Origin of the sequence: Dyella sp. SG609, assembly GCF_012275375.1 — a bacterium.
GTDB classification, from domain to species: domain Bacteria; phylum Pseudomonadota; class Gammaproteobacteria; order Xanthomonadales; family Rhodanobacteraceae; genus Dyella_D; species Dyella_D marensis.
The window spans coordinates 1-111,228 of sequence record NZ_JAAZQJ010000009.1 but is presented as its reverse complement, the minus strand read 5'-3'; the positions used below and the strand labels follow the sequence as shown (position 1 = coordinate 111,228).

The 111,228-nt window shown below is 67.1% G+C and carries 101 protein-coding genes and 1 riboswitch (1 of these 102 only partly in view); of the genes, 45 read left to right on the top strand and 56 right to left on the bottom strand.

Annotated elements, in window-relative coordinates:
- The 3 genes from FHW85_RS16325 to FHW85_RS16315 all read right to left on the bottom strand — a co-directional run.
- On the bottom strand, window positions 1–307 hold the 5' portion of the coding sequence (locus FHW85_RS16325; RefSeq protein ID WP_168648948.1) for a GGDEF domain-containing protein. 1,436 nt of this gene lie to the left of the window's left edge; the window shows 307 of its 1,743 coding nt (coding positions 1–307); the start codon lies at window positions 305–307; the stop codon falls past the left edge of the window.
- A gap of 53 nt (window positions 308–360) precedes the next feature.
- Window positions 361–648: a hypothetical protein gene (locus FHW85_RS16320; RefSeq protein WP_168648947.1), complete on the bottom strand. Its 288-nt coding sequence runs from the start codon at window positions 646–648 to the stop codon at window positions 361–363.
- Window positions 649–968: 320 nt separating this feature from the next.
- Window positions 969–1,214 carry a hypothetical protein gene (locus FHW85_RS16315; protein ID WP_167254923.1) on the bottom strand — a complete coding sequence of 82 codons (246 nt, stop codon included), beginning with the start codon at window positions 1,212–1,214 and terminating at the stop codon, window positions 969–971.
- 455 nt (window positions 1,215–1,669) lie between these two features.
- Here FHW85_RS16315 and tviB point away from each other — a divergent pair, with 455 nt between their 5' ends.
- Both tviB and FHW85_RS16305 read left to right on the top strand, forming a co-directional pair.
- Complete coding sequence (tviB, locus tag FHW85_RS16310; RefSeq protein WP_168648946.1) at window positions 1,670–2,947, top strand: Vi polysaccharide biosynthesis UDP-N-acetylglucosamine C-6 dehydrogenase TviB; 1,278 nt, start codon at window positions 1,670–1,672, stop codon at window positions 2,945–2,947.
- A complete protein-coding gene (locus FHW85_RS16305) occupies window positions 2,947–3,957 on the top strand; it encodes an NAD-dependent epimerase (RefSeq protein ID WP_168648945.1) in 1,011 nt (336 codons plus the stop codon). Before tviB ends, FHW85_RS16305 begins: the two co-directional genes overlap by 1 nt.
- Before the next feature lie 112 nt (window positions 3,958–4,069).
- On the opposite strand, the gene FHW85_RS16300 is transcribed toward FHW85_RS16305, so the two are convergent.
- From FHW85_RS16300 to FHW85_RS16290, 3 genes are all read right to left on the bottom strand, one after another.
- Window positions 4,070–4,645: a hypothetical protein gene (locus FHW85_RS16300; RefSeq protein WP_167254930.1), complete on the bottom strand. Its 576-nt coding sequence runs from the start codon at window positions 4,643–4,645 to the stop codon at window positions 4,070–4,072.
- 160 nt (window positions 4,646–4,805) lie between these two features.
- Complete coding sequence (gene queF, locus FHW85_RS16295; protein ID WP_168648944.1) at window positions 4,806–5,627, bottom strand: NADPH-dependent 7-cyano-7-deazaguanine reductase QueF; 822 nt, start codon at window positions 5,625–5,627, stop codon at window positions 4,806–4,808.
- Window positions 5,628–5,668: 41 nt separating this feature from the next.
- A complete protein-coding gene (locus tag FHW85_RS16290; protein ID WP_167254934.1) occupies window positions 5,669–6,661 on the bottom strand; it encodes an aldo/keto reductase in 993 nt (330 codons plus the stop codon).
- Window positions 6,662–6,783: 122 nt separating this feature from the next.
- Here FHW85_RS16290 and FHW85_RS16285 point away from each other — a divergent pair, with 122 nt between their 5' ends.
- Window positions 6,784–7,683: a LysR family transcriptional regulator gene (locus FHW85_RS16285; protein WP_167254936.1), complete on the top strand. Its 900-nt coding sequence runs from the start codon at window positions 6,784–6,786 to the stop codon at window positions 7,681–7,683.
- An 87-nt stretch (window positions 7,684–7,770) separates the two neighbouring features.
- Here the strand turns inward: FHW85_RS16285 and FHW85_RS16280 are convergent, their stop codons facing one another.
- A complete protein-coding gene (locus FHW85_RS16280; protein ID WP_167254938.1) occupies window positions 7,771–8,160 on the bottom strand; it encodes an acyl-CoA thioesterase in 390 nt (129 codons plus the stop codon).
- Between the two features lie 178 nt (window positions 8,161–8,338).
- Between FHW85_RS16280 and FHW85_RS16275 the strand changes: the two genes are divergently transcribed.
- Window positions 8,339–10,672, top strand: a complete 2,334-nt coding sequence (locus FHW85_RS16275; RefSeq protein WP_168648943.1) for a S9 family peptidase — start codon at window positions 8,339–8,341, stop codon at window positions 10,670–10,672.
- Between the two features lie 243 nt (window positions 10,673–10,915).
- Here the strand turns inward: FHW85_RS16275 and FHW85_RS16270 are convergent, their stop codons facing one another.
- The 3 genes from FHW85_RS16270 to FHW85_RS16260 are packed head-to-tail and all read right to left on the bottom strand — an operon-like array spanning window position 10,916 to window position 14,312.
- Window positions 10,916–11,821 (bottom strand): hypothetical protein, encoded by a 906-nt coding sequence (locus FHW85_RS16270; RefSeq protein WP_168648890.1) that lies wholly within the window; start codon window positions 11,819–11,821, stop codon window positions 10,916–10,918.
- Window positions 11,822–11,851: 30 nt separating this feature from the next.
- On the bottom strand, window positions 11,852–13,924 hold the full coding sequence (locus FHW85_RS16265) for a M56 family metallopeptidase (RefSeq protein WP_168648942.1): 2,073 nt from the start codon (window positions 13,922–13,924) through the stop codon (window positions 11,852–11,854).
- A gap of 1 nt (window position 13,925) precedes the next feature.
- Window positions 13,926–14,312, bottom strand: coding sequence for a BlaI/MecI/CopY family transcriptional regulator (locus tag FHW85_RS16260; protein ID WP_167254946.1), 387 nt, complete (start codon window positions 14,310–14,312; stop codon window positions 13,926–13,928).
- Between the two features lie 445 nt (window positions 14,313–14,757).
- On the opposite strand from FHW85_RS16260, the gene FHW85_RS16255 reads away from it, so the two are divergent.
- The 3 genes from FHW85_RS16255 (at window position 14,758) to FHW85_RS16245 (ending at window position 16,697) form a co-directional block, all read left to right on the top strand.
- Complete coding sequence (locus tag FHW85_RS16255) at window positions 14,758–14,955, top strand: hypothetical protein (protein ID WP_168648941.1); 198 nt, start codon at window positions 14,758–14,760, stop codon at window positions 14,953–14,955.
- Between the two features lie 6 nt (window positions 14,956–14,961).
- The gene (locus FHW85_RS16250) at window positions 14,962–15,843 is read left to right on the top strand and encodes a prohibitin family protein (protein WP_210427828.1); all 882 of its coding nucleotides are present in this window, start codon (window positions 14,962–14,964) and stop codon (window positions 15,841–15,843) included.
- 176 nt (window positions 15,844–16,019) lie between these two features.
- Window positions 16,020–16,697, top strand: coding sequence for a DUF2076 family protein (locus FHW85_RS16245; protein ID WP_167254950.1), 678 nt, complete (start codon window positions 16,020–16,022; stop codon window positions 16,695–16,697).
- A gap of 116 nt (window positions 16,698–16,813) precedes the next feature.
- Here FHW85_RS16245 and FHW85_RS16240 read toward each other — a convergent pair whose 3' ends face one another.
- From FHW85_RS16240 to FHW85_RS16220, 5 genes are all read right to left on the bottom strand, one after another.
- The gene (locus FHW85_RS16240; protein WP_168648940.1) at window positions 16,814–17,344 is read right to left on the bottom strand and encodes a transposase; all 531 of its coding nucleotides are present in this window, start codon (window positions 17,342–17,344) and stop codon (window positions 16,814–16,816) included.
- 131 nt (window positions 17,345–17,475) lie between these two features.
- Window positions 17,476–18,480 (bottom strand): ribonucleotide-diphosphate reductase subunit beta, encoded by a 1,005-nt coding sequence (locus FHW85_RS16235; protein WP_167254952.1) that lies wholly within the window; start codon window positions 18,478–18,480, stop codon window positions 17,476–17,478.
- Between the two features lie 32 nt (window positions 18,481–18,512).
- A complete protein-coding gene (locus FHW85_RS16230) occupies window positions 18,513–18,740 on the bottom strand; it encodes a hypothetical protein (RefSeq protein ID WP_167254954.1) in 228 nt (75 codons plus the stop codon).
- Window positions 18,741–18,753: 13 nt separating this feature from the next.
- Entirely contained in the window at window positions 18,754–21,267 is a 2,514-nt protein-coding gene (locus tag FHW85_RS16225; protein ID WP_208399731.1) for a ribonucleoside-diphosphate reductase subunit alpha, read from the bottom strand.
- A gap of 151 nt (window positions 21,268–21,418) precedes the next feature.
- A riboswitch (cobalamin riboswitch) is annotated at window positions 21,419–21,643 on the bottom strand.
- A 125-nt stretch (window positions 21,644–21,768) separates the two neighbouring features.
- Window positions 21,769–22,149 carry a peptidase C13 gene (locus FHW85_RS16220; RefSeq protein ID WP_168648939.1) on the bottom strand — a complete coding sequence of 127 codons (381 nt, stop codon included), beginning with the start codon at window positions 22,147–22,149 and terminating at the stop codon, window positions 21,769–21,771.
- Between the two features lie 66 nt (window positions 22,150–22,215).
- Here FHW85_RS16220 and FHW85_RS16215 point away from each other — a divergent pair, with 66 nt between their 5' ends.
- On the top strand, window positions 22,216–23,076 hold the full coding sequence (locus tag FHW85_RS16215) for an alpha/beta hydrolase (RefSeq protein ID WP_168648938.1): 861 nt from the start codon (window positions 22,216–22,218) through the stop codon (window positions 23,074–23,076).
- Between the two features lie 20 nt (window positions 23,077–23,096).
- Here FHW85_RS16215 and FHW85_RS16210 read toward each other — a convergent pair whose 3' ends face one another.
- Entirely contained in the window at window positions 23,097–24,425 is a 1,329-nt protein-coding gene (locus tag FHW85_RS16210) for an amidohydrolase (RefSeq protein ID WP_246866795.1), read from the bottom strand.
- A 262-nt stretch (window positions 24,426–24,687) separates the two neighbouring features.
- Between FHW85_RS16210 and FHW85_RS16205 the strand changes: the two genes are divergently transcribed.
- Window positions 24,688–25,560, top strand: a complete 873-nt coding sequence (locus FHW85_RS16205) for a serine protease (protein WP_168648937.1) — start codon at window positions 24,688–24,690, stop codon at window positions 25,558–25,560.
- Between the two features lie 90 nt (window positions 25,561–25,650).
- Entirely contained in the window at window positions 25,651–26,865 is a 1,215-nt protein-coding gene (locus FHW85_RS16200) for a serine protease (RefSeq protein WP_168648936.1), read from the top strand.
- A gap of 163 nt (window positions 26,866–27,028) precedes the next feature.
- Here the strand turns inward: FHW85_RS16200 and zapE are convergent, their stop codons facing one another.
- Together zapE and FHW85_RS16190 are read right to left on the bottom strand one after the other, a co-directional pair.
- Window positions 27,029–28,144, bottom strand: a complete 1,116-nt coding sequence (gene zapE / locus FHW85_RS16195) for a cell division protein ZapE (protein ID WP_168648935.1) — start codon at window positions 28,142–28,144, stop codon at window positions 27,029–27,031.
- Window positions 28,145–28,167: 23 nt separating this feature from the next.
- Window positions 28,168–28,860 carry an alpha/beta fold hydrolase gene (locus FHW85_RS16190; protein WP_167254966.1) on the bottom strand — a complete coding sequence of 231 codons (693 nt, stop codon included), beginning with the start codon at window positions 28,858–28,860 and terminating at the stop codon, window positions 28,168–28,170.
- A gap of 57 nt (window positions 28,861–28,917) precedes the next feature.
- On the opposite strand from FHW85_RS16190, the gene FHW85_RS16185 reads away from it, so the two are divergent.
- From FHW85_RS16185 to FHW85_RS16175, 3 genes are read left to right on the top strand one after another with little or no spacing between them, the layout of a single operon-like run.
- Window positions 28,918–29,523 (top strand): ACP phosphodiesterase, encoded by a 606-nt coding sequence (locus FHW85_RS16185; RefSeq protein WP_168648934.1) that lies wholly within the window; start codon window positions 28,918–28,920, stop codon window positions 29,521–29,523.
- A gap of 49 nt (window positions 29,524–29,572) precedes the next feature.
- Complete coding sequence (locus FHW85_RS16180) at window positions 29,573–29,848, top strand: YlcI/YnfO family protein (RefSeq protein ID WP_167254970.1); 276 nt, start codon at window positions 29,573–29,575, stop codon at window positions 29,846–29,848.
- On the top strand, window positions 29,845–30,141 hold the full coding sequence (locus FHW85_RS16175) for a type II toxin-antitoxin system RelE/ParE family toxin (RefSeq protein ID WP_167254972.1): 297 nt from the start codon (window positions 29,845–29,847) through the stop codon (window positions 30,139–30,141). The genes FHW85_RS16180 and FHW85_RS16175 overlap by 4 nt, the downstream gene beginning before the upstream one ends.
- A gap of 125 nt (window positions 30,142–30,266) precedes the next feature.
- Here the strand turns inward: FHW85_RS16175 and FHW85_RS16170 are convergent, their stop codons facing one another.
- The gene (locus tag FHW85_RS16170) at window positions 30,267–30,788 is read right to left on the bottom strand and encodes a c-type cytochrome (RefSeq protein ID WP_167254974.1); all 522 of its coding nucleotides are present in this window, start codon (window positions 30,786–30,788) and stop codon (window positions 30,267–30,269) included.
- 368 nt (window positions 30,789–31,156) lie between these two features.
- On the opposite strand from FHW85_RS16170, the gene FHW85_RS16165 reads away from it, so the two are divergent.
- From FHW85_RS16165 to FHW85_RS16145, 5 genes are all read left to right on the top strand, one after another.
- On the top strand, window positions 31,157–32,419 hold the full coding sequence (locus FHW85_RS16165; protein WP_168648933.1) for an efflux RND transporter periplasmic adaptor subunit: 1,263 nt from the start codon (window positions 31,157–31,159) through the stop codon (window positions 32,417–32,419).
- A 105-nt stretch (window positions 32,420–32,524) separates the two neighbouring features.
- Window positions 32,525–35,770 (top strand): efflux RND transporter permease subunit, encoded by a 3,246-nt coding sequence (locus FHW85_RS16160; RefSeq protein ID WP_167254978.1) that lies wholly within the window; start codon window positions 32,525–32,527, stop codon window positions 35,768–35,770.
- Window positions 35,771–35,987: 217 nt separating this feature from the next.
- Window positions 35,988–39,119, top strand: a complete 3,132-nt coding sequence (locus FHW85_RS16155; protein ID WP_168648932.1) for an efflux RND transporter permease subunit — start codon at window positions 35,988–35,990, stop codon at window positions 39,117–39,119.
- A gap of 136 nt (window positions 39,120–39,255) precedes the next feature.
- Entirely contained in the window at window positions 39,256–39,549 is a 294-nt protein-coding gene (locus FHW85_RS16150; protein ID WP_167254982.1) for a LysM peptidoglycan-binding domain-containing protein, read from the top strand.
- A gap of 14 nt (window positions 39,550–39,563) precedes the next feature.
- Window positions 39,564–40,067, top strand: a complete 504-nt coding sequence (locus tag FHW85_RS16145) for a hypothetical protein (protein WP_168648889.1) — start codon at window positions 39,564–39,566, stop codon at window positions 40,065–40,067.
- A gap of 69 nt (window positions 40,068–40,136) precedes the next feature.
- On the opposite strand, the gene FHW85_RS16140 is transcribed toward FHW85_RS16145, so the two are convergent.
- Complete coding sequence (locus FHW85_RS16140) at window positions 40,137–40,619, bottom strand: cupin domain-containing protein (RefSeq protein WP_210427827.1); 483 nt, start codon at window positions 40,617–40,619, stop codon at window positions 40,137–40,139.
- Window positions 40,620–40,879: 260 nt separating this feature from the next.
- On the opposite strand from FHW85_RS16140, the gene FHW85_RS16135 reads away from it, so the two are divergent.
- Complete coding sequence (locus FHW85_RS16135; RefSeq protein WP_168648931.1) at window positions 40,880–43,111, top strand: NADP-dependent isocitrate dehydrogenase; 2,232 nt, start codon at window positions 40,880–40,882, stop codon at window positions 43,109–43,111.
- A 55-nt stretch (window positions 43,112–43,166) separates the two neighbouring features.
- Here the strand turns inward: FHW85_RS16135 and FHW85_RS16130 are convergent, their stop codons facing one another.
- The gene (locus FHW85_RS16130; RefSeq protein WP_208399734.1) at window positions 43,167–44,522 is read right to left on the bottom strand and encodes a Fic family protein; all 1,356 of its coding nucleotides are present in this window, start codon (window positions 44,520–44,522) and stop codon (window positions 43,167–43,169) included.
- 376 nt (window positions 44,523–44,898) lie between these two features.
- Here FHW85_RS16130 and FHW85_RS16125 point away from each other — a divergent pair, with 376 nt between their 5' ends.
- On the top strand, window positions 44,899–45,600 hold the full coding sequence (locus FHW85_RS16125) for a helix-turn-helix transcriptional regulator (protein WP_168648930.1): 702 nt from the start codon (window positions 44,899–44,901) through the stop codon (window positions 45,598–45,600).
- Between the two features lie 98 nt (window positions 45,601–45,698).
- Here the strand turns inward: FHW85_RS16125 and FHW85_RS16120 are convergent, their stop codons facing one another.
- Window positions 45,699–46,625, bottom strand: a complete 927-nt coding sequence (locus tag FHW85_RS16120; protein WP_167254990.1) for a DUF2167 domain-containing protein — start codon at window positions 46,623–46,625, stop codon at window positions 45,699–45,701.
- 130 nt (window positions 46,626–46,755) lie between these two features.
- Window positions 46,756–47,709 (bottom strand): LysR substrate-binding domain-containing protein, encoded by a 954-nt coding sequence (locus FHW85_RS16115; protein ID WP_167254992.1) that lies wholly within the window; start codon window positions 47,707–47,709, stop codon window positions 46,756–46,758.
- A gap of 220 nt (window positions 47,710–47,929) precedes the next feature.
- Here FHW85_RS16115 and FHW85_RS16110 point away from each other — a divergent pair, with 220 nt between their 5' ends.
- The 3 genes from FHW85_RS16110 to FHW85_RS16100 all read left to right on the top strand — a co-directional run bounded on the left by FHW85_RS16110 (window position 47,930) and on the right by FHW85_RS16100 (window position 52,376).
- Window positions 47,930–49,036: a DmsE family decaheme c-type cytochrome gene (locus FHW85_RS16110; protein WP_168648929.1), complete on the top strand. Its 1,107-nt coding sequence runs from the start codon at window positions 47,930–47,932 to the stop codon at window positions 49,034–49,036.
- Between the two features lie 12 nt (window positions 49,037–49,048).
- On the top strand, window positions 49,049–51,661 hold the full coding sequence (locus tag FHW85_RS16105; protein WP_168648928.1) for an MtrB/PioB family outer membrane beta-barrel protein: 2,613 nt from the start codon (window positions 49,049–49,051) through the stop codon (window positions 51,659–51,661).
- 115 nt (window positions 51,662–51,776) lie between these two features.
- Window positions 51,777–52,376, top strand: coding sequence for a c-type cytochrome (locus tag FHW85_RS16100; RefSeq protein WP_246866794.1), 600 nt, complete (start codon window positions 51,777–51,779; stop codon window positions 52,374–52,376).
- On the opposite strand, the gene FHW85_RS16095 is transcribed toward FHW85_RS16100, so the two are convergent.
- The 5 genes from FHW85_RS16095 to FHW85_RS16075 form a co-directional block, all read right to left on the bottom strand.
- Window positions 52,371–53,774 carry a DUF2867 domain-containing protein gene (locus FHW85_RS16095; protein WP_168648926.1) on the bottom strand — a complete coding sequence of 468 codons (1,404 nt, stop codon included), beginning with the start codon at window positions 53,772–53,774 and terminating at the stop codon, window positions 52,371–52,373. The two genes, FHW85_RS16100 and FHW85_RS16095, sit on opposite strands and share 6 nt — an antisense overlap.
- Before the next feature lie 98 nt (window positions 53,775–53,872).
- Window positions 53,873–54,187, bottom strand: coding sequence for a metalloregulator ArsR/SmtB family transcription factor (locus tag FHW85_RS16090; RefSeq protein ID WP_167255002.1), 315 nt, complete (start codon window positions 54,185–54,187; stop codon window positions 53,873–53,875).
- A 99-nt stretch (window positions 54,188–54,286) separates the two neighbouring features.
- Complete coding sequence (locus tag FHW85_RS16085) at window positions 54,287–55,006, bottom strand: pseudouridine synthase (RefSeq protein ID WP_167255004.1); 720 nt, start codon at window positions 55,004–55,006, stop codon at window positions 54,287–54,289.
- 5 nt (window positions 55,007–55,011) lie between these two features.
- A complete protein-coding gene (locus tag FHW85_RS16080; RefSeq protein ID WP_167255006.1) occupies window positions 55,012–55,788 on the bottom strand; it encodes an ABC transporter permease in 777 nt (258 codons plus the stop codon).
- Window positions 55,785–56,753, bottom strand: a complete 969-nt coding sequence (locus tag FHW85_RS16075; protein WP_167255008.1) for an ABC transporter ATP-binding protein — start codon at window positions 56,751–56,753, stop codon at window positions 55,785–55,787. Before FHW85_RS16075 ends, FHW85_RS16080 begins: the two co-directional genes overlap by 4 nt.
- Before the next feature lie 90 nt (window positions 56,754–56,843).
- On the opposite strand from FHW85_RS16075, the gene FHW85_RS16070 reads away from it, so the two are divergent.
- Window positions 56,844–57,590 carry an FAD-binding oxidoreductase gene (locus tag FHW85_RS16070; protein ID WP_168648925.1) on the top strand — a complete coding sequence of 249 codons (747 nt, stop codon included), beginning with the start codon at window positions 56,844–56,846 and terminating at the stop codon, window positions 57,588–57,590.
- A 301-nt stretch (window positions 57,591–57,891) separates the two neighbouring features.
- Window positions 57,892–58,236 (top strand): type 1 fimbrial protein, encoded by a 345-nt coding sequence (locus tag FHW85_RS16065; RefSeq protein ID WP_168648924.1) that lies wholly within the window; start codon window positions 57,892–57,894, stop codon window positions 58,234–58,236.
- Window positions 58,237–58,240: 4 nt separating this feature from the next.
- On the opposite strand, the gene FHW85_RS16060 is transcribed toward FHW85_RS16065, so the two are convergent.
- From FHW85_RS16060 to FHW85_RS16040, 5 genes are all read right to left on the bottom strand, one after another.
- Window positions 58,241–59,176: a fimbrial protein gene (locus FHW85_RS16060; RefSeq protein WP_168648923.1), complete on the bottom strand. Its 936-nt coding sequence runs from the start codon at window positions 59,174–59,176 to the stop codon at window positions 58,241–58,243.
- Window positions 59,177–59,272: 96 nt separating this feature from the next.
- Window positions 59,273–60,295 (bottom strand): fimbrial protein, encoded by a 1,023-nt coding sequence (locus FHW85_RS16055; RefSeq protein WP_167255016.1) that lies wholly within the window; start codon window positions 60,293–60,295, stop codon window positions 59,273–59,275.
- Window positions 60,295–63,066: a fimbria/pilus outer membrane usher protein gene (locus tag FHW85_RS16050; RefSeq protein ID WP_168648921.1), complete on the bottom strand. Its 2,772-nt coding sequence runs from the start codon at window positions 63,064–63,066 to the stop codon at window positions 60,295–60,297. The genes FHW85_RS16055 and FHW85_RS16050 overlap by 1 nt, the downstream gene beginning before the upstream one ends.
- Window positions 63,063–63,800, bottom strand: a complete 738-nt coding sequence (locus FHW85_RS16045; RefSeq protein ID WP_167255020.1) for a molecular chaperone — start codon at window positions 63,798–63,800, stop codon at window positions 63,063–63,065. The genes FHW85_RS16050 and FHW85_RS16045 overlap by 4 nt, the downstream gene beginning before the upstream one ends.
- 132 nt (window positions 63,801–63,932) lie before the next feature.
- Complete coding sequence (locus FHW85_RS16040; protein ID WP_167255022.1) at window positions 63,933–64,466, bottom strand: fimbrial protein; 534 nt, start codon at window positions 64,464–64,466, stop codon at window positions 63,933–63,935.
- A gap of 441 nt (window positions 64,467–64,907) precedes the next feature.
- Here FHW85_RS16040 and FHW85_RS16035 point away from each other — a divergent pair, with 441 nt between their 5' ends.
- From FHW85_RS16035 to FHW85_RS16010, 6 genes are read left to right on the top strand one after another with little or no spacing between them, the layout of a single operon-like run.
- Complete coding sequence (locus tag FHW85_RS16035; protein ID WP_168648920.1) at window positions 64,908–65,516, top strand: hypothetical protein; 609 nt, start codon at window positions 64,908–64,910, stop codon at window positions 65,514–65,516.
- A gap of 4 nt (window positions 65,517–65,520) precedes the next feature.
- Window positions 65,521–65,727, top strand: a complete 207-nt coding sequence (locus FHW85_RS16030) for a helix-turn-helix transcriptional regulator (RefSeq protein WP_167255026.1) — start codon at window positions 65,521–65,523, stop codon at window positions 65,725–65,727.
- 54 nt (window positions 65,728–65,781) lie between these two features.
- Entirely contained in the window at window positions 65,782–67,359 is a 1,578-nt protein-coding gene (locus FHW85_RS16025) for an alpha/beta hydrolase (protein WP_168648919.1), read from the top strand.
- Window positions 67,356–68,090, top strand: a complete 735-nt coding sequence (locus FHW85_RS16020; protein ID WP_168648918.1) for an ATP-binding cassette domain-containing protein — start codon at window positions 67,356–67,358, stop codon at window positions 68,088–68,090. Before FHW85_RS16025 ends, FHW85_RS16020 begins: the two co-directional genes overlap by 4 nt.
- Window positions 68,087–69,292 carry an ABC transporter permease gene (locus FHW85_RS16015; RefSeq protein WP_167255032.1) on the top strand — a complete coding sequence of 402 codons (1,206 nt, stop codon included), beginning with the start codon at window positions 68,087–68,089 and terminating at the stop codon, window positions 69,290–69,292. The genes FHW85_RS16020 and FHW85_RS16015 overlap by 4 nt, the downstream gene beginning before the upstream one ends.
- A gap of 43 nt (window positions 69,293–69,335) precedes the next feature.
- Window positions 69,336–71,048 carry a Zn-dependent hydrolase gene (locus tag FHW85_RS16010; RefSeq protein ID WP_168648917.1) on the top strand — a complete coding sequence of 571 codons (1,713 nt, stop codon included), beginning with the start codon at window positions 69,336–69,338 and terminating at the stop codon, window positions 71,046–71,048.
- 111 nt (window positions 71,049–71,159) lie between these two features.
- Here the strand turns inward: FHW85_RS16010 and FHW85_RS16005 are convergent, their stop codons facing one another.
- Complete coding sequence (locus FHW85_RS16005; RefSeq protein WP_167255036.1) at window positions 71,160–71,366, bottom strand: DUF465 domain-containing protein; 207 nt, start codon at window positions 71,364–71,366, stop codon at window positions 71,160–71,162.
- Between the two features lie 140 nt (window positions 71,367–71,506).
- Here FHW85_RS16005 and ttcA point away from each other — a divergent pair, with 140 nt between their 5' ends.
- The 3 genes from ttcA to FHW85_RS15990 all read left to right on the top strand — a co-directional run bounded on the left by ttcA (window position 71,507) and on the right by FHW85_RS15990 (window position 75,083).
- A complete protein-coding gene (gene ttcA, locus FHW85_RS16000) occupies window positions 71,507–72,379 on the top strand; it encodes a tRNA 2-thiocytidine(32) synthetase TtcA (protein WP_168648916.1) in 873 nt (290 codons plus the stop codon).
- 29 nt (window positions 72,380–72,408) lie between these two features.
- Window positions 72,409–73,611, top strand: a complete 1,203-nt coding sequence (locus tag FHW85_RS15995; protein ID WP_167255040.1) for an amino acid aminotransferase — start codon at window positions 72,409–72,411, stop codon at window positions 73,609–73,611.
- Between the two features lie 110 nt (window positions 73,612–73,721).
- Complete coding sequence (locus FHW85_RS15990; RefSeq protein ID WP_168648915.1) at window positions 73,722–75,083, top strand: DUF2252 family protein; 1,362 nt, start codon at window positions 73,722–73,724, stop codon at window positions 75,081–75,083.
- A gap of 41 nt (window positions 75,084–75,124) precedes the next feature.
- Here FHW85_RS15990 and FHW85_RS15985 read toward each other — a convergent pair whose 3' ends face one another.
- Window positions 75,125–78,157, bottom strand: coding sequence for a TonB-dependent receptor (locus tag FHW85_RS15985; protein WP_167255044.1), 3,033 nt, complete (start codon window positions 78,155–78,157; stop codon window positions 75,125–75,127).
- Window positions 78,158–78,603: 446 nt separating this feature from the next.
- Between FHW85_RS15985 and FHW85_RS15980 the strand changes: the two genes are divergently transcribed.
- The gene (locus FHW85_RS15980; protein ID WP_167255046.1) at window positions 78,604–79,521 is read left to right on the top strand and encodes a recombination-associated protein RdgC; all 918 of its coding nucleotides are present in this window, start codon (window positions 78,604–78,606) and stop codon (window positions 79,519–79,521) included.
- Between the two features lie 260 nt (window positions 79,522–79,781).
- A complete protein-coding gene (locus FHW85_RS15975) occupies window positions 79,782–80,552 on the top strand; it encodes a YgjP-like metallopeptidase domain-containing protein (RefSeq protein WP_167255048.1) in 771 nt (256 codons plus the stop codon).
- A gap of 90 nt (window positions 80,553–80,642) precedes the next feature.
- On the opposite strand, the gene FHW85_RS15970 is transcribed toward FHW85_RS15975, so the two are convergent.
- The 4 genes from FHW85_RS15970 to FHW85_RS15955 all read right to left on the bottom strand — a co-directional run bounded on the left by FHW85_RS15970 (window position 80,643) and on the right by FHW85_RS15955 (window position 85,362).
- Entirely contained in the window at window positions 80,643–81,839 is a 1,197-nt protein-coding gene (locus FHW85_RS15970) for an MFS transporter (protein ID WP_168648914.1), read from the bottom strand.
- A 95-nt stretch (window positions 81,840–81,934) separates the two neighbouring features.
- Window positions 81,935–82,366, bottom strand: coding sequence for a hypothetical protein (locus FHW85_RS15965; protein WP_167255052.1), 432 nt, complete (start codon window positions 82,364–82,366; stop codon window positions 81,935–81,937).
- 22 nt (window positions 82,367–82,388) lie between these two features.
- The gene (locus tag FHW85_RS15960) at window positions 82,389–83,408 is read right to left on the bottom strand and encodes an alpha/beta fold hydrolase (RefSeq protein ID WP_243868058.1); all 1,020 of its coding nucleotides are present in this window, start codon (window positions 83,406–83,408) and stop codon (window positions 82,389–82,391) included.
- Window positions 83,409–83,490: 82 nt separating this feature from the next.
- On the bottom strand, window positions 83,491–85,362 hold the full coding sequence (locus tag FHW85_RS15955) for a M1 family metallopeptidase (protein ID WP_167255054.1): 1,872 nt from the start codon (window positions 85,360–85,362) through the stop codon (window positions 83,491–83,493).
- A 434-nt stretch (window positions 85,363–85,796) separates the two neighbouring features.
- On the opposite strand from FHW85_RS15955, the gene FHW85_RS15945 reads away from it, so the two are divergent.
- The gene (locus FHW85_RS15945; RefSeq protein WP_168648913.1) at window positions 85,797–86,558 is read left to right on the top strand and encodes a hypothetical protein; all 762 of its coding nucleotides are present in this window, start codon (window positions 85,797–85,799) and stop codon (window positions 86,556–86,558) included.
- A 24-nt stretch (window positions 86,559–86,582) separates the two neighbouring features.
- Here the strand turns inward: FHW85_RS15945 and FHW85_RS15940 are convergent, their stop codons facing one another.
- From FHW85_RS15940 to FHW85_RS15925, 4 genes are all read right to left on the bottom strand, one after another.
- Complete coding sequence (locus FHW85_RS15940; RefSeq protein WP_168648912.1) at window positions 86,583–86,873, bottom strand: type II toxin-antitoxin system RelE/ParE family toxin; 291 nt, start codon at window positions 86,871–86,873, stop codon at window positions 86,583–86,585.
- Window positions 86,860–87,156 carry a type II toxin-antitoxin system RelB/DinJ family antitoxin gene (locus FHW85_RS15935; RefSeq protein ID WP_168648911.1) on the bottom strand — a complete coding sequence of 99 codons (297 nt, stop codon included), beginning with the start codon at window positions 87,154–87,156 and terminating at the stop codon, window positions 86,860–86,862. The genes FHW85_RS15940 and FHW85_RS15935 overlap by 14 nt, the downstream gene beginning before the upstream one ends.
- A gap of 80 nt (window positions 87,157–87,236) precedes the next feature.
- On the bottom strand, window positions 87,237–88,193 hold the full coding sequence (gene pip, locus FHW85_RS15930) for a prolyl aminopeptidase (protein ID WP_168648910.1): 957 nt from the start codon (window positions 88,191–88,193) through the stop codon (window positions 87,237–87,239).
- Window positions 88,194–88,246: 53 nt separating this feature from the next.
- Window positions 88,247–88,753: an Lrp/AsnC family transcriptional regulator gene (locus tag FHW85_RS15925; RefSeq protein WP_167255062.1), complete on the bottom strand. Its 507-nt coding sequence runs from the start codon at window positions 88,751–88,753 to the stop codon at window positions 88,247–88,249.
- A 111-nt stretch (window positions 88,754–88,864) separates the two neighbouring features.
- Here FHW85_RS15925 and FHW85_RS15920 point away from each other — a divergent pair, with 111 nt between their 5' ends.
- The 3 genes from FHW85_RS15920 (at window position 88,865) to FHW85_RS15910 (ending at window position 91,080) form a co-directional block, all read left to right on the top strand.
- Window positions 88,865–89,794, top strand: a complete 930-nt coding sequence (locus FHW85_RS15920; RefSeq protein ID WP_168648909.1) for a DMT family transporter — start codon at window positions 88,865–88,867, stop codon at window positions 89,792–89,794.
- 7 nt (window positions 89,795–89,801) lie between these two features.
- Window positions 89,802–90,098, top strand: a complete 297-nt coding sequence (locus tag FHW85_RS15915) for a cupin domain-containing protein (protein WP_168648908.1) — start codon at window positions 89,802–89,804, stop codon at window positions 90,096–90,098.
- A 295-nt stretch (window positions 90,099–90,393) separates the two neighbouring features.
- Window positions 90,394–91,080 (top strand): glutathione S-transferase family protein, encoded by a 687-nt coding sequence (locus FHW85_RS15910; protein ID WP_168648907.1) that lies wholly within the window; start codon window positions 90,394–90,396, stop codon window positions 91,078–91,080.
- A 5-nt stretch (window positions 91,081–91,085) separates the two neighbouring features.
- On the opposite strand, the gene FHW85_RS15905 is transcribed toward FHW85_RS15910, so the two are convergent.
- From FHW85_RS15905 to FHW85_RS15895, 3 genes are read right to left on the bottom strand one after another with little or no spacing between them, the layout of a single operon-like run.
- Window positions 91,086–91,628: a hypothetical protein gene (locus tag FHW85_RS15905; RefSeq protein WP_167255070.1), complete on the bottom strand. Its 543-nt coding sequence runs from the start codon at window positions 91,626–91,628 to the stop codon at window positions 91,086–91,088.
- Between the two features lie 58 nt (window positions 91,629–91,686).
- Window positions 91,687–92,346 (bottom strand): Pr6Pr family membrane protein, encoded by a 660-nt coding sequence (locus tag FHW85_RS15900; protein ID WP_168648906.1) that lies wholly within the window; start codon window positions 92,344–92,346, stop codon window positions 91,687–91,689.
- Window positions 92,347–92,363: 17 nt separating this feature from the next.
- Window positions 92,364–92,999 carry a TMEM175 family protein gene (locus FHW85_RS15895; protein WP_168648905.1) on the bottom strand — a complete coding sequence of 212 codons (636 nt, stop codon included), beginning with the start codon at window positions 92,997–92,999 and terminating at the stop codon, window positions 92,364–92,366.
- 196 nt (window positions 93,000–93,195) lie between these two features.
- Here FHW85_RS15895 and FHW85_RS15890 point away from each other — a divergent pair, with 196 nt between their 5' ends.
- From FHW85_RS15890 to FHW85_RS15875, 4 genes are all read left to right on the top strand, one after another.
- On the top strand, window positions 93,196–94,293 hold the full coding sequence (locus FHW85_RS15890; RefSeq protein WP_168648904.1) for a hypothetical protein: 1,098 nt from the start codon (window positions 93,196–93,198) through the stop codon (window positions 94,291–94,293).
- Entirely contained in the window at window positions 94,280–94,999 is a 720-nt protein-coding gene (locus tag FHW85_RS15885) for an RES domain-containing protein (RefSeq protein ID WP_168648903.1), read from the top strand. The genes FHW85_RS15890 and FHW85_RS15885 overlap by 14 nt, the downstream gene beginning before the upstream one ends.
- A gap of 340 nt (window positions 95,000–95,339) precedes the next feature.
- Window positions 95,340–95,873 (top strand): hypothetical protein, encoded by a 534-nt coding sequence (locus tag FHW85_RS15880; protein WP_168648902.1) that lies wholly within the window; start codon window positions 95,340–95,342, stop codon window positions 95,871–95,873.
- A 146-nt stretch (window positions 95,874–96,019) separates the two neighbouring features.
- A complete protein-coding gene (locus tag FHW85_RS15875; protein WP_168648901.1) occupies window positions 96,020–97,051 on the top strand; it encodes a sensor domain-containing diguanylate cyclase in 1,032 nt (343 codons plus the stop codon).
- 14 nt (window positions 97,052–97,065) lie between these two features.
- Here the strand turns inward: FHW85_RS15875 and ubiE are convergent, their stop codons facing one another.
- The 5 genes from ubiE to FHW85_RS15850 form a co-directional block, all read right to left on the bottom strand.
- Complete coding sequence (ubiE, locus tag FHW85_RS15870) at window positions 97,066–97,821, bottom strand: bifunctional demethylmenaquinone methyltransferase/2-methoxy-6-polyprenyl-1,4-benzoquinol methylase UbiE (RefSeq protein ID WP_168648900.1); 756 nt, start codon at window positions 97,819–97,821, stop codon at window positions 97,066–97,068.
- 46 nt (window positions 97,822–97,867) lie between these two features.
- Window positions 97,868–99,226, bottom strand: a complete 1,359-nt coding sequence (locus FHW85_RS15865) for an amidohydrolase family protein (RefSeq protein ID WP_168648899.1) — start codon at window positions 99,224–99,226, stop codon at window positions 97,868–97,870.
- Between the two features lie 58 nt (window positions 99,227–99,284).
- Entirely contained in the window at window positions 99,285–101,942 is a 2,658-nt protein-coding gene (gene plsB, locus FHW85_RS15860; protein WP_168648898.1) for a glycerol-3-phosphate 1-O-acyltransferase PlsB, read from the bottom strand.
- Window positions 101,943–102,003: 61 nt separating this feature from the next.
- Window positions 102,004–102,972, bottom strand: coding sequence for a hypothetical protein (locus FHW85_RS15855; protein WP_168648897.1), 969 nt, complete (start codon window positions 102,970–102,972; stop codon window positions 102,004–102,006).
- 338 nt (window positions 102,973–103,310) lie between these two features.
- Window positions 103,311–104,201: an HAD family acid phosphatase gene (locus FHW85_RS15850; RefSeq protein ID WP_168648896.1), complete on the bottom strand. Its 891-nt coding sequence runs from the start codon at window positions 104,199–104,201 to the stop codon at window positions 103,311–103,313.
- A 166-nt stretch (window positions 104,202–104,367) separates the two neighbouring features.
- Here FHW85_RS15850 and FHW85_RS15845 point away from each other — a divergent pair, with 166 nt between their 5' ends.
- Window positions 104,368–105,399, top strand: a complete 1,032-nt coding sequence (locus tag FHW85_RS15845) for a hypothetical protein (RefSeq protein WP_167255094.1) — start codon at window positions 104,368–104,370, stop codon at window positions 105,397–105,399.
- Window positions 105,400–105,418: 19 nt separating this feature from the next.
- On the opposite strand, the gene FHW85_RS15840 is transcribed toward FHW85_RS15845, so the two are convergent.
- The 5 genes from FHW85_RS15840 to FHW85_RS15820 all read right to left on the bottom strand — a co-directional run bounded on the left by FHW85_RS15840 (window position 105,419) and on the right by FHW85_RS15820 (window position 111,038).
- Window positions 105,419–106,501, bottom strand: a complete 1,083-nt coding sequence (locus FHW85_RS15840) for a carbohydrate binding domain-containing protein (protein WP_168648895.1) — start codon at window positions 106,499–106,501, stop codon at window positions 105,419–105,421.
- Between the two features lie 131 nt (window positions 106,502–106,632).
- Complete coding sequence (locus FHW85_RS15835) at window positions 106,633–107,559, bottom strand: hypothetical protein (RefSeq protein WP_168648894.1); 927 nt, start codon at window positions 107,557–107,559, stop codon at window positions 106,633–106,635.
- 97 nt (window positions 107,560–107,656) lie between these two features.
- Window positions 107,657–108,643, bottom strand: coding sequence for a tail fiber domain-containing protein (locus tag FHW85_RS15830; RefSeq protein WP_168648893.1), 987 nt, complete (start codon window positions 108,641–108,643; stop codon window positions 107,657–107,659).
- A gap of 82 nt (window positions 108,644–108,725) precedes the next feature.
- Window positions 108,726–109,856, bottom strand: a complete 1,131-nt coding sequence (locus tag FHW85_RS15825) for a carbohydrate binding domain-containing protein (protein ID WP_168648892.1) — start codon at window positions 109,854–109,856, stop codon at window positions 108,726–108,728.
- Between the two features lie 75 nt (window positions 109,857–109,931).
- Window positions 109,932–111,038, bottom strand: a complete 1,107-nt coding sequence (locus FHW85_RS15820; protein WP_168648891.1) for a carbohydrate binding domain-containing protein — start codon at window positions 111,036–111,038, stop codon at window positions 109,932–109,934.
- Window positions 111,039–111,228 lie beyond the last annotated feature (190 nt).

The window sequence follows — 111,228 nt, the reverse complement described above, 5'->3', positions numbered from 1 at the left end:
GGATGTTGATCGAGGTGGCGGTGGCGCGGAAGCGCAGGGTGGCGTCGACGTCCTGCGCGATCACCTCGTCCAGCAGCGGGCCGGCGCGTTCGTAGTCGCCGTAGTAGGCCACGTCCCAGGCCTTCAGGTAGCGCAGGTGCCACTGCTGCTGCGGCGACAGCTTCGATGCCTCCGGCTCCATCTGGAGCAGCAGCTTGGCGAAGGTGCCGTGGTCGGAGGTCTTGATGCTGTCGGCTACCTCCAGCAGGGCGGGCGGGGCGTCGGCCGCGCCGGCTTCCGCGTCGGCCGCGGCCAGCGGGCACAGCATGCAGGCCCCGGCAAGGAGGAACCCGTAAAGGCGCCGCATGCCGGGGCGCGCGTTCACGCGACGGCGGCCTCGCGCCGCAGGCTTTCTTCGGCCGGCGACGGTTCGTCGCCTTCGCCCTCGTCTTCCTGCTCTTCTTCCTCTTCGGCGGGCAACTGCACGGCCATCAGCGCACCCAGGCCCAGCAGGGCCTGCAGGCCGGCGGCATCGCGGGCCTGCACAGCAGCTTCGTGCGCAGGTTCCAGGCGCGCCCCGGCCAGGGCCAGTTCCAGCTCGGCAGCGGACGCATCGCGCAGGCGGGCGTCTTCGCCCATGCGCTCCAGGAACTCGATGATGTCGGACATGTACTCCCCCTGTGATCCGTTCTTCAGCTTGTGCGATGGCCCGCGTACGGCGCCATCATTTATGGAGACCGCTTTTTATCGGCTCGAGCGAACAACCGGCACGACCTGCACGCAGGGAACGGGAACGCCGCCGCGCGGCGGCGGCGCCAGACATGGAGCGTTGCGATGTCCCCCGACCCTGGGTCCGTGCGGCACCGATGGAGCCTCCGCGCGGACGGTCCCCGGCATCATAGCCCGGCTTTTTGCGCGGCGTGTGATGGAAAAACCGCTGAAGCAGCTTGTATGCCAGGGGTCGGGGTGGCTTCCGGCAGGGCGCGGCTTCAGTGGATGCGATGCCAGATGGTGGCTTCGGCCTCGGGTTCGGCTTCGGTTTCGGCGCCCAGGTGCAGGAACACGATCGGCCGCAGGGCGCCCAGGCAGGCGATGCCGCCGAACAGCGCGGCCCAGTCGCGGCCCGGCAGCTGGTAGTCGAGCGCGCCCGGCGGGCGGCGCTTCGGCGCGGCGGTTTCGCGGCCGGCGGGCGCCAGGCCGAGGAATTCGATCAAAGCGACCGGCGTGATGCGCATGATGTCCACCTCCCCTTGCGTGATGGACCTTCGTGATGGACCTTCGCGTGAGCTTCGGCGCCGATTCTGCGCGGGCGCGCGGGGAAATCCTCTACCTCGTGCCGGCTATGCCTGGCCTATGGCTTTCCACCGATAGGCAAGCCAGGAGCGAAAGGCGAGTAGCGAGGGCGCCGTCACGTACACGCCCGGCCGGTTCGCCGACAGAGCCTAGCCGCGCGTGACAGGGGACGTACGCGCACAGGCTTGTGCCCTCGTTACTCGCCTTTCGCTCCTGCAAAGCGCGGGCGGAAACGCAGGTTAGGCGCGGCCCGGGGGCGTGTCGATGTCACTTAAGGCGGGCCGCGGCTCGGCCGAAAGCGACCCGCCGGCCGGCCGTCACAGCCGCGATACGCTCCGCTCCTGTTAGCCTGTGTCGTTGCGGCCGCCGAGGCCGTTCTTTGTGGAAGGCGCCCTGCATGCGGAACCTGGAAGAGGCCCGGATCGCCATCGTCGGCCTGGGCTATGTCGGCCTGCCGCTGGCCGTGGAATTCGGCAAGACATACGACACGGTGGGCTTCGATATCCGCGCGGCGCGGGTGGAGGAACTGCGCGCCGGCAAGGATTCGACGCTGGAAGTGGATGCGGACGAGCTGCGCTCCTCCGCGCGCCTGCGCTACAGCGATGCGCTGGAAGATCTGCGCGACCGCAACGTCTACATAGTGACGGTGCCCACGCCGATCGACGCGGCCAAGCGGCCGGACCTGGGGCCGCTGGTCAAGGCCAGCCAGATGCTGGCGACGGTGCTCAAGCGCGGCGACGTGGTGGTGTACGAGTCCACCGTGTACCCGGGTTGCACCGAAGAAGTCTGCGTGCCGCTGCTGGAAGCCGGCTCGGGCCTGAAGTTCAACCAGGATTTCTTCGCCGGCTACAGCCCCGAGCGCATCAATCCGGGCGACAAGCAGCACCGCGTCACCAGCATTCTGAAAGTGACGTCCGGCTCCACGCCGGAGGCGGCCAGCTACGTCGACGCGCTCTACTCCAGCATCATCACCGCCGGCACGCACAAGGCCAGCAGCATCAAGGTGGCCGAGGCGGCGAAGGTGATCGAGAACACCCAGCGCGACCTCAACATCGCGCTGGTGAACGATCTGGCGATGCTGTTCAACAAGCTGGGCATCGACACGCTCGAAGTGCTGGAAGCGGCGGGCACGAAATGGAACTTCCTGCCATTCCGTCCGGGCCTGGTCGGCGGCCATTGCATCAGCGTCGATCCGTATTACCTGACGCACAAGGCGCAGGAAGTAGGGCACCACCCGGATGTGATCCTGGCGGGCCGGCGCACCAACGATGGCATGGGTCCCTACGTGGCCGGCGAAGTGGTGCGCCTGATGGTGCGCAAGGGCATCAACCCGGTGCGCGCGAAAGTGCTGGTGCTGGGCCTGGCCTTCAAGGAGAACTGCCCGGACCTGCGCAACACCCGCGTGATCGACATCGTGCAGGCGCTGCGCGGCTACAACGCGCAGGTCGACGTGCACGACCCCTGGGTGGATGCGGCCGAATGCGAGCACGAATACGGGTTGGCGACGCTGGGCGCGCCGGCGCAAGGCCACTACGACGCGGTGATCGTCGCCGTGGGCCATCGCCAGTTCAAGGCGCTGGGCGCCGCGGGCATCCGCGCGTTCGGCAAGCCCGAGTCGGTGGTCTACGACGTGAAATACGTGCTGCCGCGCGAAGCGGTGGACGGGAGGCTGTGATGAAAGTGCTGGTGACCGGTACCGCCGGTTTCGTCGGTTCGCACGTGGCGCGCAAGCTGCTGGCGCGCGGCGATGAAGTGATCGGTGTGGACAACCTCAACGATTACTACGACGTGGGTTTGAAGCGGGCGCGACTGGCGCGGGTGCAGGCGTATCCGGGCTACACGCACGTGCATGCGGACCTGGCCGACCGCGCGGCGATCGAGAAGGCGTTCGCAACGCACAAGCCCGAGCGGGTGGTGAATCTGGCGGCGCAGGCGGGTGTGCGCTATGCGGCGACCAATCCGCATGTGTACGTGAGCAGCAACGTCACCGGTTTCCTGCATGTGCTGGAGGGTTGCCGCCAGCATGCCGTGCAGCATCTGGTGTTTGCTTCGACCAGTTCGGTGTATGGCGCCAATCGCGACCTGCCGTTTTCCGAGCACCGCCCGGCCGAGCATCCGCTGACGCTGTACGCAGCGACGAAGAAGGCGAACGAGCAGATGGCGCACAGCTACGCGCATCTGTACGGCGTGCCTGCCACCGGCTTGCGCTTCTTCACCGTGTACGGCCCGTGGGGACGCCCGGACATGGCGCTGTTCCTGTTCACCAAGGCCATCCTCGCGGGCGAACCGATCCGCGTGTTCAACGAGGGCCGGCACAAGCGCAGCTTCACGTATATCGACGACATCGTCGAAGGCGTGGTGTGCGCGCTGGATACGGTGCCGGGCAAGGATGCGGCCTGGGATGCCACGCATCCGGATCCGGCCACCAGCGGCGTGGCGCCGTATCGCCTGTACAACATCGGCAACGAGCATCCGGTGGAGCTGCTGCGCTATATCGAGGTGCTGGAGCAGTGCCTGGGGCGCAAGGCCACCATGGAAATGCTGCCGCTGCAGGCGGGCGACGTGCCGGAGACCGAGGCGGATGTATCGAGCCTGGTGGAGGCCGTGGGTTATCGGCCGAAGGTCTCGGTGGAGCAGGGCATCGCGGCGTTCGTGGCGTGGTATCGCGAGTACTACAAGGTCTGACGACCTCGTAGGTTGGGGTGAGCCGCAGGCGAACCCCAACGGTGCGCAGCGTCCGGGGCCGCGATGTTGGGGTTCGCCTGCGGCTCACCCCAACCTACGCCGGCTTCAAGGCTCAGGTTTTTGCGACTTCGAAATCCTGCGTCGACACCACCTTCCCATCCACCGCGATCACCACCTGGTACTTCCCCAGCGGCCACTGGTTCGGATTGCGCACCTCGAACGTGGTCACCGCCGGCCCGTCCGTGGCGATCGACTGGCTGGTGCTGACGATCTGCCGCGAGCTTCCTTCCAGATAGCTCCACGTCGCACTCAGCGTGGCGCTGTCGGTCAGCCCTTGTGTTTCCACCGCGGCATAGATCGTCTTCACGCTCGGCGCAAAACGCGTCTTCGCTTCGGTGACGCGATGGTCCGGCGAGACATCGTCGCCGATGGTGACGCTGGCTACGCGGAAGGCCCGGTCCACCGGCGCCGCCGTGACAGCCGCCTTGGCGGTGGATGCGGTGGAAGCCTTCGGCAGCGTGATGTCCGGAACGGCGGCCGGCGCCGTCGCGGGCGCCCTGGCCGGCACGCTGGCCGCCGCTGCCGGCGCGGCGGCGGGCGGTGCTGCTTCGTGCTTGCCGCAGGCGCCCAGCGCGAGCGCGGCGATCAGGCAGCAGCCGCCGGCGGCGTGGCGTTGAAAGCGATGCATGGCAATCCCCCCTTCCGGTCGTCGATCCATGGATGAACGGAGTAAACGCATGGCGTTCCCGCAGCGCCAAGCTAGGCCTGTCGCGATGAAGCCGCCATTAGCGGCGGGCGCGGCGCGACAGGTTTTTTACGAACGTTTCGCGCCGCCTCCGCACGCCATGCTATTGGCGCGCGCCGCGCGGATTGCCGGGCGTCGACGCCACGCTGGCGCGGAACGGATTGATGTCCAGTCCGCCGCGCCGGGTATAGCGCGCATACACGCTCAGGCTTTGCGGCGCGCAATGCCGGCTCACGTCCACGAAGATGCGTTCCACGCACTGCTCGTGGAATTCGTTGTGATTGCGGAACGAGACCAGGTAGCGCAGCAGGCCCGCGCGGTCGATGCGCGGCCCGCGGTAGCGGATCTGCACGCTGCCCCAGTCGGGCTGGCCGGTGACAGGGCAGTTGGAGCGCAGCAGGTCCGAGACCAGGGCTTCTTCCACCACCTCGCCCGCATCGGCATGCAGGTAATCGGACTTGGGCGGACCGTAGTCGTCGATGTCGATATCCAGCGCATCGATCGAGGCGCCTTCGAGATCCACCACCGCATGCGCTCTCGCGCTCGGCTCGCTCAGGTGCACGTCCACCTCGGCGCCGGCCGCGGCGGACAGGTCGCGGCGCAGGGTCGCCGCAAGGGCTTGCGCATCGTCGATGCGTTCCTGCGCAAAGCCGTTGAGGTACAGCTTGAAGGATTTCGATTCGATGATGTTCGGCGAGGCCGCCGGCACGCGGAATTCGGCCAGCGCCACGCGCGGCTTGCCGCGCGCATCCAGCCAGGAGAGCTCGTAGGCGTTCCAGATATCCACGCCGTGGAACGGCAGCGGCGCGCTCACGCCGATCTCGTCGCGCTTGGCCTGGCGGGGGATGGGGAACAGCAGGGAGGGGTCGTAGCGGTCGGCGTAGACGGTGGTCTTGCCGAGGGGGGAGTGTTCGGGAGTGCTCATGGCGGGCATTTTACCCGCCATGAGCCGTATTGCCGTGCCGGTCAGGCGTTGAGGAACTTCAGCATGGCCTCGGTATAGCGCGGGCCGGCGGCGGCATCGGGCGGGAACACCGCGTCGATGGCCGCGAGCTCGGCGGCGCTGAGGGCGACATCCAGCGCGCCCAGGTTCTCGTCCAGGCGGTCGCGGCGCTTGGTGCCGGGGATGCCGATCACTTCCTCGCCCTGGGCCAGCACCCAGGCCAGGGCCAGCTGCGCGGGCGTGCAGCCCTTGTCCTTCGCCAGTTCCTGCACCTTGTCCACCAGTTCAAGGTTGCGGGTGAAGTTCTCGCCCAGGAAGCGCGGGCTGCTGCGGCGGTAGTCGTCGGCGTCGAAGTCCTCGGGGCTCTTGTAGGCGCCGGTAAGGAAGCCGCGGCCCAGCGGCGAGTAAGCCACCAGGGCCACGCCGAGCTGGCGGCACATGGCCAGCACGCCGTTTTCCTGCGGGTCGCGCGTCCACAGCGAGAACTCGCTCTGCACGGCCGCGATGGGGTGCACCTTGTGCGCGCGTTCCAGCGTCTCGGCTGAAACCTCGCTCAGGCCCAGGTAGCGCACCTTGCCGGCCTGCACCAGCTCGGCCATGGCGCCGACGGTGTCCTCGATCGGCGTGCGCGGATCCAGGCGGTGCTGGTAGTACAGGTCGATCTGCTCGACGCCCAGGCGCTTGAGGCTGCCGTCGACGGACTCGCGCACGTATTCCGGCCGGCCGTTGACGCCGCGCACCTGCGGGTTGGCGGGGTCGCGCACGATGCCGAACTTGGTGGCCAGGAATACCTGTTCGCGGCGGCCGCGGATGGCTTTGCCGACCAGTTCCTCGTTGGTGTACGGGCCGTAGATGTCGGCGGTGTCCAGCAGGGTCAGGCCGCGGTCCAGCGCGTGGTGGATGGTGGCGATGGACTCGGCGTCGTCGCGCGCGCCGTAGAACTCGCTCATGCCCATGCAGCCCAGGCCGAGGGCGGAAACCTTGGGGCCGTTGCGGCCAAGCAGTCGTGTTTGCATCGCGGGGCTCTCTTTCAGGTGGGAGAAAAGCTGGGCACATGCTGCGCTTGCATCGTTGATGGATAAATGCTCAATAATCGCCAGGTCTGTTTCATTCATATCAACAATGGGAAGCCCCGGCCATGGACCAGCTGCAAGCCATGCGCGTGTTCGCCCGCATCGTCGAGCTGGGCAGCTTCACCCGCGCCGCGGACGACCTGAACCTGCCGCGCGCCACGCTCACCCACACCATCAAGCGGCTGGAGGCGCGGCTGGGCGCGCACCTGCTGCAGCGGACCACGCGCAGCGTCAGCCCCACCCGCGACGGCGAGACCTACTACGGCCATTGCGTGCGCCTGCTGGCCGACGTGGACGAGGTGGAAGCCGGCTTCCGCGACGCCGCCACCCAGCCCAAGGGGCGGCTGCGCGTGGACATGCCGGCCACGCTGGCGCGCCATCTGATCGCGCCGGCGCTGCCGGATTTCTTCAAGCGCTATCCGCAGGTGGAACTGGAGCTGGGCACCAGCGACCGCTACGTCGACCTGGTGCGCGAAGGCGTGGATTGCGTGGTGCGCTCGGGCGAGCTGCCCGATTCCGAACTGGTGGCGCGCCGCATCGCCTCGATGCAGCAGGTGACCATGGCCAGCGCCGACTACGTGCGGCGCCACGGCATGCCGGCCAGCCTGGCCGACCTGCACAAGGGCCACCTGGCGGTGAACTGGGCCTCGCCGAACACGCGCCGCGCGGTGCCGCTGGAATTCATGGTGGGACGCAGCCTGCGCGAGGTGAGCCTGCCGTCGATGGTCACCGTCAACGGTTCCGACGCCTACGCCGCCTGCTGCGAGGCGGGCCTGGGCATCGCGCAGTTTCCGCGCTACCGCTTCGGCGATGCGCTGGCCAGCGGTCAGCTGGTAGCCCTGCTGACCGACACGCCGCCGCCGCCGATGCCGCTGCACGTGGCGTATCTGCGCCAGCGGCAGCTGCCGCTGCGGCTGCGCGTGTTCATCGACTGGGTGGCGGGGCTGGTATCAACCCTGGCGTAGGTTGGGGTGAGCGCCAGCGAACCCCAAGGCTGCGGGCGACCGTGGGTGTTGGGGTTCGCTGGCGCTCACCCCAACCTACGCGGTAGCTCAGGCCAGCGGCGGCACGTCCGTCGGCGTGCCGTTGGAATCCAGCGCCACCATCACGAAGCGCCCGGTGGTGCAGACGCGGCGGTCGCCGGTGAGCGGGTCCTCGGCGGTCATTTCCACTTCCACGTGCATGGAGCTGCGCCCCACTTCCACGATGCGCGCCAGCAGTTCCACCAGCTGGCCCTTGCGCACCGGCACGCGGAAGCTCACTTCTTCCGAGCGCGCCGTGACCACGATGCGGCGCGCATGGCGCGAGGCGACGATAAACGCCGCCTTGTCCATCCACGCCAGCGCCTGGCCGCCGAACAGGGTGCCGAGATGATTGGTGTGGTCGGGAAACACCATCTCCAGCAGGGTGGCTTCGGGCAGGGCGGCGGCGTGCTTGGTCATGGCGTGCGGTCTTGGGTGGGGAGAACGCGTATTTTGACGCATGTTTCCCCCCAGGGACTTCTGGCAGGGGTCGGGGCATGACCTCCGGACTACGATCCATGACTTTGGATCGCCGGCTACAGCTTCCGGCAAGCCACGGCGGGCTTCGTATCGCGCCAATCCTCAAGGGGAGTCGACAATGGGTTTGAAGATGGATGGTTCGCGCCTGCTCGGCGCGCTGGTATTGAGCGCGCTGTCGTCCGGCGCGGCCGCACAGGCGGCACCGGCCAGGACGCTGACGGCGGACGATTACGCCCGCGCCGAGAGCTTCATGTACTACCGCGCCGCGCCGCTGATCGACCACGCGGTGACCAGCGCCAGCTGGCTCGACGACAGCCACTTCTGGTACCGCGACCACGATGCCCAGGGCGACCGTTACCTGCGCATGGACGCCGCCACCGGCAAGGCGGAGCCCGCGTTCGACCAGGCCAAGCTCGCCGCCGCGCTGAGCAAGGCCGCCGGCAAGCCGGTGGACGCCAGCAAGCTCGGCATCACCGAATTCGACGTGGCCGCCGACGGCCAGCTCGACGTCAGCCTGCGCGGCAAGCACTACCTGTGCGACCTCAAGGGCGAAGGCGTGTGCGCGCAGCCCAGGCACGGCGACGCCGGCGAGGAGCCGGGCGTGCTCTCGCCCGACAAGAAGACCGAAGCCTTTATCCGCCACTGGAACCTGTGGCTGCGCGACGTCGCCACGGGCAAGGAAATCCAGCTCACCACCGATGGCGTCGAAGACTACGGCTACGCCACCGACAACGCCGGCTGGAAGCACACCGACAGCGCCATCCTGGTGTGGTCGCCGGATTCGACCCAGATCGCCACCTTCCAGCAGGACCAGCGCAAGACCGGCGACATGTACCTGGTCACCACCAACGTGGGCCATCCGAAGCTGGAGAAGTGGAAGTACCCGCTGGTCGGCGACGAGCACATCACCATGATCGAGCGCGTGATCATCGACGTGCCGGCCAAGAAAGTGCTGCGCCTGAAGATGCAGCCGGACCAGCACCGCTCCACCCTGTGCGACGACATCAGCTGCGGCCGCGACGGCGGCTGGGACGACGTGCAGTGGGCGGCGGACGGCAAGACGCTGGCCTTCGTGTCCACCTCGCGCGACCACAAGCAGTCCTGGTTCCGCATCGCCGACGCCAAGAGCGGCGAAGTGCGCACGGTGTTCGACGAGAAGGTGAAGACCTACTACGAGAGCGGCAACGACAAGGTCAACTGGAGCTACCTGCCGGAAACCCACGAGGCGATCTGGTTCAGCGAGCGCAACAACTGGGGCAACCTGTACCTGTACGACCTCAACACCGGCAAGCTCAAGCGCGCCATCACCACCGGCGAGGGCAACGTCACCCAGGTGCTGCGGGTGGACGCGAAGTCGCGCACGCTGTGGTTCCGCGGCGTGGGCCGCACCGCCGGCGTCGATCCGTATTACCAGCAGTACTGGAAGGTGAGCATCGACGGCGGCAAGCCGACCCTGCTCACGCCGGAAGCCGCCGATCACACCGTTGTGCCGTCGCCCGACGGCAAGCTGTTCGTCGACGCCTATTCCACCAGCACCACGCCGCCGGTGACGGTGCTGCGCTCCAGCGACGACGGCCACACCGTGGCCCAGGTGGCCAAGGCCGACATCAGCCGCCTGCTCGCCACCGGCTGGAAGGCGCCGGAGCCGTTCACCGTAAAGGGCCGCGACGGCAAGACCGACCTGTACGGCCTGATGTACAAGCCGACGAACTTCGACCCGGGCAAGAAGTACCCGATCGTCGACTACGTCTACCCCGGCCCGCAGACCGGTTCGGTCGGCACGCGCAGCTTCAGCGTCGGCCGCGACAACCAGGCGCTGGCGGAGCTGGGCTTCATCGTGGTGGCGATCGACGGCATGGGCACGCCGTGGCGCTCCAAGGCGTTCCACGATGCCTACTTCGGCAACATCATCGACAACACCTTGCCGGACCAGGTGGCGGGCCTGAAGGAACTGGGCAAGCGCTATGCGTGGATCGACCTGGACCGCGTCGGCATGTGGGGCCACTCCGGCGGCGGCAACGCCACCGTGGGCGCCATGTTCATGTATCCGGACTTCTTCAAGGTCGGCATCGCCGAAAGCGGCAACCACGACAACCGCAACTACGAAGACGACTGGGCGGAGAAGTGGCAGGGCCTGCTGGTGAAGGACAAGGACGGCAAGAGCAACTACGACAAGCAGGCCAACCAGGTCTATGCCGACAAGCTCAAGGGCCATCTGCTGCTGGCGCACGGCACCATGGACGACAACGTGCCGCCGTACCAGACGCTGCTGGTGGTGGATGCGCTGATCAAGGCCAACAAGGACTTCGATCTGCTGCTGATCCCGAATGCGCACCATGGCTATGGCGCGGCCAGCCTGTACATGACGCGCAAGCGCTGGGATTACTTCGTGCGGTATCTGATGGAAGCGACGCCGCCGAAGGAATACGAGTTGAAGATGCCGAAGGATTGAAAAAAACGGGCCCACCAGGGCCCGTTTTTTTCTACCCCCTCTCCCCTCCGGGGAGAGGGTTGGGGTGAGGGGAACCTACGGAGCGTAGAAGCGGGATCGGAAAAGCGAGCGATGCTTCGTCGATCCGCTCCTGCGAGCACCCGCCCCTCATCTGCCTGCCGGCATCTTCCTCGCTCCTCAAAGCCGGGCACATCCCTGTGCCCTCCCCGCGTGCTCCCCGGAGGGGAGAAGAGTTCTTCGTAGCTAGAGTGTTTCCACCGGTTTGGCCACGCCCTTTGCCAGCGCTTCCTTGATCAAGGCATCGAGCTGCGCATGCGCCTTCTGGTTGGCGAGTTCCTGCCGCTTGCCCAGCGCACCCTGCTTCTCGCCCAGGGCTTGCTGCTGCTTGCCGAGTGCCTCCTGGTCGTGCGCGAGGGCTTCCTGCTCGCGTTCCAGCGCCTTCTGCTGCGCTTCCAGGTCGGCGCGCGCGGCGGCGATCTTCTGGCGTCCCGCGGCGAGGTCGGCCGCCGGCTTGCCCTGCGCCTCCATCCCCGCAAGTTGCGCTTCGCGGCTGGACAGCTCCGCTTCCTTGCTGGCCAGGCTGCCCTGGCGCGAGCCGAGCATGCCCTGGCGCTGGCCCAGGCTGCCCTGCTGCGCACCGAGCTTGCCTTGTTCGCCGCCGAGCTTGCCCTGTTCCTTGCCGATCGTTTCCACCTCGGCGTAAGCGGCCTTGGCGCGATCCAGATACGCCTGGTCGCGGATCACCCAGGCCTGCCCGCCGCGGCGGAACCACAGCAGCGAACCCTTGCCGTCCTGCAGGCGGCGCACCGCTTCCACGTCGCGGTCGGCGCCATCGAACATCACCGAATCCCCATCGATCAGCGCCAGCCCTTCGGCGGCTTCGCCGCGGGTGTGGATCGACACATGGCGGGCGCCGAAACCACCGAAATCGGCCGGCGGCGGTGGCGGCGACGGCGGAACGGGCGGCACCGGCGGCGGTGGCGGAGCAGGGGGCGGCGGTGGCGGTGGCGGCGCGGCCGGCGGCGCTGGCGGCGGCGTGTACTGCGCGGCCAGCAGGGTGAGCGGGGCCGCGAGCAGCAGTGCGGAGAAGATCGCCACCCGCCATTCGGCGCGGCGCGGCAGTCGGAGAGCGGGCGGATGCAGCTTCATCGATAAGGCCTCGTCAGAGAGAAGGGGCGATCAAAGGCGCGTGCTGGGTTGGGCCTGGCCGTCGGCGACGGCCTGGTCCATCAAGCGGTCCAGCTGGCTGTAGACCTGCCGCGAGACTTCGCGCTCGCGTTTGGACAGTTCGGCCTGCTGGCGCGAGAGCTCGGCCTGGTTGCGGCTGAAGTCGGCTTGCCGCCGGTCGATGTCGGCCTGCCGGCGCTGCAGGTCGGCGCGCTGCGCCTCGATGCCGCTGAGGCGCCCTTCGAACGAGGCGGCGATGCCGGCCGCCTCCGCGCTGTCGGCCTTGCCCTGCATGCGCAGCTGCTCGCGCTGCCGGGTCAGGGCGACGCGTTCGCTGTCCAGCTCGGAACGGCGCACCGACAGCGCTTCGACTTCCGCGGCCAGTCCATCCTGGCGGCCGGCCAGCTCGCCCTGCCTGCCGGCGAACTCGCCTTGCTGGCGTGCGAGATCGCGCATCGGCGCATAAGCGTCCTTGGCCTGCTGCAGCAGCGCGCGGTCGCGCACCACATAGGCCTTGTCGCCGCGGCGGATCCACAGCACCGGCGCGTTGCCGTTCTGCAGGGCGCGTGCGTTGGCCAGATCGTTCTCGCTGCCCTGCACGGTGAGGAAATCCGGCTCGACGATGGCGAAGCCGCGGGGCGCGCCGTTATCGAGGTCGAGGTCGACGTGCGAAGCCTTGCCCACGCGTACCGGCGACGGCGGTGCCGGCGGAGCGGGCGGCGGCACCGGTGCGACCGGCGGTGGCGGCGGTGGCGGCGGCGGGCTCATCGGCTCCATGGGCGCCATCGGCGCGGGCGGCGGAGCAGTGATCGGGTCAAGAGCGGCCATGGCGCGGGCGGCGGGCTTCGCGGCGGGAGCCGGCGTTACCGTCGTAGCCACGGGCGCGACCGGCGCGGGTGCCGCCGCGACCGCGGGCAGCGGATGCGCCGCGACGACGCGCGTGGGCGACACCAGCGGTGCGGGTGCGGGTGCGGCTTGCGGCGCGACCGCGGGCGCGGCATTCGCTGCCGGCGCGGAGGACGTTGCCTGCTGCTGATCCATGCCGCGCGCGGTGACGCGATAAGGCAGCGCACCGGCGACGGCCACCAGCACCACCAGCAGCCAGGCGCCCAGGCGCGGCGGCACGCGGTCGGTCTGCTGCAGCAGGGTGAGGCGGCGTTTCAGGTTCTGGAACGTGGGCGAGGCGCCGGCCAGGCCGGAAGACACCGGAAACGCCACGCCCAGGCGCAGCAGCAGGCGGCCGTAGTCCTGCGGCTCGGCACTGGAGCGGTCCAGTACCTGCGCGTCGCAAGCGGCCTCGCGGTGAAACGCGTATTCGCGCATCGCCCAGCGCGCCAGCGGATGGAAGAAGAACGCGCGCTGCGCGAGCGCCGGAATCCAGCCCAGCCACAGATCGCCGCGGCGCAGATGCGCCAGTTCATGCGCCAGCGCCATGGCGCAGTCGTCCGCATCCAGCGTGTGCTCGGTCGGCAGCAGCACCACCGGGCGCCACAGCCCGGCGACCTGCGGCGACACGATCACGTCGGAGCGGCGCAGCTCCGGGCAGTGGCGCAGGCCGAGCGCGCGCGCCTGTTCGGCGCACTGCGCGAGCAGCCGGGTATCGCGTACCGGTTCGGCGCTGCGCATTACCGCGCGCGTCTCGCGCCATTCGCGCAGCGCGGCGGCCAGCTGCAGCGCCATCGCGATCAGCCACAGGCTGGCCAGGGTTTCGCGCCACGGCCAGGGCTTGGCCGGCGGCGCATCGGCCGCTTTAGCCGCCGCGGCGAGCGGCACCGGGATCGAGGCCAGCGGGTCGCCGGTGACCGCGGTATGGATGGCGATGCCATGTTCCTGCGCCTGCTCGCCCGACAGCGCAGTGGTTTCCACCGACGGCGTCAGCAGCGGCAGTTCCAGCGGACGGCCCAGGATAAGGCCGAGCACCAGCTGCAGGCCCACCAGCCACCACAGCAGGCAGCGCATGGCCGGCGACCAGCGCGGCAGCCAGCGGCACAGCAGCCACACCGCGCCGATCAGGGCGGCAGCTTGGATGGACGTCCAGACCAGGCGGTCGAGCAGCAGGTCGGCGAAACGGAAATAGCCGTCCATATCATTTCTCCTTGCGCCGCGACTGCAGTTGATTGACCAGGGCTTCGAGTTCCGCCAGTTCGTTGTCGCTGACCTCGGCTTTCTCGGACATCCACGCCACGAATGGCGACACCGAACCGGCCAGGGTCTTCTCCACGAACTGATCCACCGCCTGCCGCATCGCTTCGCCGGGACCGGTGGCGGTGCTGTAGCGGTACACGCCGCCGCCCTGGCGGCGGCGCAGATAACCCTTGCCGCGCAGGCGTTCCATCATGGTCAGCACGGTGGAGCGCGCCAGGCCGCGCGCCTCGCCGAAGCCGGTGGCCACTTCGCCGACCGAGGCGGGCTCGTGTTCGGCCAGGTAATGCAGCAGGGCGAGTTCCTGGTCGCCGATCGAAGGCTTGGACATGGCAGGTCATCCGGTGTGACTACAGATGTAGGCACGCTACCCCGTGACTACAGGTGTAGTCAATAGGCTGGTAGCCACGGGGAAGGGGGAACGGGGAACGGCCTCGCAAGTTGCGCGCTTTTGTTCCCCGCTCCCCGTTCCCCGCACTGTAACGATGTAGCGTTTTCGCTCCGGCGCGAAAAAGCAGGAGTAAGATGCGCCGCCATCACCACCCGACCCCGCGCACCGGAGTGCGCATATGAAGACTTTCGACGCTCGTCGCCTGGCTTCCTCTCCCCACCGCGCCGCCATCTCCGTCCGCCGGACCTGAGACCGCCAACCCTCGCTTAAGGCCCACGCCGAAACCATCGGCGCATCGCCTGCTGCCCGCGTGCGCGCACGCGCCGGGTGGCGATGCGCGGATCGCTTCGCATCCGCCATGAACTTCCATCAAGGAGTCGCCGCCATGAAAGCGCTGTTCGCGCAGATGCTGGCCAGCCCCTGGCTGCTTGCGCTTTGCCTACTGCTGTACCTGGGTTTCGTCGGCCCGCAGCTGATCTCCGCCACGAGCACGTTCGCCGTGATCGCCGGCCTGGTCCTGCTGGTCCTGCTTGCGGCCTGGAGCTATCACCTGCTCAGCCGCCTTCTTCGTCACAAGGAATGACTGTTTATGAATCGCACGATCAAACGTTTCTCGATGGTTGCCATTGCGCTGTGCGCGCTGCTGCTGGCGGCCTGCGACAAGGTGCCGGCCGGCAACGTGGGCGTGAAGTTCCAGCTCTATGGCGACGGCAAGGGCGCGCTGCAGGAATTGCCGCCGGGCCGCTACTGGGTGGGCTGGGGCTATGAGCTGTACACCTTCCCCACGTTCACGCAGACCTACGCGTTCACGCGTTCCTCGAACGAAGGCCGCCCGGTCGACGAGTCGTTGAGCTTCCAGACCGCGCAGGGCCTGATCGTCAATGCCGACGTGGGCATCACCTATCACATCGACCCGACCAAGGTGACCTTGATCTTCCAGAAGTACCGCAAGGGCATCGACGAGATCACCGACGTCTACCTGCGCAACATGGTGCGCGACGCGCTGGTGAAGGAAGCCGCGAACCTGGATATCGAATCGGTCTACGGCAAGGGCAAGGCGCATCTGGTCGATGCGGTGCAGAACGACGTGGCCGCGGAGGTGGCGCCGGTGGGCATCGTGATCGAGAAGATCTACTGGATCGGCGAACTGCGCCTGCCGGACAACGTGGTGCAGTCGATCAACGCCAAGATCCAGGCCACCCAGATGGCCGAGCAGCGCCAGAACGAAGTGGCGCAGGCGCAGGCCGAGGCGCAGAAGGTGGAGGCGGAAGCCGAAGGCCGGGCCAAGGCCGCGGTGACCATCGCCGAGGCGGAAGCCAAGGCGATCTCGCTGAAGGGCGATGCGCTGCGGCAGAACCCGAACGTGGTGCAGATGTCGGCCATCGAGAAATGGGACGGCCACCTGCCCACCTACAACGGCGGCGGCATGCTGCCGTTCGTGAACCTGCAGGCGCGCGAGGCGTCGAAGTAAGGCAAATGGCGGAGCCTGCGGGCTCCGCCTTCATTTCAACGGGCGCAAGTTCTTGTCGAGCTGAACGCGCGCAGCCCAACCGATGGCAGGGTGGCCTTGATGTCATCCGCCGCACGCATACTTGGCAACTTACGCGCGCGGACCAAGCCGTCGCCCACCACCACGAGGTAGCACCCATGACTCCCCAGGAACAGCAACTTCTCGACGATTTCCTGCAGCGCCTGGCCGCCGCCGGCGGCGTGGCCAAGGACGCGCAGGCCGACGCGCTGATCCAGCAGCGCCTGGCCGGCCACCCCGACGCGCTCTACCTGCTGGTGCAGCGCAGCCTGCTGCAGCAGCAGGCGCTGGAGAACGCCAAGGCGCAGATCGCGCAATTGCAGGCGCAGGTGAGCGGGCAGGGCGGCGGCAGCTTCCTCGGCGGCCAGGCCGGCGGCTGGAGCCAGCCGCAGCAGCCCTCGGCGCCTCCGCCGATGCCGCAGCAGCAGGCCGCGCCGGGTTGGCGCGAGCGCCTGTTCGGCGGCGCCGCACCGGCGCCTCAGCAGCCGGCAGCCGCACCCAGCTTCCTCGCCAGCGCCGCGACCACGGCTGCGGGCGTGGCCGGCGGCATGTTCCTGTTCAACGGCATCGAAAGCCTGCTGGGCGGCCACCACGGCGGCGGCGGTTTCTTCGGCGGCGGCGGGCAGGAGACCGTGGTGGAGAACATCACGCAGAACAATTTCTACGACGACAACAACAGCGGCAACGCGTTGCAGAACGACCACGCGTTCGCGCAGGACAACAGCGATTTCAACGGTGACCTGAGCGACGTCGGCGACGTGGGCTTCGACGACGATAACGACAACAGCTGGGTGTAAAGCAACATCCTGGCCAGCCACGTCCGGCGTAGGTTGGGGTGAGCCGCAGGCGAACCCCAACATCGTGGTGCCGTTGAAGGTGGCGATGTTGGGGTTCGCCTGCGGCTCACCCCAACCTACGCCGAGCGCTCGCCTTGCGGAAAATCGGCGGAATCACAGGCCCAATCCTTGGGAAGGATGCCTTGCCGGATATAGCGATGGATCGACGAGTACGGCCAGTCGTCGGCACGCGTGACATAGCCGTGTTTCACCGGATTGATGTGGACATAGTCGATGTGCCGCAGAAGATCGCGCTCACTGCGAATCTCATGTTCCCAGTAGCGGCGCTGCCAGATCCCGCGCTCGCTTTGCGTGCGGCGTGAAGGGCTGATGGCTTCATGTGAAGGCATCGCCCTGGAGAAGCGCTGCTTGATGAGCATCCAACGCGTCGCGTAGTCGCCGTCTCCCTCCGGCAACGTCCAGATCGCATGCATATGGTCCGGCATGACCGCCCAGGCTACGGCGTTGAACGGATATCTACGCAACGTGGTTCTGACGGCATGGCGCAGCGAGTCGATGCGATCGACCAATAGGGAGCTGGTGCGATCGGCAAGGTTAACGGTGAAGAAGAATGTGCCGCCTGGGGAGTGGGCTCTGCGATAGCGCATGTAGGGCCGTTGGGGTTCGCTTTCAGCTCACCCCAACCTACAAAAGCCCGCGGCCTCCATCTATCGGGGTAGGTTGGGGTGAGCCGAGGGCGAACCCCAACACCGGACGTAAGGCGGCGCCGATCTCCGGATCAGAACGCCATATCGAACGCCACTTCTCCCTCGACGCCCACCTGATACGCCGACACGCGACGCTCGAAGAAGTTGGTCACTTCCTGCACGTCCTGCAGGTCCATGAAGTCGAATGGGTTCTTCGCGCCGTACTTCTTCGGCAGGTCCAGCTGCACCAGGCGCTGGTCGGCGCAGTACTCCAGGTACTGGCGCATATCCTTCACCGACAGGCCGGCCACGCCACCGGACAGCACGTCCTCGGCGAACTGCGTTTCGCAGGCGATGGCGTCTTCCAGCATTTCTTCCACCTGCGCGCGCATGGTTTCGTCGAACAGGTCCGGCTCTTCCGCGCGCACCGTGCGCACCACTTCGAAGGCGAAGCCCATGTGGCCGGATTCGTCGCGGAACACCCAGTTGGTGCCGGAGGCCAGCCCGTGCAGCAGGCCGCGCGAACGCAGGAAGTACACGTAGGCGAATGCCGCGAAGAAGAACAGGCCTTCGATGCAGGCGGCGAAGCAGATCAGGTTGAGCAGGAACTGGCGGCGCTGTTCGCGCGTTTCCAGGCGCTGCAGGTTCTGGATCGAGTCGATCCACTTGAAGCAGAACTCGCCCTTCTGGCGGATCGAGGGGATGTTCTGGATCGCGCCGAAGGCCTTGTTGCGCTCGGCCGGATCGGGAATATAGGTGTCCAGCAGGGTGAGGTAGAACTGCACGTGCAGCGCTTCCTCGTACAGCTGGCGCGACAGGTACATGCGCGCTTCCGGCGCATTGATGTGCTGGTACAGATTCAGCACCAGGTTGTTCGCCACGATGGTGTCGCCGGTGGCGAAGAAGGCCACCAGGCGATGGATCAGATGGCGGTCCGCGTCGCTCATCTTGGACTTCAGGTCCGTCACGTCCAGCGAGAAGTCCACTTCCTCCACCGTCCAGGTGTTCTTGATGGCGTTGCGGTACATCTCGTAGAACTCGGGATAGCGCATCGGGCGCAGGGTGAGTTCGAAACCGGGATCGAGGATGTGCGACATGGGAATTCCTTTGCTGCGGGCGCCGCCGGCGCTCAATCGAGCTTGCGCGCGTAGCGTTCGCGCACGAAGCGGCTGATATAGGTGGACAGGCCGATCCCGGCGTCGGCCAGCTTCTGCATGTTGCCTACGTGCAGGCGGCCGGGCCGGGTGGCGTCGTATTCGTAGGTGCCGTCGTGGATGAAACGCACCCGGATGTAGCCTTCGCCGCTTTCGTAGGCGGCGACACCGGATTTCCCGCTGCGGTTCCGGTACGGCTTCATCGGGTGCGTTGCCTTATTGGCAGGCCTCGCAGTATTCCGGGTTTTCCAGCGAGCAGAACACCGCGGCGTTGGCCTGTTCCTGCTCGGCTTCCGGCGCCGGCCTGGCTGCCGGCGCGGCGGCGGCCACCGTGGTCTTGGCGATCTTGGTCGCCGGCCTCGAACGCAGGTAGTACGTGGTCTTGATGCCGGACTTCCATGCGTACATGTACATGGAACTCAGCTGCCCGATGTTCGGGTTCTCCATGAACAGGTTCAGCGACTGGCTCTGGTCGATGTATGCGCCGCGCGCGGCGCCCAGGTCGATCAGCGCCTTCTGCGGCAGCTCCCACACCGTGCGGTAGATCTGGCGCAGGCGCTCGGGGATGTTGGCGATGCCCTGAATCGAGCCTTCGGCCAGCTTGATGGCGTCGCGCACTTCCGGCGTCCACAGGCCCAGCGTCTTGAGCTCTTCGACCAGGTAGCGGTTCACCACCAGGAAGTCGCCGGACAGCGTCTCGCGCTTGAACAGGTTGCTCACCTGCGGCTCGATGCACTCGTAGCAGCCGGAGATCGAGGCGATGGTGGCGGTCGGCGCGATCGCGATCAGCAGCGAGTTGCGCAGGCCGTGTTCCTTCACGCTGGCACGCAGCGAATCCCAGCGCGGCATGTCGTTCGGCCTGGCCTGCGGCCAGTAGTCGAACTGCAGCTCACCGTTGGCGGCGCGGCTTTCGGCGAAGCCCGGATGCGCGCCGTGCTCTCGCGCCAGCTCGTTGGACATGCTCAGCGCGTGGAAGTAGATCTCCTCGGCGATGCGCGTGGACAGCGCCAGCGCGTCGGCCGAATCGAACGGCAGGCGCAGCTTGAAGAACACGTCCTGCAGGCCCATCACGCCCAGGCCCACCGGGCGCCACTTCTGGTTGGCCGTGCGCGCGGTGTCGATCGGATAGAAGTTCAGGTCGATCACGCGGTCCAGCTGGCGCACTGCGGTGCGCACGGTGGCGGCGAGCTTGTCGAAGTCGAACACGCCGTCCACCACGTGGCGCGCCAAGTTCACCGAACCCAGGTTGCATACCGCGGTCTCGCCCGCGTTGGTCACCTCGAGGATCTCGGTGCACAGATTGGACAGGTGGATGACGTTCTCGGCCTTGGCCGTCTGGTTGCTGGTGGCGTTGCTGCGGTCCTTGAAGGTCATCCAGCCGTTGCCGGTCTGGGCCAGGGTGCGCAGCATGCGCGCGTACAGCTCGCGCGCCTTCACCTTCTTCACCGCGATGCCGGCGGCTTCCGCTTCGCGGTAGGCGCGCTCGAAGGTCTCGCCCCAGCTGTCGACGAAGTGCGGCACGATCTTCGGATCGAACAGCGACCAGTCGCCGTCGCTCTCCACGCGGCGCATGAATTCGTCCGGAATCCAGTTGGCCAAGTTGAGGTTGTGCGTGCGGCGCGCCTCGTCGCCGGTGTTGTCGCGCAGCTCGAGGAACTCCTCGATGTCGGCGTGCCACGGCTCCAGGTACACGCAGGCCGCGCCTTTGCGCTTGCCGCCCTGGTTCACCGCGGCGACCGAGGCATCCAGCGTCTTCAGCCACGGCACCAGGCCATTGGAATGGCCGTTGGTGCCGCGGATCAGCGAGCCGCGCGAACGCACGCGCGAGTAGGCCAGGCCGATGCCGCCGGCGAACTTGCTCAGCTTGGCCACGTCGCCGTACTTCTCGTAGATCGACTCCAGCGAGTCGGTCGGCGAGTCGAGCAGGAAGCACGAGCTGAGCTGCTCGTGCGCGGTGCCGGCGTTGAACAGGGTGGGCGAGCTGGCCATGTATTCCAGCGAGGACAGCAGGCGGTACAGCTCCAGCGTCTCGCCGATCTCGTTGCCGCCCAGCGCGCAGGCGATGCGCATGAAGAAGTACTGCGGCGTCTCGATCACCTTGCGCAGCTGCGGGTGGCGCAGCAGGTAGCGGTCGTACACGGTGCGCAGGCCGAAGTATTCGAAGCGGCGCGTGGCCAGCGGATCGATGGCGTCGTTGAGCTTGCGCGCATTGGCGGCGACGAAGTCGCGCAGGCGTGCGTTGAGGATGCCCAGCTCCGCGCCGCGCGCGATCGACTGGGAGAAGCTCTGGATTTCCTGGCCGCTCACTTCCTTGTCGACGTAGGCGCCGAGCAGGCGCGCGGCGAGCTGGCCGTATTCGGGCTCCTCGGCGGTGAGCGCGGCGGCGGTGCGGATCGACAGCTCGTCCAGCTCGCGCGTGGTGGCGCCGTCGTACAGGCCGCCGATGGTCTTCAGCGCCACGCGCAGCGGATCGACCGCATGCAGGCCTTCGCCGCTGCGGGTCACCGCGCGCACGATCTTGTTGACGTCGACGATCTCCTGGCTGCCGTTGCGCTTGGTCACGCGCATCTGGCCGGGGTTGTGCGGCGGGGTGAGGGCGAAGGGGGTCTCCGCCACGGCTTCCATGCGAACGGGCTCCGGCGCGGCGGCAGCTGCGTCGGCGGCAGGGAAGGCGGATGCGTCCGCGCGGTCGTCGGTGCGCTCGCGCGAGTCGGTGTCGATAGGTTGCATGGCATCGCTCCAGGCCAAAGGCTTCAACGACCTGCTCCCGCGCGCAGGGCTGAGACGAAGGCGGTGTAGGCGGGGACGGCCGTGCGGCGGAGCGAAGGCTCCGCGCCACGACGCGCCTCCCCGCGGAAGCCGCCATCACTCACCGCGGCGCTGAAGGCCGCGATGTGCCGGCAGGTCTTCGGACTCGCAGACATGGACCGTTCGCTGGCGACCGATCCGACCTACTCGCCCCCGCTTCCCAGCCCTCGAGGACCAGTGCGATGGGAGCTTTCGTTTCCGCTTACCGCTGCGGGGCAGTTCCGGATTCGCACCGGATTCCCTATTAAGCCAATCCGACCGTGGGTCTGAGAAAGGCACCGACGGGGCACAACATATAGGGCGGGGTGGGGCGGGTCAACCCAATCCATTGTGCATATATCGGTGGATAAGTGGGGTAATTCAAGGCCTGGCGCGGCCTGGCGGCCATGCGAAAAATCTTGGCGATCGGTTCTGCCCGGGCGCTCAGGGGGCGATGCTGAAATCCACCTCGATCGGATACGGCGCCGGGCTGGCCGGCGGGGCCGGCAGCTTCCAGCTGGCGAAGCGGCTGAGCAGGCAGGTGGCTACGTCGGTGGGGGCGCGGACTTCGACCCGGCCCAGGCTGCCGTCGGCGTGCACGTCGGCGACCAGTACGAAAGGGGACTTGTCGGGCTTGGGCAGGGTGGCGATGCAGCCCTTGAGCGCGTCGGTGGTGCGGTCGCCGATCGCGGCCCACATCTTCTTCTGGTAGTCCGGCCCGTCCTTGGCGCCCTCGGTCAACTTGGCCTGCTGCACCCGCGTTGAGAAATCGTCCGCCGGCATGCCGGGCGCGGACAGCAGGGCGAGGAAGAGCAGGCTGGTCATGGCGGGGCTCCGTGCAGGAAAGGCCGCCACGTTACCGCAGTGCAGGCCATCGAAGGGGAGTGAAGCATGTCGACGACGTCGCCGAAGATCGTGGCCGTACTGCTGGCGCTGGCAGCCACCGTGGAGGCCTGGGCCGCGGAACGCATCGAGGTGCCGCGTTCCGATGGCGCGAGCACGCCGCTGATGGTGTACGAGCCTGCCGCGGCGAAAACCTGCCCGCCGCTGCTGCTGGTGTCGCACGGTGCCGGCGGAAGTGAGCAGGGCCTGCGCTATGTAGGCGAGGCCTTGAGCGCCGACGGCTGGCGCGTGGTGGTGATGGGGCACCGCGAAAGCGGCCTGCCGGTGCTGAAGCAGGATCTGCGCAGCGATGGCTTCAAGGGCGGCATCACCGCCCTGGTTACCGATGCGCCGGCTTATCGGGCCCGCTTTCTCGACATCGACGCGGCGCTGGCGTGGTCGGAACAGCGCTGCCACGCATCGTTCAAGGCGCTGCTCGGCCATTCGATGGGCGCGATCACGGTGATGCTGGAAGCCGGTGCGCACAACAAGCTGGGGCTGGCGCCGAAGGGCAGCTTCGACGCCTATGTGGCCTTATCGCCGGAAGGGCCGGGACCGGTGTTCCCCGAAGGCGCATGGGCACCGATCGCCGCGCCCACGCTGCTGGTCACCGGCACGCGGGACCAGGGGCTGGGCGGCGACTACCGCTGGCGCATGCAGGCCTTCGATGGACTGGGGCCGGGCTGCCGCTGGCTGGCCGTGGTGGATGGCGCCAACCATATGAACTTAGGCGGCGGCCAGTTCGCCGCGGGTGCGCAGAAGAGCACGACGACGCTGGTGTCGGCTTATCTGGATGCGCTGCGCTCCGGCCGCTGCGGCACGCCACCGGCTTTGGCGGGCGTGTCGGTTCGCCAGAAGCCGGACGAGTAGCGGGCTTTCCATCCCCCTGCTCAGCTCGCTGCTTGCCCCTGGTGATCCGTTTCGGTGGCTGGGGCCTGCAGATAGTCCAGCGCCGCCTGCAGCATCGAGGTCATGCCTACCTTCAGGGCGCCCTCGTCCATCAAGAACCGCGGCGAATGATTGGCTGCCGCCTTCGCCGCATCCTGGCCGGCTGGCGTGGCGCCGACGAAGAAGTACACGCCGGGCACTTCCTTGGCCAAATAAGCGAAATCCTCCGAGGGCATGGCCGGAGGAGCCTCGACCACATGCGCGTGGCCGACCGCCTTGACCAGGCTGCTGCGTACCCGTGCGGTCAATGCGGCGTCGTTGACCGTGACCGGATAGCTGTCGCCCATCGGGATCTGCAGTTCCGCCGTGGCGCCGTTCGCGGCGGCCACGTGTTCGGCGATGCCGCGCAGATGGTCGATGGCTTGCTGGCGCATGGCGGGATCGAAGCTGCGCAGGGTTCCCTGCAGTTCCACTTTGTCCGGCACGATGTTGTGGCGCGTACCGCCTTCGACGATGCCGAAGCTGAGCACGGCCGGCAGCGTGCCGATATCCAGCCGGCGGCTGACGATGGTCTGCGCCTGCTCGACGATCTGCGCCGCGGTGACGATGGGATCGACGCCGTTCCACGGCATGGCGCCGTGCGTCTGGCGTCCGTGGACCACCAGCTTGAAGCCGTCCGCCCCGGACAGCGCGGGTCCCGGCCGCAGCGCCACCGTGCCGACGTTGAGCGTGCTGATCACATGCATGGCGAATACGGCATCCGGTGCGAAGTCGCGGAACACGCCTTCTTTCAGCATGAGCGCGGCCCCGCCTTGCTCGCCCGCTGGCGCTCCTTCCTCCGCCGGCTGGAAGACGAACATCACCTCGCCCGGCAGCTCCTGCTTCATGCCGGCGAGCACGGTGGCGACGCCCAGCAGCATGGCCGTGTGCGCGTCGTGGCCGCAGGCGTGCATCACGCCGGTGGACTTGCCGCGGTATTCGCCCAGCGCTGCTGAGGCAAACGGCAGGCCGGTTTCCTCCGTGACCGGCAGCGCGTCCATGTCGGCGCGGATTGCCAGCCTCGGCCCGGGCTTGCTGCCTTTGAGAACGCCCACCACGCCGTGGTGCGCGATGCCGGTACGCACGTCCAGGCCGAGCTTCTTCAGCTGCGCGGCAACCAGTGCGGCGGTGCGCGTCTCGCGATTGCTCAGTTCGGGATGCTGGTGGATGTCGTGGCGCCATGCGACGACCTGGGGCAGTTCGTCCTGAATGCTTTGCGCCACATCGGTGGCATGGACAGGTACGGCCGATACGGCGGCAAGGGACAGCATGAGCAAGGCGCTGCGCATCATGAGCATTCTCCGGCGTGGATGTCCGCTGCGAAGCGTATGCGCAGCGCTGCATCGATGGCGGCTTTGAGAGCGGCAATTGGGAGTATTCCGGATATGCAGTGTGCCGCGCGCCGCGAAGCTGACATGTCGGGGACAACTTTCGTATTTCTTCGATATCTGAAAGGCGCGACTGAGCGTCTACTCATAGTCGCGTAAGCACTGGCGTTCTGCACGCTTATCGCAATGCAGTTGCTAATCCTCTTCCATGAACTGGAGAAGTCCCATGCAAATGCGTTCGAGAAAGAAGATGGCCGTCAGGGTCATGGCCTGGATGGCGGGGATGCTCGCGCTCACCGCCGCGAGTCTCGCTTTCGCCACGCCGCGGGCATCCGTGGAAAACAACCCGCGCATCGATCCGCGCATCATCGGCGGCAATGAAGTATCCAGGGGGAAGTACCCATTCATGGCTTCGCTGCAATTCGACGGGCAGCATTTCTGCGGTGGATCGCTTTATCGCCAGGATGTGGTGATTACTGCTGCTCATTGCGTCAACGATGTAACCGATCGCAACGCGGCGGAGCACACGGTCACCATCGGGCAGACCCTGCTTTCGGATGGCATCGGCGCGCAGCGGCGAAGGATCCGGGCAGTGGCGATCAGTACGCTCCCGGCGTCCGATCTGGCTCTGGTGTTTCTGGACAAGCGGGTCAGTGGCGTCGTCCCGGTCAGCTTGCCTACGCTGGGCAGCGATGCCTTGTACCGGCCCGGGCAGACGGCAACGGTCATGGGCTGGGGCAATACCGATGCGGAGCTGCCGTTCTTCCCCAATCGGCTTCGGGAAGTGGATGTGCCCATTCTTGCGCCGGAGGAGTGCGCCGCCAGCTACGAGGGATACGAGCTGGGCACCCATTTCTGCGCGGGTGTCCGTGGCAAGGATTCCTGCCAGGGCGATAGCGGCGGACCGATCATTCGCAGCGTTGGCGGCCGCGTCTATCAAATCGGCGTCGTCTCGTTCGGCGAGGGATGCGCGGAGCAGGGTGCGCCTGGGGTGTATGCCAACCTCAGCTCAGGCGAGCTGTGGAATAGCCTGCGGTTTATCTGGGTGCAACCGGCGCGGAGAAAAGGACTGCATACCGTCGGATCGAACCGTCGCTAGGCCTGATTCCCAAGCAGCCGTATGGCGGAACGGCGATGCAAGCCGTGGCTCGGCGGCAATGCACGACCATGGCGTACCTGCAGGCACGCCATGGTCGAGGAGGGCACGGCTGCCCGGAGTGATCCGCTCCTGGTAACCGTCTCCTCACGCCAGATGCGGCGACGCGAGATTTTCCTCGCTCCGCATTTCGACCAACTTCAACTGCGTGCGCCCGAACTCCGCACGCAGTTGCTCCCGTGGTACAGGCCAGTGATCGGCACAGCAGCGGAAGAGGCTAGCTTCATGGCTGCATGTCAGAGAAAACTTTCGTACTTCTGCGATATCCAGGAAGCAAAGGCTATGTGTTTACTTGTAGCCGCGCAAGCGGCTGGCTTTCAGCGGGCTTATCGCAATGCAATGGCTAATCTCTCTTCCATGACCTGGAGAAGTTCCATGCAAATGCGTTCGAACAAGAAGGCAATCGTCAGCATCATGGCTTGGATGGCCAGCATGCTCGCTCTCACCACTGCGAGCCTGGCTTTTGCGAAGCCGCAGATATCCGTCGAGAACAGTCCTCGCATCGATCCGCGCATCATTGGTGGTCATGAGGTCTCCAGGGGAAAGTACCCGTTCATGGCCTCCCTGCAATCTGGCGGGTCGCATTTCTGCGGAGGGTCGCTTTATTACCGGGACGTGGTGATTACCGCTGCGCATTGTGTCAACAACGTAACCGACGGAAATGCGGCAGGGCTCTCGGTCACCATCGGGCAAACCCTGCTTTCAGACGACATTGGAGCGCAGCGGCGAGGCGTCAGCGCGGTAGCGGTCAGCACGGTCCCGGACTCCGATCTGGCGCTGATATTTCTTGACGCACCCGTCAGCGGCGTCGTCCCGGTCAGCTTGCCCACGCTGAGCAGCGATGCCTTGTACCGACCCGGTCAATTTGTAACGGTGATGGGGTGGGGCAACACGGATCCGGATATCCCCTTTTTTCCGGATCGATTGCGTGCGGTGGACGTGCCTTTGCTGGCACACGACGAGTGTGCGGCCGCATATGGCGATGATCTGAGCACTTATTTCTGCGCTGGAGTGCGCGGACAAGGAGCCTGTCATGGCGACAGTGGCAGTCCCATCATTCGTAGTATCGGTGGCCGCGTCTACCAGATCGGGGTGGTCTCATTCGGTGGTCTTCCTTGCGCAGCGCAGGGAGCACCTACTGCATATGTCGATCTTAGTTCGGGCGAGCTGTGGAACAGTCTGAAGTTTATCTGGGTGAAGGCGGGGCCGGGTAAGCAACTGCCTATGGTCGGTTCGGGCCGTCGCTAGGAGCCGCTTTTCTGCGGCTTGCCGAGACAGGGATGGCGATGCGATGCATGCCGCTTGACTCGGGTGGCAACGCAAAACCCTGGCTCGTTGGCATGCGCAGGCATGCCAACGAGCCAGGGGACGCGGGGCAGCAGTGCGATCGGTTAACCGGTGACAGGCTCGTTCACGCCAGATGCGGTGAAGCCAGGTATTCCTCGCTCTGCATCTCGATCAGCCGCGACTCCGTACGCCCGAACTCCGCACGCAGCCGCTCGCCGTCATACAGCTCGGTGATTGGCGCTGCAGCGGAAAGGATCAGCTTCACATGGCGGTCGTAGAACTCATCTACCAGCAGCACGAAGCGGCGCGCGGCATCTTCGCTGTAGATGCTGAACTGCGGCACGTTGGAAACGATCACCGCAGGTCCCGCCTTGGCGATGGCGATGTAGTCGGCCACGGCGCGCGGACCTTCGCACAGGGCGTCGAAGTCGAACCACAGGATGTTTTCGGCGCGCTTGCGCACGGGGATGGCGCGGTCGTTGACCACGATGTCGCCGCCTTCCGTCGTTTCGCCCTGCGCCTGGGTGCTGAAGATGCGGGCCAGCGAGCGCTCCGCCTCGGCGCTGGGCGGGGTGAAGTACACCGGCGCCTGGGTCAGCGCGCGCAGGCGCCAGTCGCGCGAGGAGATCATCTCCACCACGTGGCACTGCTGTTCCAGCAGGGCGATCGCCGGCAGGAAGCGTGCGCGCTGCAGGCCGTCCTTGTAGAGATTCTTCGGCTGGGTGTTGGAGGTGGTGACCAGGCTCACGCCGCGGGCGAACAGCGCTTCCAGCAGGGTGCCCAGTATCATCGCGTCGCCGATGTCGTTGACCAGGAACTCGTCCAGGCACAGCACGCGGCAGCGCGCGGCGATGCCCTCGGCCACTTCCGGCAGCGGATCCTGGCGATTGCCCAGTTCGCGCAGGCGCTCGTGCACTTCGCCCATGAAGCGGTGGTAGTGGCGGCGCAGCGCCATGCCCTGCGGCAGGCTGGCCACGAACAGATCCATCAGAAAGGTCTTGCCGCGGCCCACGCTGCCCCACAGGTACAGCCCCGGCACGGCTTCGCGCGGCTCGGCGCCGAGCAGCGACTTCAGCCGTCCGAACAGGCCGCCGTTCTCTTCGCGGGCGGCGGTGAGCGCCGCGTGCATGCGGTCGAATTCGGGCAGCACCGCCAGCTGGGCCGGGTCGCTTTCCCAGCGGTGCGCGGCGACGCCTTCCTGGTAGCGCGCGCTTGGCGCGATCGTAAGTGTTTCGCTCATGGGAGAAATCGCGGAAGGGCGCGTCAGCCGCGCGGGGGCGGCAGCCAGTCCTGCACCACATGCTTGATCGCGCCGCGCAGGTCCATCAGGCGGCGGTGGAAGAAATGCCCGGTGTCCGGCATGCGCACCAGTTCGGGTTTCTTGTGCAGGCTGTCGATCCAGTCGAACACCGCCTGCGGATCGACCACTTCGTCGCTCTCGCCCATGACCACCAGCCAGGGGCAGGACGGCAGCGGAATGGCGTCGAACTCGTAATGGCGGCGCGCCACCGGCGGCGCGATGCTGATCAGCGCGTCCGCATCGAGCTCGACCGCGCTGCGCAGGGTCACATAGCTGCCGAACGAGAACCCCGCCAGCCACAGCGCATCGCCGGGCCGCCGCGTGCGCACCCAGCGCACCACGGCGGCCAGGTCGTCACGCTCGCCGTTGCCGTAGTCGTGCTGGCCTTCGGATTCGCCGGTGCCGCGGAAGTTGAAGCGCACCGTGTCCAGTCCGCGCTCGCGCAGGCTGCGCTCCACCATGGTCACCACCTTGTTATGCATGGTGCCCCCTTCCACGGGGTTGGGGTGGCAGATCACGGCCACGCCGCGGCGCGCGTCGGCCGGCTCGGCGACGTTGCTGATCGTTTCGAGCTTGCCGGCTGGGCCGCTCAGCGCGAAGCTGGCTTCTTCACCGGGGAACTGATCCGGATCGTTGGGGAAGGCGATGGGAGTCATACGCGGAATGATAACCGCCGGGCCGGTCCGCCGCCCGCTCGTGCGGAAAGCTCGGACATGAACCATCTTGCGCATGCCCTGCTGGCGGGTGATGACGAGGAGCTGCGCCTGGGCGGCATGCTGGGCGACTTCGTGCATGGGACGCCCGATCCGCAGCGGTTTCCGGCGCGGGTGATCGACGGCATCCGCCTGCACCGTGCGATCGACGTTTACACCGACGCCCATCCGGAGGTGGCCGAAGCGCGGCGCCTGCTGCCTTCGCCCTACCGCCGCTTCGGCGGGATCCTGCTGGACATGTGGTTCGACCATGAGCTGGCGCGGGATTTCGCGCGCTGGAGCGGCCAGCCGCTGGATACGTATTCCGCAGGACTGCGCGCGCTGCTGCACCGGCACCACGGCCTGCTGCCGGACGGACTGAAGCGCTTCCTTATCTATATGGAAGCCCACGATCTCCCCGCCGGCTACGCCGAACGCACCGAGATCGAGCGCGCGCTGCGCGGTGTGTCGGCGCGCCTGAGCCGGGCCAATCCGGTGGGCGAGGCGATGCCCGTGCTGGTGGAGCTGGAGCCGCAACTGCGCGAGCGCTTCGAGGCGTTCTTTCCGCAGCTGCGGGACTTTGCGGCGGACTGGATCGCCCATGGGGAAGTCTCCGGATTGCGCTGAAAAGGCTGTGCTAAGCTGCATAGCAATTGCTATACATGGCGCTCCATCCATGAAGACAGCGGTCATTCCTCCCTTGCGCGTCGACCCCGAATTCCGCGAACAGGTGCTGGGCGTGCTCCACCAGGGCGAAAGCCTGTCGGCCTTCACCGAAGCCTCGCTGCGTGCCGAGATCCACCGGCGCACCGCCCAGCGCGAGTTCATCGAGCGCGGGCGGGCATCGGCGGAGAAGGCGCAGCGCAGTGGCCGTTACGTCGAGGCCGACGACATGCTGGGCCAGCTCTCTGCCCGGCTTGGGGCGGCGCCCCGGCACGAGGGCGATGAGTGACTTGTCGCGTCCGCTTCACGGAAGAAGCCCGCGACGACCTGCTGCGCTGCTTCGACATCCTGCTCAGCCGCGACCGTCGTGCAGCCGGGCGCGCGCTTGCCGCTGTCGCCAAGGCGACCGAGCTGCTTAAGGATTTTCCCTACGCCTGCCGCAAGGCGGACGAGTCCGACCCGTTCCTGCGCGAGCTGCTGATCGGCTTCGGCGATGCGGGCTATGTGGCGCTGTTCGAGATCCGCGGGAGCGAGGTGCATGTGCTCGCGGTGAGGCATCAGCGTGAGGACGACTACCACTGAAATGGGAGCTGACGGGCGTCTCCGCGAGTCCCCCTCATCCCAAGCTTCTCCCCGGCGGGGAGAAGGGGCGAAAGAAAAACGCCGCCCTGTGGGCGGCGTTTTGCTTTGATCCGATTGAAGCTGGCTTACTTCGCCTGATCCACAATCCAATGCACGGCGTTCTTCACCTGCTCGTCGGTGAGCGCCGGGTTGCCGCCCTTGGCCGGCATGAAGTTGCCGTCCGGGCCGTGGTAGCCCTCGATGGCGTGCTTGACCAGGGTGTCGACGCCCTGCGCGATGCGCGAGCCCCAGGCGCCCTTGTCGCCCAGCTTCGGCGCGCCGGCCACGCCGGCGGTGTGGCAGCTGTGGCAGAGGTTGTCGTAGATGGTCTTGCCGTCGGTGCTGCCGCCGTAGGCGACCTGCGAGGCGGCGGCCTTGGCGGCGGCGTCGGCGGCGGCCTGCATGGCGGCGCGGCCGGTGTCGCCGGCGTAGACGGCGCCCGCCGGAGCGATGCGCTCGGCCACCTTCTTGGCCGCGTCCGGATTGGTTTCCTTGGGTTCGGCGTCGTAGATCATCCAAGCGCCGCCGATCAGCAGCAGCGTCAGCACACCCAGGCCAGCGATCAGCAACGAGAAGCTGCGCATGAAGCTCTGGTCGGATTTGGTCATGGAACCGCTCACGCAATACTCCCGTTTTCGGTGGGCGAACCATCGGGCCTGGCCGGACCGCGGGTTCAGGCAATGAAGTCCCGGATTATAGACGAACGGACCGGCCTGTCTTCCAGCCATGGCACCATGGGCGGCGAGGGAACCGGATGCGGGCCGGTCCGGTCCCTCATGCCGACACCGGACGGACATCGTCGGACCGCATAGTGGCGCGGCTCATCCCTGCCATCGGTCATGCGCCCCCCCTGTCAACTGGCATTGTCCCTTTTCGTTGAACTGCCCCTATCCTTTCGCCGTCGTATCAAAACAGGCGCGCAACCGCGCGCGGCGGGGTCGGGTAGGGGCCCGCCTATCATCCAGGAGCTTTTTTCATGTCGCGTTTTTGGAAGATCGCGCTGATCGTGATCGCCGTGATCATCGTCGGAGGAGTCGGTTTCCGTCTGCTGCACAAGCCGGGCGAAGGCCAGGGCGGACAGGCGGCCGGCAACGGCCAGGGCGGCCCGGGCAAGGGCGGCGAAGGCAAGGACAAGGAAGCCCCGGTGCCGGTGACGGTCGAGCCGGTGGTCAAGCGTGACGTGCCGGTCTACCTGACCGCGCTGGGCACCGTGCAGGCGCTCAACACCGTGACGATCAATCCGCAGGTGTCCGGCCAGCTGATGAGCCTGAAGTTCAAGGAAGGCCAGGAAGTGAAGCAGGGCGACGTGCTCGCCGAGATCGACCCGCGCACCTTCCAGGCCAATTACCAGCAGGCCGTGGGCAAGAAGGCGCAGGACGAGGCGCTGCTCGCCACCGCGCGCGCCAACCTGGCGCGCAGCCAGAACCTGGCGCCGCAGGGCTATATCTCCAAGCAGGACCTGGACACCCAGCGCAACCAGGTGTCGCAGTACCAGGCCGCGGTCGCGGCCGACGTGGCGGCGATCGCCAGCGCGCAGGTGCAGCTGGGCTTCACCAAGGTGATCTCGCCGATCGACGGCGTCACCGGCATCCGCGGCGTCGACCCGGGCAACCTGGTCACCACCACCAGCACCATCGTCACCATCACCCAGCTGCATCCGATCTACGTGATGTTCACGCTGCCGGAGCAGAACCTGGAGATGGTGCGCAATGCCGTGCGCGACAGCAGCACGCCGCTGGCGGTCACCGCGCTGGACCGCGTCGACGCGCATCCGATCGCCGACGGCGGCGAGCTGAAGGTGATCGACAACCAGATCGACACCACCACCGGCACCTTCCGCCTGCGCTCGCAGTTCGCCAACGAGAAGAACGACCTCTGGCCCGGCCAGTTCGTCAACGTGCGGCTGCAGGTGCGCACCGTGGCCGGCGGCCTGGTGATCCCGTCGCAGGCGGTGCAGCGCGGTCCGGACGGCGACTACGTCTACCAGATGCAGGCCGACAGCACGGTCAAGATGCAGCCGGTGAAGGTGGCCGGCGAAGTCGGCGACAGCCACGTGATGATCGGCACGGGCCTGAAGGAAGGCGACCAGGTGGTCACCGAAGGCCAGTTCCGCCTGAAGCCGGGCAGCAAGGTGAAGGGCCTCAAGCCGGGCGAAGTGCCGGCCGCGCCCACCGCCGAAGAGCTGCAGCAGCAGGGCAAGAAGGGTCAGCGCAACGGCGGCGGCCGCCGCGGCGGCTAAGCCACACCGGCCGGGCGCGCGCCATGAGCGCGACGCCCGGCGCCACGCGCGGCGCATAGACGCGCCGCGCCTTGAAGTCCACAACGGACGGCCATCCAGGTAACCATGGGATTCTCGACGCTCTTCATCCGCCGGCCGATCGCCACCTCGCTGCTGATGGTGGCGGTGATGCTGCTCGGCATCCTGGGCTATCGCCAGCTGCCGGTCTCGGCGCTGCCCGAAATCGACGCGCCCAGCCTGGTGGTCACCACCCAGTATCCGGGCGCCAGCGCGTCCACCATGGCGGCGCTGATCACCACGCCGCTGGAACGCAACTTCGGCCAGATCTCCGGCCTGGCGATGATGACTTCGGACTCCTCCGCGGGCCTGTCGACCATCGTGCTGCAGTTCGCCATGGACCGCGACATCGACATCGCCGCGCAGGACGTGCAGGCCGCGATCAACCAGGCCAAGGGCACGCTGCCGAACAACCTGCCGTATCCGCCGGTGTACAACCGCGTGAATCCGGCCGACGCGCCGATCCTCACGCTGAAGCTCACCTCCGACACGCTGCCGCTGCGCAATATCAACGACATCGCCGACTCGATCCTGGCGCAGAAGCTGTCGCAGGTGCAGGGCGTGGGCCTGGTCTCGATCGCCGGCAACGTGCGTCCGGCCGTGCGCATCCAGGTCAATCCGGCGCAGCTGTCCAATCTCGGCCTGACCATGGAGGACGTGCGCAGCGCGCTCACCCAGGCCAACGTGAACGCGCCCAAGGGCACGCTCAACGGCAAGACGCAGAGCTACAGCATCGGCACCAACGACCAGCTGATCGACGCGGCCGAATACAAGAACACCATCATCAGCTACAAGAACGGCGCGCCGGTGCGCCTGTCCGACGTGGCGCGGGTGATCGACGGCGTCGAGAACGACCAGCTCGCCGCCTGGGCCAACGGCAAGCCGGCGGTGTTGCTGGACGTGCGCCGCCAGCCGGGCGCCAACATCGTGCAGACCGTGGAGCACATCCGCGGGATCATGCCGGAGCTGCGCAGCGTGCTGCCGGCCGACGTGCACCTGGACGTGTTCGCCGACCGTACCGTGACCATCCGCGCCTCGGTGGAGGACGTGCAGTTCACGCTGGTGCTCACGGTGTTCCTGGTGGTGGCGGTGATCTTCGTGTTCCTGCGCCGCCTGTGGGCCACCATCATTCCGTCGGTGGCGGTGCCGCTGTCGCTGATGGGCACCTTCGGCGTGATGGCCTTCGCCGGCATGTCGCTGGACAACCTCTCGCTGATGGCGCTCACCGTCGCCACCGGCTTCGTGGTCGACGACGCGATCGTGATGATCGAGAACATCGTCCGCTACATCGAGCAGGGCAAGAGCGGCAAGGAAGCGGCTGAGATCGGCGCCAGGGAAATCGGCTTCACCGTGCTGTCGCTGACCGTGTCGCTGATCGCGGTGTTCCTGCCGCTGCTGCTGATGCCCGGCGTCACCGGCCGCCTGTTCCACGAATTCGCCTGGGTGCTGACCATCGCGGTCGCCATCTCGATGCTGGTGTCGCTGACCCTGACGCCGATGATGTGCGCCTACCTGCTCAAGCCCGACGCGCTGCCGGAAGGCGACGACGCGCACGAGCGCCATGCCGCCGCCGGCAAGCGCACGGTGTGGTCGCGCACGGTCGACCTGTACGACCGCACCCTGGGCTGGGTGCTGGACCACCATCGCTTCACCATGTTCGTGGCGCTGGTCACCGTGGTGGTCACCGTGTTCCTGTACGTGGTGATTCCGAAGGGCCTGCTGCCCGAGCAGGACACCGGCCTGATCACCGGCGTGGTGCAGGCCGATCAGAACGTGGCCTTCCCGCAGATGGAGCAGCGCACCCAGGCCGTGGCCGAGGCGCTGCGCAAGGACCCTGCCGTGAGCGGCGTGGCGGCCTTCATCGGCGCCGGTTCGATCAACCCCACGCTCAACCAGGGCCAGCTCAGCATCGTGCTGAAGGACCGCGGCGACCGCGGCGGCCTGGACGACATCCTGCCGCGCCTGCAGAAGACCGTGGCCGGCATCCCCGGCGTGGCGCTGTACCTCAAGCCCGTGCAGGACGTGACGCTGGACAGCCGCGTGGCCGCCACCGAGTACCAGTACTCGATGTCCGCGGTGAACTCGGCGGAACTGGCCGGCTATGCCAACCAGATGACCCAGGCCATGCGCCAGCGCCCCGAACTGTCGGACGTGGACAACAACCTGGCCGACAGCGGCAACGCGCTCAAGCTCACCATCGACCGCGAGAAGGCCAGCCGCCTGGGCGTGCCGGTGCAGACCATCGACGACACGCTGTACGACTCGTTCGGCCAGCGCCAGATCTCGACCATCTTCACCCAGCTCAACCAGTACCGCGTGGTGATGGAAGTCGCGCCGGAATTCCGCACCAGCCAGGACCTGCTGAACAAGCTCACCGTGCGCGGCAACGGCAACGGCGCGCTCACCGGCAGCAACGCCACCACCTTCGGCCAGGTGGCGTCGAGCAACTCGGCCACGCCGGCGGGCATCGGCAACACCGGCAACGTCGGCTTCCAGGTCGGCGCCGGCGGCACCATTCCGATCGCTTCGCTGGCCAATGCCGAAGTGACCAGCGCGCCGCTGGTGGTCAGCCACCAGCAGCAGCTGCCGGCGGTGACGCTGTCGTTCAACGTGGCGCAGGGCTATTCGCTGTCCGACGCGGTCAAGGCGATCCACGAGATCGAACAGCAGCAGAATTTCCCGCCGCAGGTGCGCGGCCAGTTCATCGGCAAGGCGGCGGAGTTCTCCTCCTCGCTGGGCGACGAAGTGCTGCTGCTGCTCGCCGCGATCGTGGTCATCTACATCGTGCTGGGCGTGCTGTACGAAAGCTACATCCACCCGCTGACCATCATCTCCACCCTGCCGCCGGCCGGCGTGGGCGCGCTGCTGGCGCTGATCCTGTGCGGCATGAGCCTGTCGGTGGACGGCATCGTCGGCATCGTGCTGCTGATCGGCATCGTGAAGAAGAACGCGATCATGATGATCGACTTCGCCATCGAGGCGCAGCGCACCGGCATGAGTCCGCCGGAAGCGATCCGCCGCGCCTGCCTGCTGCGCTTCCGCCCGATCATGATGACTACCGCGGCGGCCATGCTCGGCGCCCTGCCGCTGGCGCTGGGCAACGGCATCGGCGCGGAGCTGCGCCGTCCGCTGGGCGTGTCGATCGTCGGCGGCCTGCTGCTGTCGCAGCTGGTCACGCTGTACACCACGCCGGTGATCTACCTGTACATGGAGCGTTTCTCCGACTGGCTGCGGGTGCGCCGCGAACGCCGCGCGCTCGAACGCGCGGCGACCGGCGGAAGCGCGGCGGCGTGAGGCCGCCAGGGCCGCAAGAGCCACGCGGTAACGCGTTCAAGGGGTGGAGCCGGAAGGCTCCGCCCCTTTCGGCGTCCTGGGCCTGGCGATCCGCACCAGTGCCAGAAGGCCCCGGCCCGCATGTTCAACCGATACCCGGCCGGTGCGTTCAGTTGATGAAACCCCGCCTCGCCCGACGCCTGCGCCGCGCCGGCCATTCCCCCGCTACGCTTACCGCATGAACATCTCCGGCCCGTTCATCCGCCGTCCCATCGGCACCTCGCTGCTCGCCATCGGCGTGTTCGTGCTTGGCGTGATCTGTTATTCGCTGCTGGGCGTGGCCGCCCTGCCGGATATCCAGTTCCCGGTGATCTTCGTGCAGGCCGCTCAGTCCGGCGCGGACGCCAGCAATATGGCCTCCACCGTGGCCGCGCCGCTGGAGCGCCACCTCGGCCAGGTGCCGGGCATCGACACCATGCGCTCGCGCAGCTCCGAAGGCAGCGCCTCGGTGTTCCTGATGTTCCAGAGCGGGCGCAACCTCGATGCCGCCGCGCGCGACGTGCAGGCGGCGATCAATGCCGCGCAGCCGGACCTGCCCACCGGCCTGACCAGCCAGCCGAGCTACCAGAAGGCCAACCCGAACGACGACCCGATCATCGCCTTCGCGCTCACCTCGGACACGCAATCGGCCGCCGCGCTCTACAACGTGGCCGACTCGCTGCTGGCCCAGCGCCTGCGCCAGCTCGAAGGCGTGTCCTCGGTGGATATCGCCGGCGCGGCGACGCCGGCCATCCGCGTCGACCTCAACCTGCGCGCGGTCAATGCGATGGGCCTGTCGCCCGACCAGATCCGCAACGCGCTGATCGCCGCCAACGTCACTTCGCCGCAGGGCTTCCTGGACAACGGCCAGACCCTGATGGCGATCACCGCCAACGACAACCTGCACACGGCCGAGGAATTCGCCGACCTGGTGATCGCCACGCGCAACGGCACGCCGGTGCGGCTGTCGGACGTGGCCAAGGTCTATTCCGGCCAGCAGGACGCCTTCCAGGCGGCCTGGTACCAGGGCAAGCCGGCGGTGCTGATGTATGTGTACAAGAAGTCGGACGCCAACGTGATCGCCACGGTCGACGCGGTGCGCGAGCTGATCCCGACCTTGCGCTCGTTCCTGTCGCCCGGCACCAGGCTGATGCCGTACTTCGACGGCACGCCGACCATCCGCGCCTCGCTGCACGAGGTGCAGGCGACACTGCTGATCAGCCTGGCCATGGTGGTGCTGACCATGGCGCTGTTCCTGCGCCGGCTCGCGCCCACCCTGATCGCCGCGGTGGCGGTGCCGCTGTCGCTGGCCGGCGCCTTCGTGTGCATGTATTTGATGGGCTACACGCTCAACAACCTCACCTTGCTGGCGCTGGTGATCGCGATCGGCTTCGTGGTGGACGACGCGATCGTGGTGATCGAGAACATCATCCGGCACATGGACGAAGGCCTGTCGCGCTTCGAGGCCACCTTGCTGGGCGCGCGCGAGATCGGCTTCACCATCGTGTCGATCACCGCCTCGCTGGTGGCCGTGTTCATTCCGCTGCTGTTCGCCAGCGGCTTCACCGGCCTGTTCATGCACGAGTTCACGCTGACCCTGGTGGCGGCGATCGTGATGTCGATGCTGGTGTCGCTGACCTTGACGCCCTCGCTGTGCGGCCGCTTCCTGCGCGCGCACGACGACAAGAAGCGCAAGCAGCCGTCGCGCCTCGACCGCGCCCTGGACAAGTTCCACGAGAGCATGCTGGCGGTCTACACCACGGCGCTGAATTTCTCGCTGCGCCACACCTTGCTGTTCGCGCTGACGCCGCTGGCGCTGATCGTCGCCACCGTGTTCCTGGCCGGCTCCGTGCGTACCGGCCTGTTCCCGCAGCAGGACACCGGCCTGATCTGGGGGCGTTCCACGTCCAGTGCCACGGTGTCGTTCGGCGAGACCATCAAGCGGCAGGAGCGCATCACCGCGATGCTGCAGAACGACCCGGCGGTGAAGTCGGTGAGCTCGCGCCTGGGCACCAGCCGCACCGGCACCAGCGGCTCTTTCAGCATCGAGCTGAAGACCCGCGCCGAAGGCCGCCGCGAAACCACCTTCCAGGTGCTGGACCGCCTCAGCGCGAAGGCCGCCAAGTTCCCCGACCTCAACCTGCGCCTGCGTCCGCTGCAGGACTTGCCCAGCGGCGGCTTCGGCGGCAGCGGGCAGGGTGCGCAGTACCAGATTTCGCTGCAGGGCAACGACATCGACGAGCTGCAGGCCTGGCTGCCCAAGCTGGTCAACGAGCTGAAGAAGAATCCCAAGCTGAAGGACGTGGGCTCGGACATCGACGATGCCGGCCTGCGCCAGAACATCGTGGTCGACCGCGACAAGGCCGCGCGCCTTGGCGTGGGCATCGGCACCATCGACAGCGCGCTGTACAACGCTTTCGGCCAGCGCCAGATCTCCACCATCTACTCGGACATCAACCAGTACAAGGTGGTGCTCAATGCGCTGCCGAATGAGACGGCCACGCCCGAAGCCATCAACCGCCTGTACGTGGCCAACACCAAGGGCGAGATGGTGCCGCTCACCGCGTTCGCGCGGCAGCAGCCGGGCGTGGCGCCGTCCACCATCTCGCACGAGAACCAGTATTCGACGATGGACCTGAGCTTCAACCTCGCCCCCGGCGTCAGCATGGGCGAGGCGATGCAGATCGTGCAGGCCACCGTCACCAATATGCGCATGCCCGGCGACATCCGCCTCAACGTGGGCGGCGATTTCCGCCGCTTCCAGCAGTCGCAGGGCGGCATGCTGCTGTTGCTGCTGGCGGCGGTAGTCACCGTGTACATCGTGCTGGGCATGCTCTACGAGAGCCTGATCCATCCGGTGACCATTCTCTCCACGCTGCCGGCGGCGGGCATGGGCGCGCTGCTGGCGCTGTGGCTGACCGATACGGAGCTGTCGATCGTCGCGCAGATCGCCCTGGTGCTCTTGATCGGCATCGTGAAAAAGAACGCGATCATGATGATCGACTTCGCCCTGGTGGCGCAGCGCGAACACGGCAAGTCACCGCTGGAAGCGGCGCGCGAAGCCTGCGTGGTGCGTTTCCGCCCGATCATGATGACCACCATGGTGGCGATCCTGGCCGCGCTGCCGATCGCCATCGGCCTGGGCGAAGGCTCGGAGCTGCGCCGCCCGCTGGGTATCGCGCTGATCGGCGGCCTGATCATTTCGCAGAGCCTGACCCTGCTCAGCACGCCTGCGCTGTATGTGATCTTCACCTGCCTGGCCGATCGCTGGAAGGCGGCGCGCGCACGCCGCCGCGAGCGCTCGCGGCAGGCCGTGGTGCGGGCCTCGTAGCCTCGTAGGTTGGGGTGAGCGCGAGCGAACCCCAACAGCGCCACCCGCCCGCCTGAATGCGCCTGCCAACCAATAACGGCGCGTTAACCCCCAACTCGGAACACTGCCCGCTCCTTTCGGGAAGGAGGAGTGTTCGATGGGCAATGAAACAGGAAAACCCGATTTCTCCAACGTGCAAAGCGATGTCCAGTCGACGGCGCCCGACGCGCCCAAGGCGGACTTCAGCAACGTGGAGAGCAAGGTCGTTTCGACCGCGCCGGATGGAGACCAGACCTATACGGTCGTCGCCGGCGACAACCTTTCGAAGATCGCCAAGCATTTCTACGGCAACGCCGACTGGAAACGCATCTTCGACGCCAACCGCGACCAGCTGAGCAATCCTGACCTGATCAAGCCGGGCCAGGTGCTGAAGATCCCCGCCAAGGACTGAGAGAGGAGACACGCATGAAGATCACCGCCAATAAGATCAGTAAGACCCCGTACCTGATCGCCTTCGCGCTCGCCGCCACCCTGAGCCTGGCCGCCTGCGACAAGAAAGAAGACGCCGCCGCGCCGACCGCCGCACCCGCGGCCACCGCCGCACAGCCGGCCACACCGCCCGCGGCCGCCCCGGCGCCCGCGCCGGCCGTCAGCCTGGTCTCGATCGACCTGGGCAGCGCCGTCGGCGCCGACCAGAAGGTCACCACCGCCACCACCACCTTCACGCCGAAGGACAGCATCTACGCTGCCGTGAGCACCAGCGGCAGCGGCAATGCCACCATCGCGGTGAAGTGGACCTACCAGGACGGCCAGACGGTGAAGGAAGACAGCAAGACCATCGCCCCCATCGGCCCGGCCACCACCTCGTTCGAGATCAGCAAGCCGGACGGCTGGCCGGCCGGCAACTACAAGGTGGACGTCACCTTGAACGGGCAGCCGGCGGGGACCAAGGATTTCTCGGTGAAGTAACCGGCTTGGATCATGCAGTCGTCACGAAGGGCGCGGGAGACCGCGCCCTTCGTCGTTTCAGGCGCACGCTCAGCCGCGGGTGGCCAGCTCATGGCAGGCCGGGGCGGCGCGCGCGGGCGTGTCCCGCGCCGGCAGCACATCTGGCACCGTGATGTCCGCCCCTTCGGTGCCGGCATAGAAGACGATCAGGGTCGCGGCCTGCTCGCCGGTGTAGCCGCGATGCACCTGGCCGACCAGCTCGGGCAAGACCTCGCCTTCGGCAAGCGAGCAGGTGGCGTTCGCGCCTTCGGCGCGTTTCTCCACCGTGAGCGCGCCTTTGAGCACATACGCCGCATTGATCACCGGATGGTGATGCCAGGCCAGCGTGCTGTGCGCCGGAATGACGATGCGCAGCACGGTGATCTGCGGCTGGCCGGACGCGTAGGCCGGGTAGGGCGTGCCGTCCCAGGAGCGCGTGGTCTTGAGCAGGGTGGTGCTTTCGGCGGCCGGGGCCGGGCTGGCGGCGGCCGTCAGTGCCAGCACGGCGAGGAAGGCCTGGACGAGGCGGGGCATGGCGTGTCCTTGCGGATCGGGGGTCGGGCCATGGTCCGATGTTTCGTGGGGCGTATCCATGCGCCGGTCGCTTGCCCGATCCCATACCGCGCCGTACGTCTTGTTCGGAGTATTGGGCAAACGCGTGCCGCAGCGGTTCCGTCCCCCCGGCGAAAACGCGACAATGCTTGGCTTTCGCGGATGCCGTCGCCATGTGACCGGTTCCGCCCGCCGTCCAGCGGCGCCCCCCTTCCTGTCAACGTCGTTGCAAGAGGCCAGACATGTCCAACACCCCGAAGATCATCTACACCCTCACGGACGAAGCGCCGTTCCTTGCAACGCAGTCGCTGCTGCCGATCGTCAAAGCCTTCGCCGGTTCCGCCGGCATCGCCGTGGAAACGCGCGACATCTCGCTGGCCGGCCGCATCCTGGCCCAGTTCCCCGACCTGCTGAAACCCGAGCAGAAGATCGCCGACGATCTCGCCGAGCTGGGCCAGCTGGCCACCACGCCGGACGCCAACATCATCAAGCTGCCGAACATCAGCGCCTCGGTGCCGCAGCTCAAAGCCGCGATCAAGGAACTGCAGCAGCAGGGCTACGCGCTGCCGGACTACCCGGACGAGCCGAAGAACGAGCAGGAGAAGGACGCCAAGGCGCGCTACGACCGTACCAAGGGCAGCGCGGTGAACCCGGTGCTGCGCGAAGGCAATTCCGACCGCCGCGCGCCGCTCTCGGTGAAGAACTACGCGCGCAAGCATCCGCACAAGATGGGCGCGTGGAGCCAAGACTCGCAGTCGCACGTCGCGCACATGGACGGCGGCGATTTCTACGGCAGCGAGAAGTCCGCCACCGTCGCCCAGGCCACCTCGGTGAAGATCGAGTGGACCGGCAAGGACGGCAAGAGCACGGTGCTGAAGGACAAGACCGCGATCAGCGCGGGCGAGATCATCGACGCCGCCGTGATGAGCCGCAAGGCGCTGGCCGCCTTCGTCGACGCCCAGGTGGCCGATGCCAAGCAGCAGGGCGTGCTGTTCTCGCTGCATCTGAAGGCGACCATGATGAAGGTCTCCGATCCGATCATGTTCGGCATCGTGGTCAGCGAGTTCTACAAGGACGTGCTGGCCAAGCACGCCGACACGCTCAAGCAGATCGGCTTCGATCCGAACAACGGCATCGGCGATCTCTACGCCCGCCTCAACGCGCTGCCGACCGACAAGCAGGCGGAAATCACCGCCGACATCCAGGCCGAGTACGCGCGCCGCCCGGCGCTGGCGATGGTCAATTCCGACAAGGGCATCACCAACCTGCACGTGCCCAGCGACGTGATCGTCGACGCCTCGATGCCGGCGATGATCCGCGACTCCGGTAAGATGTGGAACGCGCAGGGCAAGCTGCAGGACACCAAGGCGGTGATCCCCGACCGCAGCTACGCCGGCGTGTACCAGGCGGTGATCGAGGACTGCAAGGCGCACGGTGCCTTCGACCCCGCCACCATGGGCAGCGTGCCGAACGTGGGCCTGATGGCGCAGGCCGCCGAGGAATACGGCTCGCACAACAAGACCTTCCAGATCGCCGCCGACGGCGTGGTGCGCGTGATCGACGATGCCGGCAAGGTGCTGCTGGAGCACGCGGTGGAAGCCGGCGACATCTGGCGCATGTGCCAGACCAAGGACGCGCCGATCCAGGACTGGGTCAAGCTGGCCGTCACCCGCGCGCGCCTCAGCAGCACGCCGGCCGTGTTCTGGCTGGATCCGCAGCGCGCGCACGATGCGCAGCTGATCGCCAAGGTCGAGCGCTACCTCAAGGACCACGACACCAGCGGCCTGGACATCCGCCTGCTGTCGCCGGTCGAGGCCACCCGCTTCTCGCTGGAGCGCATCCGCAAGGGCCAGGACACCATCTCGGTCACCGGCAACGTGCTGCGCGACTACCTCACCGACCTGTTCCCGATCATGGAGCTGGGCACCAGCGCCAAGATGCTGTCGATCGTGCCGCTGATGGCCGGCGGCGGCCTGTTCGAGACCGGCGCCGGCGGCTCGGCGCCCAAGCACGTGCAGCAGTTCCTGGAAGAGGACTACCTGCGCTGGGATTCGCTGGGCGAATTCCTGGCCCTGGCCGCCTCCTTCGAGCACCTGGGCAATCGCTACGACAACGCCAAGGCCGGCGTGCTGGCCAAGGCGCTGGACCAGGCCAACGGCAAGATCCTCGACAACAACAAGTCGCCCGCGCGCAAGGTCGGTGAACTGGATAACCGCGGCAGCCACTTCTACCTGGCCATGTACTGGGCGCAGGCCCTGGCCGGGCAGAACGACGATGCGGAGCTGAAGGCGAAGTTCGCGCCGGTGGCCAAGGCGCTGACCGAGAACGAAGACAAGATCATCGGCGAGCTCAACGGCGCGCAGGGCAAGGCGGTGGACATCCACGGCTACTACCACCCGGACATCGCGCTGCTCGGCAAGGCGATGCGCCCGAGCGCGACGTTCAATGCGGTGGTGGATGGGTTGGCGAAGTAAGCACGGCCTGCCGCGATGAAGAAGGGGCGCCTCGATGGCGCCCTTTTTCATGCACCTATCTCGGGCGCCCGGCATCGATCCACCGTCGCGCCCGTTCCTCCGATATGCGATACCTGGCGCTGTTGTATGGCTGCAGCGAATCGAGGCGCTCTTCGAGCAGGCTGCGGAACGGTGCCGCCTCCTCATGCTTCAAGCCTTGGGCTTCAACCGCGTGGCCCACGGTCGCGCCTTCGCCCACGATCATGCCTATGGCAGACGTCAAAGCTGCCCTGTAGCGCACTGCGAGCTGATCGGGCGAGCCCATGGATTCCATGATGGTGCGGTATCGCTTGATGGACCGCCGATAGGTCCAGACGAACAGGTCGGTGGCCGCGCTGAAGTCGTTGAATTCATAGATGCCCAGCATGGCTTGCGCATACTCGTGGCGTCCGACATCCATGAAAGCCAGCGGCGAGCAGTTGTAAAGGGTGAGCGGAATATTGGCGCAGATGCGACTTGTTCGTTTATTGCCGTCGATGAAGGGCTGCAGGTACGCGATCTGCACCCAAAGGAAATAAGCCGCCTCGATCGGATTGGGAATCGCACGCGCCTTCGCCACGATAAGATCGAGCAGCTCGCCCAGTACATGCGGAACCTGCAGCGGAATAAACGTGGTTCCGGTGATGTACACGGGCGTGGTGCGGATCGTTCCCAGCTGGGCTTCCGGCATCAGACCATCCATGAGCAGCGAATGGATATTGCGCACCGTCGACGTGGTGAGGCCGCGCATCGGACCGTCGTCGACCAGAAACTCGATGGCGCGCTTATGGTTCAAGAGCATGACGGCATCCTGGTCCGTGCCGTGCGCGCCTTGCTGGAACAGTCGTTCTGTATCGAGCAGCGAGTAGGTATTCCCCTCCAGCTTGGAAGACGACCAGGAGAGTTCGACCAGGAGCTGTTCGAGCACTTTTCGGGCGTAGGTGCCAGCGGGTTGCTGGTCGGGCCATCGGCCTTCGGCCAGGAGTTCGGCAGCAAGCTTCGGCGGCAGCAGCGAGCTGATACCGGGGCTGTAGCCGTCCAGCAGCGCGCGCCGGTAGGACACGGGTTCGCGCGCCGTCATGGGGGCCGCAAGCTTTTGCAACAGGGCAATGGCAGCGGGTGACCAGGGAATGTCTCCAGCCGGTGGATCTGGCCGGTCATGGATCTGGTTGACAGGAGCCTGGCGCGGCCCGGCGGCGAGCGCGTAGCGAGTGGCGCGCGCCCTGCCTTCCGTGATCACGTCCCCGCTGTCGACCAGCCGGCCGAGTTGGCGCAGCGCCGTGGATACGGACACGTTCGCCTGCGCAGCCACCTCCGTGATCGATGCCCATCCTTTGCCGCCTGCCGCAAGGTCATGCATCGCCTGGAGCACGAGCGCTCGGCTGGTTTCCATGGGCCTGGTTTCCGTAGTTGGCTGATAGGCCGGCCTGGAGCGCGGATTGGCCGCTCGTTCGGCCGCGATGACGTGATTTTATCAGAACCCCGTCATCATGACGTGATTTCGGCGGATTGCGTCACAATCACGTCATTGTGAAGTGATTCACCTTGATCGCGTCAGATCACGCCAGCAGGAGGGGACTGCAACGGGGCGCGCTGAAGCCGCCAGTTCCCTCTCCAAGCCAACGCACGTCCCAAATTTCCGCATCTCCCCGCCGCATGGGCAACCAGAAAGATGGACCGGTCGAGGCCTCGTCCGGCGCGATGGCGCGTGACCACTCTTCGCTCTCGAACGAACCGTCTGCATCCTTCCCCCGACTAGACTGCACCGCATGTCCGACGCCCCCGCCATGACCCGCTACCAGCTCGCCGAAGTCGGTGCGCTGCTGGCCGAGCCCGCGCGTGCGGCGATGCTGCTGGCGCTGTCGGATGGCACCGCACGCCCGGCGGGTGAGCTGGCGCGCGTGGCCGGCGTGGGTGCGGCCACCGCGAGCGCGCATCTGAAGCGCCTGCTCGACGGCGGCCTGCTGGCGCTGCACGTGCAGGGGCGCCACCGCTACTACCGCCTTGCCGACGATGAAGTCTCGGCGATGCTCGAAGCACTCGCCATGCCGCGCACGCGCAGCGCGCCGCCAAAGACGTCCGCCGATGCGGCGGTGCGCCGCGCGCGCACCTGCTATCGCCATCTCGCCGGCCAGCTCGGTGTGGCGCTGTGCGAAAGCCTGCTGGCGCGCGACTACCTGGAAGCGGCCAGCGAAGGCCTGCGCCTGCTGCCCGCCGGTGCGCGGGCGCTGACCGAAGCCGGTCTTGAACTCGAAGCCACCGGCCAGCTGCTGCGCCTGCACGGCCGCGGCTGCCTGGACTGGACCGAGCGCCGCCTGCACGTGGGCGGCCCGCTCGGCGTGGCGATGACGTCGGCCATGCTCGATGCGGGCTGGCTGCGCCGCGCCGCGCAGGGCCGTGCGCTGGTGCCCAGCGCCGACGGCCTGCGTTGTCTGTCCTCGCTGGGCGTGAGGCTGGACACCCCGTTGTAGGTTGGGGTGAGCCGCAGGCGAACCCCAACGTTGCGCTGCGCTTGGAGCTGGCGGTGTTGGGGTTCGCCTATGGCTCACCCCAACCTACGTTCCGCGGTTTACTGCGCCTTCTTGCGCCCGAACAACCTGGCGAAGAAACCGCCGATCGCCACCACGCCCACCATGATCACCTTCTTGAAGCCCAGCAGCAGCACGCCGAGCTTGGCGAACAGGCCGGCTTTCGCCGCGATGCCGCCGGCCACCAGCGCGCCGATGCCGTAGGCGGCGACCTTGTCGGTCTTGGAGTTGTAGTCGGTGTAGCGCTCGCCGTCGTTGAACTCGGTCATCTCCAGCACCTTGGGCATGTCCGCGCGCACCTGGGCCAGCTGGTCGATCGGCGCCACCGCATTGAGCGACAGATAGCCGCGGCGGCCGAGCACGCGGATGGCGTAGTTCAGCGAGGCACCGTCGGAAGAACCGTCGGCCTTCTTGAACTTGAGATTGCGCGCCCAGTACAGCTTGTGCGAAGCCGCGTCGTAATGCGGCTGCTCGGCCCAGCCGACCAGCTCGATCGCCGGATAGCCCTGCTTGAGGCGCTCGGCGTTCTCGTCCTTGCTGGCCTCCTGCATGTCCTTGAGCATCTGGTTGTAATCGAGCTTGGCCGCGTCCTCGTCCGACACATAGCCTTCGTCGACGAAGGTCACCACCACCGCCCAGGCCTTGTCGTCGAGCAGCACGTTCATGTTCTCGCTGGGCAGGATCATGCCCAGCACGTCCTGGTCCGGCGGGTTGTTCCACAGCCGGGTGAGCACGTCCTGCGCTTCTTTCGCCTGCAGGAAGCTGTAGCCCTTGTCCAGTTTCAGCGTGGCCTGCGCGCCCGGCACCACCACGTCGCCGGTGGCCGGATGCAGCGACTTGAGGAAGGCCTGCGCCTCGGCGGGCACGCTGTCTTCGGCGGCCGGCGTGTCGGCCGGCGCGGCGAGCAGCGGCGAGGTCCAAGCGAAGGCGGCCAGCAGGCCGAGTGCCGGCAGGAATTTGCTTTGCATGTGTAGTCCCTGGAATCGTCCGTTGATATGGGTGCGTCCGGTGCCGGCGCGCGTCCATCGCTCCCCCTTCGGCGCGATGGTTCGTGAATTCTTGCAGGGAGGGGCAGGTTTTTGCCAGCCCCATGCCGGCTCAGGCCACCGCCAGCAGCGGTTTCACGTCGCCGCCCGGCACGCCGCGCTGCACGCGCGCCAGCGCATCCGGCAGGTGCTCGGCGATGTAATCGATGAAGCAGCGCATCGCCGGCGTATGGCCGTGGCGTGACGGATACACCGCATGCACGTTGCCCGGCGGCAGGCTCCATGCCGGCAGTACCGGGACCAGTTGTCCGCGTGCGATCGGCTCGCGGCAGATGAAGCGCGGCAACTGCGCGATGCCGAGCCCGCCGGTCACCGCCTGATACAGCACCTGCAGGTCGTCGCTCACCAGAGCGGGGTGGTGCTCCACGCGCTGCGCATGGCCGGCGGCATCGAGCAGCGTCCAGAAATGGCGGCCTTCGCAGGACAGCACGCTGACGCTCGGCAGATGGCGCAGGTCGGCGGGTTGCTGCGGCGGCTCCGCACGCTGCAGCAGTTCGGGGCTGGCCACCAGGAGTTGCGGATCCATGCCGAAGCTGCGCACCACCAGGCTGGAATCCTGCACCGACGCGCGCACGCGGAAAGCGATGTCGTAGCCGTTCGCCACCACGTCGACCTGGTGATGGCAGATATCCAGATCCACCTGCACATCCGGGTGCCGGCGCAGGAAACCTACAAGCACCGGCGCCAGCAGCAGCTGCGCGAACATTACCGGGCAAGCCACGCGCAGGCGTCCGCGCGGAATGGCCTGCGCATCGTCGATCACTTCCTGCGCGCGCTCGGCGGCGGCCAGCATCAGGCAGCACTGGTCGTAGTAGCGGCGGCCGATGTCGGTGACGTGAGAACGCCGCGTGGTGCGCTGGATCAGGCGCACGCCCAGATGTTCCTCGAGCCGCGCGATGCGGAAGCTCAGTTGCGATTTGGCCATGCCCATCGCGCGGCTCGCGGCGGTGAAGCTGCCGTGCTCGACGACCTGCACGAAATAGAGGATGTCGTTGAGATCCTGCATGTCCCGGCTCCCGTCGCGGGATGAGCCCCCGCTTTTGAGGCTACCGCAAGCTTTGGCGGCGCGATGTTGCGTCGCCACAGGCTGCGATTGTTCTCGCGCCTTGGACAATCATTTTCGGTGCGAGGGCTTATTCCCGTTCGGGCGAGGGTGAATACTCCTGGCGGCACCGGCCACAGGGGACGACACGCCGGCGCATCACGCTAGCCAATGGGGTTACGCCATGCGTGTGTTCCCGTTTCTGCCAGGGACGTTGCTTTGCGCGGCCATCGGGCTGCTGGCGGCGCTGCCGGCACCGGGTGCGCAGGCGCAGCAGGCGGCCCCGGCCGGGTCGTCCGGCCTGAGCCAGAGCGATATCGCGCGGATGCTGCCGGCCACCGACATGGGCGCCAACGATGCGCGTAACCGCGACCCGCATCTGCGTCCCGTCAGCGACTCGCCCGCCACGCCCTTCGATGCGGCCCCCATCCCGAAGAACCCGCTGGCGCCCGACGCCGATGCCGTCGGCGCCAGGACCTGCATGGCCTGCCACGCATTGGAAAACGTGCAGGCCTCGCATTCGCTGCATGTCGCTTCGTTCCGTGTCGGCGCGGCACACAGCGGGCCGCAGGCAGCTTGCGAGACCTGCCATGGCCCCGGCTCGCTGCACGCGAAGAACCCCGCGGCGAAAGGCTCGATCATCGCTTTCACGCACGACGGCGGCACGCCCGTGCAGGCGCAGACGCAGGTCTGCCTCGGTTGCCATGCCGGCGGCGCGCGGCAGCACTGGCTGGGGTCGGTGCACGAGAACCGCGGCCTTTCCTGCAGCGATTGCCACAACCCGATGGCGCGGCTGTCGCCCGAAGGCGTGCTGGCCAAGCCGTCGATCAACGAAGTGTGCAGCGGCTGCCACCAGGACATCCGCGCCAAGTTCAACCGGCGCTCGCACATGCCGCTGCCGGAAGGGCAGATCGCCTGCACTGATTGCCACAACCCGCACGGCACCATCACCAAGCCGCTGCTGAAGACCGACACGGTCAACGAGACCTGCTACGGCTGCCACGCCGAAAAGCGCGGCCCCTTCCTGTTCGAGCACGCGCCGGTGCGGCAGAACTGCCTCAACTGCCACGACGTGCACGGCTCCAACCAGCAGACCTTGCTGGTGGCGCCGATCCCGATGCTGTGCCAGCAGTGCCACACCATGACGCAGCATCCGAACGACCTGCAGAGCGCCGCGGGCCTGGGCAATGGCGTGTCGCCGGACGAGCGGATCATGGGCCGCGGCTGCCTGACCTGCCACACCAATATCCACGGGTCCAACAACCCGTCCGGACCGAAATTCCACAAGTGAGGGAGGCGGACGATGCGCAAGCTCCAGCTCCTTCTCCTCGCGCTGCCGGGCCTGGCGGCGGGCGCCGCTTCCGCGCAGGTGGCGGACGGCAGCGACACCATGCGCGTGGGCGACATGCAGTACGGCAATGCGCTGGATCCGCGCGGGTGGACGCCGATGATGGCGGGGATTCAGGACGGGCTGCTCTCAAACGGCATGTCGTGGCTGCATGCGGGCATGAAGCGCACGCCCACCGGTGTGCCATACCCGTATCCGCCGCAGGCCGATGACGGCACGCCTGTCGCGCCGGGCAGCGACTGGACGTATCGCGGGCTATTGCAGCTCGGCTATATCCACCTCAACGGCGACCGCAACGCGGAATTCTTCCGCCAGTACAGCGACTGGAAGAACGGCTTGGCGCTGGGCTATCTGGGATTGATGTTCGACAACCGGCGCACCGGCGAATACGTGGAGTTCCGCGCCAGCCGATTGAGCGCCGACGACCAGTACTACCGTTTGCGCGCCGGCAAATACGGCAGCTACCGGATCGAAGCGTTCTACCGCGATATGCCGCATACGGTGTCGACCAACGCCTTCCCGATCTGGAATGGCATCGGTAGCAGCAACCTCACCTTGCCCGCTTCGCTCACACCGGGCGCCAGCACGCCTGCACAGATCGCCGCTGCTTCCGCGGCGGCGCCAAGGCGCAGCATCGGACTGACCCGCACCCGCAGCGGCCTGTCGCTGGAAGGCGAGTTGTACCGCGGCTGGATCGGCACCGCGGCGATCAGCAACGAGGAACGCAAGGGCACGCGTTTGTGGGGCGGGCCGATGTTCTTCGCCTTCAACGATCTGCAGGGCGGCATCAACGAGACGGTGCGGCCGGTCGATTTCTCCACCACCGACGTCAACCTGTCGTTGCGCAAGGTGGGCAGGGTGTGGCACTTCGTCGGCACCTACACCGGCTCGTTCTTCCGCAACCACAAGGACTACCTGGATTACCAGAGCCCGTTCCAGCTGCAGAACGTGGTGGGCGTGCCGCAGGTGGCGAATATCTACCAGGGCGAGTTCTCGCTGGAGCCGGACAACGACTACCACAACCTGCGCCTGGACCTGTCGCGCGAGCTGAAGGGCAACGGCCAATTCAGCGTTGCCGCCGCGTGGGGCACCATGCGCCAGAACGCAGCGCTGCGTCCGCCGGTGACCTGCACCGGCGTGCTGGGTGTCGACATGGCGCCGATCGGCGGCCCCAACTACACCTTGCCCTGCGCCGACTGGAACACGCCGGCTGCGCTGTCGCAGCGCAATGCCAATGCGCGGATCGATACCGGCCTGTTCGACGCGCGGGTGAATTTCCATCCGTCGTCCAGCTTCGGCTGGCATGCCGGCCTGCGCTGGTATCGCGAAGACAACAAGACGCGCTATCTCGCCTACAACCCGCAGACGGGGCAGTACGGCTATATCTCGGAGAACGGCTCGCAGGGCAGCATCGTGCCGGGCGAGGTGGGCATTTTCGATCCGCGCAATCCGCTGTACTGGTCGTCGAATGTCACCGTGCGCAACGTGCCGTATGGCTACGACGACACGCTGTTCGAGTTGGGCGGCGACTGGCAGTTCGGGCGGCGCAACAGCCTGGGCGTGGCCTATACCTTCGACCACAACGAACCGAAGTATCGCGAACGCAAGCGGGTGGACGAGCACCGCATCAAGATTTCATGGATGTCGCGCTCGTTCGGCGATGCGACCTTGCGCGCCAGCTATGAATACGCACGCCGACGCGGCGGGCCGTACAACTACGATCCCTATGTGCAGTTCTTCTCCGAATCGCTGCCGGGCTTCGTCGATCCCGTCAACGGCCTGCCCGCGCATACGGTCGCCGACATGCGCAAGTACGATCTCTCGGACCGCAACGAAAGCAAGGCGCGGCTGATCGTCACCTATCCGTTCGGCGACGCCACCACGGTATCCGCCACCTTCTACGGCAGCCGCGACCAGTACGCCACGCCGATCGGCCGCCAGGACACGCGCAGCACCGGCGCCACCTTGCAGTGGGATTGGCAGCCCGGCGCGCGCACTACCGCCAGCGCGTATCTGGGCATCGAGACTTCGCATATGGGCATTGCCAATGTGGGCGACTCCGACGGCGGCGCGGCCGGCGCGGCGCTGGGCACACCGGGGCAGACCAACCCGAATCTCGGCGGGCCGCTGTATCCGTACGGCAACCAGTGGTGGGAATTCGACCGCGAGCGCAACAGCAATGCCGGCTTCACCCTCACTCACGATTTCGGCAGCGTGCGCGCCGACCTCAGCTACAACTACAGCGGCTCGTTCGGCCACGTCGGCTACAGCTACGCCACCATCGGCGCCCTCGCCTACCGCGCACCGGATGCGGCTACGGCGGCGGGCAACGCCTTCCCGGACAACAAGTACCGCAGCAATACGCTGGACCTGGGCTTCAACTTCGACTTCACCCGCCGCTTCGGCATGCGCCTGTTCGGCCGCCGCGAAACCGGCAGCTTCACCGACTGGCATTACCTGGGGTTCGACCAGACGCTGAGCTATGGCCAGCGCATCTATACCGACAAGGGGCCGCAGCACCATTACGGCGTGACCATGCTGGGCGCCCTGTTCAACGTGAAGCTGTGAGGAGGCCGCGATGATCCGCCCACTTTCGCTCGCGGCCCTGGTAATGCTTGCATCGTGCGCTGCAGCGCAGGACGCGCCTGCGCCTGCGGCGAGCGCAGCCGCGAAGCCGGTGGCGATGCTCGACGTGCGCGCACAGCCGCCGGTCCATGGCGATGCGAATGCCGGCGCGGCCAAGGCGGCCGTCTGCGGCGCCTGCCATGGTCCGCAAGGCGTTGCGATCGCGCCGAATTTCCCGAACCTCGCCGGCCAGTCGGCGACCTATCTCTATCTGCAGCTGAAGGCGTTCAAGGACGGGCAGCGCAAGGATTCGATCATGACCGGCCAGGCCGCGACGCTCAGCGACCAGGACATGCGCAATCTCGCAGCGCACTTTGCCGCGCTGCCGGCCAAGCCAGCGGGCAAGCCCGATGCCGCGTCGCGCGGCGCGCAGTTGTTCCTGGCCGGCGATCCGGCCAAAGGCGTGCCGCCATGCCAGGGTTGCCATGGTCCGGCGGGGCAGGGGCCGGCCAGTCCGTGGTCGGGCGCGCCGGATACCGCGTGGCACACCTTCCCGCGCCTGGCGGGGCAGTCGGCGCTCTATGTCGGGCAGGAGCTGGGCGACTACCGCCATGGCAAGCGCGTCGGCGTCAGCAACGGCAGGATCATGGAAGGCGTGGCGCAGCACTTGGACGATGAAGATATCCAGGCGCTGGCCGCCTACATCCAGTCGCTATAGCGGCAGCACGCGCAGCGGCGAGCTGCGCACGGGCTGGCGCATGAAGGCGTGTTCGGCCGCCAGCCGCAGCATTGCCGGGCTGACGTGGTGGCGGTGCATGCGTTCGATCAGCCCGATATAGATATCGCCGAACAGGTTCTTGCAGTGCACGCGCGTGCCGAGCGTGAGTTCGACGTGCGCGTCGTCGACGATGCGTACCGCCACGCAGGAGCGGAAGCGCAGGTGCTTATCGTCGGCGCCCAGGATGACTTGCGCATGCCGCGCATCCACGGCTTGCGCGAGCACCGGGAAGCGGCCGTCGAAGGTCTCGCCCGCCTGGCGCGAGAGCAGCGAGGACACCGGGCAGCCCAGCGGCGAAGTGCGCAGGCCGAGCGGACGTACCAGCGTGTTGCGCACCGCCATCATGCGCGACACGCTCGAGGGCGGATTGCGCAGGAAGCCGTCCAGCAGCCCGGCCAGCAGGCGCGGCGCGCCGGCGCGTGCCAGCGCCGGATCGCGCAGGCGGATGCGCACCATGTCCTCGTGCTGGTGGCTGTGTTCGAGCTGTCCGCGCAGCAGCGAGTCCTTCGGCGGCTCGATGGCCTGCACCGGCAGGCGCCCCTGCGATTCCCACAAAAAGCCGCCGGCCTTGCGGCAGGTGGCGCACAGGCCGCGCAGGCGGCCGAGCATGCCGCGCGCGACGCGGCACAGGCGGCTCTGCAGCGAACCCGGCGCCGCTTCCAGCGCGAGTGCGATGGTGGGAATGTCTTCGGATGCCGGCGGGTTGGCGGCCAGCCAGTGCAGCACCGCGCCGGGCAGGGTTTCGGTGAGCGAGGGAATCGAGGCGGTGCCCGCAAGCACCTGCTGGCGCACGGTTTCGCTCAGCTCGCCGCCCAGTTCGTTGGTGTGGCAGGAGATGGCGAACAGCGCGGGGTGCGCGGGGTCCAGCGGCGCGAACTGGTGCCAGGTCGTGCCGTTGAAGCGCACGGTGAACATGCAGTCCGGCGGAATATCGATGTGGTGCAGGGTGCGCGCGAAGTGCGCGGGATCGTCGGCCAGTTCGGCGCTGGTCGCCGTGGAGAAGCGCAACTGCGCGCCGCCGCTGCCGGAGACGGCCGTAAACACGCGGTGCCCCGCATGGCGATGGAACGGATGTCCCTTCGTGCCCACCGCGAAGGTGTACAGCGCGGTGGCATCGCCCTTGGCGAAATCGGTGCCGCCCAGCTTGGTCGAGGGCTCGTCCAGCTCGTTGACAAAAGCCGGATGCGCCCGCTGCAGCGCCGAGGCGCCGGCATGCATCTGGTCGCCCACGCCATGCCCGAGCTGCGCGATCAAGCTGACCTCCACCGGCAGCCCGCCATGCGGCGAGGCGATCGTCGCCGTGGGAAAACTGCCGGTGCTGCGTGTCTGTATCGCCATGACGCACTTCTCCGTGGCGGCACCGCTGGCACCACCGCTACGAACAGCTTGATTGAATCCCCTGGGGCTGCCGCGTTCGCCGCGTCAGCTTTGCCGTGTCAGCTTTCTTTGCGCGCCAGCCGGCGCGATTCGCGCTTGAGCGGTCCGGCCTTGGGACAGATCTCGAAGGCGAACCCCGTCAGCGTATTGACCAGATTGTCCTTGTTGAGCCGGTACACCACGTACTGGCCGCGCCGCTCGCTGCTCACCAGCCCCGCGCCTTCCAGCACGGACAGGTGGCGCGAAATGGCCGGCGCGCTCATCGAGAAACGGCTGGCGATCTCGCCCGCGGTCAGCTCCTGGGCCGACAGATAGGCCAGGATTTCGCGCCGGGGGCGGGAGGCCAGGGCTTCGAAGAACAGGTCGACGGCCATCAGCTCTTAAGCAATTAACGAAGTTGCTAAATATATAGCCGCGGAATCCGGCCGCGTCAAGCGGCCCGGTTCAAGCAAGCAGTGTGCAGGGAAGAGACCTCACCACTGCGTGCGGTTGGGCAGCAGTCCTTTGAGTTCCGCCTCGGTGAGGTTGCGCCACTGGCCCGGCTTCAGGTGCCCCAGCTTCACGTTGACGATGCGCACGCGGCGCAGCTGGGTGACCCGGTAGCCGAACTCGGCGGCCATCAGGCGGATCTGCCGGTTCAGGCCCTGGGTCAGCACGATGGCGAAGCCGAACTTGGCGATCTTGCGCGTGCGGCACGGCTTGGTCAGCTGGCCGTGGATGCGCACGCCCTTGGCCATGCCGGCGAGGAAGGCGTCGGTGACGGGCTTGTTCACCGCCACCAGGTATTCCTTCTCGTGGTTGTTTTCCGAACGCAGGATCTCGTTGACGATGTCGCCGTTGCTGGTGAGCAGGATCAGGCCTTCCGAATCCTTGTCCAGGCGGCCGATCGGAAACACGCGCTGCGGGTGGTCGACGAAGTCGACGATATTGCCGGACACGCTCTGGTCGGTGGTGCAGGTGATGCCCACCGGCTTGTTCAGCGCGATGTACACCGCGCGCTTCGCCGCCGGCGTCGCCGCCAGGATGCGCGCCTTGACGATCTCGCCGTCCACGCGCACCTCGTCGCCTTCCAGCGCCTTGGCGCCGGTGCTGACGACTTCGCCGTTGATGGTGACGCGTCCGGCCAGCAGCAGCTCGTCCGCCTCGCGGCGCGAGCAGAGGCCGGCCTCGCTGATGTACTTGTTGACGCGCATGCCGGTTACGAACGCAGGCCCACGCCGCGCTTGAGCAGGTGCAGCGCCACCGCCGCCAGCCCGCCGACGAACAGCAGCATCACCACGAACGCCACGCCGATGTTCACGTCGCTCACGCCCAGCACGCCGAAGCGGAAGGCGTTGACCATGTACAGGATGGGGTTGACGCGCGAGATGCTCTGCCACGGCTCGGCCAGCATGTTGACCGAATAGAACACGCCGCCCAGATACGTGAGCGGGGTGAGCACGAAGGTCGGCACCAGGGCGATGTCGTCGAATTTCTTCGCGTATACCGCATTGACGAAGCCGGCCAGCGAGAAGATGGTCGCGCCCAGCAGCACCGAGACGAAGGTGATCAGCGGGTGCACCACCTGCAGGTGGGTGAAGAACAGCGCGATCACCAGCACCAGCGCGCCGACGATCATGCCGCGCGTGACCGCGCCGGTGACGTAGCCCAGCAGGATCACCCAGTTCGGCATCGGCGACACCAGCATCTCCTCCACCGCGCGGCTGAACTTGGCGCCGAAGAACGAGCTGGAGATGTTGCCGTAGCTGTTGGTGATGATGCTCATCATCACCAGGCCCGGCACGATGTACTGCATGTAGCTGAAGCCGCCTTCGATGGTGCCGATGCGGCTGCCGATCAGCTTGCCGAAGATGACGAAGTAAAGCGTCATCGTGATGGCCGGCGGGATCAGCGTCTGCGTCCAGATGCGCAGGATGCGCACGATTTCGCGGCGGACGATGGTGCCCAGCGCGACGAGGTTGCCGGTGGCATTCATGCGGCCTGCTCCTGCGCGGACTTGGCGTTGCGGCCCTGTTCCACCAGGCGCACGAACAGTTCTTCCAGGCGGTTGGTCTTGTTGCGCATCGAGGTGACGGTGACGCCGTGCGAGGACAGCGCGGTGAACATGGAGTTGAGGTCGTGGGCGCGGGACATTTCCGCTTCCAGCGTGTGGTCGTCCAGGCGGCGCAGGTTGACGCCGGGCAGGGCGGGCAGTTCGCCCGGCACGCCGGACACGTCGAGCACGAAGGTTTCCGAGTCCAGCGTCGACAGCAGGCGCTTCATGGTGGTGTTCTCCACGATGGTGCCGCGGTCGATGATGGCGATGTTGCGGCACAGCTGCTCGGCTTCCTCCAGGTAATGCGTGGTGAGGATCACTGTGGTGCCGGCCGCGTTGATGCCGCTGACGAACTGCCACATCGAGCGGCGGATCTCGATGTCGACGCCCGCGGTGGGCTCGTCGAGGATCAAGAGCTTGGGCTCGTTCATCATGGCGCGGGCGATCATCAGGCGGCGCTTCATGCCGCCGGAGAGCGTGCGCGCCTGCTCCTGGTTCTTGTCCCACAGGCGCAGCTCGCGCAGGTACTTCTCGGCGCGCTCGGTGGCGATGCGCCGCGGGATGCCGTAGAAACCGGCCTCGTTCACGCAGATGTCGAACGGCTTCTCGAACACATTGAAGTTGATTTCCTGCGGCACCAGGCCGATCAGCTGCATGGCCTTGCCGCGCTGCTGGTTGACCGACACGCCGAACACGCGCGCGTCGCCGCCGCTGGCGTTGACCAGGGAGGACAGGATGCCGATCAGGGTGGACTTGCCGGCGCCGTTGGGGCCGAGCAGGGCAAAGAAGTCGCCGGGTTCCACGGTCAGGCTGACGCCCTTGAGGGCTTCCACCCCGTTGGCGTAGGTCTTGCGCAGGTTGTCGACGACGAGGGCGGGGGCGGATGAGGATGGCGGGGTGGGCATGGGCTGCACCGAAGGGGCCAGCCTCCTATTATAGCGGGCTGGTTCCCGCCGGCCGGTTCCGCGGGGCGCACTCACTGTTTCCGGATTCCCATGGCCGATCATTTCACCCTCCGCCTCGTCGACAGCTACATGCTGGCTCCCACCGTGCGCCACCTGGTGTTCGAGCGCGCCGACGGGCAGGTGCTCGCGTTTGTGCCCGGGCAGTTCCTGCAGGTGCACTTCCAGTACGACGACGGCACGCCGACCAAGCGCAGCTATTCCGTGGCCACCGTCGGCGACGGCCGCTCGCCGGCGCAGCGCATCGAAATCGCCGTGAGCTACGTCGAAGGCGGCGCCGCCACCAAGCTGCTGGGCAGCCTGGAAGCGGGCCAGACCGTCGAAGCCAGCGGCCCCTATGGCCGCTTCTGCCTGCAGCCGGGCGACGCGCATCCGCGCTATCTGCTGCTGGCCACCGGCACCGGCGTCACCCCCTACCGCGCCATGCTGCCGCTGCTGCGCGAGCTGCTGGCCCAGGGCGGGCGCGAAGTGGCCCTGCTGTACGGCGCGCGCAACGAGACCGAGCTGCTGTACGGCGCCGAATTCGAAGCCTTCGAGCGCGAGAACCCGGGTTTCTCCTTCCACGCCTGCCTGAGCCGCCAGGCCCGCGCCGTGCCGCGTCCGAACGACCGCAGCGGCCACGTGCAGGGCGTGCTGGCGGAGCTCTCGCCCAGCGCCGACCGCGATATCGCCTATCTGTGCGGCAATCCGAACATGGTCGACGGCGCCTTCAATGCGCTGAAGGAATACGGCCTGCCGGTGCCGCAGATCCGCCGCGAGAAATACGTCTCCTCGCGCTGAAGTTTCCGGCCGGCGGGCCGACACCTTCCTGGTACCCGATCGGGCGGGCTCGAATACCCGCCCCAAAAATCCCCTGCGCCTGCCGCAGGCTAGCGGCAACTCTGCATTCGGCCCGAACAAATTAATCACAAAGCTTTGATTTACATCGAGCTTTCGGCCATAGACCGTTCGACATACGCCCACGCATTGTGATGCTCATCACAAATCCGAATTCGCAACAGTTTTCGGATTAAAGCCCGGTCCCGGGCAGCCGACAGACCGGAAAAGCGCTCATCCGATTGAGGGGCGCAGGGAGGTCGGGATGCGGATCTGGATACGCAAGACGCTGGTGGCTGGCCTGGTCGCGATGACCTTCGCGCCGGCGGCGGCGATGGCCGATGGCGGGACGATCGTCTTCTCGGGAAGGATCGTCGAACCGACCTGTTCGGCGAGCTCCCAGCGCATCGGCGATGCGCAAGGCGCGAATGCGGCGCATCGCTATCGCTGTTCGGAGGGGGCCCATCCCACGCCTGGCCAGCTCGCGCAGTCGTATGCGCTGTCGGTGAGCGACACCGTCGGTACGCCGCTCGCCTCAGACCCCTTAATCGTCTACTTCGGCCAATACTTGAGCGCGCAGCCGAAACTGGTCACCCAGACCTACGACTGAAGCCTCATTGGTACGACAGGGTAAACGTCGCCGTCGCGCTCACCGAGCCGGCCGCGACCGGCGTGGCGGTCTGGTAGTAGCGCGCGTAGTAGGTAAGGGTCAGCGGCCCGTTCGGGGTGGTGCCGACCAGCGCGGGCGTGCCGAAGCTGACCGGCACGAAGGTCTTGTCGATCAGCTGCACGCCGACGTTCTGCGCGCGCCCCGTGCCGGTGGCCGGCGCGATCACGCCGGTGGCGCCGCTGGCGGCGTTGGCCGTATCGAACTGGATGTACATCTGGCTGCCCGCCGCGCACTGCAGGGCGATCGGCACCACCGTCGCGCCCGCCACCGTACCCACGCCATTGAAGGCGGTATTGGACACCGTGGGCAGCACGATGTTGATCGTGCTGGTATTCACCGAGCACGAGGGATAGACGAAGGTGAGCGTGGTGCTGAGGTTGAAGTTCTCGATGCGCCGGTTGTTGTCGTAGCGCCAGTAGCCCATCGTGCCGCTGCCCACCGTGGCGCCGTTGGCGATGGTGCCGGTCTTGACGAACTCCAGGCCGGAGGTCACCGACATCTGGTAGCTGCCGCTGGCGATCGAATCGCCGGGATAGGCGCGCAGATAGCTGGAAGTATCCGGATGCGTCACGCGATAGCCGATGCCGGCCACGCCGGTGGGAAAGATGGTGGCGCCCGAGGCAGGCTGGCTGCCGGCCACGTTGACCACGCCGATGGTGGTGGTGCTGTTGCAGGAGATCTGCGAGATCGGCGTCGGCGAGAACTGGCCGGAACTGGCCAGCGTCGCGCCCACTGGCAGGTTCGGGTCGATCGTGATCGTGGTGCTGCCGAACGAGATGTTGACGTTGGCGGTATTGCCGCTGGTGAAACTGCAGCTGGCCTGCGCGCCCAGCGGCAGCAAGAGCATGGTTGCCGCGAGCAGCAGCAGAATACGGCGCATCACGTTGTTTCCCCCTGCATGCCGCCGTGCCTTCCCCGGCAGCGGCGGCGGATGGCGGCCAGCCGCGGCTGGCCGTGCTGACTGGCGCCCGCGGCGCTATTGGTAGGTCAGCGTGTAAGTAGCCGTCGCCGTCACCTGGCCGCTGCCGGCCGGCGTGGCGGTCAGGTAGTACTGCGCGTAGTACGGAATGCTCAGCGTGCCATTGGGCGTGGCGCCCAGCGACTTCGCTGTGTTGAAGGTCACCGGATTGCGGCTGCCGTCGAGCAGGCGCACGCCCACGTTCGCCGCCTTGCCGGTGCCGGTGGCCGGCGCGATCACGCCAGCGCCGGTGCCCGGCGTGGACGTGGCCAGCGTGATGGACACGTTCGAACCCGACTGGCAGCTGAGGTTGATCTTGAACGCCGTGGTCGCGGCGGTGGCGCCGACGGCCGTCAGCGCGCTGGTGCTCACCGGCGGCAGGGCCACGTTGAGCGTCTGCGAATCGGTATTCACCGAGCAGGCGATCACGCTGACATTGCCGCCGCTGAAGGTGAGGCTGGACAGCGGGCCGACGCTGGAGGTCTTGCCGTAGATGTACCACCAGAACTGCATGAGCTGGATCGAACCCAGTGCACCGGGCGTGATCGGGCCGGTCTTGACCAGCTTGGCGGTGAAGGTGGAGGTCGCGCTGGTGGTGGGGTAGTTGACCGTCACCGCTTCGAAGCCCGCCGTGCTGCCCGGGCCGCAGCGCAGGCAGGCGCTGTCCGAGGCCTGCACCGGCGTCGCGGTGACCACCAGGGCCACGCCCTGCACATTAGTGTCGAAGGCGATGCCGCCGCCGCTGGGCGGATCGCTGGGATCGCGCGGCGCCAGGTTGCCCGCCTGCATCGTCACCACCTTGCCCTGCGCCGTGTTGTCGTACGGCATGCCGGTGCAGCTGATGGTGATCGGCGCGGTGCCTGAAGTAGCCAGCACCGTGCCCACCGGCGCGCTGGGCGACACGCTGACGTTGCCGATGCTCAGCGTATTGTTGGTGATCGTGCAGTTCACCGCCGCGCTGGCGCCCAGCGGCAGCAGGCACAGCAGCAGCGCCAGCAGCAACAGGCCGCCGATGCGTCGCGAGAAATGGAACATGCGCATCACGGGTGGCTCCCGCTGCCCGACACCGCCGCGGTACAGGTGGCGTCGAACTTCTGGTAGCTGTCCGCCGCGCCCTTGGCCGCAGCGGGCAATTGATAGGGGAACTGGCAGCGCAGCGCGTTCTCGTCGGCATCCTGCCACTGCACGCTCAGCACGCCGCGGTCGCCCGCGACGCGGGCCAGGATACGCCCGGCCTGGCCGACCACGCCCACGTTCTTGCCGTTCTCGTCCACCACTTCGGCACCGAACGGCACCACGCGGCCGTCGGCCTGCTTCACGCGCACGATCATCGAGCGGCCGCTTTCGGTCTTGTAGCGCAGCATCACCACGGCGCCGGCATGCGGCGCCGTTTCGGCGCTGGTGCTTTCCATCTGCACCGACAGCGGCAGGCCCTTCGGGTCGATCTGCACGGTGTTGCGGTTGTACGGCGTGAGGTAGGGCACCAGCGCATAGCCGGCGCCGTTGATGCGCACGCCGGCGGCGTTGAGCACGCGCGCGCCCTTGGCGTCCGGCGCGGAGACGATCGCCACGGTGTCGCCCATCGGCTGGCCGAAGGTCACGCCGCCCGGATGCGCCACCACGGAACCGGCCACGGTGACCGAGGCCTGCGAGTAGCCGCTGCCCTTGCCGTAGCTGGCGTTGAACTGCGCGAACGGGCTGCGGTAGCCGCCGTACACAGTGCCGGCATTGCTGGAATCCGTACCGTTGCCGCCGTTGTCGTGCGTGGCGGTGGCGCCGTAGCTGTATTCGTTGTCGACGCCGGCGGTGCCGCTCAAGGTGCCCTGGGCCAGCGAATGGCCGCTGCTGTCGTGGCTCACGGTGGCGCCGAAGGTCGGCGCGTGCACGCTGTCGCCCAGCGGCAGCGAGATGCTGGCGAAGAACTGGTTGCTGAAGCGGCCGTTGACGTCGCGCACGCGCGTGGCCGACAGGTTGTAGCTCAGGCGGCGGAACGCGTTGTTGTAGCCCACCTGGAACTGCACGTCGGTGCCGCTGCGGCTCCAGTAGTCCACCGCGGAGCCGGTGACGTAGACGGTGCCGCCGCTCTGGCCCAGGCGCTGGTTGACGTTGATGTCGAAGCGGCTGCGCTGGCGGTCGAGCTGGCGGGTGAAGCTGGTGAAGCTGTTGGACGCGCCCTGCAGCGCCTGGCGCTGCTCCGGCGTGAGCAGGTCGGGCGTGCTCACGCCGTTGATGGTGGTGAGCGTGGTGGGGTCGACGTAGCGGTAGCCGCGCGCGATGTCGCGGGTCAGCAGCGCGTCGCGCAGGCCCAGGTAGCCGCTGGTGGAATAGCGGTAGGTGGCCACGCTGAAGGACGTGTTGCTCTCCGGGATGATCTTGCTGTAGCTCAGCCGCACGCTCTGGCCGTCCTGGCTGGACTGGCCGGGGATCTCGGTGCGCGCCGCGGTGACGTCCAGCGCGATCGCGCCGTAGTGCGTGTTGAACGCGCCGCCCACCTGCACCGCGCCGTAGCCGGAGGTGCCGACGATGCCGGCGTAGCCGGTGAGCAGGTTGCTGAAGCCGTGCTGCACGGTGGCCTGCGCGATCGCCGGCTTGGCGTGGATCGAGGTGTCGTGCAGCTCGCCGGCCACCACCGAGAAGCGCGTGACGCCCGGGCGCAGCAGCTGCGGCACCGAGGCGTAGGGCACGGTGAAGTTGCGGATGCGGCCGTCGGCTTCGGTGACGGTGACATTGAGGTCGCCGCCGTAGCCGGTGGAGTAAAGATCCGAGATCACGAACGGACCCGGCGACACCGTGGTTTCGTACAGCACGATGCCGTTCTGGCGCACCGTCACCTTGGCGTTGGACTCGGCCACGCCGCGCACGGTCGGCGCGTAGCCGCGCAGCGAATCCGGCAGCATGCGGTCGTCGGTGGCGATCTGCACGCCGCGGATGCTGACGCTGTCGAACAGCTCGCCGCCGGTATACGAATCGCCGATGGTCATCTGCGCGCGCAGCGACGGCAGGTCGCGGCGCAGATAGGTGTCGATGTTTTCCCAGTGGCGGCGCGACGGTGCGCCGGCGGCGCCGGACTGCATCAGCAGCGTCGAATCGTGGCGCAGCTGCCAGCCGCCGAGGTTGATGCCGGTGTTGAGGCCGAGGAAGGACGACGTCTGGCTGACGCCGCCGTTGCGCGTGCGGTAGCTGTTGAAGCTGTAGTTGAGCAGCGCCGCGTTGACGCCGCGGTCCCAGTTTTCCGGGCTCACGTAGCCGCGCGCGCGGGTGCCCAGCCAGGCCTGCGGCACGCTCACGTCCAGGCGCAGGTTCGGCTGGTCGAAGTTCATGCTGGCCGCGTCGATCAGGCTGCCGATGTCCAGGCAGCCCTGCGCGTCGTTGAGCTTCGCCTGCTGTTCGGCGGACAGCTTCTGCAGCGGCAGGCCGAGGCGGTCGAACAGTTCCTTCGACAGGCACGGGATGGCGTTGGCATCGGGCTTGGGCGAAGCGAAACGCACGTCGCCGCGCGCCACCCAGGCGCCGTTGAGGAAGATGTCGGTGCGGTAGACACCGGGTACCACGATGGTGCCGCGCTCGAAGCGGGAGAGGTCGCCGGTGTTGCGGCCGGCGCCCGACAGCAGGTTGCGGTCGAAGCTCGCTTCCACCGGCGCCGAGGCGTCGGCGCCGGAAGCGGCCGCGCCGTTCGCCGCCGCCGGCGCCGCGGCGAGCGCGCCCAGGCTCCAGCCGCCCAGCGCGCCGGCGATCGCCAGGCACAGCAGCGCACGCCGGCCACAGTGGCCGCCGTTGCGGTCGCTGCCGTGGCTGGCGCGCAGGAAGCTCACGGGGCGATGGCGCCCGTGTAGCTGTCGGCGGCGCCGAAATCGTTGATCGCGGTGAACTTCACCACGCTGCCGGCGGCAGGCTTCGGCGCGCCGTCGTGCAGCGGCAGGCGCAGGTCCGACAGCGGCGCGACCATGCCCAGCTCCGCGGCGACGGCCTTGCCGCCGACGCTCACGCTGAGCTCGGAAATGGTGACGTGGAACGGCGTGGGGTTGTGCGCCACCAGCGCCTTGCCGTCGGCGTCGACCTTCCAGGTCAGCTGCGACGGCGCCTTCAGCGGATCGCCCTGCAGGCCGGCCGGACGGTAGAACAGCTTCAGGCGCGAACGCAGCGCCAGCTGCAGCAGGTTCTGGCCCTCGGCCTGCGGGCCGGTGGGCTTAGGCGGCACTTCCAGCACGTTGAGCCAGAACAGCGACTCGCGGTCGGCCGGCAGCTGCTCGTGCGTGTAGACGATGCGCAGGCTCTGCTCCTTCTTCTGCTCCATGCGGAACAGCGGAGGCGTGATCAGAAAGGGCACATCGACGGATTCGGGGGTGCTATGCACATCGCCGCGGTCGATCCACGACTCGACCAGCACGGGGTGGTCGTTGTCGTTGGTCAGACGCACGGTCACTTCGCCATCCTTCGCGGGGAAGACCACGCGGGTGCCGCCGATCAATACATTGGCGTGCGCGGCCGGAGCGCCGAGACACAGGGCCAGCAGGCCCGCGCCCAGGGCGCAGACAAACTTCCTCATGGATTTCCCTCGCTGCGAACTTGAGATGCTCCGCCGGTGGCGGCGGAGTGGGCGCCGGAACCGCATGGGGTCGAGCCACATGGGTTCCGGCGCGGACTTGCCTCTACAACTGACCGCCTAGCCGGGCGGGACTTACTGGTAAAGCATCGTGAACTGCACGGAGGTGGTCACGTTGCCGGCGCCGGCGGCGGCGGTCGCGAAGTACTGCGCGTAGTAGTTCAGGTTGCCGGCGCCGCTGGTCAGGGCGACCTGCTGCGAGTTCTGGGTCGAGGCCGTGCCGGCCAGGTTGATCGCGCTGAAGTCGCTGTTGAGCAGCTGCACTTCGACGCCGGTGGCGCTGCCGCCGTTCTTCAGGTTGCCGTCGGCCATGATGGTCGGGCCCGGCTCGAAGAAGGTCTGGGCCTTGGTCAGCGAGCCGCAGTTGCTCAGGGCCAGCGCGAAGGCGGTGCGGCCAGCGGTCGTGCCGGCGGCGCTCAGCGAGGTGGTCGACACGGTCGGCAGGGTCACGTTGACCGTGGCCGGGCTGTTGGCGCCGTTGATCTTGCAGGTGGAGGCGTTGACGGAGCCGGTGATGTTGATGGTGCCGTCGGCGGCCGAAGCCTGGTTCGGGGCCAGGGCGGCAAAGCCCAGGGCGGCGATCAGGGCGGTGGCGAGAACGTTCTTCATGGTATGCCTTTGTCCTTAACGGGTTTTTGGTTGGGTACGGCAGTGGTTGCGCTCCGGACGCGGGCTTGGTCTCTCGTCCCCCTGCGTCTTTCTCCGAGGGGAGGGCGCTGCCGGCGCTTCCCTCGTTGGCGATGGGCCTATGCAGAAGCCATGCCAAAAAACGTGATCTAGTTGACACTTAAATCTGAGAACAATCTCTCAGAATTTTCCTACCAACGATTAAGCAACGTCAAAAATTTGTCGAGGACATGGAGGGTCAAAAAGTGACCTCCGTGGGCCAAGTCCTTGCCTGTACGCAAAAAATCGTACAAACGCCCAGGTTTACAGTGCTCCTGTCAAGCGTGCTTGACATGGCGCCGGGCCCTGCCTAGCATGCTGTCAAGCTTGCTTGACACGGCAGGCGTCCTGATCGACGGGGGAGCGAGGCGTATGGAGGGGGCGATGGAGAGTCTGACCAGGCGCATGGCGGCTTGGCCGGCGTGGGCCCGGCGCCTGCTGCTGGGGCTGATCATGGCGGGGTATTTCGCGGTCGTCGGGCTGATGGCCCGCCTGCATGGCACCGGCTCGCGCGTGCTGGCCCTGGTGCTGCTGGTCGCGCTGACCTGGCTGCTCGCCTACGTGTCGCGCGCCACCGCCTGTTCGGAAGCGGACGGCGAAATGCGCCGCGAGGACCGCCGCTACCTCGCCGAATTCGTGCCGGCCATGGCGGTGTACTTCGCCCTGATGCTGTTCGTATGGCCGCTGCACAAGACCACCGGCACGGCCTGGCTGAAGGCGCTGATCGCGCTGGCGCCGGCGTTGCCGGTGGCGGCGATGGCGGTCTCGCTGTTCCGCTACGTCACCGCCAGCGACGAATTCATGCAGCGCCTGCACCTGCAGGCGCTGGCGCTGGCCGCGGGGGTGGTGGCGGTGCTCAGCGTGGCCGTCGGCTTTCTGGCCGCGGCCAAGGTGGTCAGCCTGGACGGCACCGTGCTGCTGCTGGTGTTTCCGGCGCTGATGCTGGTCTACGGCCCGACCCTGGCCTGGGCCAAGCGCCGCTACCGCGACTGACGCGATGGAGAACCGGGTACGCGAACTGCGCGCCGGGCGCGGCTGGTCGCAGGCCGACCTGGCCGCGCGGCTGGACGTGTCGCGGCAGACCGTCAACGCGGTCGAAACCGGCAAGTACGACCCCAGCCTGCCGCTGGCTTTCAAGATCGCGCGGCTGTTCGAGCAGCCGATCGAAGCGATCTTCCAGCCGGACGGCGAGGCGGGGCACTGACGCATTGGGGATGACAGCGGCCGCACGGCCGCATGAGCGAGGGGAACACAAGCAATGGCCATCAAGGGACGCACCATGGTGCGCATCGCCGCCGTCGCGCTGGGGTTGGGCGCGCTGGCCTGGAACCAGTTCCATGCGCGCGGCGGCGGCAACGACGCGGCCGCGGCGGACGACGGCACGCCGGCCGCCGCGGCATCCGCCGCGCCGGCCCGGCCCGAAACCTGGCGGCTCGGTTCGCTCACGCTGACGCCGTGCGAGCTGGGCCAGCCCAACAGCGGCATGACCACGGCGGCGTGGTGCGCGCCGTTCGAGGTGCCGGAGAACCGCGACGACCCGCACAGCCGCAAGATCAAGCTGAAGTTCGGCGTGATCCGCAGCAGCGCCCAGGTCGCCACCGACGACATGGTGGTGCTGCTGGCCGGCGGCCCCGGCCAGGCGGCCACCGAAACCTGGCCCGGCGTGGCGCCCGCGCTGCAGCCGCTGCTGGCGCACCGCCACGTGCTGCTGCTGGACCAGCGCGGCACCGGCGGCTCCAACCCGCTGACCTGCAAGCCGGTCGAAGCGAAACCGGGCAGCGACGAAGAGCTCGCCTTCGACCCCGCCAGGCTGCGCGCCGAAACCGCGGCCTGCCTCAAGCAGCTCCAAGGCAAGGCCGATCCGCGCTACTACACCACCACGGTGGCCACGCAGGATCTGGACGACCTGCGCCGCGCGCTGGGTTCGCCGAGCTTCGACCTGGTCGGCGTTTCCTACGGCACGCGCATGGCCCAGCAGTACCTGATGCGCCATCCGGAGGCGGTGCGCGCGGTGGTGCTGGACGGCGTGGTGCCAAACGAACTGGTGCTGGGCGAAGACTTCGCGCAGAACCTGGAAAGCGCGCTCAAGGCGCAGTTCGCACGCTGCACGGCGGACAAGGCCTGCCACGATCGCTTCGGCGACCCCTACCAGACGCTGTACCAGCTGCGCGACGCGCTGCGCGCCAATCCGCACCAGGTCAGCTTCCGCGATCCGCAGAACTACCAGAGCGTGCAGCGCGTGCTGAGCGAGTACTCGCTGGCCAGCGTGGTGCGCATGTTCGCTTACTCCCCGATCACCGCCGCGCTGCTGCCGGTGTCGATCGACGCGGCCGCGCATGGCGATGTCGGCCCGCTGCTGGGCCAGGCCAAGCTGCTGTCGGGCGATCTGTCGGACACCATGAACGGCGGCATGCAGTCCTCGGTGATCTGCAGCGAAGACGCCGACCTGTTCACGCCGCGCCCGCAGGACGCGCACTCCATGCTCGGCACCCGCGTGCTCGACACCTTGCAGGCGGTGTGTTCGGTGTGGCCCAAGGGCACGCGCCCGGCCGACTTCCACCAGCCGGTGAAGAGCGACAAGCCCGCCCTGCTGTTCTCCGGCGAGTACGACCCGGTGACGCCGCCGGCCTATGGCGACACCGTGCTGAAGGGCTTCGCCAACGGCCGCCACTTCGTGCTCAAGGGACAGGGCCACAACGTGGTGACGGCCGGCTGCGCGCCGGACCTGCTCAAGCATTTCGTGGAAGACCTGGCGCCGGCCAAGCTCGACGCGAAGTGCCTGGAGCGCCTGCAAGCCACCCCGCAATTCATCGATTTCAACGGAGCCGCGCCATGATCGAGGTGAAAGACCTGCACAAGGCATTCGGCACGGTCAAAGCCGTCGACGGCGTGGGCTTCACCGCGCGCGACGGCGAGATCACCGGCCTGCTCGGCCCCAACGGCGCCGGCAAGACCACCACCCTGCGCATGCTGTACACGCTGATGAAGCCGGACCGCGGCCAGATCCTGGTCGACGGCATCGACGCCGCCGCCGATCCGCTGGCGGTGCGCCGCCAGCTCGGCGTGCTGCCCGACGCGCGCGGCCTGTACAAGCGCCTGAGCGTGCGCGAGAACATCGATTATTTCGCGCGCCTGCAAGGCCTGCCCGAGGACGAACTGGCCACGCGCCGCGAGGCGCTGATCAAGGCGCTGGAGATGGAAGAGATCGCCGACCGGCGCACCGAGGGCTTCTCGCAGGGCCAGCGCGTGAAGACCGCGATCGCCCGCGCGCTGATCCACGACCCGCGCAACGTGATCCTGGACGAGCCGACCAACGGCCTGGACGTGATGGCCACCCGCGCGCTGCGCCAGTTCATGCAGAAACTGAAGGCGGAAGGCCGCTGCGTGCTGTTTTCCAGCCACATCATGCAGGAGGTGGCCGCGCTGTGCGATCGCATCGTGGTGATCGCGCACGGCCGCGTGGTGGCCGACGAATCCCCGCAGGCGCTGCGCGAGCAGACCGGCGCGGCGAACCTGGAGGATGCCTTCGTGAAGATCATCGGCAGCGAGGAGGGTCTCGCCGCATGAACACCGTTGCCTACAAGGCGCGACGCGCCAACGCCTTCCTTACCGTGTTCCTGAAAGAAGTGCGCGAGAACCTGCGCGACCGCCGCACCCTGATCAGCGCGCTGCTGACCGGTCCGCTGCTGGGGCCGCTGATCTTCGTGATGCTGGTGAAGGCCTCGCTCAACCGCGAGCTGGAGAAAGCCGAGCAGCCGCTGAAGGTGCCGGTGATCGGCGCCGAGTACGCGCCCAACCTGGTCGGTGCGCTGAAGGCCGGCGGCGTGGTGCCGCAGCCGGGCATCGGCAATCCCGAGCAGGCGGTGCGCAAGCAGGATGCCGACGTGGTGGTGCGCATCAGCCCGGATTACCCCGCGGCATGGCGCAAGGGCGAGCCGGTGCAGGTGGAGGTGCTGTTCGACTCCTCGCGCAGCGACACCAATACGCCGGTGGAGCGCGTCAGCAAGCTGGTGGAAGGCTATGCGCGCCAGCAGGGCGCGATGCGCCTGGTGGCGCGCGGCCTGTCGCCCGGCACCGCCTGGCCGATCGCCGTGGCCAGGCGCGACCAGGCCACGGCGCAGGCGCGCGGCGTGCTGATGTTCGGCATGCTGCCGTACTTCTTCATCATCACCATGTTCATGGGCGGCATGTACCTGGCGATCGACCTCACCGCGGGCGAGCGCGAGCGGCAGTCGCTGGAGCCGCTGTTCGCCAATCCGGTGGCGCGCTGGAAGATCCTTACCGGCAAGCTGGCGGCGATCTGCGCGTTCTCCGGTGTGAGCCTGGTGATCAGCCTGGTGGCGTTCGCCCTGGTCGGCCGGCTGGTGCCGACCGAGAAGCTGGGCATGGAGCTGGACCTGGGCGTGCATTTCGGCTCGCACGTGTTCCTGCTGATGCTGCCGCTGCTGTTGCTGCTGGCGGTGCTGCAGTCGCTCGTCGCGGCGTTCGCCAAGAGCTACCGCGAGGCGCAGACCTACGTGTCGCTGCTGATGTTCGTGCCGGCGCTGCCGAGCCTGCTGCTGACCTTCATGCCGATCAAGCCGCAAAGCTGGATGTACGCGGTGCCGGTGCTGGGCCAGCACCTGGGCGTGATGCGCCTGCTGCGCGGCGACGCGGTCGACATGCAGCAGCTGGCCACCTGCGTGCTGGGCACCCTGGCCGCGGCGCTGCTGCTGTTGCTGGTGACGATGCAGCTGTACCGCTCGGAGCGCCTGGCGATCTCCTCCTGAGCTGCGGGTACCATGGGGGTTTCCCGGACTCGAGGAAGCCCCCATGCGTTACCGCCTGCTCGCCGTGAGCCTTGCCGCCGCCCTGGCCGGCTGCAGCTCGTCCCACCAGGACGCCGCCGCTCCGGCGGAGCCCAAGCCCGCCCCGGCCGCCACCGCTCCGGCGCCGCCGGCGCCGCCGTCCACCGATGCGGACCTGGCGAAACAGCGCATGGGCGACTACGCCACGGTGAAGCTGAGCGCGGATCTCTCCGGCTTCGACGACCAGCAGAAGCAGATGCTGGCCCTGCTGGTGCAGGCGGCCGACGTCACCAACAGCCTGTACTGGCAGCAGTCCTGGGGCGACAAGGCAGCGCTGATGCAGCGTATTCCGGACGAGGACACCCGCCGCTACGCCGAGATCAACTATGGCCCCTGGGACCGCCTGCACGACGACCAGCCCTTCGTTGCCGGCATCGGCCCGCGCCCCGCCGGCGTGCAGTTCTATCCGGCCGACATGGGCAAGGACGAGTTCGAGAAGGCGGACCTGAAGGACAAGGCCTCGCTCTACACCCTGCTGCGCCGCGACGCGCAGGGCAAGCTGATGACCGTGCCGTTCCATGAGGCCTACAAGGCCGACCTCGAAAAGGCCGCCGGCCTGCTGCGCCAGGCGGCGGAGCTTTCCGCCGACAAGGATTTCGCCCATTACCTCAAGCTGCGCGCCGACGCGCTGCTCAGCGACGAATACCGCAAGAGCGACTTCGCCTGGATGGCGATGAAGAAGAACCCGGTCGACATCGTGATCGGCCCGATCGAAACCTACGAAGACCAGCTGTTCGGCTACAAGGCCAGCTACGAGAGCTATGTGCTGGTGAAGGACCAGGCCTGGAGCGAGAAGCTCTCGCGCTTCGTCAAATACCTGCCGGAACTGCAGCGCGAGCTGCCGGTGGAGGCGAAATACAAGGCCGAAAAGCCGGGCTCCGACGCCGACCTCAACGCCTACTTCGCCGTGTACTACGCCGGCGACGCCAACGTCGGCGCCAAGACCATCGCGATCAACCTGCCCAACGACGAGGAAGTGCAGCTGAAGAAGGGCACGCGCCGCCTGCAGCTGGAAAACGTGATGCAGGCGAAGTTCGACAAGATCATGCTGCCGATCGCCAGGGAACTGATCGCCAGCGACCAGCAGTCGCACCTCACCTTCGATGCGTTCTTCGAGAACACCATGTTCCACGAGGTGGCGCACGGCCTCGGCATCAAGAACACCTTGACCGACAAGGGCCTGGTGCGCGCCGCGCTGAAGGACCAGGCCTCGAGCTTCGAGGAAGGCAAGGCCGACATCCTGGGCCTGTACATGGTCAGCAAGCTGGCCGAGAAGGGCGAGCTGGACAAAGCCAGGCTGATGGACAACTACGTCACCTTCCTGGCCGGCATCCTGCGCTCGGTGCGCTTCGGCGCCAGCGACGCGCATGCGAAGGCGAACATGGTGCGCTTCAACTTCTTCAAGCAGCAGGGCGCCTTCAGCCGCGACCCGGCGACGGGCCGCTACCGCGTGGACTTCGACAAGATGACCGCGGCGATGAACGCGCTGTCGGCCAAGCTGCTGACCATCCAGGGCGACGGCGACTACGACACCGCCAAGAAGCTCACCGACAGCATGGGCAACGTGGATGCCGAGCTGGCCGGCGACCTGAAGAAGCTGGACGGGGCGAAGATCCCGGTGGATATCGTGTTCGAGCAGGGCTTGGATGTGCTGGGCCTGCAGCAGCCCTCCAAGTAGCCCCACCGCTACCCCCTCTCCCCTCCGGGGAGAGGGCTGGGGTGAGGGGCCGGGCGGAGCAGTGAGCTCAAGATCGGAAAAGACCTAAAAGCTCTTTCCCGATCCGCAGCATCAAGCATCCAGGTCCGGAATCAGCCGGCTTTCCAAGCGAGCGATCGCGTCCTTAAGCAGCAATTTCCGCTTCTTCATCCGCGTCAGCTGCAGCTCGTCGCGGCCCATGGCCGCGGCCAGGGCGTCGATGGCGATATCCAGATCGCGGTGCTCGACGCGCAGTTCGGCCAGCAGATGGGCAATCTCGGCGGGATCCTGGACCTGCATGGGCGGCGGCTGGCGGCTGGCGAAAGGACGAAACCCGAGTGTACTCCGCCGGGCCGGGGCCGGTGGAGTTGCCGGAAGGCAGGGCGGGGCCGGGGCAGGGCCGCTACAATGGGCGGCCATTCGCTCGCCGATGCCACGCCATGTCCGCCCAGCCCGAAGCCACCCGCAAGCAGCAGTACGAGGCCGCCAAGCTGGCCAAGCGCCTGCGCCACCAGGTCGGCCAGGCCATCGCCGACTTCAACATGATCGAGGACGGCGACAAGGTGATGGTGTGCCTGTCCGGCGGCAAGGACTCCTACACCCTGCTGGACATCCTGCTGTCGCTGCAGGCGAAGGCGCCGGTGCGCTTCGAGCTGATCGCGGTGAACCTCGACCAGAAGCAGCCGGACTTTCCCGAGCACGTGCTGCCGGACTACCTCACCGCCCGCGGCGTGCCGTTCCACATCATCGAGCAGGACACCTACAGCACGGTGACCCGCGTGATCCCGCAGGGCAAGACCATGTGCAGCCTGTGCTCGCGCCTGCGGCGCGGCGCGCTGTACACCTGGGCCGCGGCCAACGGCATCACCAAGATCGCGCTGGGCCACCATCGCGACGACATCCTCGGCACGTTTTTCCTAAATCTTTTTCACCAGGCCAGCCTCAAGGCGATGCCGCCGAAGCTGCGCTCGGACGACGGCCGCCACGTGGTGATCCGTCCGCTGGCATACTGCAAGGAAGCCGACATCGCCGAGTACGCGCAGCTGCAGCAGTTCCCGATCATCCCGTGCAACCTGTGCGGCTCGCAGGAGAACCTGCAGCGCAAGGTGGTCAAGCGCATGCTGGAAGATTGGGAGAAGCACTACCCCGGCCGCAGCGAGACCATGTTCCGCGCGCTGGGCGCGGTCGCTCCCTCGCAGCTGGCCGACCGCAACCTGTTCGATTTCGCCTCGCTCGGCGCGCGCGAAGGCGCGTCCCGCGCGGACGCGCACCAGTGGCTGGCCGGTGCGCCCGAAGAACCAGCCGAAGCCTGATCCCTCCCCCCTCACTTGCGAGTAACGCCGTGTCGCACTTTGCATCCGTTGAAATGACTCCGGGCGATCCGATCCTGGGACTCACCGAGGCCTACCTGGCCGATGCGCGCCCGGGCAAGGTCAACCTTGGCGTGGGCATCTACTACGACGAACAGGGACGGATCCCGCTGCTGCGTGCCGTGCACGAAGTGGAGCAGCGCCTGGCGCAGGAAGCGAAACCGCGCGGCTACCTGCCGATCGACGGCCTGCCGGCCTACACCCAGGGCACGCAGAAGCTGGTGTTCGGCGCCGAATCGCCGCTGCTGGCGGCCGGCCGCGTGGCCACCTCGCAGACCGTCGGCGGCAGCGGCGCGCTGCGCGTGGGCGCGGACGTGCTGAAGAAGGCCCTGCCGAAGGCCAAGATCGCCATCAGCAACCCGAGCTGGGAAAACCATCGGGTGGTGTTCCTCGCCGCCGGCTTCGAGGTGGTCGAGTACACCTACTACGACCCGCAGACCCACGGCCTGGATTTCGCCGGCATGCTGGCGGACCTGGGCAAGCTGGAGCCGGGCACCGTGGTGCTGCTGCACGCCTGCTGCCACAACCCGACCGGCGTGGACCTCAACGCCGAACAGTGGCAGCAGGTGGTCGAGGTGGTGAAGGAGCGCCAGCTGCTGCCCTTCATCGACATGGCCTACCAGGGCTTCGACCAGGGCATCGACGCCGACGCCACCGCGGTGCGCCTGTTCGCCGCCTCGGGCCTGGAGTCCTTCGTGGTGACCAGCTCGTACGCCAAGTCGTTCTCGCTGTACGGCGAGCGTGCCGGCGCGCTCAGCTTCGTCGCCGCTGACCGCGACGAAGCCCTGCGCGTGCAGTCGCTGGTCAAGCGCACCATCCGCTCGATCTATTCCAGCCCGTCCACCCACGGCGGCGCCCTGGTGGCCGGCGTGCTCAACAGCCCCGAGCTGCGTGCGATGTGGGAGCAGGAGCTGGGCGAGATGCGCGAGCGCATCCACGCGATGCGTGCCGGCATGGTGGAGAAGCTGGCGGCGCACGGCGCACCGCAGTTCGGCTTTATCCAGCAGCAGGCCGGCATGTTCTCGTACTCGGGCCTGAGCAAGGCCCAGGTGGATCGCCTGCGCGACGAGTACGCCATCTATGCGATCGGCACCGGCCGCATCTGCGTGGCGGCGCTGAACCGTTCCAACCTGGACACGGTGGCCGCGGCGGTGGCGGCGGTCAGCAAGAACTGAACGCAAGAACGCACGTCACACCGGCGTCACGCGTGACCGTTTGAATTCCGGTTCGACCGAAGGCGCGGCTGCAAGGCCGCGCCTTTTTTCTTGCCTGGAGGAACGTCGTGATGAAGAGAGCATGGATCGTCCTGTCCGTTGCCACCCTGCTGTGCGCCACCGCCGCGCACGCCGCCAGCTCGCGCACCAGCTGGGTGGTGTCGCAGGTGTATGGCTATAACCACCCGTTCGCCGCTACCGACAGCGCGGAACTCGGCACCAAGATGTCGACCATGGCGGCCAGCGCCTTCAATTTCTATCGCGGCACCGCGCATATCTTCTACCAGGACATGCAGACCCTGCCGGCGTCCAGCTACACCACCACGCAGACCGGCTACACCTGGATCGGCGGCGACGCGCATATCGGCAACTTCGGCGCCTGGCAGGACAGCAGCGGCAACACGGTGTTCTCGGTGGACGATTTCGACGAGGGGTATCTCGGCCAGTACGTGTGGGACCTGCGCCGCCTCGCCACCAGCATGGTGCTGGCCGGCCGCGCCAATGGCCTGGCCGACAGCGACATCAAGACCGCGATCGACACCATGGTCGGCGCCTATGTCGACAAGATGGACGATTTCAAGGGCAGCAGCGCCGAGTTGAGCTTCCAGCTCAAGAACGGCAATACCTCCGGCGTGGTGAACGACACCATCGCCAAGTCCAAGGGCGATGCGCGTTCCGATCTGCTGGCGAAGTACACGCAGGTGAGCGGAAGCACGCGCCAGTTCCAGACGATTGCCGGCACGCTCGCCACCGTCGACAGCAGCACTTACAACAACATCGCCGCGGCGATCGGCGGCTACGTCAACACCATCGCCTCGTCCAAGCGCTATGCCGCCAGCTACTACCAGGTAAAGGACATCCGCCAGAAGCTCGGCTCCGGCATCGGCAGCCTGGGCCGGCTGCGCTATTACGTGCTGGTCGAGGGGCCGTCCACGTCGACGTCGGACGATGTGATCCTGGAAGTGAAGCAGGAAGTGTCCAGCGCCGTCGCCGAAGTCGACGACGGCCAGCTGCCGGCCGCCGATTACAACAACCACGAAGGCGACCGCGTGGCGATGACCGCCAAGGCGCAGACCTTGAACGCCGACGTGCTGGCCGGCTACGCGACCATCAACGGCATGGCGTTCTACGTGCACGAGAAGTCGCCCTACGCGGAAGACTTCGATCCGACCAAGCTGAGCAGCGCCGGCAAGCTGAACACCGCCGCCACCTACCTGGGCCAGGCGCTGGCCTCCGCGCACGCCATCTCCGACCAGGACTACGACAGCAGCATCGTGCCGTACAGCATCGACAAGCAGGTCACGAATGCGGTGAGCAGCAAGAGCGGGCTGGAATCGGAAATCGCCACCTTTGCGTTCGGTTATGCCGACCAGGTGAATCTGGACTGGCAGTCCTTCGTCGGCGCGTACAACGCCGGCACGCCGCTGTACTGAGTGAGCGAAGGAGGGCGGCGCGCGCGCCGCCCTCCCTGTCCTCAGTAGTCGTAGCTCACGCTCAGCCGCACATAGCGCGGCAGCTGCCGCGAGGTCGGCGTGCCGTACAGCGGATTGGCCTTGTTCGGCGAGGACTCTCCGTTGGGGAAGATCGCGAGCACGCGCTGCTCGTTCAGCGCGTTGAACACGTTGGCGCTGAAGGCCAGCCGGCTGGCCGCGAACGCGGGCCGGTAGCTCACGCCCAGGTCCAGCTGGCGGATCCACGGCAGGCGCCCCTGGCTGCCAGGCGGCGAGGGTTCGCCGAAGCAGAAGTGGTAGCTGTTGCCGTAGCCGGCGGGGTCGGCGCGGTCCGGGCCGTAATAGCCCAGGCAGGGCTTGGGCGCGCCGGCGATCAGGCTGAGGTTGGCGGAGACCAGCCATTCCGGCGTGAGCTGGTAATAGCCGAAGAACTTCAGCTGGTGCTTGTGATCGTTGTTCTGCGCGCCGTTGCTGTACGCCATGATCCAGGAGTTGTCCCAGTCCTGCGTGGTCGACACCGCGGTCTGGCCGGTGCCGCGCGATTCGCGGTACAGGTCCGAACGCAGCTGGCCTTCGGTATTGCCGTAGCTGCGCGAGAACACGTAGGTGAGCTTGCCGTACCACTGCCCGTCGAACGGATGCTCCAGGAAGGTCTCCAGGCCGTAGTACTTGCGCTTGAGCGTGGGGAAGCCGAACTCCGCGTTGTTGAGCGGCACGCTGACGTAGCGTCCGGAGGTGTCGACCAGGGTGAAGGTATTGGCCTTGCCGGGATTGAACAGCCAGCAGCTCACCGGATTGCTGGACGTGGTGACGTCGTAGCCCAGCGACTGCGCCTTGGCCAGCACGCGGTCGATATCGCAGTAATCGTCGATCGCACTGCGCAGCACGCGCTGGGTGAGCTTGGCGCCGTAGACCCAGTCGGTGCCGGCGGTCTTGGTGAAGCCGAGGATGAACTCGTCCTGGTATTCGGATTTCAGATCCTGCGTGCTCACCGTCTTGGGGTCGGGCAGGATGCCGAACGCATTGTTGGCCGATACCGGACCCGACATCGCGGTCAGCCCGGTGGGCGTGCCGTCGGCGGCGATGCCGCTGTAGGTGTAGTACTGCGAGGTGCTGACGTAGGCGCCCGCCGCATTGAGCGAAGGATTCAGCGGCAGGCCGAGGTAGTAGCGGCCCGCATTGCCGTAGATCTTGAAGCTGGAATCGCCGTACACGTCCCAGGCGAAGCCCAGGCGCGGCGCCCACTGCGGCTTGTGCTGGGTGATGTAGGCCTGGCCGTCGGCGTTGTAGTTGCGGAACTGGTCGTTGCGCACGCCGATGGAGAGCAGCCAGCGCTCGGTGAGCTGCCATTTGTCTTCGATGTATTGCGCGCGCTGGCTGGAGCGCACGGTGGCCAGGCTGTTGGCCACGGTCTTGACCACGTAGTAGCCCTGCGCGCCGTTCGGGAAGCCGCCCGTAGCCGGCACGCCCAGGCCAGTGGACAGCGGCGTGTTCGGATCGGCCTGGTCGTAGGCCCAGTAATAGCCGGGGCCGGAGGTGTTGGAGCCCTGGTTGAGCGCCTTCGCGGTCTGGTTGTCGATGCCCGCGCTCAGGGTGTGGTCGCCGAGCTTGTAGGTCAGGTCGATGCGCGTATTGGTGGTGCGGTTGCCGCGGCCCGGATCGAACAGCGAGACGATGGTCTGGCTGTTGCCGCGGCCGACACCGCCGTTGAGCGCGGGGTTCTGGTTGGTCACGCCGTCGACGTAGGTGAGCGAGGGGTCGTAGCCGCCCGGCACGTCGTAGTCGGACGTCTTCATGCGGCCGTACTGCGCGGTAAGCGTGAGCGCGTCGGTGAGATAGCCGGTGTACTTGGCCGTGTACACGTCGCCGCCGCTCTTGATGTTGTCGTCCGCGCCGATGCGCGCGCCCTGCGCGCGGTTGACGTAGTCGTAGCGGTAGATGGTGCCCGAGCTGTTGTATTTGTCGGAAGCGCCGGTGACTTCGAGGATGTGGTTGTCGGTGATGTTCCAGTCCAGCTTGCCGTACCAGCGCGGGTCGTTGTGCCGATAGTCGACATACGGCTTGCCGGAAAGAAAGCCGCTGACCGGGTTTACCGTATTGCCTTCCTGCCGCTCGTATTCGCCGGCGACGAACAGGAACAGCTTGTCCTTCACCAGCGGGCCGCCGGCGTAGGCGCTGACCGTGGTGGTCCAGCTGCGGTCGGCGCTGTCCGGCGCGTAGAGATTGCCGGCGACCGGCGTGGCCGGCAGGCCGCTTTCGTAGAAGCGATCGCGCTGGCGCGCGCGGGCAAATGCCGGCTCCCACAGCACCTGCGTGCCGAAGTGCCATTGGTTGGTACCGCGCTTGCCCACCACGTTGATGACGCCGCCGTCGGAGCGGCCGTACATCGCGCTGTAGCCGCCGGTGTAGACCTCCTGCTGGTCGATCGCTCCATAGGGCAGGGTGAGGCCGCCGAAGCCGCGCAGCGGGTCAGTGGTGTTGAAGCCGTTGACGTAGTACGCGTTCTCGCTGGCCGAGGAACCGCCGAAGCTCACCAGCGACTGCCCGGTGGGGCCGCTGAAGCTGCCGCCGTTGTTCACCACGCCTGGCGCCAGCAAGGCAATGGCTTCGGAGCTGCGGCCCAGCGGCACCTTGGCGAGCTGGTCGGAGGTGACCACGGTGCGCGAGTCGACGCTGGACACGTCGATCGCCGGCAAGGCGTTCGCGGTGACGCTGACGCCGCCGAGGTTCTGCGCCGACACCGCGCCGGCGAACGACACCTCGGTGCCCGCGCCCACGCGGATCGCGATGTTGTCGCGCGTTTCCACCACCTGGCCTTGCCGCTGCAAGGTCACCGTATACGTGCCCAGCGGGAGCTGCGCGACGCTGTAGCGGCCCTTGTCGTCCAGCGGCACTTCGCGGCTCAGGCCGGTGCTGCTCTTGATCAGCACGCTGTCGCCCTGGCCCGACGCCACCTGGCCGAAGATGCCGCCGGTGGTGGCCTGCGCCAGCGCGCCGCCGCTGATGCACAGGCCGATGGCCAGTGCCAGGAATCGTTTGCTGCCCGAGTTAGTCATTGCGTCGTGCTCTCCCCATTGAGCGGGCGCGGAAGCTCCCCGCGGACATGGCATGTCGCGGCTGAGCCTGCGGTGCCCGCAGTGCCTGGATGGTGCTGTTCAATCCGATGGATGGTCGAAAGCGACGCTGCCGGAAGCCGCTGGCGCGGCCGACGCTTTTCGCTCGAGACATGACCGCGCAACTTCTCCCAGAATGTTGCGATGCGGCATGCGAGTCCGTTATAGCGAAAAGTTTTTTGGATGTATAGATGGCTAAACGAATCCGTGCACGGCTTCGTACTTTTTCCTGAGCCGCAGGTCCGCGGCAGCGGCGATGAGTCCAGAGCCGGCATATCGACATGCCCCGGACGGCATGAGCGAGGGCCGGGGCGGCCTCATCCGGTATGATGGTCGTTTCGTGCGCCCCGGTCCGGGGCCGCCAGACCGCCCGGATACCCAGCCCAGTCATGTTCTTCCGCAATCTCACGCTGTTCCGCTTTTCCCCCGCCGTGGCCGAAGACCTCAACCGACTCGACGAAGTCCTGGCCGAGCACCGCCTGCGCCCCTGCGGGCCGCTGGAAATGGGCACCAAGGGCTTCGTGCCGCCGGTAGGGCGGGGCGAGGAAGCGGCGCTCACCCATGCGGTGAAGGCCTGCACCCTGGTCACCGTGGGCAGCGAGGACAAGCTGCTGCCGGCCGCCGTGGTCAACGACGAGCTGCAGCGCAAGGTGCAGAAGATCGCCGAGGAAGAAGGCCGCAAGGTCGGCGGCCGCGAGCGCAAGCGCCTCAAGGAAGACCTGCTCACCGAACTGCTGCCGCGCGCCTTCGTGCGCAGCTCGCGCCTGTCGGCCTACGTGGACAAGCGCCACGGCTGGCTGGTGCTGGACACCTCCAGCCGCAAGTCCGCCGAGAACGCGCTGACCCAGATGCGCGAGGCCCTGGGCAGCTTCCCCGCGGTGCCGCTGGCGCCGGAGGAAGGCCCGCGCGTGCTGATGACCGACTGGCTGGCCACCGGCAACCTGCCGGCCGGCCTGGCCCTGGGCGACGAATGCGAGCTGCGCGACCCGGCCACCGCCACCGGCGCCATCGCCCGCTGCCGCCGCCAGGAGCTGGACAGCGAGGAGATGAAGGAGCACCTGCGCAACGGCAAGCAGGTGTTCCAGCTGGGCCTGGTGTTCGACGACCGCATGAGCTTCGTGCTGGGCGAGGACCTGGTGGTGCGCAAGCTCAAGTTCCTGGACGTCGTTCTGGACGAGATGGGCGACAGCCACCAGGACGCCGCCGCCGAGATGGATGCCAGCTTCGCCCTGCTGACCCTGGAGCTGGAGCGCCTGCTGGGCAAGCTGGAGGAGTGGTTCGGCCTGCCCCGCCCCGCCGACGGCTGAGCCGGCCAGGCTGAACGGCGGCTCGAAAGCGTCGAGCTGCCGCCCGCCAGGCCGCGCGGTTATGCGGCCAATGCTCCGAAACCCGCGCCACGGCTGGAATTTTCCCCGCCGAACCCCATCTATCCTGGTTCCCGGCGCCCCTGCGCCGGGCGTCACCCAGCCGTCTTGCATAGCCTGCATGCTCTCCCCACAGTGGCGGGCGGACAATGGCGGGACAGGGCGGCCGGGAGCAGCATAGACAGCAAGGCGGGGTAGTACCGATGACGCAGCATCTGGAAGGCGACTGGCTGGAATTGTCGACGACGAGCGGCGGGACCATCCGCGTGCTCAAGTCCGCGCATCCGCGCGCGCGCCGCCTGCGTCTCACCGTCACGCCGAAGGGCGCGCGCGTTTCCTATCCGCACGGCACGCACCCGGCCCAGGTCAGCGCCTTCCTGCGCAGCCACGTCGACTGGCTGGAGAAGAAGCTCGACGAATTGAACCTGGTGACCAAGCCGCTGCCGCCGCTGCGCCTGGGCTATGCCACCGAATTCCCGCTGCGCGGCGAAACCACCTTGCTGGACTGGGCCGAAGGCCCGTATCCGAAAGTCGAACCCTACGAAGGCGGCCTCACCCTGGTGCTGCCGCGCCCGCATACGCGCGCGCTGCCGGTGGCGCGCGGCCTGCTCGCCTCGTATTTCGAAACGCTGATGCGCCGCGACGTGGCACGCTGGATGGCCGGCTACGTGCCGCAGCTGGGCCTGGCGCCCACCGCGCTGCGCATCCGCCCGATGAAAAGCCTGTGGGGCAGCCTCGATACGCGCGATCGCATCAACCTCGATCTCGCGTTGGCCCTCGCGCCGCCCGCGGCCCTGCGCTACGTGCTGGCGCACGAGCTGTGCCATCTGAAAGTGCGCAGCCATTCGCCGCGCTTCTGGGCGCAGGTGGAGCACCTCTTCCCCGACTGGCGCGAGCAGCGCGACTGGCTGCGGCAGAACGGGGCGATCCTGAAGGCGGAGCTCGACCGGCTGGTGGCCGACGTCGCGGATTGATCCGCGGTAGGTTGGGGTGAGCGCAGCGAACCCCAACAGTGCGGTGCGCACGAGGCTTGCACCGTTGGGGTTCGCTGCGCTCACCCCAACCTACGCAATGCGGCGGCCGTAGCGCAGATATAGCCATGCGGTGAGCGCGATCGCCACCACCGAAAACCCCGCCGCCGTGGCGAACAGCGGCCCATATCGTCCGCCCGACACCAGCCATCCGCCCAGCGGACCGGCCACGCCCAGCGCCAGGTCGGTAAACACCGAATACGCGCCCAGGGCGGAGCCGCGATTGCTCAGCGTCACCCGCTGCACCGCTTCGACGCCGAGCGCCGGGAAAATCAGCGAGAAACCCAGGCCCGTCAGCGCGCCGCCGAACATGGCCATGGCCGCGCTGCCCGCCGACGCGAGCACGATCAGGCCCACGCATTCCAGCGTGAACGACACCAGCGCCACGCGATAGCCGCCGAAGCGCGAGATCGCCCCGCCCAGCACCAGGCGCACGCCGACGAAGCACGCGCCGAACACGCTCAGCGTGGCCGCCGCGCCGCTCCAGCCCATCGCCGCGTAGTACAGGGTGACGAAGGTGGCGAGGGCGCCGAAGCCGATCGCGCCCAGGGCCAGGCCCATGCCGTAGGGGAACACGCGGCCGAACACGTGATGCATCGGCAGCCGTTCGCCGGATTCCACTTTCGCCGCCGGCCGGCGCCATCCGAGCAACAGGCCCGCCACCATCAGCAGCGCGCCCGCGATGCCGATGCCGATAAAACCGAACGCGCTGGCGAGCTGCACGCCCAGCGGCGCACCCGCGGCGAGCGCACCGTACGTCGCCACGCCGTTCCACGAAATCACCTTGGCCGTATGCGCCGGCCCCACGCGCCCGATGCCCCACATGATGCAGCCCGTGCCCACGCAGCTTTCGCCCACGCCCAGCGCGAGGCGCCCGAGCAGCAGCAGCACGAGCGACGCCAGCGGCCACGGCCGCAGCAGGGCGGCGGCGATCATCAGCACGGCGCTGACGCCGCAGGCGGCCATGCCGATCATCGCCGCGCGCTTGGGGCCCGCGGTATCGGAAGTGCGTCCGGCAAAGCCGCGGCTCAGGAAGGTGGCGATGTACTGCGTGCTCACCACCAGGCCGGCGAGCACCGCGCCGTAGCCCAGGTCGCTGTGCACGAACGGCGGCAGCACGGCCAGCTGCAGGCCGATCACCAGGTAGGCCAGGAAGGTGAAGCTGACGATCTGGACGATGCGCCAGGTCAGCCGCAGGCCCTGGGGCTCGTCGTGGATAGCGTTAGTCATGGATTTCTTTAAGGCAGGCCGCGAAGCAGGCGGAGCGCGGCGTCGCCTATTGTCGCAGAGCAGCATGGCTGCGGCGACTAAAGAAACTTTTAAATTCAGCCGTCGGCCGCGGGAAAATCCACCTGGCCGATCCAGTTGCGCTGGCGGCGCGCCAGGCGATCGCCCACGCCTTCCCCGTCCAGGGTGCTGGAACTGCGCTGCAGCAGCGAGGGATCGACGTTCTCGAAGGTATTGACGTTGACCACCGCGTACAGCTGCCCGTCGATGCGGCTGGTGACCAGCGGCACCACGCCGCAGGTCATGCAGATCTGGAACGCCGCGGTTTCGGTGCCGAAGGCATAGCGCGAGACGCGCGCGGGATCGGCCACGCGCACCTGCAGCCTGCCCTGGGGATTCGACGTCCACAGGCCGCCATGGCGGGTGCAGAAGGTGCAGGTGCACGCGCGCGCCGGGATGCTCTCGGGGTCGGGCTGCCAGTCCAGCACGAACGAGATGTTGCCGCAGTGGCAGCGTCCTTCGATCAGCATGCCGGACTCCCTTCGTCGAACATCAGCCGCCCAGCGGCATGTGCTGCACGGCGAAGGCGCCCAGGATCCGCGAGGTCTCCTCCGGCTTCTCCAGCACCGGCATGTGATTGCAGCCGCTGAGCACCGAGGAGCTGATCGCGCTGGAATGCGTCAGGCCGTTGCGCAGGCTGTCCAGCCCGGAGATGTCGATGATCTTGTCGTCGTGGCACCACAGGCCCAGCACCGGCATGGTCAGGCGGTCCAGGCGGTTCTGCACCGACAGGTACTGCGAGGGATCGAGCAGTTCGTGGAAGGTGCGGTCGGTAAAGGGGCGTTCGTCCTGGTTCTTCTTGATCAGCACGTCGACGAAGCGGCCCGGGATGCTGGGCATCTTCTCGAAGGCCAGCAAAGTGGCGCGTTCGAAGCCGGCGCGGTCGTCGTAGTTGAACAGGTTCGTGCCGGCCAGCGACTGGCGCACGAAGTCGTTCTCCCTGGTCTTCAGGCCGAACGCATCGATCAGCGCCAGCGCGGCCACGTGCTCCGGATGGTCGGCCGCGTAGGTGCCGGCAATGGCGCCGCCCATCGAATGGCCGACCAGGATCACCTGCTGCAGCCGCAGCGCCGCGACGAAGCCCTGCAGGCGCGCGGCCTGTGCATCGATGTTGTAGCTGGCGCCGTCGACGCGGGTGGAATCGCCCCAGCCCGGCAGGTCCGGCGCGATCACGTGGAAATTCGGGGTGAGCAGGCGCAGCTGTTCCAGCCACACATTCTTGTCGGCGCCGAAGCCGTGCAGCAGCAGCAGGGTCGGACCCTTGCCGCCTTCGTAGTAGACCCACTTGGTGTCGCCCACCTGCACCGAATGCGTTTCCACGTGCGCGGCCATCGCCTTGCGCGCCACTTCCGCGCGCAGCAGCCATTGCGGCGCGAACAGATAGCAGCCGCCCAGGCCCAGGCCCAGCACGAGCGCCACGATGGCGAGGAATTTCAGGCGGCGGATCAGCAGCCGCTGCCACAAGGGGCGCTGGCTGCCCTGGCCGGCGGCGGGAAGAGTGGACTTGGTCATCGTGACGATCCGCGCAGGAGAAAGGAGAGCATGTCGGGTCGCACGGCGCGCCGATCAAGCCCGGCGCGCCGTGCGGCGTCGATCACTTGGCCGGCTTCTTCGCCGCCGGGTGCCTGGCCTTGTCGATGATCCGCTGGACGGCGTCCTGGGTCATCGGGTGATAGCCGGACTTCGCCTTCGCATACACCTGCTCGGCGTAGGCCAGGCCTTCCGGCGTCTTGACGAAGGCGCGGTACAGCGGCGTGGTCAGGTACAGGCGGCCGATGCGCGTCATGTGCTCGGCGGCGGCGCTCCACACGGCCTTGTCGCCGGCGGCGATGGCGTGGCTGTACCAGCGCATGCCGATCTCGGCGTTCGGCGTGCCGGTGAGATGCCAGGCGGCGTCGAGCTGCTGCATTTTCTCCAGCGGCGCGACGTCGGGCATGCCGTCCAGGAAGTACATCCATTCCTGCGTGTTCCAGCCCCGGGCGTCGAGCTTGTCGGCGGCCAGCGAGCCGGCGAGGAAGCCGGCGCGTTCCTTGTCGATGGCGTCGAAGCGCGGCGAGACGGGCAGCGGCGCGTTCTTCGGAATGCCCGGCTCGTACACCCATTCCTTCACTTCGGCCCAGTCCATCTTGCCCGGGTTCTGGTCGAACAGATGGGCCTTCAGGTACTCCAGCATCTGTTCGGTGTCGATGCTCTGGAATGCGAAGTGGGCGAAATAGCCCTTGAGGTACGCATCGAAGGTGCTGCGGCCGAAGCGCTGCTCCAGCGTGCGCAGGAACCACGAACCCTTGGTGTAGGCCACGTCGGACAGCGTGTCGTCCGCGTCCACGCCGTGCGGTTCCGGCGCCAGCTTCTGCGAGTTCTGCGGCATCTCGCCGATATGCTTCTGCAGGTCGCGCGCGGACAGCAGCGCTTCCTCGTCGGCCAGCGTCTTGCCGTACACCGCTTCGGTGATGCGGCCCTGCACGTAGGTGGTGAAGCCTTCGTTGAGCCAGATGTCGCGCCACGCGGCGCTGGTCACCAGGTTGCCCGACCAGGAATGCGCCAGCTCATGCGAGACCAGCGAGACCAGGCTCTTGTCGCCCACCAGCACGGTCGGCGTGGCGAAGGTCATGTTCGGGTTTTCCATGCCGCCGAACGGGAAGGACGGCGGCAGCACCAGCAGGTCGTAGCGGCCCCACGCGTAGGGGCCGTAGAGCTGCTCGGTAGCCTTGATCAGCTTCTCGGTGTCCTCGAATTCCTTGGCGGCCTTGCCGACCACGCTGGGTTCGGCATACACGGCCGAGCGCGGGCCGGTTTCCTTCACGTCGATATCGCCGGCGGCGACGGCCAGCAGGTAGGACGGGATCGGGTGCGGCTGGTCGAAGCGGAAATCGCCGTCCAGCGCGTGCTTGGCGTCGTTGAGCGCGCTCATCGCCACGCGCACGTTCTTCGGCGCGCTGACATGCGCGCTGTAGGTGAAGCGGATCGCCGGCGAATCCTGCAGCGGCACCCACGAGCGCGCGTGGATCGATTCGGACTGCGAGAACATGAAGGGCGCTTTCTTGTCGGCCGTCTGCTCCGGCGTCAGCCACTGCAGGCCCGAGGCGGTGGGCGCGGTGACGTAGGCGATGCGCACCTGCGCCGGATGCTGCGGCGCCTGGATGGTGAGCTTGCTGCCGAGCTGCTTGTCGGCCGGCGCCAAGGCGTACTTCAGCGCGCTGGCCTTGCCGGCGGCATCCACCGCTTCCACCTTGGCGATCTTCAGGTCGCGCGTGTCCAGCACCAGCGCCTGCGCCTTGGCGTCTTTCCAGTCCAGCTTCAGCGTGGCCACGCCGTCGAGCTGCTTGTGCGGGAAGTCGATCTTCAGGTCCAGGTCCAGGTGGGTGACGCGCACCTGGTCGGGCTGGGCGTAGGAATGGGGATCGGCGGCGTAGGCGGCCAGCGGCAGGCTGAAGGCGCCGATGGCGAAGGCGCTAAGGAGGCGCATGGGATGCTCCGGTCAACGGGAGCGCCGAGTATGCCATTGCCTCGGCGGGGCGGCCCGTACCGGGAGTACTGAGAGACGCCGGGTATAAACCGGGCAGCAGCCTCGTACAGACCCGCGCGCGGCTTGCGCTCAAGCCGGTGCGTGCGGATCGACCGTGTACTGGAACCGCTCGCCCAGGTGCGCGGGCTGTGCCTCGACGCGCGCCATCCATGCGCGCAGATGCGCGTAAGGCTGTAGCTCGAATCCCGCATCGCCTGCCAGCCTGGTATACGCAAAGAGCGAGATATCGGCGATGGTGTAGCGCTCGCCCGCGATGAAGGGACGGGCGGCCAGCCCCTCCGTTTCTTGCGATGTGTCAGCGCGATGTCAACCGCGGCCCGGTTCGCGCGTCATCCCTCTTTATGCCCATTGAGGGGTGACTGACGGTTGCATCTATGGCCCGGAGCTTTCGCCGCCGCCACGGCTTTCTCTTGCTGCTTTTGCAGCTGACGATTCTCGGCGCGGTCGCGCTGATTGCCAGCGACCTGCATGCCGAGCAGGCGCAGACCGCCAGCTATGCCGGCGCCTGGCGCCTCGACGACCGCAACAGCGACACCCCCGACACCGTGCAGGGCCTGCTGCGCGAAGCGGCGCGCGGCATGGCCGCGCCTGCGGCGGCTTCGTCGAGCGGCGCGCCGGCGCAAGGCGCGCGCAGCGGCGGTGGTCGCCGTGGTGGTGGCATGGGGCGCGGCGCGGGCGGTGGAGGTATGGGGGGCGGTGGCATGGGCGGAGGCGGCCATATGGGCGGCGGCCATGGCGGCCGCGGCGGCAAGAGCGCTTCCAGCGACAGCAGCAAGGACGACAAGGCCCAGGATTTCCGCGGCGACTACGCGCTGCCGCCCACGCTCGAACAGGACAACGTGCTGCTGGTGCAGCAGGACGCGCAAGCGGTGCAGGTGCGTTTCGCGAATGGCCAGAACATGGACGTACACCTCGATGGACAGCGCCGCCAATCGCTGTCCGGCAACGCGATGGTCGCCGGCTCCCGCGAAGCCGACGGCCTGCGCGTATCGATCCAGTACGCCGACGGCTCGCAGCTCGAACAACGCTGGCAGCTCGCGCCGGATGGCAAGCAGCTCACCGTGCTGGGCGAGTGGAGGGTGCCGGGGATGGCGCAGGCGGTGAAGTTCAAGCGGAGCTACGTTGGCTTGCCTTAGCGCGTATCAACCCATGCGCTAACGTCATGGCAAGCCAGCCGGTGGCCATTGTTGCGCAGCATGCAAGACGCGAAGGATCGCAATGACTTTGCCGAGTTCCGCATAAACCACAACGTAGTTCGGGTGTACGACCATCTCTCGCGTGCCTGGCACACGGCCTGTGCGATAGAGCCTCGGTTGCGCAGGGAGCCCGGCTACCCGGGTCTCGATATCATCCTTGAGCCGTTGCGCGGCATCTGGGTTGTCGTCGGAGATGTAGTCAATGATGGCGAGCAAATCGGCTCGCGCTGTCTGTCGCCATTCAACGTCGGGCACGCCTTTTCCTCTCGATCAGCGCTTGAGCATCGTCCATGACTTGCTGGTGCGACGAGGGTGGTCGCTTATCTTCGAGAGCTTCGTGCACCTTGGCGCGGAACCATGCGTCATAGGCGTTCGAGTCGACCGTTAGGGCGGCCGGGAGACCACCTTCCTTGACGATACGAGTCAGCAGGATGCGTACGGCGTCGGAAACGGTGAGCCCGATGTCGGCGAGCTTCTCCGTGGCGATGGCCTTGAGTTCGTCATCAACGCGGACGTGGAGCATCGAAGTGTGAGCCATGGGGTTAGCTTTGAGGGACCGGGTAGGTCCATTTTGTATCTCATTTGAGATACGAGCAAGCCCCTCTCGCTTCGATGCGCTTAAGCAGCGTACCGATCAGCCAATCCGTCGGTAGCCCGCACCAGCACATCCACGATCTCCGTCTCATACGCCGCATGCCCCGCGGTCACCACGTGGAAATCCGCCTCCGGCCATGCTTCGGCCAGGTCGTATGCGTTCTTCACCGGGCAGATCAGGTCGTAGCGGCCATGCACGATGGTCGACGGAATGCGGCGGATCTTGTCCACGTCGCGCAGCAATTGCCCGGGCTCCAGGAACGCGCGGTGGCGGAAGTAATGCACTTCGGCGCGCGCCTTGCTGATCGCCGATTCCTGCGTGCCCGCATCGGCCGGATCGTACGGGGTGTCGGCCAGCGCGATGCAGCTGCTTTCCCAGGCATCCCAGGCCAGCGCGGCGCTGAGGCGCACCTGCGGGTCGGCGTCGTCCAGGCGGCGCCAGTACGCTTCCACCATGTCGCCGCGTTCGGCTTCGGGGATGTGGGCGAGATAGCGGTTCCATTCCACCGGACGCACGAAGGCCGCGCCGCCGCCCAGCTCATTGAACCAGCGGATTTCCTCGTCGCGCACCAGCCAGATGCCGCGCAGCACCAGCCCCAGCGCGCGTTCCGGATGCGCCTGCGCATAGGCCAGCGCCAGCGTCGAACCCCAGGAGCCGCCGAACACCACCCAGCGCTCGATGCCCAGCGCCTCGCGGATGGTTTCGATATCGGCCACCAGGTGCCAGGTGGTGTTGTCGCGCAGCTCGGCGAACGGCGTGGAGCGGCCGGCGCCGCGCTGATCGAACAGCACGATGCGGTAGCGCTGCGGATCGAAGAAGCGGCGGTGGTACGGCGACACGCCAGCGCCCGGGCCGCCGTGCAGGAAGATCACCGGCAAGCCGTCGGGGTTGCCGCATTCCTCCACGAACAAGGTGTGCAGGCCGTCCACCGCGATGCGCTGGGTCTGGTACGGCTCGATCTGGGGATACAGCTCGCGCATGCGCTTGGCTCCTTGGCAACCGCGCGAGCATAACCCGCGCGATCGCCAGGCATTCAACCCAGCGTGGCGTTGGCCGCGTTGCGCATCGCCTGCGTGATCGGCCGGTTGGCATGCGAGGTCTGCAGCACCACCAGGGTGGTGGTGCTGATGCTCGGATGGATCTTCAGCAGCCGGTCCAGCACGTTTTCCAGGTGCGGCACCGACATCGCCACCACGCGCAGCAGCGCGGAGTCCTCGCCGGCCAGGCGGCGGCAGTCGAGTACCTCGGGGATGCCGGCGACCAGGGCGCCGACGCGGGCGCAGGTGCCGCCGTCGCAGCGCAGGCGGATCATCGCCTCCATGTCGTAGCCGAGCCGGCGCGGATCGACCTGGGCGCGGTAGCCGGTGATCACGCCGGCTTCCTCCAGGCGCTTGACCCGCTCGGCCACGGCCGGCGCGGAGAGCCGCACCTTGCGGCCCAGCTCGGCGTAGCCCAGGCGGGCGTCCTGCTGCAGGGCTTCCAGGATCTGCCAGTCCTTGGTGTCCCAGGTGGGTTTCGATTCGAAGGTAAGAGCGTTCATGGAATGGTTCGATCGTTGGCGAAACATACCCATCCTACGCTGATTCATCATTCCGGGGCGGCCGCCGCCGATCTACGATTTCCACTAGTTTCCGCCCCAGGAACCATCCCCATGAGCACCCCGGAACGCCTCGACGGGCGCGCCCTGACCTATATCGGCATCGCCCTGCTTACCTGGTCCTCGGCGTATGCCGCGATCGCCCACGCGCTGGGTTCGTTCACCCCGGGCGAAGTGGCTTTCGCGCGCCTTGGCATCGGCGCGCTGTGCTTCGCCGCGCTGCTGCTGTTCAAGCGCGTGCCGCTGCCGGCGCGCAAGGACTGGCCGCAGCTGGCGGTGCTCGGCGTGCTGGGCCTGACCGCCTACCACTTCTGCCTCAACACCGCCGAAACCCGCGTCGCCAGCGGCACGGCGGCGATCATCATCTCGCTGATCCCGGCCGCCACCGCGGCGCTGTCCGCGGTGTGGCTGCGCGAGCGGCTGTCGGCGCGCACGCTCACCGGCTTAGGGATAGCCCTGGTCGGCGTGGTGGTGGTGGTGCTGGCCAGCGGCAAGGGCGTGAAGTTCGAGCCGATGGCGGCGCTGGTGCTGGTCAGCGTGGTCTGTTCGGCGGTGCTGTTCGTGGGCCAGAAGCCGCTGTTCGCGCGCAACAGCATGCTGGGCGTCACCGGCTTCACCTTCTTCGCCGGCGCGCTGGCCGCGCTGCCGCTGGGCCTGGGCTTGCCGCACGCACTGGCGCATGCGCCGATGGCGCATATCGGCTCGCTGCTGTGGCTGGGCATCGCGCCCACCTTCATCGGCTATATCGCGTGGAACGCGGCGCTGCAGCGTGCTTCCGCTTCGCAGGTGAGCAGCTTCATCTACTTCTCGCCGCCGATCGCGGTGCTGATCGGCTGGGTCTGGCTGGGCGAGCGCCCGGCGCTGCTCACCGTGGTGGGCGGTGCGATCACCGTCGGCGGCGTGATCCTGGCCAATGCGCGCAAGCGCCCGCCGGCGCCGGCGTCCACCGCGTCGATGGCGGCCACGCCGGCCAAGCCGTGCTGAGGCGCGCATGACGCTGATCGCCCTGGCCGAGGCCGCCGGCCAGCTGCCGCAGGCATGGAAGTCGCACGTGCTGGCGCGTTTCGGCGGCGCCCGTCTGAAAGTGGTGCGGATGGACGCGTCGGCGTATCCGGACGAGTGCCACGACTACCCGGAAGGCCTGCTGGTACTCGACGGGCAGATGCTGCTGGAGATCGGCGGCGCCGTGGTGCGCGTCGGTGCCGGCGAGCTGTACGTGGTGCCGGCGGGCGTGCCGCATGCGGTGGCGGCGGGGAGCCATGGCACCTTGGTGATCATCGATACCTGAGTTGGCGGCCGATGATCGGACCGATCTGACTCAGGGCCCGTAGGCCATCCGGCGGCTGTCCATTGGTGTCACGACCACATCCACGCGGTAGCGCAAGCGCCAGGGCGTCCACGGATTCGCGCAATGCCTCGGCTTGAGTTGTTTTTCGCCGGAGGGGAAATCGAACGATTCCGAAAGTACGTGCCGAGGGTTGCTGCGCGGCACGTAGGCGCTTTCCGACCCTTGCGGCTGCCATTCCCCAGCCTTCCGGCTTAGGCTTGGCGCTCAAGTCCACGCCGCATGGGGAGAGGCCGGCATGTACACCCTCTACATCGCCAACAAGAACTACTCGTCCTGGTCGATGCGTCCCTGGCTGCTGCTGCACGAGCTGGGCATTCCTTTCGAGGAGCGGCTGGTGCGCTTCGAAGGCAACCATAACTGGGCGAACTTCCGCCGCTTCGCGCCGAACGGCAAGGTGCCGTGCCTGCACGATGGCGACGCGGTGCTGTGGGATTCGATGGGGATCGCCGAATACCTGGCCGAGCGGCATCCGGGCGTGTGGCCGGAGGATCCGGCCGCGCGCGCCTGGGCCCGCTGTGCGGCGGCGGAGATGCATGCCGGTTTCGGCGCGCTGCGAGAGCACGCCTCGATGAGCTGCGGCATCCGCGTGCGGCTGTTCCATCAGCCGGAAGCGTTGAAGGCGGATCTGGCGCGACTGGATGAGCTATGGAGGGAAGGATTGCAGCGTTTCGGCGGGCCGTTCCTTGCCGGTGCGCGCTTCAGCGCCGTCGATGCGTTCTACGCGCCGGTGGCGTATCGCATCCAGACCTACGACCTGCCGGTGTCCGCGGCAACAGCCGCTTATGCGGAACGCCTGCGCGCCCTGCCTTCCTGCCGCCGCTGGTACGAAGAGGCGTTGCGCGAACCGTGGCGCGATACCGATCACGAGGACCACACCCATCTCGCCGGCGAGTGGCTGGAAGACCTTCGAACCGGTAGTTGATTCGCTTATTTCCTGGTAAGCCCGAGCGAGGCCATGGCCTGCACCGGTGCATCCGGCGAGACGGCGGTGGTCAGGGTGAACAGCAACTCGCTGCTGTCGCCGGGACGCGACCACGTATAGCTCAGCGTGTGGATCGGACCGGTTGGCGACATCGCGTGTTCGTCCTTGTCCGCGGCGGCGGTAAGTGGCGGCGGGCTTGTGGAAACCAGATTCCGGAAGCCCTTTTCCACGGCCACGTCATCCGCGTGCTGCGCGAACACTGCACAGATGCCGTCATCACGCAGCGACACCACGAAACGGCCCTGGCCCGGCCCGCGTTGCGGCCAGGCCTTGCCAGGCATGCCGCCGAGGAAGAATCCCGCGGTGGAGGCGGGCAGTTCCGGCGTCTTGGCCGCCTCGAATTCCGCCTTCAGCGTGTCGGGCTTGCTGTAGTGCTTCATGCACGTTTCCGCGTAGAGCTTGACGAAAAAAGCCGCCGCATCGCCGTCCTGGGCGAGCGCGGGCGCGGTAACGAGCAGCAGGGCGAAACCGATCGACAGGATACGCATGGCGGTCCGGGGTGGTTGGCGCGTGCGCGCATTCTGCCGCAAGCGCGTGACGGAAGCGTCAGGCGGGCTGGGTGGTTGTCTGCGCCGCGCGGCGTGCCTGCCAGCGTGCCAAGGCCACCAGCGCCAACGCCACGGCGATGAAGAACAGCAGCACCAGCAGCGCATTCATCACCACCTGCGCATAGCCCAGGCTGGTGACGTCCAGGAAGGGATAGGGATACCAGCCGTTCACCGCGCCGCGTGCCAGCGCATAGGCGAAATAGGCGACCGGATAACCCTGCCAGGCGATGATCTGCCGCCAGGCCAGCGAGGCCTTCGGCACCGCGAACCACCAATACGCAAGGAAGGCCAGCGGCATGGCGTCGTGCAGCGTGGCGTCGGCGAACAGCTGCCAGCCCTGCGGATGCCACAGCTGCCGCAGCATCACGTTATAGACCGCGCTGACCACCACGATGCTCATCGCCACCGCCGTGCAGGTGCCGGGGCGATGGAAGAAGCGGGTGAGCGCTCCGCGCGGTCCGAGCGCGCCGGCGGTGAAGGCCAGCGCCACCAGGATATTGGTCAGGATCGTGTAGAAGCCGAAGAAGATCCACGTGCCGGCCAGCGCCCCTTGTCCGTTCGCCATGGTCAACTGGATCGACAACAGCCACTGCAGGATCAGCGCGAACCACCCCAGCGCGGCGGCCGCGGCGGCGAACAGGCGAAAGCGTGTGGACATGCCGGCTCCGGGAGCGATCAGGCGCCGGCCACCGCCTGTTGGCGCAGTGCGCGGCGCCGGCCGGCGGCAGCATACAGCCGCACCATGACAGGAATGCCCAGCAGCAGGAAATTGTTCCAGCCCGGCGCGTACCACGCGGCGATCAGCGACAGGGCGGCGGTCGTCGGCAGGCCCCAGGAGCGCCAGCGCGCGGCTTCGACTTCCTCGGTGGGCACGTCGGTGCGCACGTGCGGCGAGCGCAACGCCATGTTGAAGAGGCGGCGCTGCAACAGGCCAGCCGCCAGCAAGGTGCCCGAATAAATCAGCTCCGGCACGCGCGCCCGCGGGTTGGAACTCATCAAGGCGGTGGCAAAGGGCATGAAGGCCACCGTCATCAGCAACAGCAGGTTCGGCCACATGATCTTCGGGCTGTAGTCGTGCAGCAGTCCGAATACGCGGTGATGCGCCATCCACAACAGGCCGATCACCAGGAAGCTCAGCATGAAACCCAGCAGGCTCCCGCGCAGCTCGCCCAGCGCCTGCCAGTACGACGCATCGTCGATGGCGCCCACGTGCGGCACGTGCACCTCGATGATCAGCAGGGTGATGGCGATGGCGAAGACGGCGTCGGAAAAGAAAGTGAGGCGTTCGAGTTGCGAGGCGTTGTTGCTCATGCGGTGCGGCTCCCCTGGATCGGGCGGGATGCTGCGGGAGAGCGGGGGCGTTGTCTAGCGAAGCGGGCCTTCGGGCAGCCATGGCTCAGACGTGTACGAGCCGGTGCGATCTATCTCAATGAATTTCATCGATATTTGGGAGTGTTCGTGATTCCTTGCCGTGCCCGGCCGCCCTAAGATGGGGGCCGAGGGATTCATGCAGGATAAGCTTGATAAGGAGAATAAGATGGGGCACCATGCTTATGCGGCCGTGTACCCCATGGCTGGAAGGAGACGCGACATGAGCATCCATGGCCACGTGGCGATCATGGAAATTCCGGCCGATGGCGACATTCGTTTCGGCAGCCGTCCGCTGGCATCCTTCATCCGCTCCGCGGGAGCCGCGTCGCCAGGTCTCGGCAGGCCGGACTCCAAAGGCGTGCTCCGCGTGTTCCGCCCCGACAGCGATGCCGACTGGTTGAGCAGGACCGAGATCGCCGAGCTGGAGAAGCTGGCCAGAAAGCTGCTGGAGGCCACCCGCCGCATGGACGCGTTCGATCAGCCGGCAGCCGCCGGCAAGTCGCCCAGGCTTCGCCAGGACAGGAGCCCGCAGGCAGTCCGCTACTTCGAACTGTTCGCCGACCAGGCCGTGCAGGAAGTGCGCGCCACCGAGCTTGCGGAGCGGGCAAGCCGCATGCTGAAGCGTGCGGATCAGGCCGGCTCGTCGTCCGGCGTGCTGTTCGAGATCGAACAGTACGATCCCAGCGCCACGCTGCGTTCGCTGTTCGAAGGTTTCAGCCGGAGCTTCCGTGCCACGACAGCCACCGAAGCCGAAACCAGCCCTGTCGCGATCAGCGCACCGGCGCGGACACCCGTCCAGGCTTCGGCCGCGCTGCGCGACCAGCTGCTCGGCCTGGGCTGGCCGACCTCGGCGGAGGTCGGCGAAAGCCATGGCAGCAAGGCCGGCAACAAGGGCCAGTGGGCGAAGGACCGCCGCGACCGCGGCGAGCTGTTCGGCGTCTGGTCCGCCAACGAGCGCACGTTCCGCCATCCGACGTTCCAGTTCGACGAGACCGGCGCGATCCGGCCCTTCGTCAAGGAGCTGCTGGCCGCCTTGTCGGCGAATCCGGACTTCACCCCCGAAGCGGACAAGGGCGGCTGGCGCCGCGCCTTCTGGCTGCATGGCCCGACGCTGGCTCTCGCCGGCGCGAACGGCGCGGCGCGTGCGCCCGCGGACGTCTTCGCCACCGAGCCCGCCGCAGTGATCGAGGCCGCTCGCGCCATGACGGGGGCGGACACGCATGACGCATGGTGAGGACGCACTGCTCGAGCGGATCGCTTTCGACACGATGCCCGCGACGATCTATGCGCGCGTGCATCCGGCGCGGCTGCAGGACGGCAGTCCGGTCGATCCGCTGAGCGCGAATCCGCGCTCCACCGCGCGCATGGCCATTCAACCGGCGCTGGTGGCCAGGGCCCCGGCGCTAGGCATGTTCTACGCGGCAACCACGTCGGCGGGTGCGCTGTTCGAGGCGCTGCTGCGCCATGCCGCCATCTATCCGAAGCGCCAGGTCTATCTTCCTCGGCACAAATTACGGGGGCAGTGCCTTGCGCTGGTGGAGCTGCGCCGTCCATTGGAGATCATTCCCTTGGGGCTGCCGGATCGGCGCATCGTGGTGCCGGACCCGGATTCGTGGCGCGAGGCGCGCTGGCGCGAGCTGATCAGTACCGCCGACCATCGCGATACCCACGCGGCGGCGCTGGCCGTCTACGAGCAGGTGCGGGCGGCGGGCTTCGAGCATGGCGGGCTGAGCTGGCCGTCGATCCAGGCGCCGCATGCCGTGGTCTATCTGCTTTACGAGCCGCCGTTTCAGCGCGAGGACTGGTCGCTGATCCAGGTCATCGCACTCGATACGCCGCAAGGCGAGGCTTTCATTGCCGATGCGCTGGCCCATGCGGGATACGCGTGGCTGGCCGATCCGGCCGGCGGCGACTACGAACCGGAGCCCGGTGCGATCTGAACAGGCACGCACCAACCGGCGTCCTGACGCCTGTCATATCTTCCCGATGACGCCGGCGATTGGGGCGCGTCCCGCCGGCATGATGAGATACGCAGCATCACCGATGCGGCGGCCCTGCCCGAAGCGAATGCTCCGCGTAAGTCGCAGGCTTTCTGTTGTGGGCCGCCATGGCGCATGGTGAAGCTGGACCTCTCCACCCAGTGGCAGCGCCATCGCTGCCAAGGCCGCAGAGCCAAGGGGAACATCTGCAGATCAACCGTCACTGCGCGAGCCACGCCGGCTTCGCGCAGCCGATGGCAGCCATCGTTCGATCGACAATCACCAGGAAGGGGAAGGCGGCATGGGCTTTTGGGGCGCGATGATCATGAGTTTCTGGGGCACGGTGTTCGCCGTCGCCGGCATCGTCCAGCTCGACAGCGCGCGCAGTCCGTACCTGGCGATACCGGTAGCGGTGTTTGCGGCGTTCGCGGTGTATGCGCGCAGCGTGCATCGGGCCATTTCCAGGGAAGGGCAGATCCGCAAGCTCACGCAGCGTGCCGAGAAGGTGGTGCAGTGGGCCACCATCGGCGAGGGCGTCGGCATCCTGATCGCGATCAACGTGGCCAATAACCTCGGTCATCCGGAACTGAAGCTCGCGGCGATTGCGCTGGTCGCCGGCCTGCACTTCCTGCCGATGGCGTATGGCATTCCGTTCCGGCAGTTCTACGTGCTCGGCGCGGCGCTGGTGTTCACCTCGATCCTGGGCATGTGCATGCCGCAGCCGATGGGCAATGCGTTTGCGGTGTTCATGGCTTGCGTGGGGCTGTGGATGGCGGCGCTGTTTGCGATGCGGCGCGAGCTGCGCGGCGACTTGCCCGCACCGGCGAATCCGTAAGGGCTGGCTGTCGTCGATGTGAATCCGTTCGCGCTCACCGCCGTTGCAAGACACGGCGGCGCGTTTTATGGTCACCGGCGGCCGCCCTTCCTTTGTGACAGAAGCCATGCGATGAGAGTCGTCGCCGCAAGTTATCGCCGCTCCCCATGAGCTACGCATCCATCGATTTCGTCAGTGTGCTTGCGGATTCCGTTACCGGCGCGCAATCGCTGGAGGAACTGGTCCGTCCGCTGCTGGAACTTCTGCAGGCGGTGACCGGCCTGGAATCCACCTACCTCACGCGGATCGACACTACGGCGGGCGTGCAGCACGTGGTGTACGCGCGCAATACCTTGCGCCTGCAGATTCCGGAGGGCCTGGAAGTGCCCTGGGAAGGCACCCTGTGCAAGCGCGCGCTGGAGGAAGGCCGTCTTTACACCGACGACGTGGCCAACTGCTGGGCCGACTCCGAAGCCGCGATGGCGCTGGGCATCGCCACCTACACCAGCACGCCGGTGCGCATCGAGGACGGCACGCTGTACGGCACGCTCTGCGCCGCCAGCGGCGAGCGCAAGCCGCTGGCCGATGGCGCGGAAAAGATTCTCTACATGTTCTCGCGCCTGATCGGCCAGCAGATCGAGCGCGAGCGGCTGGTGCACGCCTTGCGCCAGGCCAACGATTCGCTGGCGGTCAGCGCCCTGACCGATGCCACCACCCATCTGCCTAACCGCCGCGCGCTGATGGACGAGATGCGGCGCCGGCTGGCCGCGCTGGGACGCGAGGGCGGCGCGCTGGCGGTGGCCTTCGTCGACCTCGACAAGTTCAAGGCGATCAACGACTGCTACGGCCACGAGGTCGGCGACCAGTTCCTCGCCGCGATCGGCGGGCGCCTGCAGAGCGCCCTGCGCGCCGGGGATTTCGTGGCGCGCCTGGGCGGCGACGAATTCGTGGTGCTGTCGCACACGCCGCATGACAGCGATGCCGAGGTCGCCGCGATGGCGATGCGTGCGCGCCTGCAGCTCGCCACGTCGGGGCACTTCGGACTGGCCGGTGCGGCGATCGACTATGCCGGCCCCAGCATCGGCATGATCGTCGCCACGCGCGATGCGCACGACGCCGAAGCCCTGATCGCGCAGGCCGATGCGGCCATGTATGCGGACAAGCGCCAGCGCAAGCGCATGGCGGCCGGCATCGCCTGAGCGCGCGCGGGGGCTTACAGCTTGTAGGCCTTATGGATCGCCACGATCCCGTTGGTGAGGTTGCGCACCTCGACCTTGCCGAAACCGGCGCGCTCCATCATGCCCTTGAGCGTCTGCTGGTCCGGATGCTTGCGGATGGATTCGGCCAGGTACTGGTAGCTGTCGGCGTCGCCCGCAAACAGCTGGCCCAGCTTCGGCAGCACCTTGAACGAGTGGAAGTCGTACAGCTTGCCGAACAGCTCGCTCTGCACCTTGGAGAATTCCAGCACCAGCGCACGGCTGCCGGGCTTGAGCACGCGGCAGATGTCGGCCAGGGCCTTGTCCTTGTCGGTGACGTTGCGCAGGCCGAAGGCCATGGTCACCGCATCGAAGCTGTTGTCCGGGAACGGCAGGCATTCGGCGTTGAGCTGGGCCCAGCGCAGGCCGCCGACCAGGCCGCGGTCGGTGAGGCGGTCGCGGCCGACCGTAAGCATGGCGGCGTTGATGTCGCCCACCACCACCTCGCCCTCGGCGCCGACCACCGGCTTGAGCAGCGCGGCGATGTCGCCGGTGCCGCCGGCCAGGTCCAGCACGCGGTCGCCCTTGCGCACGCCGCTGATTGCCACGAAATGGCGCTTCCACAGGCGGTGCACGCCGAACGACATCAGGTCGTTCATCAGGTCGTAGCTGCCGGCCACCGAGGTGAAGACGCGGCCGACAAGCTTCTGCTTGTCGCCGACCGGGACGTCGCGGAAACCGAAATGGGTGGTCTTGGGCTGCTGTTCGCTCATGGGCATATGCTACAGGATGGCCTGTTCCGGCGCCCCGGCCGGTGTCTCAGGGCTCGAAAACGTTGCCGTCCATCTTGTAGATCACCCCGTCCTTCATCACGAAGCTCACCTGCTGCATGGCCTTGATGTCGTCCAGTGGATTGCCGGGTACCGCGATAACGTCCGCATGGCGGCCCGGGGCGATCTGGCCCAGTTCGTCCGACTTGTGCAGCAGCTCGGCCGCGTGGGTGGTTGCCGCCTGCAGCGCCGCCACGGGCGGAATGCCGGCCTCGACCATGTACTGGAATTCGCGCGCGTTCTGGCCGTGCGGATAGACCGCGGCATCGGTGCCGAAGGCGATCTTCACCCCGGCCTTGTACGCCTTGCCCGCGGTGGCCTGGATGATCGGCCCGACCTGCTTCGCCTTGGCCGCCACCTGGGGCGGGTAGTAGCCGGGCTTTCCAGCCATCTGCTGCACGTACTTGCCGGCGGTGATGGTGGGCACGTACCAGGTGCCGTGCTGCTTCATCAGCTGCATGTCCTCGTCGTTCATGAAGGTGCCGTGCTCGATCGAGTCGACGCCGGCCAGCACCGCGCGGCGGATCGCCTCGGCGCCGTGCGCGTGTGCGGCGACGGTGTAGCCATAGTCGTGCGCGGCGGTGACCACGGCCTTGATCTCCTCGATGGTCATCTGCGCGTTGTCCACGCTGGCGCTTTCGTCCAGCACGCCGCCGGAGGGCATGATCTTCAGCAGGTCCACGCCGTCCTTGTAATGCTGGCGCACGGCTTTGACGGCGTCTTCCGGGCTGTTGACGATGCCGTCCTTGATGCCCGGGTCGCCGGCAAGGTCCATGCGGTAGCCGTCGGTGGGGTCGGCATGGCCGCCGGTGGAGCCGATCGGCTTGCCGGCGGTGAAGATGCGCGGGCCCACCACCACGCCGGCATTGATGGCATTGCGCAGCGCGATCGATTCGTTCTGGCCGTCGCCCAGGTTGCGCACTGTGGTGAAGCCGGCCAGCAGGGTGCGCCGCGCATAGACGGTGGAGCGCACGGCGTAGTCGGCGACGTTCCAGCGGAACTGGTCGGTGAAGCCGGTGGGGCTGGTTTCGGAGGTGAGGTGGGTGTGCGAGTCGATCAGGCCGGGCAGGCAGGTGCTGTCGCCAGTATCGACGTAGGCGAAGCGCCGGCCCGCGGCGGCCTGGCGATACGGCTCGGGGTCGACCGCGCCGCTGCGGATTTCCTTGATGCGGCCGTCCTCGACGATCAGCGTGGACTGGCCGAGCATCTTGCCCGCCGCCGGATCGAACAGCCGCGCGCAGCGCAGCACGCTGAGGTCGTGGCCGCCGGCTGGCGGAGCTTCCTGCGCCCGCACGGTCAGCGGAAGCATGGCGACGGCGGCGACTGCGAAGGCGAGACGGGCGTGCATGGCGACCTCCTTGGCGGAAGCCGCATCCTAGGCGGACCGGAGGCCCGCCGCCATCCGCTTATGGCTGCGGCTTGTGGTGCTCGTGCCGTTCCGTGTCGACGTGGCGCTCGTGCAGGGTTTCGCTGGTGGTCGGCTCGTCGGCCGCGGGCGGCCCGGCGGCCGGCGGTTCGGCCGTCTGTACGGCTTCTTCGGCCAGCGGCGCGGGACGCTGCTCGTCCTTCTCGCTGTCGCCGCCGGGCGTCATCTTGAGAATGGAATGGCGCACTTCGCGCGCAAGGATCACGCGCGCATCGCGCACCATCACTTCCAGCGCGGTGTCGTAATCGAGCTTGCCGCCTTCGTCGGTCCAGATGATGCGGCTCTCGCGCAGCTTCTGGATAAAGCCGCGGAACAGCGCCTTGTCGAAGAACTCCGGCGCGGACAGCTCGTTGAGCAGGGCCAGGCGCTGCGCGGTGAGCGTGCAGGCGTTCTCCAGCTCCGCCGGCGTGAGCACGTGCGGGCCGTTCTTCACCAGCGCGGCGATGGTGATGTAGTAGCGCTCGAAGGCCTGGATCAGGCTGCGCGCGATGGCGCGCAATTGGTAGGCGGCATCGTCCTGGCCGGGGCCGCGTTCCAGCACGCGGCCTTCGCTGGTGGCTTCCAGCAGGCCGCGGCGCACGAAGAAATCGATGGTGGCCTGCACCTGCTGGCCGAAGCCGTCCGTATCCCACGGCAGGAACAGCTCGCCCTGGATGAAGGGATAGATGATGCGGCCCAGGCGCAGCACCGAGGCGCGCGTCATGCGGCGATTGTTGAGGAAGCAGCAGGCCACCCATGCGGCAGTGGCCATCAGGTGCAGCACGTTGTTGCGGAAGTAGCTGAGCAGCACCGCCTGCTCGCCCTCGGTCATCAGCACGTCGCCGAGCGGATGGCGCACGCGGCTGATCCAGCCCATCTGTTCGCCGTAGGCGATGATGCCGGCCGGGTCCATCGGGGTGAGGGTCATGCGGTCGGAATAGGGCAACTCTTCCAGCAGCGCCTTCATCAGCTCCAGCTGGGCGAGCAGGTCGTTCTCCGCCATCGCGTGCTTGGGCGTGGCCAGCAGGGCCAGCGCCAGCAGGTTGATCGGATTGACGTCGGCGGCGCGATTGATGTTGACGTGGATCTTCTCGGCCAGGTCGTCGACCAGGCCGTTGAGCCATTCCGGCTTGACGTCCGGATCGCCGCCGGCGGTGCGCCAGTCGGGACTGGCGGCGTCGAGCAGCGGATTGAGCTCGATCGGTTCGCCGAAGTTGAGCGCGACGTGGCCGTAGCGCTGGCGCAGCACTTTCAGGCCGCGCAGCAGGCCGATCAGCGATTCCTTTTCCTTGGCCTTGCCGGACAGCTCGCCGACGTAGCTCTTGCCTTCCATCAGCTTCTCGTAGCCGATGTACACCGGCTGGAACAGCACCGGGCGGCGCGGCGCGCGCAGGAAGGCGCGCACGGTCATCACCAGCATGCCGGCGCGCGGCGCCAGCAGGCGGCCGGTGCGGGAGCGGCCGCCTTCGATGAAGTATTCGATCGGCACGCCGCGGTCGATCAGCTGCGCCAGGTATTCGTTGAACACCACCGAGTACAGCGCATTGCCCTTGAAGCTGCGGCGCAGGAAGAACGCGCCGCCGCGGCGCAGCAGCGGGCCGATCACCGGCAGGTTGAGGTTCACGCCCGCGGCGATGTGCGGCACCACCACGCCGGCCTGGTGCAGCTGATAGCTCAGCAGCAGGTAGTCGGCATGGCTGCGGTGGCAGGGCACGTACACCACTTCGTGGCCCGGCGCGGCGGCGCGGACCTTGTCGAAGTGATGCATGGCGATGCCGTCGTACAGCTTGTTCCAGAAATTGGAGAGCAGGAACGACACCGAGCGCACCACCGGGTGCGAGTAGTCGGCGGCGACTTCCATCGCCATGTCGTGCGCCTTGCGCCAGGCCTTGGCGGGGCTGATGTTCTCGCGCGCAGCGGTGGCGGCGATGGCGTCGCGGACCGGTTCCGCATTGAGCACGGAATCGACCACGGTGCGGCGGTGCGAAAGGTCGGGTCCGATCACGGCCGCGCGGATGCGCCGGAAATGCGTGCGCAGCACGCGGGCGATCTTGCGCGCGAAACGCTCCGGCTGCTGGATGTCGCCCGCTTCGGTCATCACCGAGCGCAGCGACACGGGCGTGGAGAAATGCACCACGGTGTCGCGGCCGTTGAGCAGCAGCGCGATCAGGCGGCGGAAGCGGCCGACCATCACCCAGTTCTCGGAGAACAGCACGCTGAACCAGCCGGACTCGCGGTTCGGCGCGCGGCCCACATAGATGGACACCGGCACGATCTGGATGTCGCGCTCCGGGTCGGCCTCCAGCGTGCGCACCAGCTGGCTCAGCGTTTCGGTGGGCGCACGGTGGCGGTTGCGGCCGAACAGCCAGCCGTCACGGCGCACCAGCGCGAACATCGAGCGGCGGCGGCGCGTGCCCTGCAGCGGCTGCATGGGGCTGGGCAGGCCGGCTTCGCGGCAGGCGCGTTCCAGGATCAGCGCGTCGGAGAAACCATCGCGTTCCACCACGTAGCACACCGGCAGGCCGGGCTTGAGCAGGGTCGCGGGTTCGGCCGGGTCGCGCCGCAGGCGCAACCAGGGTTCGAGCAATTGCCCGGCCAGGTTGAACCACCAGGGCGCACGGCTGCGGGCGGGAAGTTCCGCGGTCGACATGTTCAGCATCCGCGCATTGTACCGGGTGAACCCGCCCGTTCCGGTAGGCGGGGTTTGGGGCAACGAGCTCTTAACGCTTGGGCGGTGCGGTCGCCGGCGCGGTGGCCGCATGCGTGCTGGCCGCAGCTGCCGGCATCGGCGCACTCGCCGCGACGGCGGGCGTGCTCAGGCGCTGATGCGCATCGCGCACGTTCTTCAGCAGGTCTTCGCTGTACCAGCGGCCGTCCTGCTGCATCAGGGTGGACTCGGTGCTGAGCGGCTTGCCCAGCAGCACGTAGTCGATCTTCACCCGCGCATAGCCGTAGGCGTTTTCCAGCGTGGTCACCTTCACCGAATCCAGCGCCTGGTCCAGCGACAGGCCGTAGATGGCCAGCACGTCGCGCAGGCCGAGATAGCCGGTGCTGTACTTCTGCATCGCGGTGTCGAAATCCAGCGCCCGCAGCTGGTCGGCATGTTTGATGTCGAGCTTGCGCGCGGTGGCTACCAGGGTGGCGATCGCCTGCCTGGCCTTGGCCTGGTCGAACCACGACTGCTGCTGTGCCCAGGGCACCACCACGTCGAGCACGTCGTTGGCCTGCTTCTTCTGCACCGCCGTCATGGCGTGGCTTTGATCGATCGCGGTACGCGCGATGCCCTGGCCGATGCCGAGCATCACCGGCAGCTGGTCGCTGTACTGCTGCTGCAGCTGGGCGAGCTTGGGCCTGGCTTCCGCATAGAGCTTGTCCTCGGCGCCGGGTTCGGTGAGCTCCTTCATCTTCGCCTCGAACTGCGCGCGGTCCTCCGCGCTGGGCGGTTCGACGGCGTGCTCGCGCGGCCAGTCGGCGCGCAGGGTGGCGTAGTCGGCCGCGGGCAGGGAGTGCTTCCAGAAGCCGGCGAAGTCGCCGGCGCGGATCAGCTTCACTTCGTCCTGGATCGCCGCCTCCGGCGTGGCGCCGCCGGTGAGTTCGGCTTCCTTCTGCTTGTCCTTGTCATGGCAGGCCGCCAATGCGGCCACGGCCAGCAGCCCGGGCAGTAGAAGACGGAGCGGACGATGACGCATGGGAGGGATCTCGCGGAGTGGATCGCCGCACCGTCGGTGGGTAGGACCAGGCGGGCAGGGCGATGAGCGGCGGAGCGTAAGGGCGCCCGCTTCGGCGAGACAAGGGCAGAGGGTGCCAAATCCGCTGCGCCGTTCACGATCCGTGAACCGCGCAAAAGAAAACCCCGCGGGCGTTGGGCCTCGCGGGGTAATCCGGCAGAGCCGGAAGGGAAATGGCCTTGCCCGCAGAATCTGTGGTCAGCAGCAGGGTCGGCGCGGCGATCTTAACCGCATCCTGAAAGCTAAGGCAACACTTTCGTTAGGTGCGCTAAGTTATTGATTGTTCGTGATCGAGAATCTCAGTCCACGCGCAAGGCGTTGACTTTCAGGCGATGCCGCTCTTCGCGCGGGGCGGACCAGTCGTTGTTGAACAGGGCCGGCTCCCAGGAGCCATAGGTGGCGTTCGGCAGCACGAACCAACGCGTGCCGACCCAGTTCAGATACGGCGCCATGGCCTTGCTGCGGCCCTCGGCGTTGTTGGCCAGCACGGTGACAAAATCGCCGATCTGGTCGCCAAATTGCATCAAAACCCGATATTTCTTGCTGATCTGCTGACGGCGGCAGCCCTTTTCGGTGCCGATCTGCTCGCAGTCCTGCACGAAGGTGCCCAGGCCCAGGAAGGCTTCCGGGCCGGACACCGGCAGGCCCGCCTTGCGCAGATTGCCCAGGGTCGCTTCGTCCAGATCCTTGGCGCGGTTGGAGATATAGATCACGGCCACACCATGCTTGGCAGCGAACTGGGTGAACTCCACCACGCCCGGCAGGGCGCGCGCTTTCTGCTCCTTGCACCAGGCGGCCCAGTCGGCCTCGTTGAATTCGCCGCCGCTGCGGATCAGGCGCGCCTGGTAGGGCGAGTTGTCCAGCACGGTCTCGTCGATATCCAGCACCACCGCGGGCTTCTGGTTCTTCAGCGGCGCGGCGCGGTCTTCCTTGCTCAGCGCGTCCCAGCTCCTGTCCTTCAGCGCGGCCGGCAGGCGGGCCTGGGCGTCGCGGTAGGTCTGCAGGTAGATCAGGTCGTGCTCGATCGCGCTTTGCGACCAGGCCACGGCGTTGAGGTTGTCGTCGGCGGCGGGCCTGGCGGCCGCCGCCTGCGTGGCTGGCGCAACATCGGAGGGCTTGGCGGCATGCTGAGCCGAGCAGCCGGCGAGCAGGGCAAGGGCGGCGCAGGACGCCGTCAGACGAATACGCATGGTTTTCCCTGTAGATAAAGCGAGCGGACAGAATCGCCGCAGTTTACGCCAGGGGAAAGACCCTGCCGGCTTTCCTGAAGCCACGCTCCCACCCCTGCCTTCCCGGGGTGGCGACCGCCATGCGCTGCTGACAGACTGCGGGCTCCCTGGACTGCCCCAAGCCCGCATGGAAACCAGCCTGCCCCAGCCTCGCCAGCCCAGCCTGCCGATCCGCATCACCACCTATGTGCTGGCCGGCGCCGCCCTGCTGCTGGTGCTGTGCCTGCGCCTGCTGCCGGCGCTGTTCGCCGGGTTGCTGGTGTACGAGATCGTGCAATCGAGCGCGCCGCTGCTCGGCAAGCGCATCCCCGGCGACCGCGCGCGCGTGCTGGTGGTGGCGCTGCTGGCGGTGATCGTGGTCGGCCTGTTGATCCTGCTGATTCTCGGCGCGCTGAGCTTCTTCCGCACCGAGCTGGGCAACCCGGAACTGCTGTGGCAGGACCAGCTGATGCCGCTGGTGGAAAAAGCCCGCCAGCAGCTGCCCGCCGCCGTGGTGGGCTGGCTGCCGGACAGCGTGGACGAGCTGCGCGTGATGGCGCTGGAACTCACCCACAAGCACTCGGTAAGCCTGCAGTCGCTGGGCAAGGAAACCGCCCGCGTGCTGGTGCACATCATCATCGGCATGGTGCTGGGCGGCATCGTCGCGCTCAGCCGCACGCGCCCCGCGCACCAGGTCGGCCCGCTGGCCGCCGCGCTCGGCCTGCGCTGCCAGCGCCTGGCCGAGGCCTTCCACAACATCGTGTTCGCGCAGATCAAGATCTCGCTGATCAACACGGTGTTCACCGCGATCTTCCTGCTCGGCGTGATGCCCTTGATGGGCTATCACATCCCGCTGGCCAAGACCCTGGTGGTGCTCACCTTCATCGTCGGCCTGCTGCCGGTGATCGGCAACCTGATCTCCAACACCGCCATCACCATCGCCGGCCTGTCGGTATCGCTGGGCGTGGGTGTGGCGGCGCTGGGTTTCCTGATCCTGATCCACAAGCTGGAATACTTCCTCAACGCGCGCATCGTCGGGACGCAGATCCGTTCGCGTGCGTGGGAGCTGCTGGTGGCGATGTTGCTGGTGGAGGCGGCATTCGGGCTGCCGGGGTTGGTGGCGGCGCCGATTTACTATGCGTATCTCAAGAGTGAGTTGGAGGCGGAGCGGCTGATTTAATCGCGCAGTCCCTCGGCCGTTACAACTCCGCTTCCGTCAACAGATAAAGCGGACCGCCCGACGAAGCCGCATAGCCGCTGGACCATTGCGCGCCGCCGGACACCGTGAAAATCAGGCATACCAGCCCCTGATTGATCACGCCCAGCGCGGGGTCGCTCGTATTGGAAGCTGCACCCACCCAGCGAATAGGCGATCCGAGATTGCGCATCGACGGCGAGGCACGCATGGCCGTGGGAAGCGGCAGCGGGACGAAGGTGCTGGTGGCGTTGTGCTGCGTGCCTACCCCAATGCCCGTGCCGATCGCTGCGTTGAAGGCATAGCAATAGCGGTTGCACAGCTGCTGTTCGATCGCCTTGGGGCGCACGTCGAAGGACGTCGCGGCGCCACCGATCTCCAGCTGTACCTGAGCGAAGTCGAACGTGCCGGATTGCTGGCCCAGCGTATTCGTCCGGCCGCTGTAGTTGCCGCCCGCATCCATCCACAGTGCGATCTGCAGGAAATCGTCACCGTACGGGCCCATGGCGGTATTGACCAGCGCGGGAACGTCGAAGGTCGCGGAGAACCTCTGCCAGTCGCCGGTCACGTTGAAGCTGGTGACTCCGATGGCATTGATGGAAGCCGGCCCGCCGCTGCCGAAATATTGCGTGGCTTCGAGCGCGATCTTCCTGGCGGCATCGGCCTTGGCGTAGAACGACACGGTTACCCGCTTGCCGGCGAGCGAGGCCACGCTTTCGATGCGCTGCGCCAGATAGCAGGCATTGCCTGCTCCGGCGACGGAGCTGACGGCGCAGCGCATGAAGTACGCCGGATTGTCGGGCACCGCGGACTGGCCGATCGCAAACGCCTGCCGCGTGGCATTGATCGTGGTCCCGGTCTGCTGCACCAGGAATCGGTCGGCGCAGTAACCCGTCGACGAGAAACTGGTGCCCCGCTGCCAGATATCGAAGCTGCCGTTGACGATGCGGTTCTTGAAAGTGGCGACGTTGAGCGCGCCGCCGTAAAGCTCGTTGAAGTTGGCTTCGGTCTTCTGCCAGGCAACGCGGTTGGTGTCGCCGTCCTTGCCGTCGGATTGGGTGCCGAGGTTGATGTGCTGCTGTGCCATGGATGGCGATTCCTGTGAGATTGCCCGTGGGCGGCAAGAGGTTGGGATGGCCATGCCACAGGCACGGCAAAGCGGCCCGTTCCGGACGAAGCCGGAAGGCCGCTTGACGGGATGAAAAGCTAGCCGGAGGGCTAGTTCGCTGCGCGCCGCACCTTTGTATAGAGCACGCGCGTCCACAGCCACTGGAAGCCGAGCATGCCCAGCAGCGGGATCAGGCCAAGAGCGACCAGGATCGCGATGGCGATTACGTCGTCCACGTGGCCGCTGCCGCCGAAGATCAGCAGCGCCACCACGACGCCAACACCGGCCAGCAGCAGATAAGCACACACGAACGCAAGCACGCTCGCGCTCAACAGCCGGCCCACCCGCACCAGCGACAGGTTGCGCGGCAAGCCAAGCCATGCGCCACCGAAGGCGAGCGCGCCGGCCAGCACTGCGCCGATCCAGGTGCTTATCACGATCACCGGCGAATAGGCGTCGTACGCGTTGACCAACGGATACAGCAGCGCCATGCCCACGACCACCGCCGTCGCCTGCATCCATCCGGCGAGGCCCGCCGCACGCGTGCGCTGGCCCGCCGGCGGCGGCATGGCGATCCTGTCCTTTCGGCAGACCAGCAAGGCCAGCCACCACGACGATGCGATGACCACGACGTCCAGCGCCAGGCCGAAAGCGAAGATGCCGGTCTGCAAGCCATGCCCCATCATCGCCGTGCCGAACAGCATGAACATGCCCTGGTACAGCACCATGATCACGATGTCCCAGCCCAGCAAGCTTCCGGCAAACACAGCCATCAGCAGCAGCGGCCGCTGGAAGGCCCATCCCTGACGGCGCTCGCCGTGCCACTGGGCGACCAGGAACGCCAACCCGCCCTGCACCAGCAATCCTTCGCCGATCGTCTTCAGCGTCATCGTCAGATAAGTGAAGATCTGTTCGTTGTCCGACGGCGCGCGCAGCATCATCAGGCCGAAGGTGACGCAATGCCACGCCACCACCATCAGCATGGCGGTGACGGCGGCGAGCCAGGGGAGGTTGGAGCGCTGGGCGGGGTGGTTCATGCGACGTCCTTGTGCAGCGGGCGCCGGATCGAAGCGGGCGCCGTGTGGGAGTGCACAAGCTAACGGGAGCGGCGAGGCGATACCAGTGCGCCGACGATCAGCCCGGTGGCTCAGAGGGGTGCTGCTCCAGTGCGGTAATACGCGCGATGGCTTGCTGGAGAAGATCGTCCGTGTGCTTCCATGCGGCGATGAGATAAGGCACCAGGCCGACGTAGTTGACGTTCTGAAGTGCCGGCTCGTCGTACTCGACCTGCGTCGGTGGCTTATAGTCGACGGGTTCCGTCCCTGGCATATAAGGCGTGGTGTCGCCTTCGAGGCGAACCGATCGGCGTACCGCATCCTTCGCACCCTCGACGAGCAGGGGGAACGACTGCGCGAGTTCGTGGGCAATCATGCCGGCGCGGCGTGGGGCGTCCTGCGGTTCGCGATTATCCGAATACTCGACCGGCCGGACGGACCGCAGGCTCGATGCGGCGGCGGCGGGATCGATGCCGACGACATCCTGCTTGATTCGATAATCCGAATTCTGCGTCAACGTGCCGGCGAAGACCGCATTGCCGCCCTCCAGGAACTGGAAGGCATTCTGCGATCCACCGACGTGAAAATGCAGCTGCGGCGCGGAGCTGCCCGATCCGCCTTCGTAGGCGTCGATAGCGGCCAGATGGCGCGCACCCCAGCGAGTGAAGCGGGCCAACATATAGGCGGACACGTTGCTCATCGCATCCACCTGGATGGCTGGCGTCCGGCCTTGCGTCCACTCTCCCCACGATCCGCCGATGCCGCGGTCGGTGCCGGTATTGGATACGCAGTAACAGAATTCGTTGGGCACGCCGATCTTGCTGATGCTTCCGGTGAACAACGGGTTGGCCTTCGGCAGCGCCCGGTCGGCGGTGGCCTTGGCAGCGTCGGCTGTTGATTTGGCGGTGCCGGCCAGCTGATTGGCACTGTCGGCGCCGGCTTGGGCGGTAGTGGCGCGGCTGTCCAGATTGGTGAAATTGTCGTTGCACTTGTTGTGGGCGGTGCGATTGGTATCGCCGTCCTCGCCCTTCGGCGGGGTGCCGAGGTTGATCAGTTGAATGGCCATGTCGACTCCTGGCAAAAAGATATCGGGCGCCTGAAGCGCCCGGACGGAGAATCAGCTGGCGTAGGAAGATGACCGCACGGCTTCAGAACTCGGCTCGAAAAAGAAACACCTGCGGCTGGTTCAGCTGTGCCATGGCGCCAGCCGAAGGCGTGCCTCCACTGATCGTGCCAGTGACGTCCATGAGAGAACGCCGGTTATCGCTCAGGAGGTTAATGAGCTGCGCACCGTTGATCGTATAGATCGCAACCTGCGTGGCCTCGGCCTGGAACGCGCTGAGCAATAGCGAGCAACTGGGCGCACGCCGCATGGGCACTTCAAAGTCGTTATAGAAGCGGACGCTGGTGGCGGAGCTCCAGCGGCCGATGAGGAGGGACCGGCTCGTCGTGCAATAGCGCTTGCACAGCAGCTCCTCGATGGCGAACGGCCGAGCATCGAAATCCGTGGCGATGCTGCCAGCTTCGAGCTGCATCATGGCGAAGTCGAGATAGATGCCGGTGGCCCAGGAGCCAAGTGGCGCGAACGTCGTATTGTCCGAGTTATCCTGCTTGTAGAGATAGAGGCTGAGCGCGAGATTGCTGTCGTTGCCGACGGTCTTGCCGGCGAGAGACGGCACCGGGAAGGTGAAGGTGAAACGCTGCCAGGTCGTCGTGACGGCAAACGTCGTCTGGGCAGCGACCACTGCGGCGGAACCGCCCGTACCAAAGTACTGATGAAGCGCGAAGCCGATATTGCGCGCCGAATCGGCCTTGAGCCAGACGGAGAAAGTGGCCATGCCGCCGGCTAGGGTCGACACGTCTTCGATGTACTGCAGCGCCCGTATCATCGATCCCGTGCCGCCCTGCGGGCCTACTGCCGTCGCTTGCAGGCGCGCGAACCACTTCGGATTGCCCGGCACCACGTCCTGCCCCGTGGCAAAGGCCTGCTGATTCAGCGTGATCGTCGAGCTGCCCGTGCCCGCGGAGCCGTTATAGGCCTGGCCGAGATAACGATCCGGACCCCAGGCGATCGCGTTCACCGAAGTGGCCGTTGCCGCGGCGCCAGCCTGCCATATGTCGAGTTTGCCGTTGATCAGTTTGTTCTTCATCGCCTGCACGGACATGGCGCCGCCATACAAGTCGTTGAAGTTGTGCTCGGTCTTCTCCCAGGCCTGGCGGTTGGTGTCGCCGTCCTTGCCATCGGATTGTGCGCCGAGGTTGATGTGTTGTTGTGACATTGGGGTAGTCCAAATAAAAAGCCGCTTGCAGCGGCTTTGGAGACGCATCGGGTAACAGGCTGCTCTGCAGCGGGATCAGAGTTCCGCGTCAAGCAGGAGAATATTCGCGCCGACGTTATTGATGAGCACGGGTTGGCCGGAGGTAAGCCCCGAGAATCCGTTGACTGCCGAGACGATGCTTTGCGAGGTGACGCCCGGCTGGGACAGCGCGCAATTGGAGCCCCCAACCCAGGCCGCTCCGGCCAGGAGTTCATAGGTTGCTGCGGAGAAGCTGGTCTTCAATAGGGTGACCGTGGGGTTCGCGCGCATGGTGGGCCATTGGCCGGCGAAAAGAATGGTGGTCGGGCTGAGCGTGACGCCGGTCAGTCCGCCACCGTTGACGATTCGAGTGTAGCGCTGGCAGAGGTCGAGCTCGAAGCCTGCCGGGCGATTGTCAAAGCTTGTCGCATACTGACCAACTTCAACTTGTACTTGCGCTATGTCAAATACGCCGGACTGCTGGCCGATGCTTCCCGAGCGAGCGTTGTAGTTCCCGCCGGCATCCAGCCAGAAGTTCAGCGACGTCGAGTCGTTTCCGCTCGTGCCGATTGATAAGCCTGCGATCGACGGGAGAGTGAAGTTCAGGACAAACCTTTGCCATGCCGTCGATAGCTGCACGGCCTGTCCTGCTCCTTGAACCTGCGCACCAGGACTTCCTCCGCTTCCCGGATTCTGATCCAGGCTGACTCCAATTCTTCGTGCGGCGTCCGCCTTGGCCCAGAAGGACACGGTGACAGTCTGGCCGCTCAATCGAAAGATGTCTTCGATGAACTGAGCAAGTATGCAGCAGTTGTTCGCACCCGCGACCGACGTAACCGCATTCCTGATGAAGTACCTCGGATTGTTGGGTATATCGGATTGCCCAGGCGCGAACTGCTGGCGGCTGACGATGATTGCCGAGCCAGGGCTAAGGATCTTCCAGCGATCGGCCGTGTAGGCATAACCGGTGGTAGGAAAGCCGCTGTTGCCGCGTTGCCAGATGTCGAAATCGCCGTTGACAAGAAGGTTCTTGAAGGACGGGGTGCTCAACGCGCCGGAATAGAGCTCATTGAAATTTGACTCGGCTTTTTGCCAGGCGGCGCGATTTGTGTCGCCATCCTTGCCATCGGTTTGCATGCCGAGCTCGATATGTTGCTGTGTCATTAGATGCTCCGTAGAAAGGTCAAGCTCTTACAGTCCGGTGACGTCACACTCGAACAAAAGGCGAGGCTGGTTTCCTCCCCTTGTCGAAATGGAAACTGGTACGCCCCCGCTTTCGTAGACGGTTAGCTACTGGATTTTGAGTTAGCCGCCTCGAACATCATTGGCGCAAGGCCTCCCAGATGTCCATGGC

What these genes read in the sequence shown, in the direction of transcription:
- FHW85_RS15915 (WP_168648908.1), top strand. Translation starts at nt 89,802, where the DNA reads ATGACGCTGATCGCCCTGGCCGAGGCCGCCGGCCAGCTGCCGCAGGCA.
- FHW85_RS15905 (WP_167255070.1), bottom strand. Translation starts at nt 91,628, where the DNA reads ATGCGTATCCTGTCGATCGGTTTCGCCCTGCTGCTCGTTACCGCGCCC.
- FHW85_RS16085 (WP_167255004.1), bottom strand. Translation starts at nt 55,006, where the DNA reads ATGCGCGTCAACAAGTACATCAGCGAGGCCGGCCTCTGCTCGCGCCGC.
- FHW85_RS16165 (WP_168648933.1), top strand. Translation starts at nt 31,157, where the DNA reads ATGTCGCGTTTTTGGAAGATCGCGCTGATCGTGATCGCCGTGATCATC.
- FHW85_RS15820 (WP_168648891.1), bottom strand. Translation starts at nt 111,038, where the DNA reads ATGACACAGCAACATATCGAGCTCGGCATGCAAACCGATGGCAAGGAT.
- ttcA (WP_168648916.1), top strand. Translation starts at nt 71,507, where the DNA reads ATGTCCGCCCAGCCCGAAGCCACCCGCAAGCAGCAGTACGAGGCCGCC.
- FHW85_RS16110 (WP_168648929.1), top strand. Translation starts at nt 47,930, where the DNA reads ATGCGTGTGTTCCCGTTTCTGCCAGGGACGTTGCTTTGCGCGGCCATC.
- FHW85_RS16220 (WP_168648939.1), bottom strand. Translation starts at nt 22,149, where the DNA reads ATGACCAGCCTGCTCTTCCTCGCCCTGCTGTCCGCGCCCGGCATGCCG.
- FHW85_RS16205 (WP_168648937.1), top strand. Translation starts at nt 24,688, where the DNA reads ATGCAAATGCGTTCGAGAAAGAAGATGGCCGTCAGGGTCATGGCCTGG.
- FHW85_RS16040 (WP_167255022.1), bottom strand. Translation starts at nt 64,466, where the DNA reads ATGAAGAACGTTCTCGCCACCGCCCTGATCGCCGCCCTGGGCTTTGCC.
- FHW85_RS15835 (WP_168648894.1), bottom strand. Translation starts at nt 107,559, where the DNA reads ATGAACCACCCCGCCCAGCGCTCCAACCTCCCCTGGCTCGCCGCCGTC.
- FHW85_RS16235 (WP_167254952.1), bottom strand. Translation starts at nt 18,480, where the DNA reads ATGTCGCACATCCTCGATCCCGGTTTCGAACTCACCCTGCGCCCGATG.
- FHW85_RS15825 (WP_168648892.1), bottom strand. Translation starts at nt 109,856, where the DNA reads ATGTCACAACAACACATCAACCTCGGCGCACAATCCGATGGCAAGGAC.
- FHW85_RS16245 (WP_167254950.1), top strand. Translation starts at nt 16,020, where the DNA reads ATGACTCCCCAGGAACAGCAACTTCTCGACGATTTCCTGCAGCGCCTG.
- FHW85_RS15910 (WP_168648907.1), top strand. Translation starts at nt 90,394, where the DNA reads ATGTACACCCTCTACATCGCCAACAAGAACTACTCGTCCTGGTCGATG.
- FHW85_RS16045 (WP_167255020.1), bottom strand. Translation starts at nt 63,800, where the DNA reads ATGAGGAAGTTTGTCTGCGCCCTGGGCGCGGGCCTGCTGGCCCTGTGT.
- FHW85_RS16160 (WP_167254978.1), top strand. Translation starts at nt 32,525, where the DNA reads ATGGGATTCTCGACGCTCTTCATCCGCCGGCCGATCGCCACCTCGCTG.
- FHW85_RS16090 (WP_167255002.1), bottom strand. Translation starts at nt 54,187, where the DNA reads ATGGCCGTCGACCTGTTCTTCGAAGCCCTGGCCTCCCGCCCCCGGCGC.
- FHW85_RS16115 (WP_167254992.1), bottom strand. Translation starts at nt 47,709, where the DNA reads ATGCAGGATCTCAACGACATCCTCTATTTCGTGCAGGTCGTCGAGCAC.
- FHW85_RS16035 (WP_168648920.1), top strand. Translation starts at nt 64,908, where the DNA reads ATGGAGAGTCTGACCAGGCGCATGGCGGCTTGGCCGGCGTGGGCCCGG.
- FHW85_RS16005 (WP_167255036.1), bottom strand. Translation starts at nt 71,366, where the DNA reads ATGCAGGTCCAGGATCCCGCCGAGATTGCCCATCTGCTGGCCGAACTG.
- tviB (WP_168648946.1), top strand. Translation starts at nt 1,670, where the DNA reads ATGCGGAACCTGGAAGAGGCCCGGATCGCCATCGTCGGCCTGGGCTAT.
- FHW85_RS16240 (WP_168648940.1), bottom strand. Translation starts at nt 17,344, where the DNA reads ATGCGCTATCGCAGAGCCCACTCCCCAGGCGGCACATTCTTCTTCACC.
- FHW85_RS16210 (WP_246866795.1), bottom strand. Translation starts at nt 24,425, where the DNA reads ATGATGCGCAGCGCCTTGCTCATGCTGTCCCTTGCCGCCGTATCGGCC.
- FHW85_RS16095 (WP_168648926.1), bottom strand. Translation starts at nt 53,774, where the DNA reads ATGGCGATACAGACACGCAGCACCGGCAGTTTTCCCACGGCGACGATC.
- FHW85_RS15875 (WP_168648901.1), top strand. Translation starts at nt 96,020, where the DNA reads ATGAGCTACGCATCCATCGATTTCGTCAGTGTGCTTGCGGATTCCGTT.
- FHW85_RS16305 (WP_168648945.1), top strand. Translation starts at nt 2,947, where the DNA reads ATGAAAGTGCTGGTGACCGGTACCGCCGGTTTCGTCGGTTCGCACGTG.
- FHW85_RS15830 (WP_168648893.1), bottom strand. Translation starts at nt 108,643, where the DNA reads ATGGCCATTCAACTGATCAACCTCGGCACCCCGCCGAAGGGCGAGGAC.
- FHW85_RS16290 (WP_167254934.1), bottom strand. Translation starts at nt 6,661, where the DNA reads ATGCAAACACGACTGCTTGGCCGCAACGGCCCCAAGGTTTCCGCCCTC.
- queF (WP_168648944.1), bottom strand. Translation starts at nt 5,627, where the DNA reads ATGAGCACTCCCGAACACTCCCCCCTCGGCAAGACCACCGTCTACGCC.
- FHW85_RS16155 (WP_168648932.1), top strand. Translation starts at nt 35,988, where the DNA reads ATGAACATCTCCGGCCCGTTCATCCGCCGTCCCATCGGCACCTCGCTG.
- FHW85_RS15845 (WP_167255094.1), top strand. Translation starts at nt 104,368, where the DNA reads ATGGAAACCAGCCTGCCCCAGCCTCGCCAGCCCAGCCTGCCGATCCGC.
- FHW85_RS15965 (WP_167255052.1), bottom strand. Translation starts at nt 82,366, where the DNA reads ATGCTGATCGAAGGACGCTGCCACTGCGGCAACATCTCGTTCGTGCTG.
- FHW85_RS16060 (WP_168648923.1), bottom strand. Translation starts at nt 59,176, where the DNA reads ATGCGCCGTATTCTGCTGCTGCTCGCGGCAACCATGCTCTTGCTGCCG.
- plsB (WP_168648898.1), bottom strand. Translation starts at nt 101,942, where the DNA reads ATGCTGAACATGTCGACCGCGGAACTTCCCGCCCGCAGCCGTGCGCCC.
- FHW85_RS16065 (WP_168648924.1), top strand. Translation starts at nt 57,892, where the DNA reads ATGCGGATCTGGATACGCAAGACGCTGGTGGCTGGCCTGGTCGCGATG.
- FHW85_RS15935 (WP_168648911.1), bottom strand. Translation starts at nt 87,156, where the DNA reads ATGGCTCACACTTCGATGCTCCACGTCCGCGTTGATGACGAACTCAAG.
- FHW85_RS16225 (WP_208399731.1), bottom strand. Translation starts at nt 21,267, where the DNA reads ATGCAACCTATCGACACCGACTCGCGCGAGCGCACCGACGACCGCGCG.
- FHW85_RS16185 (WP_168648934.1), top strand. Translation starts at nt 28,918, where the DNA reads ATGAACCATCTTGCGCATGCCCTGCTGGCGGGTGATGACGAGGAGCTG.
- FHW85_RS15895 (WP_168648905.1), bottom strand. Translation starts at nt 92,999, where the DNA reads ATGAGCAACAACGCCTCGCAACTCGAACGCCTCACTTTCTTTTCCGAC.
- FHW85_RS16105 (WP_168648928.1), top strand. Translation starts at nt 49,049, where the DNA reads ATGCGCAAGCTCCAGCTCCTTCTCCTCGCGCTGCCGGGCCTGGCGGCG.
- FHW85_RS16145 (WP_168648889.1), top strand. Translation starts at nt 39,564, where the DNA reads ATGAAGATCACCGCCAATAAGATCAGTAAGACCCCGTACCTGATCGCC.
- FHW85_RS15900 (WP_168648906.1), bottom strand. Translation starts at nt 92,346, where the DNA reads ATGTCCACACGCTTTCGCCTGTTCGCCGCCGCGGCCGCCGCGCTGGGG.
- FHW85_RS15850 (WP_168648896.1), bottom strand. Translation starts at nt 104,201, where the DNA reads ATGCGTATTCGTCTGACGGCGTCCTGCGCCGCCCTTGCCCTGCTCGCC.
- FHW85_RS16260 (WP_167254946.1), bottom strand. Translation starts at nt 14,312, where the DNA reads ATGTCCAAGCCTTCGATCGGCGACCAGGAACTCGCCCTGCTGCATTAC.
- FHW85_RS15980 (WP_167255046.1), top strand. Translation starts at nt 78,604, where the DNA reads ATGTTCTTCCGCAATCTCACGCTGTTCCGCTTTTCCCCCGCCGTGGCC.
- FHW85_RS16135 (WP_168648931.1), top strand. Translation starts at nt 40,880, where the DNA reads ATGTCCAACACCCCGAAGATCATCTACACCCTCACGGACGAAGCGCCG.
- FHW85_RS16130 (WP_208399734.1), bottom strand. Translation starts at nt 44,522, where the DNA reads ATGGAAACCAGCCGAGCGCTCGTGCTCCAGGCGATGCATGACCTTGCG.
- FHW85_RS16015 (WP_167255032.1), top strand. Translation starts at nt 68,087, where the DNA reads ATGAACACCGTTGCCTACAAGGCGCGACGCGCCAACGCCTTCCTTACC.
- FHW85_RS15970 (WP_168648914.1), bottom strand. Translation starts at nt 81,839, where the DNA reads ATGACTAACGCTATCCACGACGAGCCCCAGGGCCTGCGGCTGACCTGG.
- FHW85_RS16285 (WP_167254936.1), top strand. Translation starts at nt 6,784, where the DNA reads ATGGACCAGCTGCAAGCCATGCGCGTGTTCGCCCGCATCGTCGAGCTG.
- FHW85_RS16140 (WP_210427827.1), bottom strand. Translation starts at nt 40,619, where the DNA reads ATGCCCCGCCTCGTCCAGGCCTTCCTCGCCGTGCTGGCACTGACGGCC.
- FHW85_RS15920 (WP_168648909.1), top strand. Translation starts at nt 88,865, where the DNA reads ATGAGCACCCCGGAACGCCTCGACGGGCGCGCCCTGACCTATATCGGC.
- FHW85_RS15925 (WP_167255062.1), bottom strand. Translation starts at nt 88,753, where the DNA reads ATGAACGCTCTTACCTTCGAATCGAAACCCACCTGGGACACCAAGGAC.
- FHW85_RS16265 (WP_168648942.1), bottom strand. Translation starts at nt 13,924, where the DNA reads ATGGACGGCTATTTCCGTTTCGCCGACCTGCTGCTCGACCGCCTGGTC.
- FHW85_RS16010 (WP_168648917.1), top strand. Translation starts at nt 69,336, where the DNA reads ATGCGTTACCGCCTGCTCGCCGTGAGCCTTGCCGCCGCCCTGGCCGGC.
- ubiE (WP_168648900.1), bottom strand. Translation starts at nt 97,821, where the DNA reads ATGAGCGAACAGCAGCCCAAGACCACCCATTTCGGTTTCCGCGACGTC.
- FHW85_RS15865 (WP_168648899.1), bottom strand. Translation starts at nt 99,226, where the DNA reads ATGCACGCCCGTCTCGCCTTCGCAGTCGCCGCCGTCGCCATGCTTCCG.
- FHW85_RS16020 (WP_168648918.1), top strand. Translation starts at nt 67,356, where the DNA reads ATGATCGAGGTGAAAGACCTGCACAAGGCATTCGGCACGGTCAAAGCC.
- FHW85_RS16180 (WP_167254970.1), top strand. Translation starts at nt 29,573, where the DNA reads ATGAAGACAGCGGTCATTCCTCCCTTGCGCGTCGACCCCGAATTCCGC.
- FHW85_RS16315 (WP_167254923.1), bottom strand. Translation starts at nt 1,214, where the DNA reads ATGCGCATCACGCCGGTCGCTTTGATCGAATTCCTCGGCCTGGCGCCC.
- FHW85_RS15890 (WP_168648904.1), top strand. Translation starts at nt 93,196, where the DNA reads ATGCAGGATAAGCTTGATAAGGAGAATAAGATGGGGCACCATGCTTAT.
- FHW85_RS16125 (WP_168648930.1), top strand. Translation starts at nt 44,899, where the DNA reads ATGTCCGACGCCCCCGCCATGACCCGCTACCAGCTCGCCGAAGTCGGT.
- FHW85_RS15840 (WP_168648895.1), bottom strand. Translation starts at nt 106,501, where the DNA reads ATGGCACAGCAGCACATCAACCTCGGCACCCAATCCGACGGCAAGGAC.
- FHW85_RS15945 (WP_168648913.1), top strand. Translation starts at nt 85,797, where the DNA reads ATGGCCCGGAGCTTTCGCCGCCGCCACGGCTTTCTCTTGCTGCTTTTG.
- FHW85_RS16200 (WP_168648936.1), top strand. Translation starts at nt 25,651, where the DNA reads ATGGTCGAGGAGGGCACGGCTGCCCGGAGTGATCCGCTCCTGGTAACC.
- FHW85_RS15880 (WP_168648902.1), top strand. Translation starts at nt 95,340, where the DNA reads ATGGGCTTTTGGGGCGCGATGATCATGAGTTTCTGGGGCACGGTGTTC.
- FHW85_RS16230 (WP_167254954.1), bottom strand. Translation starts at nt 18,740, where the DNA reads ATGAAGCCGTACCGGAACCGCAGCGGGAAATCCGGTGTCGCCGCCTAC.
- FHW85_RS16080 (WP_167255006.1), bottom strand. Translation starts at nt 55,788, where the DNA reads ATGAATGCCACCGGCAACCTCGTCGCGCTGGGCACCATCGTCCGCCGC.
- FHW85_RS16070 (WP_168648925.1), top strand. Translation starts at nt 56,844, where the DNA reads ATGGCCGATCATTTCACCCTCCGCCTCGTCGACAGCTACATGCTGGCT.
- FHW85_RS16030 (WP_167255026.1), top strand. Translation starts at nt 65,521, where the DNA reads ATGGAGAACCGGGTACGCGAACTGCGCGCCGGGCGCGGCTGGTCGCAG.
- FHW85_RS16280 (WP_167254938.1), bottom strand. Translation starts at nt 8,160, where the DNA reads ATGACCAAGCACGCCGCCGCCCTGCCCGAAGCCACCCTGCTGGAGATG.
- FHW85_RS16025 (WP_168648919.1), top strand. Translation starts at nt 65,782, where the DNA reads ATGGCCATCAAGGGACGCACCATGGTGCGCATCGCCGCCGTCGCGCTG.
- FHW85_RS16190 (WP_167254966.1), bottom strand. Translation starts at nt 28,860, where the DNA reads ATGACTCCCATCGCCTTCCCCAACGATCCGGATCAGTTCCCCGGTGAA.
- FHW85_RS16215 (WP_168648938.1), top strand. Translation starts at nt 22,216, where the DNA reads ATGTCGACGACGTCGCCGAAGATCGTGGCCGTACTGCTGGCGCTGGCA.
- FHW85_RS16120 (WP_167254990.1), bottom strand. Translation starts at nt 46,625, where the DNA reads ATGCAAAGCAAATTCCTGCCGGCACTCGGCCTGCTGGCCGCCTTCGCT.
- FHW85_RS16250 (WP_210427828.1), top strand. Translation starts at nt 14,962, where the DNA reads ATGAATCGCACGATCAAACGTTTCTCGATGGTTGCCATTGCGCTGTGC.
- pip (WP_168648910.1), bottom strand. Translation starts at nt 88,193, where the DNA reads ATGCGCGAGCTGTATCCCCAGATCGAGCCGTACCAGACCCAGCGCATC.
- FHW85_RS16255 (WP_168648941.1), top strand. Translation starts at nt 14,758, where the DNA reads ATGAAAGCGCTGTTCGCGCAGATGCTGGCCAGCCCCTGGCTGCTTGCG.
- FHW85_RS15985 (WP_167255044.1), bottom strand. Translation starts at nt 78,157, where the DNA reads ATGACTAACTCGGGCAGCAAACGATTCCTGGCACTGGCCATCGGCCTG.
- FHW85_RS16150 (WP_167254982.1), top strand. Translation starts at nt 39,256, where the DNA reads ATGGGCAATGAAACAGGAAAACCCGATTTCTCCAACGTGCAAAGCGAT.
- FHW85_RS15955 (WP_167255054.1), bottom strand. Translation starts at nt 85,362, where the DNA reads ATGCGCCTCCTTAGCGCCTTCGCCATCGGCGCCTTCAGCCTGCCGCTG.
- FHW85_RS16300 (WP_167254930.1), bottom strand. Translation starts at nt 4,645, where the DNA reads ATGCATCGCTTTCAACGCCACGCCGCCGGCGGCTGCTGCCTGATCGCC.
- FHW85_RS15990 (WP_168648915.1), top strand. Translation starts at nt 73,722, where the DNA reads ATGAAGAGAGCATGGATCGTCCTGTCCGTTGCCACCCTGCTGTGCGCC.
- FHW85_RS15960 (WP_243868058.1), bottom strand. Translation starts at nt 83,408, where the DNA reads ATGACCAAGTCCACTCTTCCCGCCGCCGGCCAGGGCAGCCAGCGCCCC.
- FHW85_RS16075 (WP_167255008.1), bottom strand. Translation starts at nt 56,753, where the DNA reads ATGCCCACCCCGCCATCCTCATCCGCCCCCGCCCTCGTCGTCGACAAC.
- FHW85_RS16275 (WP_168648943.1), top strand. Translation starts at nt 8,339, where the DNA reads ATGGGTTTGAAGATGGATGGTTCGCGCCTGCTCGGCGCGCTGGTATTG.
- FHW85_RS15885 (WP_168648903.1), top strand. Translation starts at nt 94,280, where the DNA reads ATGACGCATGGTGAGGACGCACTGCTCGAGCGGATCGCTTTCGACACG.
- FHW85_RS16270 (WP_168648890.1), bottom strand. Translation starts at nt 11,821, where the DNA reads ATGAAGCTGCATCCGCCCGCTCTCCGACTGCCGCGCCGCGCCGAATGG.
- zapE (WP_168648935.1), bottom strand. Translation starts at nt 28,144, where the DNA reads ATGAGCGAAACACTTACGATCGCGCCAAGCGCGCGCTACCAGGAAGGC.
- FHW85_RS15855 (WP_168648897.1), bottom strand. Translation starts at nt 102,972, where the DNA reads ATGCGTCATCGTCCGCTCCGTCTTCTACTGCCCGGGCTGCTGGCCGTG.
- FHW85_RS16170 (WP_167254974.1), bottom strand. Translation starts at nt 30,788, where the DNA reads ATGACCAAATCCGACCAGAGCTTCATGCGCAGCTTCTCGTTGCTGATC.
- FHW85_RS16320 (WP_168648947.1), bottom strand. Translation starts at nt 648, where the DNA reads ATGTCCGACATCATCGAGTTCCTGGAGCGCATGGGCGAAGACGCCCGC.
- FHW85_RS16055 (WP_167255016.1), bottom strand. Translation starts at nt 60,295, where the DNA reads ATGCGCATGTTCCATTTCTCGCGACGCATCGGCGGCCTGTTGCTGCTG.
- FHW85_RS15975 (WP_167255048.1), top strand. Translation starts at nt 79,782, where the DNA reads ATGACGCAGCATCTGGAAGGCGACTGGCTGGAATTGTCGACGACGAGC.
- FHW85_RS16100 (WP_246866794.1), top strand. Translation starts at nt 51,777, where the DNA reads ATGCTCGACGTGCGCGCACAGCCGCCGGTCCATGGCGATGCGAATGCC.